Raw genomic sequence first — 114595 nt, forward strand, 5'->3', positions numbered from 1 at the left:
AAACAGGTACTAATTACCTGAATACATAGGGTTTTTAGAGCGAACCCGGGGAACTGAAACATCTAAGTACCCGGAGGAAAGGACATCAACAGAGACTCCGTTAGTAGTGGCGAGCGAACGCGGATCAGCCGATGCATGAAGTGTGACAAGAATGGTCTGGAAAGGCCAACCATAGTGGGTGACAGTCCCGTATTGGAAGCACCATTGCACATATTAAGTAGGGCGGGACACGTGAAATCCTGTCTGAAGATCGGAGGACCACCTCCGAAGGCTAAGTACTCCTTACTGACCGATAGCGAACCAGTACCGTGAGGGAAAGGTGAAAAGCACCCCGACGAGGGGAGTGAAACAGTACCTGAAACCGGACGCCTACAAGCAGTCGGAGCCTCCTTGAGAGGTGACGGCGTACCTTTTGTATAATGGGTCAACGACTTGGTCTAACGAGCGAGCTTAAGCCGATAGGTGTAGGCGCAGCGAAAGCGAGTCTTAAATGGGCGACAGAGTTCGTTGGATCAGACCCGAAACCAGGTGATCTAGCCATGAGCAGGATGAAGGTAAGGTAACACTTACTGGAGGTCCGAACCAACACCCGTTGAAAAGGGTCTGGATGACTTGTGGCTAGGGGTGAAAGGCTAATCAAACCTGGAGATAGCTGGTTCTCCGCGAAAGCTATTTAGGTAGCGCCTCGGACGAATACCATCGGGGGTAGAGCACTGGATGGGCAATGGGGTCCCACAGACTTACTGAGCCTAACCAAACTCCGAATACCGATGAGTAATATCCGGGAGACACACGGCGGGTGCTAACGTCCGTCGTGAAGAGGGAAACAACCCTGACCTGCAGCTAAGGCCCCTAATTCATGGCTAAGTGGGAAAGCATGTGAGACGGCCAAAACAACCAGGAGGTTGGCTTAGAAGCAGCCATCCTTTAAAGATAGCGTAACAGCTCACTGGTCTAGATAAGCTGTCTTGCGGCGAAGATGTATCGGGGCTCAAGCCATGAGCCGAAGCTCGGGATGCACAGCGATGTGCGTGGTAGCGGAGCGTTCTGTGATATAGAACGCTGTCTCTTGTTGATCCTTATGGGACCAACGCAGAGACACTGTTCTTTCTGTGAAGCCGGGCTGTAAGGCATCCGGTGGAGAGATCAGAAGTGAGAATGTTGACATGAGTAGCGACAAAGAGGGTGAGAGACCCTCTCGCCGAAAGTCCAAGGGTTCCTGCTTAAAGCTAATCTGAGCAGGGTAAGCCGGCCCCTAAGGCGAGGCCGAAAGGCGTAGTCGATGGGAACACGGTTAATATTCCGTGGCCAGGAGGATGTGACGGATCTCGAAGATTGTCTTCCCTTATCGGATTGGGAAGGCCGTTCAGAGGTTCCTGGAAATAGCCCTCCATCAGACCGTACCCTAAACCGACACAGGTGGACAGGTAGAGTATACCAAGGCGCTTGAGAGAACCACGTTTAAGGAACTCGGCAAAATGCTCCCGTAAGTTCGCGAGAAGGGAGCCCCGTCTGTACGCAAGTATGGGCGGGGGGCACAATCCAGGGGGTGGCGACTGTTTACTTAAAACACAGGGCTCTGCGAAGTCGTAAGACGACGTATAGGGTCTGACGCCTGCCCGGTGCCGGAAGGTTAAAAGGAGGGGTGCAAGCTCTGAATTGAAGCCCCGGTAAACGGCGGCCGTAACTATAACGGTCCTAAGGTAGCGAAATTCCTTGTCGGGTAAGTTCCGACCTGCACGAATGGCGTAACGATCTCCCCGCTGTCTCAAACGTGGACTCAGCGAAATTGAACTGTGTGTCAAGATGCACACTACCCGCGGTTAGACGGAAAGACCCCATGAACCTTTACTCTAGCTTTGCATTGGCATCAGGAATGTGATGTGCAGGATAGGTGGTAGGCATTGAAACTTGGACGCCAGTCTGAGTGGAGCCATCCTTGAGATACCACCCTTCGCCTTCTTGATGTCTAACCGCGGCCCGTTATCCGGGTCCGGGACCCTGCATGGTGGGGAGTTTGACTGGGGCGGTCGCCTCCCAAATCGTAACGGAGGCGCGCGAAGGTTGGCTCAGACCGGTCGGAAATCGGTCGTTGAGTGCAATGGCAGAAGCCAGCCTGACTGCGAGACTGACAAGTCGAGCAGAGACGAAAGTCGGCCATAGTGATCCGGTGGTCCCAAGTGGGAGGGCCATCGCTCAACGGATAAAAGGTACTCTGGGGATAACAGGCTGATGATGCCCAAGAGTCCATATCGACGGCATCGTTTGGCACCTCGATGTCGGCTCATCTCATCCTGGGGCCGGAGCAGGTCCCAAGGGTACGGCTGTTCGCCGTTTAAAGAGGTACGTGAGCTGGGTTTAGAACGTCGTGAGACAGTTCGGTCCCTATCTGCCGTGGGTGCAGGAGGCTTGAGAAGAGTTGACCCTAGTACGAGAGGACCGGGTTGAACGAACCACTGGTGGACCTGTTATCGTGCCAACGGTAGTGCAGGGTAGCTATGTTCGGACAGGATAAACGCTGAAGGCATCTAAGCGTGAAGCCCCCTTCAAAACTAGGCCTCCCTTGAGGGCCGTGGTAGACCACCACGTCGATAGGCCAGAGGTGTAAGTGCGGTAACGCATTCAGCTGACTGGTACTAATTGCCCGATTGGCTTGATTTGATCCGGTAAAAGCAAGGCAAAAACCTTAGCTCACCGACAGACAGCCATATACAAGCACCAAAAGTCGCACAGACCTGAACAATACATCGATGTTCGCCAGTCAATACTGGCAAGTCTCTGTTCCGGTTTGGTGGTCATAGTGGTGGCTAAACACCCGATCCCATCCCGAACTCGGCCGTTAAGGGCCTCTACGCCAATGGTACTGCGTCTCAAGACGTGGGAGAGTAGGTAACCGCCAAACCTGATCAGAGACTTCTCTCTCCAATACGATGAAAATAAACCCCTCCAAATAACCCGGATGGGGCGCCAAAAAGGCAACAGACGCGGGGTGGAGCAGCCAGGTAGCTCGTCAGGCTCATAACCTGAAGGTCACAGGTTCAAATCCTGTCCCCGCAACCATCTCAACTTGCGCACCGCCCTCCCCATCGGTGGGCTTTTTGCGTTCAAGTGCAATCGTCAGAATGCCCGCAAGATCGCCGTGGACTTCGATCTGAAGCTCACCGCTCTCCGCGTCCGGCGTAAGCACGATCTCCTTCACCAGCGAGCGCAGAACATCGGCGGCACTCATGCGCCGTGCCTCGCAATCCTCCTGCAGGGCCGCATAGAGTTCTTCGACCTGCGCGCGGTAGTAAGTAAGGGCTTCCAGCGCCCCACGGCCATGTCAGCTTGACGGGATGGAGTTCCAGGGCAGGAGATCGTCGAGGCGGCTTTGTGGATGACCGTTTGCGAGGGCTTCGAGGGTCGCCTTGAGATAGGCGAAGGGTTCGATCCCGTTGATCTTGCAGGTTTCGATCAGCGACGCGCTGCGGCCCCAGGCGACGCCACCCTCGTCGTGGCCCGCGAAGAGGGCGTTCTTGCGATTGAGGGCCAGGGGGCGGATCATGTTTTCCACCCTGTTGCTGTCGATCTCGACCCGGCCATCGGTGAGGAATGAATAGCCCCGAGTTTCTTAGACGCCTTCGCGTCTCATCTTCTGCTGCCGTTCGAACTCGGCGGGCGACAGCATCCCGTTTCTCGCATGCTTGCGCTTCGGGTGTAAACGTCCGGCCTGACCGCTATCCGTTCCGGCGCCATGGGAGCAGGTCGTCAACCTTTGTGATCTTGTAGTCCGGGATGCGGGCGAGGGTGTTGGCGAGCCATGCGTGGGGATCGACGGCGTTGAGCTTGGCCGTCTCGATCAGGGTGTAGGCGATGGCAGCGGCCTTTCCGCCCGCTTCCGAGCCGACGAAGAGGTAGTTCTTCCGCCCAAGAGCGATGGCGCGCATGCCGCGTTCGGCGGTGTTATTGTCCAACTCCAGCATGCCGTTGTCGAGATAGGGCCGCAGGCGTTCCATGCGGGCCAGGGCATAGCGGATGGCCGCAGCAAGCGGGGATTTGCCCGAGATCGTGGTGCGTTGCATGGCAAGCCAGCGCTCCAGATCGTCGAAGATCGGGGCGGAATGGGTGCTTCGCAGTTCAGCGCGGCGATCTGGCGGTGACCCTCGGGCCTCCTTCTCGACGGCATAGAGTTGCGCGATCCGGGCAATGGCCTCTTCGGCGATGGGGGAGCCCTGCGAGCGGTGGATGTCGACGAACTTGCGCCTGACATGGGCCATGCAGGCGACCTCGCGGATGGTGCCCGCGCGGTAAAGGTCCTCGAACCCGGCATATCCGTCTGCATGCATCCAGCCGCGGAAGCGGGCGAGATGGTCCTTGGGATGCTGGCCCTTCCGATCACCCGAGAAGCGATACCAGGCGGCGGGTGGTGCAGTGCCGCCCCACGGCCGTTCGTCGCGCGCATAGGTCCAGAGCCGTGCCGTCTGGGTCTTGCCGGTTCCGGGGGCGAGCATGCTGACCGGCGTGTCGTCGGCGAAGATCGCCTCGGCCGACAGGACATGGCGGCCGATAGCATCTGCGAGGGGTTCCAGCAGGGCCGTGGATTTGCCCACCCAATCGGCCAGGGTCGATCTGTCGAGGTCGAGACCTTCGCGGTCGAAGATCTGGCTCTGGCGGTAGAGCGGCAGGTGATCGGCGTATTTGCTAACCAGGACATGGGCCAGCAGGCCTGGCCCTGGGCGGCCGCGCTCGATGGGGCGCGACGGAAGCGGCGCCTGGACGAAGCGTTCGCAGCAGGCGCAGGTCAGCCGAGGCCGGACGATCCGGTTCACGATGAAGCGGCCTGGGACATACTCGAGTTCTTCGGTGACGTCTTCGCCGATCCGGCGCAGGCGGCCGCCGCACTCGGCACAGGCGTCCGAGCCGGGCGTCAGCTCGACTTCCATCCTCGGGATATGATCCGGGATCGGGCGGCGCTTGGGTTTGTCATTCTCCTCGATGTCCGGCAGCTTCATCCGTGCTGTCATCGCGGCGGCGGCGATCTCGCTGGTCTCGAGGGCCAGTTGCAGCTGTTCCGCCGTCTCGGACGAGGCCCCGAACCGATGCGCCCGATGACCTGCCAACTGGTGCCGCAGCTTCTCGATCAGGATCGCCTGCGCCTTGACCTCGGCCAGGAGCCGCGCTGTGAAGCTGCGCAGTTCCTCGGGATCTTCCGGCAGGGTCAGGGACTGATCGAGCATGCAAGGAGTTTATCCCACTGTATTCCTTGTGGGAATCGTTATCTTGTGCCCCCCTGATTATCCCGCTGCCAAGGGCCGCCATGTCCGCTGCGGTGCCCGCCAGTCGATCCCCTCCAGCAGCATTGACAACTGTGCGGGCGACAGCGCCACCTTCCCTTCCTTGGCCGAGGGCCAGACGAACCGCCCCTTCTCCAGCCGCTTCAGGAACATGCACGCGCCCTGACCGTCCCACCAGATGACCTTGACCAGATCGCCACGGCGACCACGGAAGACAAAGAGATGTCCGCCAAACGGGTCCTGCTTCAGCACCGCCTCAGCCTGCGCCGCCAGGGCCGCAAAGCCCTTGCGCATGTCGGTGACCCCGGCTGCCAACCAGACCCGCGTCTTGGCCGGAACCGGGATCACGCTGTCAGGCCCCGGATCAGCCGCGCCAGCGCCTCAGGATCATAGCTGCCGCTGATCCGCATCCGGTGACCGCCCGCCAGCTCGATCTCGATGCGGTTCCCGGCGGCAGGTGCTGCCGGGGCAGACCTCGTCTCCGCGACGATCTCTACGGGCAGAAAGCGCGCCTCCTCTGCTGGGGGCGCAACCGAGGTGGGGTCCGGCGCATAACGGGGATCGTGCAGCCACTTGAAGATCAGGTTCGCGTTCACCGCGTAGCGCCGCGCCACGCAATCACCATAGTGTCCACTATCGATGGTGGACACTATCCCGCTCTATGTGCTCGCGGCAGAGCGGTCAGCCCGGACGCTTACCTTCGGGTTGTAGAACATCTCGATGTAATCGAACACGTCCTGCCTTGCGTCTTCGCGGGTCCGGTAGGTCCTGCGTCTGATCCGCTCGCGCTTGAGCAGGTTGAAGAAGCTTTCGGCGACTGCGTTGTCGTGGCAGTTGCCGCGGCGGCTCACATGGGTCAAATCTCGGTGGAAGTTATACGCCTGCTGGAGTGAACCCCATCGGCTGGACCACGGGAGCCTGAAGAACTGATACGCTGAGCTGGCCTTAATGGGAGAAGGCTCATGTCATCACGCGGTCCCTACCGGCGACATTCGGCGCCGTTCAAGCTGCAGCTGTGCCAGGATATCCGCGCCGGGGTGATCGGTCGGCGCGACGCGCAGCGCACGCATCATATCTCGGCCAACCTCATCCACATGTGGCTGACGCAGTTCGACCGGGGAGAGCTGACCAGCGAAGAGGCCGAGGCGAGCGTCATTGCCGAATACGAGGCGAAGATCGCGGCGCTGGAGCGCAAGGTCGGACAACTGACGATGGAGCTGGATCTTGTCAAAAAAACACCGCGCCCGCCACACGGTGCCAGCAGCGGGAGATCCTCCATCGTCACCGGCCCGGGGGGTGCTCTGTCAGACTGGGGTGCAAAGCTATGAACCTGCCGCGGAGCACGCTCTACTACCGCCCGACGACTTCGGAAGCTGGGCTCACCGATGCCGAGATCACCGCTATCGTCGAAGACATCCAGGACGAGTTCCCCGTCTACGGCTACAGGCGGGTGACGCATGAGCTGCGTCGCCGCGGACTTGTGGTGAACCACAAGAAAGTGGCGCGGATCATGCGGTTGGCGGGGCTCGGGATCAGACCGCGAAAGCGCTACGTGCGCACCACGGACAGTCGGCATGACAACCCGATCTACCCGAACCTCTATCGCAACACTATCCCACGCTGCCTCGATCAGGTTTGGGTCGCGGACTTCACCTACATTCGCGTCACGCAGGGCTTTTGCTACCTCGCGGTCATCCTCGATGCCTGCAGCCGGAAGGTTGTGGGTTACGCCCTGTCGCAGCGCCTGGACACGCCGCTCGCCCTGGCGGCGCTGGAATCCGCTGTCGCAAGCAGGCGGCCGCCGCCCGGCTGCATTCACCATACGGACCGCGGCGCCCAATACGCGTCTCAACTGTATCGCGAAGCGCTGGAGGCTGCCGGTCTGCGCGGATCAATGAGCAGCGTCGGCAATCCCTACCACAATGCTCAGGCGGAGAGCTTCATGAAGACGCTGAAGGTCGAGGAGGTCTATCGCGCAGGTTACGAGACCTTCACCGACGTCGCCCAGCGATTGCCGATCTTCATCGAACAAATATACAATACCCGAAGACTGCACTCTGCCCTCGGCTACCGTCCGCCAGAGGAATTCGAAACGCTAATCGCCCAGCAGGCGGCTTAGTTGGAAGGACCTTCGTGGTCCAGCCGATGGGGTTCACTCCATAAACGGCTCAGTTCCGAGTGCAAATCAACAGCAAAGTGCCCTGCGGCCTGGCCGATGAAGAGCGGCTGACCGAGGACATCATCGAGCTGGCGCGAGAGTTCGGGCGATATGGCTACCGCATGATCACCGGCATGCTGAACAACAGCGGCTGGCATGTGAACCATAAACGGGTCGAACGGATCTGGCGGCGGCAAGAGCTGAAAGTCCCGCAAAAGCAGGCCAGGAAGGGGCGGCTTTGGTTGAACGATGGCTCTTGCGTTCGGCTGAGGCCGGAGCGCCCCAATCACGTCTGGTCCTATGATTTCGTCCAGGACCGGACCCGGGATGGGCGGATCTTCCGCACGCTCAACATCATCGACGAGTTCACGAAGGAAGCACTGGTGATCCGCGTCAAGCGCAAGCTAAACTCGACCGACGTTGTCGACGCCCTGACTGATCTGTTCATCCTGCGCGGCCCGCCCGAGTTCATAAGGTCCGACAATGGCGCCGAATTCATTGCCAAAAAGGTGCAGGCATGGATCGGGGCGGTGGGTGCCAAAACGGCATTCATTGCGCCAGGATCACCGTGGGAGAACGGCTACTGCGAGAGTTTCAACGCCCGGTTCCGGGACGAAATGCTCAACGGCGAAGTCTTCCACACCCTGCACGAGGCACAGATCCTGATCGAAAGGTGGCGACGGCACTACAACACCGTCAGGCCCCACAGCGCTCTGAACTACCGGCCACCGGCCCCAGAGACCTTAGTGCAAATGGACCACAGGCCGACAATGCACTAACATTCAAACCGGACCACTCAGTGGGGCATTCCAAGTCAACCGCCGCGCAGCACGATGGCAGGGTCAATTCGGGCGGCGACAATGGCGGGGATCAGACCCGCCGTAACGCCTGCCGCCAGAAACATGGCTGCAAGCTGGATAAGGCCGACAAGAGACAGAACCGCCTGTGACGCAGGGTCCAGCAATCCGGCCCCCTGCATCTGCGCCAGAAGATAAAGGCCGAGATATTTGCCGCCGATCATACCTGTCAGCAGACCACCAAGAACCAGGGCTGCGATCTCGGTCTGAACATGGCCGATGATCTGCCATTGCGTCGCCCCTATCGCGCGGCGAATGGCGATTTCCCGACGCTGTTCCGAGACCGAGAACATGAAGGTTGTGGCAATGGCAAAAGCACAAAGGCCCAATGCGATGCCGCCGATTGCGGCTGCTACGAAATTGTAGATTGCCAGAATACCCGCCGCGCGTTCGGCGTGATGCTGGCTGGACCAGATTTCCACCGCCTCGGCCTCCAGCCAGGGGGCCAGGCGCGTGCGCAGATCCGCCTCGTTCAAAACGGCCGTATCCGCTTGCAGATAGCTGCTCCAGAGAATGGTCTCCTCTGCCATGACCCGGTCACGCGCGGCCAGCCGCAGCACCGCCCGGTCGAGCGTCCAGAAAGGCGGGCGGATCTCACCGTCAAAGACCCCGGCAAGCCTGCAGCGCATGGTGCCGAAATGCAGCCATTCGGGCAGCGGCCCCTTTAGCTGATCGGCAAGGCGGCGACCCATCAGGCAGCTTCCCGGCTCTGGCTTGCGATCGGGGCTGAGGCTCAGCCGGTAGGCCAAAGGGAAATGCGGATCGCTTGTCAGGATTTCCACCATGCCGGCGGCAGGCAGTTCGGCAATCGGGCTAAATTGCCGCGCATAGGGCGAGACCGAGATCCCGGCCCCGGCAAAGGCGGCCTTCAGCGCGTCCTCAGTCCAGGGGGCGAGATGGTCCGCGTCGGTGTGGCCCCGGCTGACCTTCTGTGCCGAGAGCATCGGAAAAGTCAGCACCGCCTCATGATAGAGGCTGGCGCGAATGCGGGCCTCGAAACCTTCGGTCGCGGCGGAAGTGATGATGCGATTGGCAAGAATGACCGCAAAACAGGCCGAAACGAGGCAATAGATCAGCAGCCTGCGCAGGATCACGCGACGAAAGGGGCGTCGGACCTTCATCACGCGACCTCATGCAGCCGACCGTCCCGCAGCACCAGAACGCGGTCGAAATGGCGGCTGTGTTCGTGGTTATGTGTCACCATCACGAGGCTGTGCGGGCTGTCCTGCCCGCGCCCAAGGATCATCTGCAATATTTCCTGGCCCGTCTGGGGGTCGAGGCTGCCCGTCGGCTCATCCGCCAGGATCAGGCGGGGCGCGTGGATGGTGGCGCGCGCAAAGGCCACGCGTTGCTTTTCGCCCCCCGAAAGCGCGCTGGCGGGTACCGCAGCAAGATGCGTGAGGCCAAGGGCTGCCAGACGTTCCGCCGCACGCTGATGAGCGGCCTCGGCCCGGATACCGTCAAGCCGCAGGGGCATAGCGATATTGGCAAGAGCTGTCAGCCCTTCGATCAGAGCATAGTCCTGGAAGATGAACCCCAGCTGCTGGCGGCGCAGCCTCGCACGAATCCGGTCTGCGGCCCCCGCAGGATCAATGCCGAAAAGGCGCACCCGCCCGGCATCAGGGCGCCGGAAGCCGCTGATCACCTCGAGAAGCGTAGTCTTGCCCGAACCGCTTTCGCCAAGGATGCAAAGCCGTTCGCCGGGCGCGACTGTCAGATCGGCATGGTCCAACACGATCCGGCGGTCCTGGCCGCCATGACGCACCACAACCCGCTCAAGATGCAGCGGCAACGGGGCCTCACTCATTGGCTGCTGCCCCGCCAGGCTGCGGCGCAGCAGGCATACACAAAAGGGCAAGCCCGACTTCCAGATGCTCCTGCGTCAGCCTGGCGCGGCGTTTTTCCAGATCGTAAAGCCGCGCGGAAAGATCGGCTGCGCATCCGGTCTCTGCCATGGCCGGAGGTGTCAACCCGGCCTGCATCACACGGGCCTCGGCCAGGGCCAGGGTGAGCTCGGCATGGGCCAGCATGAAGGCCGCTTTGCTTTCACGGGCCGCGATCAGCGCATTGGCGACCGCGATCCGTGCCCGCTGCACCTGCCGGTCACCCTTGCCCTGATCAATCAACGGTACCATCAGATTGAGCAAAAGTTCCAGCTGTGCCGGACTGTCCGGCCCAAGCTGATTGGGCACGATGCCGGACAGCGCGATCCAACGATCAATGCGGGCGGCGTCCAGCCCGTCTTTGGCAATCCGGTGCAAAACCGCGTTGCGGGCCTCCAGCGCCGAACCTGCATAGCATTGCACGGCCGTCCGGGCGCGCGAGGGTCCCGGGTGCAAAGCCGCGATCCGCAGATCCGGACGGAAGGGCGCGCCGCCTGTGCCATGGGCAAGACTGGCGCGGCTGGCCTCATACATGGTCCGGCGCGCGGCATGGGCGGATTTGCGGCTTTGCAGCGCGGTCTGCCCGGCCGCAACCTCGGTACGCGGCAGGGTACCAAGCGCCAGCTCACCCTGCATGTCCTTTATGCGGCAGCTCTCGGCATCAAGGGTCAGGCCTGCCTCTTCAAGCGCCAGCCCGGTGTCGAGGGTATCTGCCAGCTGGTCAAGCAGCTGCTTTTCGGCGCTTTGCCGGGCAAGCGCGCTTTCCTGTGCAACCAGAATGGCGAATATCTCGGGCGTATTCCGGAACAGGACATAGATCGCCCGGATGAAATCCCATTCGATAACAAAGGCATGATTGCGCCCCCTGACCGAGAAGCCGCCGCTTTCATGCCATTGGGCCCTGCCCTGAACCATGACGCTGAGGCGCGGCAATGCGCCCCGGCGCAGCTGATCCAGATCCAGCAAAAGCTCTGCCTCGCGCAGACGGGCGGTGTGAAAGGCCGGGCCATAACGGCGGGCGTGCTCGACAAAGGCGAGACCTTTGGCGGGCGCATCCTGCGCGAGATCCAGGGTAACCTGGTCGATCAGTGCTTCCGCCCGGTCAAAGTCGGGCGCAGCACATCCAGCGCCAAAGGCCACTGCAAGCCAGAGAAGGCCGGAACGCAGGGTCATGGCGCGGCCCCGGTGCCGGTTTCGAACAGGCAGCTTGCTGATTGCGGTTCACTCGCGAGACCTGTCGGATCGAAGCGGATTTCGACCTCATGCGTGCTGCCATCGGGCAGAGGGCTGCGAAGGGCCGAGATGCGCGTGACCTGACCCGTCAGGATACCCGCCTCCAGCGCAAGGCGGGCGGTGACGTGGCGATCGGTGAAAAGCGACAGGTCGCGCAGATGCACCGGAACTTTCGCGCGAAACATGCCAGGGCGGGCAAGGCTGATCACATGTTCGCCGCGCCGCACTGCGACAAGGGCACCTGTCGACAGCGCGGGTGCCACAAAGCTGATCACACCAGCGGTTTCGCTGCGCAGCGAAAGTGTCCCGATATGGTCCTGAAGCGCCGTTCTTTCACTGGTGAGGGCAGCGCTTTCCTGCTGCAACTCGATCAGTCTGAGGGCATGTTCTGCCTCCAGCAGGGTAAGCGCAGGGGCGGTCTGCGCGGCAAGATCGTCAATTTCGGCAAGCTGATCCTCGGCAAGTTCCAGCGAGAGGCGGTCGAGCCTGCCTTCGCGATGGCGGGTGGCGGCAAGCGCCGCTGCCTCGCGCGCACGCGTAAGTTTGCGCTCAACGGCGCGGGCCTCGGTCGCGTGACGGGCGAGGGCTGCGGCATGGGCGGCCGTTGCAAGGCGCTGCCGGTCCGCAAGACCAAGGGCGCGCAGATCCAGCATTTCCAGCTGAGCGCGTTCATTTTCAGCGCGGAAGGTCAGAAGAACGGTATCCGGCTGGACCCGGTCTGAAACCGAAAGCCCGGTCGACGCAAATCCATCGCGCAGGGCGATCAGCGGCGTCTCTTCGGCCCAGTCCAGAAAGCAGGTCCTGAATGTCGCAGGTTCAACCGCAGCCCCGGATGGGGCCGCGGCCGTCAAAGCCACAGCCGTCCGGACCTCCGGTGCGACACTGGCGGGGCCATGGCCAAGTCCTGCTGCGATGGCACCGGTCAGGGCTATCGCAGCAATACCTGCGGTTATGTAAAAACGCAGCACGTCAGGCCTGCGTCAGGGGGCACAGCCGATCTGCTGCACCATGCTGCGCGCCAGCCCCGCCGACCGGGCGTGGTTGTCGTAAAGCTGTTCCAGCGTCGATGCGGCTGTGCCGGCCCGCGCGTTTTCGACATAGACCTGATAATAGGATTCAGCGGCCTGGCAGCTGGTGCGGGTCTGCACATTCTGGCAATTCGATGGGCAGGTATAGACGGGCGGGCGAACAGTGACACTGCCACCACCGGTACCGCCAGTGCTGCCGGAGCCGCCACTGCTGTTGCTGTCAGAGCTGCCGCTTTCATAGCAACCCGCAAGCACAAGAACTGCGGCGAGGGTCAGGCTGAGCTTCAGAATTTTCAAGGTATTACTCCCGTTTTATCAGGCCGGGCAGGAAGATTGCCTCCCTGATTTGCCCGTCCTGAACCATGTGATCAGGTCAGGCCTAGCACCGGGCAACCGAGGCGGGCTGCACCCAAATGGGTGAAGACCCCGCCCGACAGCAGAGGAAACCGGCATGGCGCGCGGATCGCTCCCCCCAAACGGGTGAGGCGATGCCGGGCCGCATAGGGCAAGGCTTTCTGAAGATCTGATGGGGGAATATGCGTGATGTCAGTCGGGATCGGGATCCGCCAGACCGATGGCCATGCGGATAAGCTGGGGCTGGCCATTCGCGCCGGTCTTCGAGAAGACAGATTTCAGCTGGCTGCGCACCGTCTCGACCGAAAGCGAGGCTGCCGTCGCGATTTCAGCCGGCCGCTGTCCGTCAAGGATGGCGGTGAGAACCCTTGTCTCGGCAGGGGTCAGGCCATAGCGCCGGGCAAATTCAAGCGCCGGTGCAGCGGTCCGCGCCAGAACCGGAGTGAATACGGCAGCCACGGTCTGGCCGCTGAAGGCAATGCCCCCCTCGTTCTGGCCAACCGGCATCAGGGTGATCCCGAAACCGCCATCCTGCAGGGTGACGGGCAACACGGCCCGCGGGCCACGCAGCATCTGTTGCAGCGCGCTCTGGATATCGGGATTGCGAAACCGCAGCGTCGCATTTGGCCCAAGGCTCGCTGCGCGGCCATCTGCCAGGTATTTTTCGGCGGCGGGGCTGACATGGCTTGCCCGGCCCACCGGATCGACCAGCACAAAGCCGACCCCGCCCGCTTCGCTCAGCCAGCCGGTCAGTTCAGCGCCGATGCCGGAATGATGATTGCGCCCGTAAAACTCCGACGCGCGGCGCAGATGCGGGGCAAGGCGGCTCAGAAGCCTGGCCCGCGCGGCATTGCGTTCTTCATCCACGTCTCCGCTGAGGGTGGACAGCAGCAGGAAACGGCCCTCTGTGCGCTCGATGGTCACGCCGACCCCGGTCTCCTGGTCAAAGCGGCGCAGGAAGTCGTTGTAATATTCGGTCCGGTGGAATCTGTCGCGCGCGACCAGTTGCTCGCCAACGATTGCTGTACCGACAGGGGTGCGCCCGACCTGCCACATCCAGGGGTTCAAGGCCCCGTAATGGCTGAGATAATCGCGTTGCGCCACATCCGGGATGCCCGACTGAAGGGTAACGGCGCCTCTGCCGCTCTGACTGTCATGAAAGAAAAGCGTGGCGCATTCCACATCCGCCAGTGCCGCAAGACGACCGATGAACTCCTCCCAACGGGTCTCTCGCAACAGAGAGGCATAGATCAGGGGAATAAGCTCGTCGGCAGCATCCATGGGCGGCGACAATCCCTTCTTTGACTGGCTCTGGTTGAAATGAAAATCACTTCAAAAGTAAGAAAGATGAAACTTCAGACCGTATTTGCTGCTTTTATACTGACCGCGCTGGCGGGCTGTGTCGATGGTTTTGACGACAATGGCGGCTATCTTACCCATTCGGACCATCGGCTGAGCCGGGCCGAGACGGCGCAGGTCCAGTCCCGGATGGACAATTATCTGAAGCAACCAACCCATCTTTCCGGCCTGCGGGCGACCTATAGAATGAGCGATGGCGTGGTGCCTGTCTGTGGCTATGTCACGGATGGCCGGGCCCCGCCGGCTCTCTTTGGCGGCGTGCTGGGCGCCGGTACGGGAGGGGCTTTCGTGCTTCATAATATACCGGGCAAAGGGCAGGATCCGGCACGGATCGCGTCGGTCCGCGCCTTTTGCAACGCCCATCACATTGCGATCTGAGCCGATCGTGCAAATGCCTCACAGATAGACCGCATGAGCCCGATGTCTGAACGTGTCAGACATCGGGTCAATATTTCGGGCAATATGGCATGAGCATAAGAGGTCTGTTGCCTGCACCCTTGTGTTTAAAAACGATGTTCAGACCGAAGCAGACCCAAGGGGTTCAGTCGCACCTTCAAATCCTGGGATCAGACACGCGAGACCGCTCGGGCAGAGATATCCGAACGGTCCTTCGCCATCTTCGATTCAGGTCTTCCCAAGTCGCATTTTTTACACTCCCTGCGCGGGAGAAGTCGTGCCTTTGCCGCTTTCCTCCTCGGTCAGGACGACAACGCGCGCGCCGGACCGGACGAGCGTTTCCAGTTCGATCACATCCTGATGGAACATGCGGATGCAACCGGCCGAGGTCGCATTTCCGATTGACCCCATGTCGGTCGTGCCATGGATCCGGTAATAGGTATCGCGATTGCCTTTGTGCAGATATAGCGCTCTCGCCCCCAGAGGGTTCATCAGGCCGCCTTCCATGCCGCCACTCAGATGGGCATATTGTTCGGGGAACTCGCGGATCATGTTCTGCGTGGGGATCCAGCTGGGCCAGTCCCGCGAATAGGGAATATGGGCAGTTCCGGAAAATGCACGCCCCTGATCCCCGACGGCAACAGCATAGCGGATCGCCCGGTTTCCCGGCTGGACATAATAAAGAAACCGCTGCCAGGGATCGACGATGATGGTGCCTGGCTTTTCATCCGTCCAGTAATCCACTTCGCGCCGGATATTGCGGTCGCTCAGATATCGGGAGGGGACGGCGGGCACTTCGAACCCGCCATCCTGCAGCCCGGCATAATGGGCGGCAACCTCCGGGGGCAGTTCGGGTTGCGGCGGCGCAACCGGCTCTGGTGCAGTGGCACAGGCCGCAAGCAGGCCCAATGCGCCCGCCGCCATCAGCATTCGACAAAATCGGTTCAGCATCAGTTCGTATTCCTGAGAAAGGCGATACCGGCAAGCAATTGCGCACGAGAGATTTCCCCCAAATGCGCGGCTTGCAGCCGGCCATCGGCATCAATGAACAAGGTGGCGGGCAACCCCATGGAGCCGAAATGCCGCATCATCTGCGAGCCGGGGTCCATCACCGGCGTGATGACAATGCCCGACTGCGACAGATAGGTGCGGACAGTTTCGGCGCCTTCGCCCTGGTTGATGAAATGCAGGTCGATCGCCGTTTCCTGCGCCGCAATCTCTGCCATCATCGGTATTTCGCGCCGGCAGGGCGGGCACCAGGTAGCCCAGAGATTGATGACCATCGGCCGCCCCTGCCAGCTTGCAGGCAGGACCGGATCACCCGACAGCGAGGACAGCAGGACATCTTTCGGCAAGGCCACATCCGGCCCGCGCGCCAGCTGATGCACGACATTCCAGGCCGCAAATGCGATGACCACGCTGCCCGCAACCGGCAAGACAAGGTTAGCCTGCCGCCGGAGATACCAGACCGTCACCACGGCAAAGCCCGCAATCCCCCAAAACGGGCTGAAGCCGCCCTGCCAGAAGGCGAAGATGCTCAGCGGTTCGGCCAGATAGACAGAGGCATGTTGCGCAACAAAACCCAGCCTTGCGGTGAGCGCCGCGCCGATGATGGCCGCGCTGGCCCAAAGGCTGATGGCGGGCTCGGTCTTGCGGGCGATCAGGCCTGTCACCAGCAAAAGAACCAGCACTCCGGCAATGACCGGCGCGCGCTCGGCCGAAAGGGCGAGCGGCCCGAGTGAAATCCCGCCCATCAGTCCGCAGCCTGGACCAGAGCTGCCGAGGTCCGGATGTCTTCGGCCCCGATGGTGCCGATCAGGCGGCTGTCTGCGGCCTCGCGGTTATGGCGGTCGAGGAAGATCATGGTGGGCGGCCCGGCGGCCTCGATCATCTGCATCAGCTCCCGCGCATCGGCACCGGTCTCGCTGACATCCGCCTTGACGAGAAGAAAATTGCCAAGTGCGGTGGTGACGCCCGGATCGGGCATGACGCTGCGCTCGATCCTCTTGCAGGTCACGCACCAGTCGGCGGTCAGATAGATCATTGCCGGGCGATCCGCAGCGGCCAGCGTCTGGCTCAGCCCGGCTGTGGTTGTGACCTCGGCAAATGTCAGATCCGGACCCGCTGCCCGGGCAGATCCGGTCGCGACCGAGAGCGGGGCGAGCGGGCGCAGCGGGTCCGTGCCACCGAGCGCCGCGCCGAGGCCCAGAACTGCCGCGGCAAACAGGGCGACAACGCCGCCGGTGCGCAGCAGACGGTTCTCAGGTGCTGCCCCGGGTTCTTGCCGGTCGAGCACGCCCAGGGAAACCGCGACCCCGGCCAGCAGCACGGCCCAAAGCAGAAGGATCGCCGGGCCGGGCATCAGCCGCTCCAGCAGCCAGATCGCCATGCCAAGGAAGACCACCCCAAAAATGCGCCGCATCGCCTCCATCCAAACGCCGGCCTTCGGCAGGATCTTCGCGCCGAACGTGCCTGCAAGAAACAAAGGCACGCCCTGGCCAAGCCCCAGCATGAACAGCGCCGCCGCGCCCAGGGTCACATCGCCGGTCTGGGCGATATAGATGAAGGCACCGGCCAGGGGCGCCGTGACACAGGGCCCGACGATCAGCGCCGACGTGAAACCAAGCGCCGCCGCGCCACCAAGCGAGCCGCGCCGCCCTGCTCCGCCCGAAAGCCTGGCCGTCAGCCCCGCCGGAAGCCGGAGGTCGAACAGGCCAAAGCTCGACAGGGCCAGCGCCAGAAACAGCGCCACCACCGCGCCGATCGCCCAGGGCGATTGCAGCAGGATCTGCAAATTCTGGCCTGACCAGCCCGCCACCGCGCCCAGCAGCGCGAAAGCGGTGGCCATTGCCAGAACATAGGCCCCGGACAAAGCCGCGCCGCGCGCGGGGGTCAGGGTCTCGCCCTGCCGCGCCAGCATGCCCGCAAGGATTGGCACCATGGGAAAGACGCAGGGTGTCAGCGCCAGCATCAGGCCAAAGCCGAAAAACGCCAGCAGGACCAGCGCGGCACCGCCCTGTCCGGCCAGGCTGGCCAGAAGACCTTTATCCTCGACCAGATGCAGGCCGCTGCCGCCGGCTGGTGCGGCCGGCACGGCGCTTTCAGCCGGCGGGGTCGCGCCCGACCAGTCGGCCAGCATCAGCGTGCTGGTCACAGGCGCATAGCAGATCCCGTCTTCCTGACAGCCCTGCCAGGTGATACGCACCTCGCCCCCCGCTTGCGGCAGAACCGCCGTGGTGGCGTTGTAATAGACCTCCACCGCGCCGAAATTCGGATCTTCCTTCAGCTTGCCGGCATGGGTTTCGATATCAAGCGCCGTGCCATCCACTGTTTCCGCCTTAATGTGCTCCCGATAGAGGTAATATCCCTCTTCGATCTGCCAGCCGATCTCGCTCCGGCCCTCCGCGCTGTCCAGAAGCTCGATCCGGAAGGCGATTTCCGGGTCCAGCGGCTGGGTGCTGCGGGTGGGAAAGCTGAATTGTTGCGCGAGGACCGATCCGGCCACAAACAGCCAAAGCAGCGGGATCAGGACCAGAAGGCGGATTATACGGGGGGAGGAGTTGAGGCTTTGCATCATGAGGCCCCAGTTCCCGGGGCGGGCTTAACCAAAACTTAAGCCTGCCCCGGGCCGAAAACACGAAATCGCGATTGGCTTACAGCAGGTCACGACGTGCCTGTGCAACAAGGGCGGTCAATGAGGCCAGATCCTGCCCGCCAAACAGCCCGTCATGCCCCGCGATGAAGGTCGGTGTGCCGGCAAGGCCCAGGTGATCGCCAAGTTGCATCGAGTGATCGATATGGCCCAGCACTTCCGCACTCTCCATGTCGCGCTTCAGCCGCGCTTCGTCGAGCCCGGTCTTGCGGACCACCGCCATGACCGAGGTCTCCTCAGCCTTGCCCCTGATCTGCATCAGCGCCTCGTGAAACTCCAAATACCTGCCCTGTTTCAGGGTGGCCAGCGAGGCCTGGGTCGCGAAATACGAGCCCTCACCGAAGATCGGCCATTCGCGGAACACGACCCGCAGCTTCGGATCGGCGGCGATCAGGCGTTTCATCACGGGAACCGCAGTCCGGCAATGCGGACAATTGTAGTCGAAGAATTCAGTCAGGGTGATATCGCCTGCCGGATTGCCCAGTACCGGCGCAAAGGGCTGGCGTTCGATCTCGTCGCGCAGTTCGGGCGGCATCGGGTTGTCATGACCGAAACCGGCACGGGCGCCCAGTGAAAGCGCACCAAAGCTTGCCAGACCCAGTCTGAGCGCTCCGCGCCTGTCCATCAGCTTCATGTTTCGCTCCTTCACCCGGTTATATCTGGTGCGGCCCGGTCCGCCGGGGCACGACCAGCACATCGCTGCCGCAGGATGCCTGCAATCAGCCCGGACTTAAGCCGGGCTTAAACCGACCATGTAACTGGCAGAAAATGATAAAGTAAAAGGCGATTTATGCGGGTTCTGATCATCGAAGACGATGACATGCCGCGTGACGGCCTGACGGCGACCCGAAATTCGAGCCGCCGTGCAGGTTGGCAAGGCCACTAAAATGTCGGACGCCTGGTGCGAGAGACTGACCAGGTTTGGGCTGGAGCTTTTCGCCCGGGCAGACATCCGTCTTCACATCAACCCCCGGCCATTCTGGACAGACCAGGCCATTGAAACAAAAGCGCGCCACCCAGAACCAGTCCTGCGCCGAGGACCCGCCAGAGGTCAAAGGGTTTGGGCACCAGCCCCATCAACCCGAACCGGTCGATGATGAGAGATCCGATAAGCTGGCCCGCGATCACGGCGATCATGAAACCCGCCGCGCCCATCATCGGCATAAGAAAGATCGCCGCAGAGACATAAATGATCCCCACCAACCCACCGATCCATATCCATTTCGGCTGTGCCAGGGCCGCACCCGGATCCGGCATCGGCACCCGCAATGCGATCAGCGCCGGCAGAATGCAGATCAGGCTGACGATCAGTGAGGCAATTGCGGCCCAGAGCGGATGACCAAGTGCCCGGCCAAGCGCGGCATTGGCTCCGCCCTGAAATGGCACCAGCGCGCCGGCAATCAGGGCAATAAGAAAAAGGACAAGGGCTGGCATTCCGGACTCCGTTGATTGGTTGGCCCCGGAATACGTCATTCTCAATGTATATGGGAAAGTCGATAATCTTCCCATACTATGTCTGGCATGAATAATCTTCGTTCCATTGACCTGAATCTGCTCGTTGTGCTGGATGCCCTGCTGGCCGAACAGCACCTGTCCCGTGCGGCGGCCCGGCTGAATATGAGCCAGCCCGCCATGAGCCATGCCCTCGGCCGGTTGCGGCTTCTCCTCGGGGATCCGCTGTTCCGGCGTGAGAGCGGGCAGATGCTGCCGACACTTCGCGCCCTCGCACTTGCCCGGCCATTGACCGAAGCCATGGCCCAGATCCGCAGTGTACTTGGGCCGGAGGGGTTCGACCCGGCCACAGAGCATGTGTTTCGCCTTGCCATGTCGGATTACGGGGCGGGCCTTCTTCTGCCCGGGCTGATGCAACGCCTGCGCAGTGAAGCACCCGGCATAGAGCTGATCATTACCCAGCATAGCCGCGAAGCCATGATCGCGGGCGTGACAGATGGCACGCTGGACCTCGCGCTTGGCGTCTTCCCTGCAGTGCCCGCCCCGTTGGCACAGGAGCTTCTGTTGGAAGATCGCTATGTCTGTGTGGTCGATCGCGCCCATCAACCGCCCCTGCCTGACGGGATGACACGCGAAGCATTCCGGGCGGCAGCTCATGCGCATGTTGCGGTGCAGGGCGAATTCGCCACCGAGCTCGATCTGGCCCTTGATGCACAGGATGGGCCCCGGCACGTGGCGCTTGTCCTGCCGCATTGGGGCATCGCGCCTCAGGTCATCCCCGGCACCGATCTGATCCTGACCGTGGCCCGGCGCAGCCTGCCGCTCAAAGTTCATCCGCTGACGGTTCTGGAACCGCCATTTCCCCTGCCCCTGATCCCGTTCAGCGCGCTCTATGCCAGACGGCGCCGCGCGGATCCCGCGCTGCGCTGGCTGCTGGCCCGCATCCACGATGTGGTTGAACCGGCGGCGCTGCAGGTTCCGCCCTGATTGGCCGCGCGTCCGATTGCGTGCCAAAGCCACGCCCGCCCCCGGAAGGGCTGACGTGGCCCGCCTGTCACACTAGGACTGAAGCGCCCAACGGCGGTGAAGCTCCGCGACGTCACCGCTCGTCAAAAGGGGCATCGCCGCCCTGAGCTGGTCCTCCGGCCAGTCCCACCAGCGCATCTCCAGAAGCATTCCGATCAGCCGGTCTTCGAACCGCTTCCGGATCAACCTGGCCGGATTTCCGCCCATGATGGCATATGGCTCGACGTCTTTGGTGATCAGCGCCCTGGTGCCGATCACGGCGCCATCGCCGATCCGGACCCCAGGCATGATGATCGCCTCGGAGCCGATCCAGACATCGTTGCCAATCACCGTATCGCCGGCCGGCAGGAAACCATTCCCTGCACCCGCGAAGGCGGGCACCTCTGGCATCCAGTAGAACGGAAAGGTGCTGACCCAATCGGCGCGGTGACCCTGGTTTCCGGCCATGACGAAGGCCGCGCCGGAGCCGATCGAGCAGAAACTCCCGATGATCAGCCGGTCCGCGCCCTGGTCCGGCAGGAGATAGCGGGCGCAATCGTCAAAGGGGTGACCATGATAATAGCCGGAGTAATAGCTGTAGCGCCCGACGATGATATTCGGATTTGTGACCTGCTTGTCCAGCGTCACGCCCTTGAACGGGCTTTCGAATGCGTTCTGCATATTGGGTCTCGCTTGAAGATCGATCTGATCGCTTGCCCTGAGGGCACGCGGTTACCGCGCACTGCCGGCCAGCGGCGTGCGAAGCGGGCCTCCGCAAAAGCAGAGGCGGTGTCAGATCGTTCGTCGAGCGGCTTTCATGGGGGGCAGAACCTCTCCTATACGCCGCCGATCATCGCATATTCCGGCGCCTCATCGCAACCGGCGCGGATCTATCAACTGCATCCGTTCGGAAATCGGGCTGGCGCTTATGCGCAGCCTTTCCACGTCAAGATACAGATCATTCTGGCGGGCCGGTTGCGACAGGGCTCTGGGCGCGCCTGAATGAAGGGCTGACCTGATGGGAGAGCCACCTGTCGCCCACGGTGCGCTTAGGGAGGCAGAAGCATGCTCATGAACGTTGATTGGGCGTAGAGCGGTCTGAAAGCGGCGCAGCGTGGCGCCCGCAGCGAGCTTGGGACAGCGGTCATTCAGGCAGCTGACCTTTGTGCCGGCTCACGCTGAGCCTCGGATGCCGGAATGTGTGCCTCATTCCACTTGTTTGTGGAAAAAGGAGAGGAGCGCTGCCTCGCCAAATACCGCGCTCAGCTTTCAATACACATGCTGATACCCCCTGCCAGCGATGATCCATAAATCGTCGCGGGGTTCATTGCCTTTTCGACCTCGGCCTGGAAGGGCTCTCCCAATGCGGCGATATAGGACCCGGCGCAGCTGCAGACTTCATCCAGCGTCTGTCCCGCCTGCCTGACCCGGGCCTTAGCATCCATCGGATCGAAGCCAGGGAGCAGCATGGTGTCGTCGAAGGCCATGCGGCAGGCCTGAATGTCCCCCTCATCGGCGGGAAAAACATTGTCGGCAAGGACCTCTTCAATGGTCGGGCCGGTGTCATCCTCCTGCGCTGCTACGTCTGAGAGGGTGAAATTCAGATCACTCTTCTCAAGACCGAGGTCAATGCCAAGACCGTCCTCGCGCGCCGCTGCCGCGAAATCGGCATCGGGCATGCAGGCCACGAAGCTTGCGCGCAGGAAGGATGCCATCAGCGCATAATCGCTCTCTTCTTCGATTTCGTCCAGCAGCCAGGCGGTCATCTCGTCATCGCCCGAGCCGCGGAATTCGGCGGCAACGCAGGTGCAGAAGGCCTCTTGCGGGTAGTTCATGGCCACAAGGTCGCGCAGGAAGGGCTGGCTGTCGAAATCCCCGATGTCGCGGACAAAGGACATGGCGCAATAACTGCGGCCCATATCGGTGAGTGTTTCCGCGACATTATAGCTTTGGGCAGAGGCGGGCCCGAGCGGTGTAAGGCTCAGGGCTGCGATCAGAAAAAGGCGAGGCATATCAGCTGTCCATCTGGAGAATGTGCCATGCCGCAAGTTGGCCCCGCAGCATGGCGATGTCATCGGCCCCCCCGAGGCAGGCCAGGGCCGGGCCGCCTGGGGTCATTCGCCGGCAAGGGCAGCGGTGCTTCTGCCCCTGCGGGCCAGCACGATCAGTGCAGTTGCAAGCAGCGCCACGGCGGCCATTGCGATGAGCGAGACCAGCGGGCGATGGGCAAACCAGGCAAAGGCGATCACCAGAAGGCCCAGACTGCTCCCCATCAGGGCAGCGATCAGGCCGGTGCCAAAGCCCATGACCGCACCAAGGACGGGCAGCACGCTGGCCAGCACCGTCAGCGGCCGCAGGATCAGCGCAAATCCGACAATCAGACCGATCACCGCCCCGATCCGCAGCCCCCAGGTGGTGGTGCTGTTGCTGTCCGCCGCCGTGGCGAACATGTCCTTCGCGTCGCGACTGCCCTTCTCCACCATCAAAAGCGCGTTGCCGCTGTCGGTGCGATACCGGCCAAGGCCGCTGTCATGCTGGCGCCCGATCACCGAGATCACCCCAAGTGGTACAAGGCTGTAGGTGATGCGGTAATCCCCGACCGCCGGGCTTTCGGGATTGCGTCCAAGGTAGAGAGTGCCCTGATGGATCGTGGCAAGGGTGCCGGGCGCAACCGCCGCGCGGATCGTGGCAAGCTGGTCCTCGCTCAGCCGTTGCGCGGGGCCTGCGCCCAGCTGCGACACGGCATCCTCCTCCAGCCCATAGGCGCCAACGCTGACCCCTTCGGCAATGCGCCCCAGCGAGGCATAGGCCATCGGCGGATTGGCATGCCCCTGCGGTTCCTTAAAGCCGGCCGGATCCTGCCAGCTGCTCTGCCAGTCCGTCGCATAGCTATAGGTGGTGACCTGGGTCTCGGTGCCGCCGGTGGCGGTGCTTTTCTCAGTCCGGCTGCTTTGCACCCATTGATACATCTCGACCTTGCGATCGAGGCGCAGGCCGGCAAACTCCAGCCCGAAATCCGGGTCACGGATCGGGGCGCTGGCCGAGGTGGCGCCCGCAACATGGATCAGCGCACCGTTGAAAACCGGGTCGATCTGATCAGCCGGGCGCTCGACCACAAGGCCCGCGCCCTCGCTGAGCGATCTTGCCGTCTGGACAGCGCGGCCCTCATTCCAGAACAGCGCACCCACCATGGCACTGATGAGCGCGGCCCCGGTGCCGATACCGACGAGCGATTGTTTCAGGCGTTCCCCAAGACTGTGGCTTACGGTTTCTTCAACAGACATTCCCATTCCCTTCCCGGCCGGTCCCGCAATGCTGCGCTGTGCCGTAAGGCCCCAAACATCAGGGCATGTGCTGACTGCTCTATCGGGCGGCATCCTGGACGCACACTCAACCAAAAGGGGTAGGTTCTGCGATGCTGCTGCTTGCCGCCAGGGGCAACTCTCCCTAATCATTTCCGCTGAGATTTCACCTTTCGGATATTTTCCGCCTCATGGCTGTGCCGCGATGATTTCAACAGAGCCCGGCCAGGAGCCGCTTGCCGCACAGCCGTTTCTGCCGCGCGAGGCGCTGGTCGGGCTGATCCTGCGGGCTGCGGCGCCCCTTATTGTACTTTGCGCCCCGGCAGGCAGCGGCAAGTCCATGACCCTGCTGGCCCTGGCACAGGCCTTGCGCGCGCGAAGCCAGGACTGCCACTGGACGGCGGCGGCAAACCTGGCGGGCGCCCCCATGACGGCACGCTGCTGTTTGATGCGGGCACCTGGTCCAGTGACCTTCTGAAAGGGATCGGCGCACGTCTGCCGCGCCAGCGCATTGTGATCGCCCTGAACGGCCCCTTGCCACAGCCCCTGCGGGATGCATGGATTGCCGGGCGAGCGTGCCTCATCACCGGCAGCGATCTGGCCTTTACCCCGCAGGAAGCGGCGGTGCTTTTCGGCCAGACGCAGATCCAGATCCAACCCTCGCGCGAGACGCAGCTTTTGCATCAGTTCACCCGGGGCTGGCCACTGGGGCTGGGACTTTTGTCACGCGAAACAGGGCGGGCATTTGCGCTGATGCGTCGGGATGGCATCAGCCAGCCGCTGCCTTCCAGCCTGAGCCTGTGGATTGACGACTGGATGCAGGCTTGCCTCACCAGGCAAGAGCGGGCGCTCTTGATGGATCTGTCGGTTTTCGGCGATTTCCCGGCGTCACTTCTGGCCGCGCTGCCCGCCGCGGCCCGCCCTGATGATGCCGGTGCGCCATGCCTTTCCCGCCATCTGTTCGAAGACGGGCTGTTTCTGCATCAAAGCGAGAGCCGTCCCGGCTGGTTCAGCCTCATGCCGGCCTTTGCCCGTCATCTGCGCGACAGGCTTGACCTCTGAATAGCCCCGAGTTTCTTAGACGCCTTCGCGTCTCATCTTCTGCTGCCGTTCGAACTCGGCGGGCGACAGCATCCCGTTTCTCGCATGCTTGCGCTTCGGGTTGTAGAACATCTCGATGTAATCGAACACGTCCTGCCTTGCGTCTTCGCGGGTCCGGTAGGTCCTGCGTCTGATCCGCTCGCGCTTGAGCAGGTTGAAGAAGCTTTCGGCGACTGCGTTGTCGTGGCAGTTGCCGCGGCGGCTCATCGAATGCTCAAGATTGTGGGCGCGCAGAAACGCAGCCCAATCCATGCTGGTGAACTGACTGCCCTGGTCCGAATGGATCAGCACCTTGTTCTTCGGCTTGCGTCGCCAGACAGCCATGAGCAAGGCCTGCAAGACGACATCTGTCGTCTGACGGCTTTGCATCGACCAGCCGACCACACGCCGGGAATAGAGGTCGATGACAACGGCAAGATAGGCAAAACCTTCCTGCGTCCGAATGTAGGTGATGTCGGTCACCCACACCCAGTCTGGTGCTTCGACGTCGAACTGCCGGTCGAGGCCTCGCCGGTTCTCTCGAACCGGTGGCGTTCACCGGCTCGATGTCGACCACGACCGATGGCTTGCCGCCATAGCTGCTGGGGCGGCGCTTATAGCCGATCTCCGCCTTGATCCCCGCAAGCTGTGCAAGCCGGGCAACCCGGTTCGGGCAGATGCTTTCACCTTGATCAATCAGGTCATCGTGAAGTTTGCGATAGCCGTAGACCTTCCCGCTCTCGGTCCAGGCCTTGTGCAGCAGCTCAGTTTGGCGCCTGTCTTCCTGAGCGCGCACGCTCATTGGAGCCTGTAGCCAGGCATAGAACCCGCTTGGCTGGATGCGCAGGCAGCGACACATTGCCCGGACAGAAAATTGCCTCCGATGCTCGGCCACAAACGCGTATCTCACTTTGCATCCCTGGCGAAATACGCGGTGGCTTTTTTTAGGATGTCGCGCTCCTCGGAAACCCGTGCCAGCTCCCGCTTCAACAGGCGGATCTCGGCATCCTTCTCGGTCTCGCCTGATGCCGTCTTCGCGAACTTGCGCTTCCAGGCATAGAGCGAGTGCTTGCTCACCCCGAGCCGTTCAGAAACCTCGCTGACCGGGTAGCCCCGCTCCGTGATCTGAGCGACCGCATCGCGCTTGAAGTCGTCGCTGAAAGTGGCTGTGCCCATCATGGCCTCCTTGCCTCAAAATTAGCAAAGAAGGCGTCCACGAAACATGGGGCTATTCACTCTTTCATCCCGAGCGCGCCACTCAGATCCGGCACTTTGCGGTCCACTGGAGCGCGCAGAACCACGATCCCGATGGCGAGATCCGTCACGGGCTGGCCATCTGGTCGGATGAAGAGGCGATGTCCCGCGTCGACGCGGCGGGTGCAGTTGTGGTCTCACTGGCTCAGGGGCCGGATCTTGCGCTGGCGCAGCCGATCCTGGCTGCAAGCGTCCTGACCAGGCCGCTGACTTTCTTCGGGATGATCTATGAACGGATCCGCCTTGGCGCCTTTGACGAGGCTCAGGTGCATTTTGAGAATGCCGCGAGCCTGACTGATGGCTTTACCCGATTTGATACATCGCAGGATATGCGGCAGATCCGATCCTGGGTCGATGTGTTCACGGCTGTCATCCGGATCTCGGCAGATATGCCGGTTGATCCGGCCTGGCGCGCAGGTTTCGGGCCCGCTTTGCGCGATGCGATCAGCAGCGATCCGGTGCTGGCCATGGCGCAAAGCACGGTCTCGATGCTGATGGCCCTGAATGCCGGTGACTGCGAGGAGGCGCTGTCGATCAGCCGTCTGGCCATGCAGGTGCAGGCGCGCAGCCGGGCCGACAAGGCGGCGATCTTTGTTTGCCTGCACCATGCGTCAGCGCTGATGGCCCGGGCCCGGCTGACCGAAGCGAAGGCGGCTGTCGCCGAGGCCGGAAAGCTGGCGGCAGACCACATTCGAGCCGCCATTCCCGGTGGCAACACCCTATCGGCAGTACTGACAATCACCTCGCGCAGAGTGGGCAGGTTTATCCGGAATGCCCGGAACCTGCTGTCGCAGCCAGTATCACAGCGCAGTGGGATATGAAGTTTCAGGATCATAGCCGTGACCCGGTCGGTCGGGCAGTACTGGCCTGCCGCTCTGAAGAGAGGTGATAAAGTCGCTAAGTATCCGGGCCTGCCGGACGGAGCTTATCTGAATGTCGGGCGGGGATGGCTGCCGCTTCTTGATGAACGGCAGGGTGAGTTCGCCCAGGAAGGCCAGGCAGATGACTTTCGGATTTTGGACATCAAGGAAAAAATCCGGCGCGCTGCGCGTATTCGTGTCTTAAGGCAATGACGCGATCTTCGACGCTATTGGCCTGCTGAAGAGAAATCTTCGGTAACATTCGACATCTGTGGGAAGCCAGACGGGATCAGGAACTGCGGAGGCTGACAGAAGTGCGTCTGCGATCAGTGTGCACAACGAGTGAAGAGATGCCGCGAGATGAGGTGAGAGAGGGCTTAAAGTCATGAAAATGATCCCAAATGGAGCGCTCTCTTCGTGAGCAATCAAGAAGAATAGGGCCGCGTCGCGCGTTTTGTGCGCCTGACGATGAAATGCACTCCGATGCTCACGAAACGTTTCTGGCGAGCATTTCGGAGGGGCGTTTTGGGAGAATGGGTGGAGTGACAATGCGGGATGCAATCAATGGTTGCATTTGTGCTGGTCAGACGTACTCTGGCAGGAACTGCGCACCTCCACTTACCTTCTACAGGCTGGAAATGCACGTTTATCACCGTTTTGCCTCAGACACATCGGGTGCGTTGTCTATACTTCTTGTCGTGCTCCTGCCATTGATACTGCTGGTGGGGGGGGTGGCGACAGACATTGCTCAGTTGAATGCGCAAAAGCGATATGTTCAATCTCAGGCGGACCTGGCGGCGCTGACGTCAAGCAAGTACCTTCCCAACAAGGCGGCTGTAAGGGAGAACGCTCGCCAAACCGTGACTTCGAATGATCGCTATGGCTCAATTTCACTTTCTGACAGCAGCTTCGAGTTCGGCTACATTGCCTCCGATACAGGTAAGTTTGTCCGGGATGAGTTAGCCGCGAGACCAAGTGCAGTGAAGGTAATCGTGCCGTCAAAATTCAATCCGATATTGCTGGGGCCTGTTCTCGACGAAAAAAATATCATTATCCGACGTGCTGCGGTCGGAGCGAAGCGTGGCCTGGTCGTGTTCAGCCTTCGCAATCGCCTTCTGAGTGTTGATACTAATCGTTCTCTTCTGGGACCCGCATTGTCAAAAATTGGCTTGCAACTGAACGGAGAGGTCCTGGGACCGAATGGTCTTGCAAGTGCGGGTGTTCGGCTCGACGAACTTCTGGGTGGGCTGATTAATTCAGGTGTTGGGCTAGATGCTTTAACATTCGATAACTTGCTGAATGCTCAGGTCAACAAGGTGCACTTGCTGGCCAGATTGTTGGCGCTATCGAATGTCGGAAATATTGCCCTTAATCCGACACCGGTCGGTTCCGGCAATACGACTTTTGCCGACATCCTTAATATATCGCCTAAACTTCTTGGGGTGAAGGCCGGTAAGATACTCCACGATGTAAGAATAAACGCCTTCGATATGGCAATGGCCTTTGTTGGCCTCTGGCCGCCAAGTGGAACGCTGATAGAGTCTTCTGAGAATTTGAATCTCGGCAGGCTTGCCAATGTCAATGTCGGACTTTATCTCGGGGACCCACCTAAGATCGCTATCGGACATGTGGATGATTTCCCCCCGCTCAGCGCCAGAATGGCTCAGATTGGCGCGACTGTAAAAGCAGCGGTACTTAATATTGGCGAAGCAAATCTTCTGGATGTGACCCTGAACCTCAGCGCAGCAACTGCCGAAGCGACAATTGTGAGCTTAAACTGCGCTGCTACAGATGACAGCGATCTTATGGCCCTCTTTGATGTAAATACAAGTGTGCTTAACATATCGCTCACCGTGGGCTTGCTTGATACCCGCGCTAACATACCGCCAGATACCAAAAAAATCAGCCTCGGCGGCAAACCTGTGCAGGTTCGGGTCCTGAAAGGACAGGTAGGCAAAGCGGTGCCCGTTAAAACCAGAAATATGAATGTAACCGGACTTATCAGTGACACTGCAGACTACCTGAGAGCTACTCGTGACGATCTTCGGGAACAGGTCAGAACCTGCCGGGGTTTGCTTGTCGCCTTGCTATGTGCCATCGTAAATACAGTAAATGTGGTTCTGGGGGCGCTCTTGGGTGTCCTCGCCGCTTTGGCAGATAGCATTGCTCGTTTACTGCAAAACCTTGGTGTCGATGAGTTTATTCAGTTATTGCTCGATATCCTCGGGATTGGAGTTGCTCAAGCAGATTTGGTTTTGCATAGCGTGACCTGCGACTCTTATCTGGCGCAGTAGTTGTAATTTATATTAACCTTGCCGTGTTGCGAACATATATGATGTGTGCGCAATGGTATTCTTTTACCCTTTCGGTCTTTGGTCTCAGTGCTGAGAGGCCTTTGGTCACCGGGCGGAGTTTTGCACCCTCCCATCTCCGTCCTGCAAATTTTCAAAGTATAATTCACTATCATTATACCCCCTTGCATTTATGCTCTGCTTCACGCCGGATTTATTTCTGGTTTTCCTTTATTTTTTGACGAATTCTGATGTGGCGGCGGGTGGTGAGATTGCGCGGCGTCTTTGAGCCGACCGGCCCATACTATCGGCTCTTAGAAAAGACGCTGGCAGCGGCGAATATTGACATGCTCAAGCTGAATCCGCGACAGGCACGGCGCTTCGGCACGCTGCAGCATCTCGCCTGTCCTGAGATCGAAGATCTTCGGCGCCGGTTCTAGTGGTGCTTCATCCGGCTACCCGGTTTGGGCGCTCGTTGGCGTATGCCCACAGCAATTCGGTTAGATCTTCTGCGCTTCCGCGAGGTTTCAGAAAATCGGCAATGAAAACAGCCGCCCGGGACATCTCCGGGCGGCTCCGCTGCTTATAGTAATCGCGAGGGTCGTGGCCCTGGCACTGCAGAGGGCATTAGTTTGGCATCATGCCCGCGCGGGGGATCGGCGCCGCAGCGGGTTCTTCAGGGCCGCCGGAATAGAAGGTTGCGGCGGGTGTTTCCCACATGAAATCATAGATGATCTGCCCCTGATTGCGATAGGGGCGGTCCGCAGGTGCCATTTCCCAGGGAACAGCATTTCGCAAAGCGGCCAGCGCTGCCGTCGGCGCTTCGCCAAACTTCCGCGACGGGTCCTGCAGCCGCCGGATATCCATCCAGTAGCTCGCCGTCATCAGGTCCTGCGCGACAAGGTGCGACAGGACATCCACGGCTTTGCGGGCGGTCTGACCCTTCAGTCTGGTCTGGGCCTCAAGATCTTCGACGGTGGCTACGATCGCCTGCCCATTCGGGGTCAGCGGCATCCCAAGCTGCGCCAGTTCCTGCCACAAATCGCTGGGAAGATAGCCGCCATGCGCGACCGGCAATCTGCTCTTGATATCGGCTTCAACAACCTCATCCGGCTTGATGACGGTGAAGAACGGATTGTTGAAGCGCTCAATACGCTGAGCAACAGCCACGCCCATATTGGTCAGGGCGATATTGAAGGCCTCTATCTGATTGGCAATCGGGTAGGGGTCCCAGTTTGCATTCGAAAAGATATACCCTGACATTCCGTTGCTGAGTTCCCCGCCCTTGACGTAGAAACGCATAAAATGCGGGCTGCTCAGCTCCCATGAGCTGTCGGGGGAAATGCCGGGAACCACTGCGGGGTTGTGATCCGAGCCATTGATCGAGATATGAAGTGAATCGCGCAGCTCAGCCCAGGCGTACCATGCCGAGCCATGGCGTTGTGTTGATGCGCGCATGCTGATCGGGTCCTGAATAATGCGCATCGGGTCTACCTCGAAAAGATAGCTGCCGCGGACCATGTCCAGCACTTTCTCTGCGTTCCAGTTCAACCAGTCATAGGGTCGCATGGACTGAACCGGCGCCGAAATCGGCGTAAGACTTGAGTTCATGCCGTTCAATGCCATGGCATAGCTGAGATCCGCCCATTCCAGCACTTCGCGTGCGTCGGACAGAACAAGGGCAACCTGCGCATAGGCATAGGCATTGGTGCTGATCAGCGCGGCCTGATCGGCACCTGTCGGGGCAAGTGGTTCCAGCCCCGCGCGCTTAAGCGCTTCCATTGCCGACATACGCTCGCCATCAAAGTAGGCTTCGCCAGCTCCGACCATAGTGCCCGCGATATTGCCCATGGTGGGAAGGTCGCCTTCCCCAAGTGTGCCCCGTGACATGACAACAGGCGTGACGCGACGGTTGACCAGTTCGACAAGCATGGCGAGAAGCGCCGGGCTTGCCGCCTCATATGTCAGGGAGTTCGCGCGAATTGCCATGATTGCGCGCACGAGTTCTTCTTCATGAATTTCCGGCCCGTAACCGCCCCTCGCGCCATTTGCAAAGCGCGTAAGCTGCTGATCGGCCAGGAAGGCTGCATTCTCTGGTGTTGTCGGATCGCCTTCAAAGATCACCGTTTCGCGATTTGAGCCTGCCCCCCTGTTGAACCAGTAGATGGGCATCCCCTCCGCCGCGCCCTGCAAAAGAAGCCCGTAAGCATCTTTCGAGCGCTGGATGGCTTCGGCGCTCAGCTCGATCTTCGCACCGTCGCGCGCGATACGAATAACCTGGTCATAGGTCATATCGCGCCCGGTCAGCACAATCGTTTCCTCTGCTGCCGTAACGGTGATCGGCTGGTAAACCGCAGCCGGCTGCAAATCGGCTTTCGCAATTGTTGCGGATAGCAAAATTGCTCCAGCACAGGATACCGCATTCAACACGGTTCGTGATCTTTGAAGTAACACCCGTCGCCTCCTTGCGAGTTAATTTGTGGAAATTTTTTCTTCCTGAGCCCCTCTGTAGAGAAAGATTTGTTCATCAGGGTGAACATGCATCGCTGAGTCAAGAATTTTTTGCCCCCTGGGTTGAGCGATCTCAATCCTTACGACCTGGGGTTATTTGTGTGGAAACTTTAATGATTTATAATAGGTGTTTAACGAGGTCATGTTGACAAATGCCGGCGCCATAGCCTGATACGGGCGATGTCGATGAAGCTGAAGAAACGGTCTGCTGTTTTGTCGTGGCGGGTCGCCAGCCGCCGGCTGTTCTTCAGCCTGTTGAGGCACCGCGCGACCATATTGCGCAGGCTGTCGACATGAGCTGGCCCATCGACTGAACATCGGCTTCCACGGTCACGATGGTCTCCCATTTCTGTGGCGGTTACCCGGCGGCGCGCGCGGATCCTGAAGCAAAATCCGACCCGCCGCGCAACAGGTCGGCGGCGGGGCCCGAATGGGTTATGGATCACTTCAGCGCGGCGCGCTCATGATGCGCCTGTCGCGTGAGGCGGTATCTGCCGGCCCGGCAAGGAAGTCTGAGCGAGGAATTCTTCCGGGCCCAGGGAACCGCCAATGCCGCGCCCGCGTTACAGATTTACGAGGTCCGGGAGCCCGACGGTTCCATCGACACGGCAACGCAGCTGTCTACTGAAACCGACAATCTCCGCCACTCCGGCCCCAAATGTCTGTCTTCGATTGGGATCAATCAGGGGGTTATGTCGTGTTCTCCATCATCATGGGTGCCATCTGCGGCCTTTTCGGCCTTTGGGTTCTTTGGCTCGGATACGGGCTGGCAGCTGCCGGGGGCAGCTGGTTCTATATCGTCATAGCACTTGGCCTGATCCTGTCGGGGATCGGGCTGATCCGGCGGCATCAGAGCGGTCTGGGTGTCTATGCGGTAACGCTGATCATCACCTTCCTATGGACGCTTTACGAGGTCGGTTTCGACAAATGGCAGTGGATCCCGCGCGGGGCGCTGCTCCTGGCCTTCGGCCTGATCCTTTGCATCCCGGTCTTCGCAAGTGAGATCCGCGCGCGGTCGGGCCGCTCTGGCCCCGGCTATCCGCTGCTTGGCGGCACTGTGGCGGTGATCATCGTGCTGGCAGTGGGTTCCTGGTTTATCGACCCGGCGCAGATCAGGGGCGCGCTGACCAAGCAGGCCAATATCGGCGACGGGCTCGTGGATCCCTCGGGGGTGGCCTATCCCGCAGAAGACTGGACGGCCTATGGCGGCACCAATCTCGGTCAGCGCTATTCTGCGCTGAGGGATATCGACACGGGGAATGTGAAAGGGCTGACGCTTGCCTGGGAACATCACACCGGCGATCTGCGCAAGGCGGATGAGGATTCCAAGGAATACACCTTCGAGGCTACCCCGATCAAAGTGAACGGGCTTTTGTATTTCTGCACCCCGCATAACATCATCCAGGCCCTGGTGCCCGAGACCGGCGCGGTGAAATGGTCGTTTGATCCGATGATGAAGCGCGACGCCTTTTATCAGCACCAGACCTGTCGCGGTGTTTCATGGAATGATTCCACTGGCTATACCGCGCCCCCGTCAGACACGCCCGAGGATCAGGCGGCGATCACTGCGGCTGTGGCGGAATGCCCGAAACGCATCGTGGCCTCTTCGGTCGATGCACGGCTTTACACGGTCAACGCGGATACCGGCGAACTTTGCACCACTTTCGGTGAGAATGGTTATGTGAACCTGCTTGAGGGTATGACCGATACCGAACGGGCAAGCTATCAGCAGACCTCGGCGCCCCTGGTGACGAAGGATCTGATCATCCTCGGCTCGGCGATTGCCGATAACTACTATGAGAACAACCCCTCGGGTGTGATCCGCGCCTATGATGTGCGCACCGGCAAGGTCGTATGGAAATTCGATGCGGGCAAGCCCGACGATACCGCACCGCTTGCCCCTGGTGAGACCTATGTGCCCAATTCCAACGTCGCCTGGACGCAATTCGCGGCCGATGAGACGCTGGGGATGGTCTATATCCCCTTCGGCAATGCCTCTCCCGACCAGGTCGGCATTGCGCGCACGCCCGAACAGGAGGCCTTTGTCGATGCGCTGGCCGCGCTTGATCTGGAGACCGGCCAGCTGAAATGGAAGTTCCAGACCAGTTATCATGACCTCTGGGACCGCGATAACCCCTCGCAGCCGGTGCTTCTCAACCTGCCGAAGGATGGCGTGGATACGCCTGCGATCATCATCCCGACGAAAATCGGCAATCTCTGGGTGCTCGACCGCCGTGACGGCACACCGATCCTGCCGGTATCCGAGGTGCAGGTCTCGACAGACAGCGATATTCCCGGCGAAAAGCTCTCTGCCGTACAGCCGATGTCTTCGCTGACTTTCGCGCCTGCGCCTTTGCGTGAGGCGGATATGTGGGGGGCCTCGCCCATCGACCAGATCCAGTGCCGCACGACCTTTGTGTCGAACCGCTATGACGGCAATTCCTGGACGCCGCCGACCACCACCGGCTCGATCGTCTGGCCCGGGAATATCGGGGTCTTCAACTGGGGTTCGGTCACGGTGGATCCGGTGAATAAATGGCTGATCGGTACGCCGCAATATCTGCCCTATATCTATAAGCTCTATCCGCGTCCCGAAGGCGATCTGACGAAACCGATGTTCCAGGATGATATGTCCGGGGGCGAGGCGAAACCGGGGAATGAGAACCTTGGCGGACCCTATGCGGTGTCGATCCAGCATTTCCGCTCGGGCCTGGGCGTGCCCTGCAACACGCCACCCTGGGGTATACGGGTCGGCGTTGACCTGACGAATGGCAAAACCGCCTGGAAATACCGCAACGGCACTGTGGCCGGGCAGAAATTCATGGGCGTGAGCTTTCCGATCCCGTTCGAAATGGGGATGCTGGCCCATGGCGGCACGCTGACCACGGCGGGGGGTGTCGCCTTCACCGCGGCGGCGCTGGATGACATCATGCGCGCCTATGACATGCAGACCGGCGAGACGCTGTGGCAGGCCAGACTTCCCGCCGGGGGCCAGGCCACGCCGATGACCTATCGCGGTGCTGACGGGAAGCAATATATCGTCGTTGCAGCCGGAGGTCATGGCTCGCTTGGCACCACGCCCGGCGACTCGGTTCTTGCCTACCGGCTGGAATGACCTTCGTGCTTTGTAGCGTATGATCGGGCTCGTATGATGTGGTCCATGTGATCTGAAGACCGGCGCGCGGGGCGACCTGCGCGCCGTTTCGCCTTGCCGCAGATGTCAAAAGAAAGCCCTCCCCATGGATAGATTGCCACTGCAGCTGCAGCGCATGACGGCAGCGGGGCGCGATGCCCTGGCCGCTGCAACCGCCGGCGCGATTGCCTGGCTGCTGGCAAGCTGGCTGTTCGGCCATACCCATCCGGTTTTTGCCATGGTGACCGCAATCGTCTGCCTCGCGCCGGGGCTGCCCAATCACGGACGGCAGGCGACCGGCATCATTCTGGGGGTGGCCATCGGTATTCTCGTCGGCGAGGCGGCGCTGCAATTGCCTGTTACCGGGATCGAGGGGCCGACCATGTCACTGTTGCGCATGATCGTGGCAATTCTGCTTTCAATGATGGTCGGCGCGTCCTTCGGCCTGCCGGCGGTGGTGCCGATCCAGGCCGGGGTCTCGGCGGTTCTGGTGCTGGCAATGGGGGCGGACAGTGCAGGCTGGCACCGGATGCAGGATGTGATCATCGGTGTGGGGGTCGGGCTTTTCTTCAGCCAGGTCCTGCTGACGCCCGACCCTTTGCGTCAGATCGACCGCGCCATGAGCGAATTGCTGACCCGGATCGCGGGCGGGCTCGACCTCGCGGCTCAGGCCCTGCAGGACACAACCCCGCGCCGCGCCGAGATTGCGCAAAGCCATCTGTCGCGCGTTCAGGAAACCATCGGCGCGCTGCAAAACGGCATTGACAGCGCCAGATATGAGGCGCGCTGGTCGCTGCGGGGGCGCATAGCTGCCAATCGGGTGCGGCGCGAGGCGGAACGTGTCGAACATGACGCGATCCGGCTGGGCGCCTCGGCGCTGCTGCTGGGCGATGCGCTGCTGGTGGCGATGCGCAACGGAAACACACCCCCTGCCGGGCTGGAGGCGAACCTGCGCCACCTTGCTGCAAGCTGCCGCGCCCGGATGACCGGCACCGCCCCGCCTGACCAAGGCCTGGCCAGAACAGAGTGTGTCGACAGCGCCTGGGCCGACGTTCTTGTGCAAATGCGCGCATTGGGCGCCATCCTTGGTGCGGAGCCCCGGCTTGACCAGCAGCGGCGTGAGGCATATCAGTTTCCTGACTAACAAGTTAGCATGGTAAGCAAATGGAACCCCGGCCTCCGACCCTCGATCTCTTGCTGTATGTGATGCGCGAGCTGCGCCGCAATTACGACGCGCGCGCCGAAGAGCTGGGGCTGACGCTGGCCAGGACCCGGGTTCTGACCTCGCTTTCCAATATGGAAGGCGCCACCCAGGCCGAACTTGCCCAGGATCTGGGCATTGAGGCGCCCACGCTGAAACGTCAGATCGACGGGCTGGAAAAGCTTGGCTTCATCGAGCGGCGCGGCATGGATGGCGATGCCCGCAAACGGGCGCTTTTCCTGACCGACAAAGCCCGCTCTGCCGGGATCTCGCGCTTCGTGCGCGCGGTGCGGGCCGAACTGTTCGAGGGCATCACGCCCGAAGATCTCGCGGCCACAGACCGGGCTTTGCAACGTATGGCGGTCAATACCGCCAGGATCGGTGAGAAGTGACCTCCGCCCCTCAGCCCGGATCGGCTCAGGCCGGACCGCCGACCGCATTCGCCGGGATGAGCCTCGCCCGGGCCTTGCCGTTCTTTTGCGCCTCGGTGCTGATCGGTCTGGCGCAGGGCCTGGGCCAGGGCTTTGTCAGCGCCAATATTCCGCAGATTGCCGGGGATCTGGGTGTCAGCACCACCGATGCCAGCTGGCTGATGGCGGCCTATATGATCCCGCGCGCGACGCTGCCCCTGATGCTGATCAAGGTGCGCACCCAGTTTGGTCTGCGCCGCTTTGCCGAGGTCAGTATCGTGGTCTTTGCGGTGGTGGCTTTCTCAGCGCTCTGGATCTCGGATCTGCGCTCGGCGGTGGTAGTGCAATTCCTGTCAGGCTGTGCCGCCGCGCCGCTTTCGACGCTTGCATTCCTTTACATGCTGGAGCCGCTGAGCCCGCCCGCCAAGATGAAATACGGGCTGCCGGCGGTGTTGGCGGTGATCCTGATCGGGCCCAATCTGGCGCGCGTCATCTCGCCCTCGCTGATCGGAGATGGCGGGCTGGCGGGCGTGCATTTCGCGGCGCTTGGCCTTGCGCTGATGTCGCTTGCGGTGGTCTGGGTGCTGCCACTGAAACCACAGCCGCGTGAGAAGGTGATCGAAGCCGGGGATTTCCTCAGCTTCGCACTGATTTCTTTTGGCTTTTCCGCCATTGTCATCAGTTTCGTGATGGGGCCGATCCATTGGTGGTTCGATGCGCCCTGGATCGGCTGGCTGCTGGCGGGTGGGGTGATCTCGCTGACGCTCGCGGTGATCATCGAACTGGGGCGCCGCGCGCCGCTGGTCGATTTCCGCTGGCTCGCGACCCCGGCCATGCTGCATCTGACGCTGACGCTTTTGTTGTTCCGGCTGGTTCTGTCGGAACAAAGCACCGGTGCGCCCCGGATGTTCCAGGTGCTGGGCGTTGCGCCGTCGCAGATGGAAAGCCTGTTTCTGGTGATCTGCTTTGCCGCGATGATGGGCGGCCTCGCCTGTGTGGCCTGGATGAAACAGACCCGCGAGCCTGCGTTCCATGCGGCGGCGCTGGTGCTGATCGCGGCGGCGACTTTCCTCGATTCACAGGCAACGGTCCTGACCCGGCCCGAACAATTCCTGGTCAGTCAGGCACTGATCGGCTTTGCCTCGATGCTGTTCATGCCCCCCGCGATGGTGATGGGGCTGATGGCCGCGCTGAAAAAGGGACCGAATTATCTTCTGTCCTTTATCATCGTCTTCATCGCGACCCAGAGCCTTGGCGGCGTGATCGGATCGGGGATCTTCACCACCTTCACCACCCATCGCCAGACCTTCCACCTCGCCACCCTGACTGAACAGCTCTCTGCCAGCGACCCGCTGATGCAAAGCGTGATGGCGCAGGGCACCGCGCTTTTTGCCACGCAAAGCCCCGATCTCGCGGCGGACCGGCTGCAGACCCTGTCGCAACTGATGACCGAGGCCGGGCGCCAGGCCTGGGTCATGGCCTATAATGATGCCTACTTCCTGACCTTCCTCATCGCGCTGACCGCGCTTGCAGTGCTGGTCCTGCATGTGTTGCGCGACTGGATCTGGGCCAGGATGAACGCGGCTTTCGTTGCAAAACCCGAACCCTCCTCTCCCCCCTCAGAGCAAAGCTGACGCCATGAGCCGTTCCTTCCTTGTGCCCACCATTATCGCCGGGGTGATTGGCCTCGCCGGGCTGTTGCTGGTGCTTTTCGCCTGGCATCTGCCGCCTTTCGCACCCTCGGCCCCCACCACTGAAAACGCCTATCTGCGCGGTCGGGTCACCACGATCTCCCCGCAGCTTTCCGGCTATATCGCGAAAGTGGAGGTCCAGGATTTCCAGGAGGTGCGCGAGGGCGATGTGATCGCGGTGCTTGACGACCGCATCTACCGCCAGAAACTCGCCCAGGCCGAAGCCGGGCTGGCCGGCGCAAAAGCTGCGATGGAGGTCGCGGTGCAGAATGTACGCTCGGCCGAGGCGGTGCTGGAATCGGATGCGGCAGCGCTGGCCTCGGCCGATCTCGCGGTCCAGACGGCGCGCTCGGACAACAGCCGCACCACATCACTGCGCGAGCGCGGCGTGGCGACCGAGGCGGCGCTGGAACAGACAGAACTTGCGCTGCAAAAGGCACTGACCGCCCAGACCCAGGCCCAGGCAACGATGGATGTGCAGCGCGAACAGCTCGCCAATGCAAAGGTGCAGATCGCAAGCGCCCAGGCCCAGATCGACAATGCCAATGCCGCTGTGGAGCTCACCCGGATCGATCTCGGGAACACCGTGATCCGCGCGCCGGCTGCGGGCAAGCTGGGGCAGATCGCGGTCCGGGTCGGGCAATATGTCTCGCCCGGCACCGCGCTGGTCTCGCATGTCGGCCAGGATCTCTGGCTGATCGCGAATTTCAATGAGGGCAGCCTGAACAGCCTCGCCGTCGGGCAGAAAGTGCATTTCAGCGTCGATGCGCTGCATGGCCAGGTCTTTACCGGCGTGATCGAGAGTTTCTCGCCCGCCACGGCCTCGGAATTCAGCCTGATCGCCGGCACCAATGCCACCGGCAATTTCACCAAGATAGCGCAGCGTGTGCCGGTCCGGATCGGGATTGACCCCGGCCAGGCGCGGGCCGAACTGCTGGCGCCTGGATTCTCGGTGGTGGCCTCGGTGCAGCCCGACTGACGCGGGATGGCTTTCTGCGGGCGCAATACGTGTTTCACCGCGATGTGGCGCCGTTTTATGCCGATACCGCCCTTGGCGTGTATATCGCGGATCTGCCTGCGCCGAGCCGGATGGGGGCGGTGTTTTATGCCATCCTGGCGCCTGGCGCCTGGCTTTGGCCTCGCCCGACCCGGTCAGAGAGCGGCCAGCGCGCTGCGAAAGGCGGCGATCACCGCCTCGTCCCGGCGATAGAACACCCATTGTCCGATCCGCTCCCGCACGATCAGCCCCGCCGCCGTCAGCACCGCAAGATGTGCCGAAACCGAAGATTGCGCGAGGCCGCAACGCGCGAACTGCCCGGCGCAGATACCCAGATCATGGGGCAGCGCCTGGTCGGGGAAATGTTGCTCCGGCGTGCGCATCCAGGCCAGCATCTGCCGCCGCGCCGGATGCGCCAGGGCCTTCAGGATCAGATCCTCATCCATGTCCGCACCTCTGCCGGGTCTCTCTCAGGAGATCAATTCTGTCTTATATCGTAAAAATCCGATATATCATTTTACAAATCCCGATATAAACTCTGCCCGTCTTTAGCAGGAATGTCATCATGAGCCGTGAACGTCAGCTTCACCTGGGCGCCTTCATGCGGCCGGTCTCGCTGCATACCGGCGCATGGCGCTATCCCGGTGCCTGGCCGGATGCGAATTTCAACCTCCGCCATCTGACCTATATGGCGAAAAGGCTCGAGGCGGCGAAGTTTGACGCCTTTTTCATGGCCGACCACCTTGCCGTGCTGAATATGCCGGTCGAGGCGCTCAGGCGCAGCCACACCGTCACCTCGTTTGAACCCTTCACGCTGCTGTCCGCGCTGGCGGCGGTGACGGAACGGATCGGGCTGATCGCAACGGCCTCGACCAGCTATGACGAGCCCTATCACGTCGCGCGGCGCTTTGCCTCGCTGGATCATATTTCCGGCGGGCGCGCGGGGTGGAATATCGTCACCACCTCGAACCCTGATGCGGCGCTGAATTTCGGGCGCGAAGACCAGCCCGACCATGCCGACCGCTATGCACGGGCGCGGGAATTCTATGATGTGGTGACCGGGCTCTGGGACACATTTGCCGATGATGCCTTCACGCGCGACGTGCAAAGCGGCCAGTATTTCGACCCGGGCCGGATGCATGTGCTGGGTCACAAAGGGCCAGAGCTTTCGGTGCGCGGACCGCTGAACATCGCGCGGCCTCCGCAGGGCTGGCCAGTGATCGTGCAGGCCGGCGCCTCCGAGCCCGGTCGCCAGCTTGCGGCGGAAACCGCCGAGGCGGTGTTTGCCGCGCCGCAAAGCCTCGCCGATGGACGCGCCTTTTATGCCGATGTGAAAGCGCGGGCGGTGGCGGCGGGCCGGGCGCGCGAAGATATCGTGATCCTGCCCGGCGCCTTTGTGATCGTGGGCGAGACCATTGCCGAGGCAAAGGCGAAACGTGCCGCGCTGGACAGTCTGGTCTATTATGAAAGCGCGATTGCCTCGCTTTCGATCGCGCTCGGGATTGATGCCTCGGGCTTTGACCCGGATGCGCCTTTGCCCGAGGATCTGCCCGAGACCAACCAGTCGAAATCCAGCCGCGACCGGGTGATCGCAATGGCCCGCAGCGAGGGGCTTACCGTCCGCCAGCTGGCGCAGCGACAGGGTGGCTATTCCGGCCTTTCCTTCATCGGCACGCCCGCAAGCATTGCCGATAAGATGGAGGAATGGATCGATCAGGGCGGCTCTGACGGGTTCAACATCATGTTCCCCTTCCTGCCGGCGGGGTTGACAGATTTCACCGACCAAGTGGTGCCGGAACTGCAACGCCGCGGCCTCTTTCGCCGCGACTATGAGGGGGCGACGCTGCGCGATCATCTGGGCCTCAAACGCCCGCCGAACCGGTTTTTCCCCGGCTGAGCGAGCGTCGGGGCGCGGTTCAGCCGTTCCCGGCCAGCCCCGCCCTGAGCAGATCGCCATGATGGGCATGCGCCACATCGGGATGCGAGCGCAGGCGGCTTTTCAGATGGTTCAGCCCGACATTGCGAAAGAGCGGGTTCAGCGGGTCGACCGTCAGCCCACGCTCGCGGCTTTTCAGCGCCTCAGGAAGCGGCAGGACCGGGATCTCGGCGTCGTAATGCGCGCCGAGGAAGAAGGCGTAGGAAAACCGCTCTACCCCAGGCGGCGGCGCGATCACGTCATGCACATCGGCGCGCACGAAGCCATTGGTCGCCAGTTCCAGCAGCTCGCCTGAATTGATCACGAATGTGCCCGGCAGCGGCGGCACCTTGATCCAGTCACCATCAAGCGTCTGGACCCGCAGCCCCTCGACCTCGTCTTGCAAAAGAATGGTGATGATGCCGCCATCCTTATGCGCCCCGACACCCTGATCGGTCTCGGCCACATCGCGCCCCGGATAGCGGATCAGCTTCAGAAGCTGGGTCGGCTGCGGGTCGTAAACCGCGCGGAACGCATCCGCCTCCAGGCCAAGCGCCAGCGCAATCGCCTGCAAAAGGTCGATCCCAAGCGCCGTCACCCGTTCCTGATAGTCGAGCACCACCGGTTTCAGATCGGGCAGCGCGTCGGGCCATTGGTTGGGGCCATGCAGCCGGCTCCAGGGATCTGTACCATCCGGGAGGGGCTCGCCTTCGGTATTGAAATCGATCTGCTCGCGCCAGTCCTGCTCGCCGCGCGTATGTTCCAGCCCGGCGCGGTTATAGCCGCGAAAATGCGGCGATTTCACCATCTCGACCGCCAGCTTCTCGGCCTCGGGCAGCGCGAAAAACGCCCGTGACAGGCGTTTCAGATCCTGGATCAGTGTCTCCGGGACATCATGGCCGGTCAGGTAGAAAAACCCGTGATCATGGAGCACCGCGCGCAGTTCCTCAACGAAAGCTGCGCGGGCGTCAGGCCCGGCATGGAAACGCGAGACATCGAGAATGGGAAGGGTGCTGGACAATCTGTGCTCCTGATCCGGCGCATTGCAAGGTAAGACGCGGGGAGGAGACGGCCCCTCCCCGCCCTGGTTTTCACACCCAGGTTTCGCGGCGGATCTTTACGCGGCCTTGCGGTCGCGATTGCCCGATGCCGCCTCAAGTGCCTGTTTCAGATCGGCGATGATATCTTCCGGATGCTCGATCCCGATCGAAAGCCGCACATAGCCCGGCGTAACGCCTGCAGCGTGTTGTTCAGCTTCGGTCAGCTGCTGATGCGTGGTCGAGGCCGGATGGATCGCAAGGCTGCGCGCATCGCCGATATTCGCCACATGATGGAACAGCTGCAGCGCGTCGATGAAAGCGCGGCCGGCATCAACGCCGCCTTCCAGCTCAAACCCGATCAGTGCGCCATAGCCACCTTCCAGATAGGTATCGGCACGGCGCCGGGCCTCGCCGCCCTGCAGGCCGGGATAGATCACCTGGGTGACACCTGGCAGCGCGGCCAGGACATCCGCGACCTGACGGGCGTTTTCATTGTGCTGGCGGATGCGCAAAGGCAGCGTCTCCAGCCCCTGCAACGTCAGGAAGGCGTTTTGCGGCGCGACCGAGGCGCCGATGTCGCGCAGCAGCTTGACCCGCGCGCGCAGCACATAGGCGATGGGGCCAAGCGGTTTGGCAGCCTCGGTCCAGATCGCGCCGTGATAGGCGGCATCGGGCCGCGTCAAAAGCGGGAAACGGGCGGCATGGGCCTCCCAATCGAAATTGCCGCCATCGATGATCGCGCCGCCAATCGCGGTGCCATGGCCGCCGATATATTTAGTGGTGGAATAGACCACCACCGCCGCGCCATGTTTCAGCGGTTTCGCGGTCAGCGGCGCGGCAGTGTTGTCGAGGATCAGCGGCACGCCGATCTTGCTGCCCAGCTCGGCCACTTCGGCAATCGGGAAGACCTGAAGCTTGGGATTCGGCAGCGTCTCGCCAAACCAGGCGCGGGTTTTGTCATCGGTCGCGCGGACGAAATTCTGCGGATCGGCCTGGTCGACGAACCGTACCGCGATGCCGAACTGCTTCAGCGTATTCGACAACAGCGTGACCGTGCCGCCGTAAAGATCGGTCGAGGCGACGATATTATCGCCTGCCTGGGCGATATTCGTCAGCGCGAAAAAGGTCGCAGCCTGGCCCGAGGCCAGCGCCAGCGCCGCCGCGCCGCCTTCGATCTGCGCGAGCCGGGTTTCCAGCGCGTCAGTCGTAGGATTGCCGATGCGGGAATAGATATTGCCCAGCTCTTCCAGCGCGAAGAGCCGTGCGGCATGGGCGGTATCGTCAAACTGGAAGCTGGTATTCTGGTAGATCGGCACCGCGAGCGAGCCGGTCGCCGGATCGGTGCGCCAGGTGCCGCCATGCAGGGCGAGCGTCTCGGGGTGCAGGCTGGTCGTCGCCATCGGGATCATCCTTTCTGGTGGATCAGGGGGTCGGGCAACGGCCCGCAATGTGAGATGGCATCAGCATCGTCAAATCATCACGATTGTTTCAATCGTCTTATCGGGGGCATTCAGGGAAAGAGATTTCCTTCGCCCCTGCCCCGGCAGGAGAGTTGATCTTTTCTGCGCGAAACCGCCCCGGAACGGGAAAAACCACAGATGATTTCTTTGCCTGGCGCGGCAGCGCAGCCTGTATCTGATGTGATTCGAAAAGCAGAACCGGCGGACGACAGCAGGATTATTCTATGCGCCGCCACTGCGGCGAAAGAGAGCTGCTCTTCGATCGCGCAATTACAGAAATATCATGTAGATCAGCAAGATACTTGATATAATTCAGGCTCCGCGCTCGGATTGCCTCATGAAATCGGCAGATATCGGAGCATCTTTACATGCGCAATGAACGACTTTTCGGCCGCACCCTGCGCGGTCTTGCAGCAGCGGCGGCGCTTGCCGCAACCGCCCTTCCCGCCACAGCCGGCGGCACGCTGGACGCCATCAAAGAGCGCGGTGTGATCAAGGTCGGTGTCGGCACCACGCCGGGTTTCTTCTCGCCCGACAGCGAGGGCAAATGGCAGGGCTTCTTCATTGATTACGGCCGGGCGCTGTCCATCGCGGTCTTCAATGAAGACGGTAAGGTGGAGTTCACCAACTCTTCGCCACAGCAGCGCCTGCCCGCGCTTCAGGCCGGCGAATTTGACATCCTCCTGTCGGGCGTCACGGTCACCATCAACCGCGCCTTCAATCTCGGCTTCCATTTCGGGCCGACCGTTTTCTATGACGGCCAGGGCATCCTTGCACGCAAGGAACTCGGCGTGACCACGGCGACAGAGCTCGACGGCGCGGTGATCGGGGTGCAATCGGGCACCACGGGTGAATTGAACATCGCCGACTTCTTCCGCAAATCCGGCCATGAATTCACCCCCGTCACCATTGAAGACACGTCGGAATTCATCGCGGCGCTGGAATCGGGCCGGGTCGATGCGATCACCCAGGACAGCTCGGATCTCGTGGGCAAGCTGCAGCAGCTGAAAAACCCCGATGACTATGTGCTTCTGCCCGAACGGCTGTCGAAAGAGCCGCTTGCGCCTGCGATCAAGGCCGGTGATGACCAATGGCTCGAAATCGTCAACTGGACCGTCTATGCCACGATCCAGGCCGAAGAATGGGGCATCACCTCGGCCAATGTCGATGAATTCCTGAAATCGGAAGATCCGGCGATCCAGCGCTTCCTCGGCGTTGATCCGTCTTTGGCCGAGGCCATCGGGTTCAAGCCGGACTGGGCCTATAAGATCATCAAGACCGTGGGCAATTACGGCGAGATCTATGACCGCCACCTGACACCGCTGGGCTGGGAGCGCGGCTACAACGACATCTGGACCAATGGCGGGCTGCTTTATTCGCCGCCCTTCCGCTGAGCAGGTCAGAGAAGGTGAAGATCCCCCTCCGTGAGGCAGGGCCCAATGAGGCTGGGCGGGGCCAATCACCGCATCGGCGCGGGGTCATCCCCGCGCTGGTCGCATGGTGGGGGCCGCGCCCCTATACCCAGCTGGCGCTGGTCCTGGTCATCCTGGCCGGGCTCTGGCTTTTGGGCCAGAACATTGCCGCCGCGCTGGAGAAGGCCGGGATCTCGCCCGGCTTCGCCTTTCTGTCGCGCGCCGCCAGCTTCCAGATCGGCGAGAGCGCTATCCCCTTCTCAGCCGGCGATACCTATCTGCGCGCCATCGGCGTCGGCGTGATCAATACGCTGCGGGTGGCGCTGATCGGCTGTGTGCTGGCGGCTTTGCTCGGGACGGCGCTTGGGGTTCTTGGGCTGATGGGGAACCCGCTTCTGACCCGGCTGGTCAGGATCTATGTCGAACTGATCCGTAACACGCCGCTGTTGTTGCAGCTGTTCTTCTGGATCGCACTGGCGCGCAACCTTCCTGGACCGAAACAGGCGGTACATGGGGGCGGTATCTGGCTGACCAATCGCGGTGTCTATGTCCCAGCCCCGGTGGTCGAGGCTGGCTGGCTCTGGCCGCTTCTGGCCTGCGCGGTCGTGATCGTCGCCGTGCTGGCACTGCGCCGGTTTGCAAGGCTCAGGCGCGGCATCTGGCCCGTTGCCCTGGCGCTGATCGCCGGGATTTTCTGGCAGGCGGGCCTCAGCTTTGACATCCCCGTGCTTAAAGGGCTGAACGTGCGGGGCGGGCTGACGCTTTCGCCGGAATATGCTGCGCTTCTGGTTGCACTGGTGGTCAAATTCTCGGCCGCGATTGCCGAGATCGTACGCGCCGGCATCCTGTCCGTCCCCGAGGGCCAGCGTGAAGCCGCCCGCGCCATGGGCCTGTCCGACTGGCAGATCATGCGCCTCGTGATCCTGCCCCAGGCGCTCAGAGTGATCGTGCCGCTGACCACCTCGGTCTTTCTCGATCTGACCAAGGATTCGAGCCTCGCCGTCGCGATCGGCTATCCCGATCTCGTCTCGGTCCTGAACACCACCGCGAACACCACCGGCCAGGCCATCGAGGCAGTGCTGATCATGGCGGGGACCTTCCTCTTGCTCAACCTATGCGTGGCCGCGCTGATGAACCATTACAACCGCCGCGTCGCCCTGCGCGGAGAGGGGCGCAGATGAGCGTGATCTTTATGAATTATCGCAGCCGCGACCTGGTGGCGCCCTTATGGCGTAGCCTCGCGGGCGGGCCGCTGAACACCGTGCTGACGCTGGCCTCGGTGCTGATACTGGCGCTGATCCTGCCACCTTTGATCCATTGGGCGATCACGGATGCGGTCTTCAGTGGCACACAGGAAGAATGTCGCGCTGCCAGCGGCGCCTGCTGGGCCTTTCTGCGCGCCAAGGCTCGCTTCATCCTTTTCGCCTTCTACCCGGGCGAGCATCTCTGGCGCCCGATCCTCGTGATCATTGCGCTTCTGGGGCTGATGGTGGCTTCGGCCCTGCCACGCTTCTGGGGACCGTTCCTGATCCTGGCCTGGCCAGTCACGCTGGCGCTGGCCTGGGCGCTGATGGCCGGTGGCACATGGACCGCCGGTCTGCTGGTGCGGGTCTCGCTGAATGACTGGGGCGGGTTGCCAGTGACGCTGCTGGTGTGGTCGACCTGCATGGCCTTTGCCTTTCCGGCCGCGGTGCTTCTGGCGCTGGCACGGGCCTCAAAAATGGGCGGGCTGCGGCTGATTTCGGTCACCTATATCGAGGTGATGCGCGCCATTCCAATGGTCGCGATCCTGTATTTCGCCATGCTGATCCTGCCGCTGGCTTTGCCGCAGGGCATAATCCTGGATAAGCTGATCCGCGCCACGATCATGGTCGCCTTGTTCTGGACCGCCTATCTGGCAGAGGTCGTGCGGGGCGGGCTGCAAACCGTTGGCCCGGGCCAGGCTGAGGCGGCACAGTCACTCGGGCTGGGCTATTGGCGGATCATGCAGCTGGTGGTGTTGCCCCAGGCTTTGCGCCAGGTGATCCCGGGGCTGGTTAATCTTGGCATCGGCTTTCTGCTGGCGACTTCGCTGCTGGCGGTAATCGGCGCGTTCGATCTTTTGAACACCGCCCGGGCCTCGACCACCGACACGCAATGGTTGGGCTTTTACAACGAGGCCTATGTCTTCGCGGCCGTGATCTATTTCCTGCTCTGCTATGGCGGCTCGCGCTACAGCCGCTGGCTGGAAACGCGGCTGCGCCGGCGATGACCATGCGCCGACGGGAAGAGGGAATTTCCCCCGGACCCACATAGCCAGACATGGCTGTGCCAGCCGAAGGGTGGTCTTCGAAATCCTGTTCCCCCGGCCCTGATCTATCCTCTGACCTGATCCATTCCGGCCCCCGATTACCCCTTCCTTTCTCAGCAAAAGCGAACGCGCATTATGACAGCATCCCTCCGAAACGGCCTGTCGCGCCGCACACTTCTGACAACCGGCGCGGCGGCGGCGGGCCTTGGCGCGGTCGGGCTTTCGACCGGGGTCAGCACACGCCGCGCCATGGCCGGCAACCTGACCAAAATCAAACTTGAATGGACCGAAGTGGCCGCCTGCCACGCCCCTGTCGGGTTCGCGCTGGAAAAGGGCATTTTCGAGAAACACGGGCTGGATGTGGAACTGTTCTACCAGGGCGCCAGCGGCCAGACCCTGATCCAGGCGCTTGCCACCCGCAAGGCCGAGGCCGGGCCGGGTCTTTTGTATGACTGGCTGAAACCGATCGAGCAGGGCTTTGACGTCAAACTTTTCGCCGGATCGCATGGCGGCTGCCAGAGCATCCTGACACCTCAGGACAGCGGCATCAGAACACTGGAAGATCTGCGCGGCAAAACCATCGGCACCTTTGATGTCATGTCGCCCTCACGCGTGGCGTTTTCGGTCGCGCTGAAGAAGGCCGGGCTTGACCCCGATCAGGATGTGACCTGGAAAGTCTTCCCCTTCGATCTGGTGGCCGAGGCCGTGCTGCGCGGCGAGGCGGATGCGCTGGCGCATATGGATCCCTGGGCTTATGGCTGGGAAAAGGAACATAAGTTCCACCGCGTCGCCGACACCCAGACGCTCAGCTTCCAGGACCGGGTTTGCTGCGTGCTGGGCGTGAACGGGGATTATTACGAGACCAACAAAGACGCGCTGAAACGCGTCGCCGCCGCCAATCTCGAGGTGCACCAATATACCGCGGCCCATCCGGACGAGGTCGCGCAATGGTATTTCGACACTTTGCGCCCCGGCATGTCGGTCGAGACCCTGACCGAGGTTCTGGCCTCTTTCACCTATCATGAGCACTGGTTCGGCGACAAACTGCGCGATGAGGTTCGACGCGGCTATGAAGATCTTAAGCTGACCGGCGTGGCCGATGCCTCGACCGATCCGGAAGAGATCGCCAGCCGCATCACCATCGACATTTTCGCCTGAACCCTGACTGGACGATCCTGAATGAGCGATCTGCCTGAAAGCGGGCGGGGGGTTTACGCCCCCGCCACCCGCCTGCCCCTGCCCATCTGGCGCGACGGTCTGCTTGCCGCGCTGGCCTGGGGTTCGGTCTCGGTGGTGACACTGATCCTGCCCGATGTCATCCAATGGGGTGCGACCGGTACCTTCGCCGCGCTCACGGGAACGGTCGCCGCGATCTTCCTCGCGCTGGCCTTCACCGTGCCGCCCGGGCAAAGCAGCACCCTGACGCATTACGGCCCATGGTTCATCGTGCTGGGCCTGTGGCTTTTGCTGTGGGAGGTGATCACCGCAAAGCTCGGCTGGTTGCCAAAGCCGTTCTTTTCGCCGCCACAGGGTCTTTTGAATGTCTATATGACCGACTGGGACCGGCTTTTGATCTGCATCGCCTATACCGGGCGACTTTGGGGCCTGGGTTTTTTTATCGGCATTTTGGTGGGCTTTCTGGCCGGAGTGGGCCTGGGCTGGTCAAAGCGCTTCGCCTATTGGGGGATGCCGGTGCTGAAGCTGATCGGGCCGGTGCCCGCCAGCGCCTGGATCCCCTGCGCCTTTTTCATCTTTCCCTCGACCTTCCAGGCCTCGGTATTTCTGGTGGCGCTGGCCTCGGGGATCCCGGTCGCGATCCTGACTGCATCGGGGATATCCCAGGTCAACCGCGCCTTTTATGACGTGGCGCGGACGCTTGGCGCAACCAGCCGCTGGCAGGTGACCAAAATCGCCATTCCCGCGGCGCTGCCCAATGTGTTTGTCGGGCTCTTCATGGGGCTTTACTACAGCTTTGCCGTGCTGGTGGTGGCCGAGATGCTCGGCGCAAAATTCGGCCTGGGCTGGTATCTGCAGTTCAACACAGCCTATTCGGCCTATGCCAATGTCTATGCCGCGTTGATTGTCATGGCACTGATCTGCGCCGGGCTGGTGAAGCTTTTGTTCCTGATCCGGGACCGGTTGCTGGGCTGGCAGAAGGGAATCCTCTGATGTCTGCTGTCACCCCCGTCGGGCTGCGCTTCGACCATGTCTCGCATGGATATGATATCGGCGGCACGCTGTTGCCGGTGCTGGAGGATGTGTCCCTCGATGTAGCGCCCGGCGAATTCGTAGCACTGCTGGGGCCATCAGGCTGCGGCAAGTCGACCCTTCTGCGGCTTGCGGCCGGGCTGGAACTGCCGCGCGCGGGTGAGGCACTGGCCGGCGGTACGCCGATCACCGGCCCCGGCCCAGAGCGCATTCTCGTCTTTCAGGAAGCGACCCTTTTCCCCTGGCGCACAGTGCGCCGCAATGTCGAAGCCGGCCCCGAAGCTCGCGGCGAGCTGGCGGCAAAGCAGGCCCGTGTCGATGAGGCGCTGCGTCTCGTCGGGCTGGAAGCTTTCGGCGCGGCTTTCCCGCATCAGTTGTCTGGCGGCATGGCGCAGCGGGCGGCGATTGCCCGGGCGCTGGTCAATGACCCGCGTCTCCTCTTGCTGGATGAGCCTCTGGGCAAACTCGACAGCCTCACGCGGCTCAATCTGCAAAAGGATCTGATCCGCCTCTGGCAGGATCGTGGCTTTACCGCCCTTCTCGTCACCCATGATGTTGAAGAGGCTCTGTTGTTGGCCGATCGGGTAGTGCTGTTCTCGCCGCGCCCGGCCCGTATCATCGAGGAGCTGCGGGTAGACCGCCCCCATCCCCGCCGCCGCGATGACTCCGCGCTGATTGCGCTGCGAACGCGGCTTCTTGCCAGCCTCGGGGTCCTGGAGGATGTCTGACCGTCTGCGACCGGTCTGGGTTCTGGCCGCCGGGGCCGGGCTGATCCTCCTCGCCCTCCTGTGGTGGTATGTGATTTTCGGCACCATCGTGAGCGAGGGCTATGGCAAATACAGCCAGGCCGCGCCCTGTCTCTGGGGCACATCGGGCTATACCTGCCAGCTGATGCTGTCGCTTTGCAGCGTTGATTACCTGCTGATCCCGAAAGCCTATCGTCCCGAGTTGTTCCAGGCTGGCGTCTTCCTGCTGCTGTCCGGCGGGCTTTTTGCTGCACTGCGGCGCAGCTGACCCTTGTGAGATTGACAACCGGTTCCGTTTATTATGCCCAGCGTCAGGCCAGTGACGATGATGATGATCACAGCCACGATTTTCGCCACCGGGCCTTCGACGGATTCGAGGATGGATTGCAGCGGCGCCTCCCAAGACATGGATGAGCCGGAGGCCCAGGCCGGGGATGTCATCAGGCTCACCCAGGCGAAGGCGCCGGCGGTTGCGATATGATGGTGGGTACGGAAGGCACGACGGATCATGCAGGTTTTCCAGCGTTGTGGGTGGTGTCGGGTTCTGAAAAGGCGGGGGGAAATCCGGTAGTCGCTGTCGGGTCCGAGACCTTCGATGCGGGCGAGTTCGACAAGCCGCCGTGCGGAACCGCTACCGGCAAGGACGGCGACGAGGTCGATGGTCTCCGCGATCATGGCGCGCGGAACGGTGACAACGGCTTCCTGGATGAGTTGTTCGAGGCGGCGCAGCGCGCCGATGCCGGAACCGGCATGGATGGTGCCGATGCCGCCGGGTGGCCGGTGCCCCAGGCTTTGAGGAGATCCAGCGCCTCGGCCCCACGAACCTCACCGATCGGAATGCGGTCGGGGCGTAGGTGCAGCGACGAGCGCACCAGATCGGACAGAGTGGCGACACCCTCTTTGGTCCGCATCGCCACCAGATTGGGCGCCGCGCATTGCAACTCGCGCGTGTCCTCGATGATGACGACGCGATCCGCGCCTTTTGCGACTTCGGAGAGCAGCGCGTTGGTGAGAGATGGTCCCCGGATGGGGATGACTAAAAGAGACCCGAAACGGGTCGTTTCAACAAGTTTCGACCGTCGTAGTAGTATGGCGTGCAAATACAGGAAAACGGCGGTGGCGACATCTCGTGCGTTGCGTGAACAGGAGGCGGATGGGCGATCACAACGTGATCCGGCCCAATGGTGGCCTACTCACGGAGCGCCTCAGCGCTGGCTGCACCTGCTCAGAATAGCACCGCCAGGACATCGCTGTTTCAATGCCCGCAAGATTGCGACCCTCCACTGTGATTGGTAAGGTCATTCAATCGCCTTGATGAATGACGGCCCGTGGAATGCCCCACTGAGTGGTCCGGTTTGAATGTTAGTGCATTATCGGCCTGTGGTCCATTTGCACGAAGGTCTCTGGGGCCGGTGGCCGGTAGTTCAGAGCGCTGTGGGGCCTGACGGTGTTGTAGTGCCGTCGCCACCTTTCGATCAGGATCTGTGCCTCGTGCAGGGTGTGGAAGACTTCGCCGTTGAGCATTTCGTCCCGGAACCGGGCGTTGAAACTCTCGCAGTAGCCGTTCTCCCACGGTGATCCTGGCGCAATGAATGCCGTTTTGGCACCCACCGCCCCGATCCATGCCTGCACCTTTTTGGCAATGAATTCGGCGCCATTGTCGGACCTTATGAACTCGGGCGGGCCGCGCAGGATGAACAGATCAGTCAGGGCGTCGACAATGTCGGTCGAGTTTAGCTTGCGCTTGACGCGGATCACCAGTGCTTCCTTCGTGAACTCGTCGATGATGTTGAGCGTGCGGAAGATCCGCCCATCCCGGGTCCGGTCCTGGACGAAATCATAGGACCAGACGTGATTGGGGCGCTCCGGCCTCAGCCGAACGCAAGAGCCATCGTTCAACCAAAGCCGCCCCTTCCTGGCCTGGCGACAGAACACTCTGGGGGCTGCGTTCAGCGAGTGTAAGCAGGGCAATAGCAGCCGCGTTTTGTGTCCATACCGTCATGTGCAGGACGAGGCCGATCGTTGCACGCCGTTGCACATGGCATTTAATATGTGTATATAAATTCTATGAGCGATGAACCCGACCTTGAATGGGACGAGCAAAAACGAGCTGAGACACTGCGCCAGCGCGGTCTCGATTTTGCCAGCGTGGCTTTGCTCGACTGGGACCGGGCGCTGACAGTTGAAGATCTGCGGCAGGAATATGCAGAACAACGCTATGTGACGCTTGGCCCCATCAATACGCGTCTTTGTGTCATGGCATGGTGTTGGCGCGGCAAAACCATGCGGATCATCAGTTTGCGTAAAGCAAACACACGAGAGGAACGCAGATATGAAGAAGCCATTCATCGAAGCGAATGACGAAGTCGGCGAACTGCCTGGTACGTTTTTTGCGAAGGCGACACGGGGGCGTCCCCCTCTGCCTGAGGCGGACCGGAAGCAGCGCGTGAATGTGATGCTGGATCCGGATATCGTCGCCAGGCTTAAGGCAGGTGGCAAAGGCTGGCAGACCCGGCTTAATGCGACACTTCGCGAAGCGCTTGGCATGTAAGCCATTTCCACATCATGCATAGCCAGCCTCCTGCGCCTGCAAGAGGGTCGAGCGGATGCGGTTCAGATACCCGGCGACGCGGCCAGGCTGTCGGCGATCGCCTTGTACAGGGTCTTTTTCTGTTCGACCGAGCGGCCCTCGTTCCAAGTGTAAGCGCTTCCAGCGCCCCACGGCCTGAATAGCCCCGAGTTTCTTAGACGCCTTCGCGTCTCATCTTCTGCTGCCGTTCGAACTCGGCGGGCGACAGCATCCCGTTTCTCGCATGCTTGCGCTTCGGGTTGTAGAACATCTCGATGTAATCGAACACGTCCTGCCTTGCGTCTTCGCGGGTCCGGTAGGTCCTGCGTCTGATCCGCTCGCGCTTGAGCAGGTTGAAGAAGCTTTCGGCGACTGCGTTGTCGTGGCAGTTGCCGCGGCGGCTCATCGAATGCTCAAGATTGTGGGCGCGCAGAAACGCAGCCCAATCCATGCTGGTGAACTGACTGCCCTGGTCCGAATGGATCAGCACCTTGTTCTTCGGCTTGCGTCGCCAGACAGCCATGAGCAAGGCCTGCAAGACGACATCTGTCGTCTGACGGCTTTGCATCGCCCAGCCGACCACACGCCGGGAATAGAGGTCGATGACAACGGCAAGATAGGCAAAACCTTCCTGCGTCCGAATGTAGGTGATGTCGGTCACCCACACCCAGTCTGGTGCTTCGACGTCAAACTGCCGGTCGAGGCCTCGCCGGTTCTCTCGAACCGGTGGCGTTCACCGGCTCGATGTCGACCACGACCGATGGCTTGCCGCCATAGCTGCTGGGGCGGCGCTTATAGCCGATCTCCGCCTTGATCCCCGCAAGCTGTGCAAGCCGGGCAACCCGGTTCGGGCAGATGCTTTCACCTTGATCAATCAGGTCATCGTGAAGTTTGCGATAGCCGTAGACCTTCCCGCTCTCGGTCCAGGCCTTGTGCAGCAGCTCAGTTTGGCGCCTGTCTTCCTGAGCGCGCACGCTCATTGGAGCCTGTAGCCAGGCATAGAACCCGCTTGGCTGGATGCGCAGGCAGCGACACATTGCCCGGACAGAAAATTGCCTCCGATGCTCGGCCACAAACGCGTATCTCACTTTGCATCCCTGGCGAAATACGCGGTGGCTTTTTTTAGGATGTCGCGCTCCTCGGAAACCCGTGCCAGCTCCCGCTTCAACAGGCGGATCTCGGCATCCTTCTCGGTCTCGCCTGATGCCGTCTTCGCGAACTTGCGCTTCCAGGCATAGAGCGAGTGCTTGCTCACCCCGAGCCGTTCAGAAACCTCGCTGACCGGGTAGCCCCGCTCCGTGATCTGAGCGACCGCATCGCGCTTGAAGTCGTCGCTGAAAGTGGCTGTGCCCATCATGGCCTCCTTGCCTCAAAATTAGCAAAGAAGGCGTCCACGAAACATGGGGCTATTCAATCTGCGAGACCGTCTCTATGGCCATGTCGGATATGCTGTCGTTGTTTCTGGAGTTCCGACGCAGAACCTGAGGGGTTCTGTCGCAACTTTTTCGCCGGTTGAGATTTGGGTAAAGCGAACGGGTTGCAGCTGGAGATGAGACGATGGCAATGTCTTTCAAAGGGGCGCAGTACCCCGAAAGCGTCATTCTGTTCGCCGTTTTCTTCTATGTCCGTTACCCGGTCTCCTACCGTGACTTGGAAGAGATCATGGCCGAACGTGGCGTAGCCGTCGACCATGCGACGTTGAACCGGTGGGTCGTTCGCTACGCCCCACGGTTGGCAGGACAGGCGCAAATCCGCAAACGGCAGACTGCAACATCCTGGCGAACGGATGAGACTTACATCAAGGTTCGCGGCCGGTGGACCTATCTATACCGTGCCGTTGATCGGGACGGTCAAACCATTGATTTCATGCTGTCTGAGCGGCGTGATCTCCCTGCGGCTCGCAGATTTTTCCGCAAATGCATCGCATCAAATGGTGTCCCCGAACGGATCGTCATCGACAAAAGCGGCGCCAACCTCGCCGGGCTTCAGGCAGTAAACACGATCCTGAAATTCGCCGATGACGGCGGAATCATCGAAGTGCGGCAAGTGAAATACCTCAACAACATCATCGAGCAGGACCACCGCTTCATCAAGCGGATCACGAGGCCCATGATGGGGTTCAAGGCGTTGCATACCGCCGCTGCGACCTTGGCCGGCATCGAAGTCGCGCACATGATCCGCAAGGGCCAGATCGCCAACAGCGATGCCTCACCCTTTCAGACCTTCATGGCTCTGGCGGGCTAATGCTGTCCGGTGGCCAGCTAGTGGCCGTCTGTCAGAGAAATTCGCGACAGAACCTCAGAAAACGATCCGGGGGATCGTTTTCCCGGCGAACGGGCCACTCGCCGATCCCCGAGAACCTGATACCGTCTCGCCATGGCCCTGAACCAGTGGCGGCTTCATGGCCCGATGTCCACCAGCAGGTGCAGCGGCCCGGAGGCCGCGCGATACGGGATCTCCACCTTAAGGTGCCTCTGTCTGCGGCAGAGCGTGGTGTCATCCGGCACCGGCCAATCAAGCCCGGACAAGCTCGGAAGGCTCTCCACGAACCCCAGTCGTTTGCCGCAGTGGCAGCCCGAACAGAACCTTGATCGGTAGGCAGACTTGTATCGCAGCCGACGAAACCTCTCAGGATGACCCGCCTTGCCGCCCGGCACCGCGAACCAGGTCATCTCGGGGTCAAAACACACCATCAGCGAGCCACGGCGCTTCAGAGCCTGACTGTAGCTGGACCAGTTCGTCGTTCGGAAAACCGGGACAGGCTTGCTCATGAGGCCACACTAACCCGCTGACTCAAAAACATGAATCCGTGATCCGACGAGGTAGTGCAACAAAGCCGGGTCAATACAGATCTTCGGTTGTCCGGGCCGTAACCGGCTGAGGGGCCTGTGAGTTGTTCGCCTGTTGGCTCAGCCACGTGCAGAACAGGTTGATCACCTCGCCGTCCTGGCGCCGCTTGACCGCGAACCGACCGATCACGAGTTGCTCAATCCTGAGCGGCTGATGCAAGGTGCCGGCTTTGAGTTGCGGATCGATCAGCGGAGACCCGAGCAAGGCCCAGCCTTCACCGGCCTCGCACATCCGTATCAAATTCACATAATCGTTTACCGAGATTCCATTCGGAAGTTTTGAAATATTGATGCCTTTTGATTTGAACCAGTTCAGCCATTTTGACTGCTGATCATATCTGGCGCTTTCAAGATATATCAGGCGTTCCGTAACAAGATTAGGCGCCGAAGAATCTTCTGTCAAACGGGTCAACATATTGGCGCTGCATGTCGGTGCTATTGAATGATTGAGTAAAAATTCCGCAGAGGCATCTTTTTGTTCATTGCGCAGATAGCGGATAGCTACATCAATGGATTTATCTTCCAGATCAATATATTCATCGGAAATAACCAGGTTAAGATCAATATCCGGATATTGCTGTCGGAGCGAGGAAAGCCGTGGCAGCAACCAGAAATTTGCAAATCCCGAGGTTGTTGTTACGGCAAGATGGCGCGAGCCCGCAGGGTCGCGGATCAGCGTGGCGGCATCCAGCATCGTTTCCAGCGCGTTTCCGGCCGCAACATACAGCTTCTCACCCTCGACGGTCAGCTGAACGGCACGGTTCAGCCGATGGAACAGGGGTTTGCCGAGATCGATTTCCATCTCTTTAATCTGATAGCTGACTGCGGTTCTGGAGATCCCCAGCGAGCGCGCCGCAAGGCTGAAACTGCCAAGCCGGGCGGCGGCCTCAAAAGCCGTCAGATGGCCGAGAAAATTCAGCTTGTTCTTGTATTTTGACATCACTGCATCGCGGGTTCTGGCAGCTCAGGCTTAGGCCTGGACCAGTATCGCGTCAATTATTTTGACGCGTCAGCGTGCTATTTTTCCGCGTTGACGGATCTGCGTCGAAGAAGAAATATCGCCGGACACCTCCGCCATCAGCTCCGGGGATCTCCATGTTCCAGGGCGCAATGGCAGGGTAAATACAAGAATATTCTCAGAAAATGAGAAAGACCCTTCGCTATTTCCTGCAGGAGAGGATAAAGAATGCATTCAACCCTTACGGGCCTTGGTCTGGCGATGGCGCTGCTGGCCGTCCCGGCCCAGGCAGCCGAATCTGAAATCGGCGAGACCTCGATTACGATCGGCTATACCTCGTGGAGCAGCTCGACCAGCATCACCGCACTCGGGAAGCTGCTGCTCGAGGATATCGGCTATACCGTCGAGCTCAAGCAGCTTGATACCGGGCTGATTTATCAGGCTTTGTCGACCGGCGCGGTTGACACGTTTTTCAGCGCATGGATGCCCGGCCAGCAAAGCTATCTCAACAAGCTTGGCGACAAGATCGACATCATCGGCACGGCATCCGGTCCTGCGCCGGGTGGCCTGGTGGTGCCGGGCTATGTCGATATCAACAGCATCGAAGAGCTGAAGGACCCCGAGGTCATGGCCTCTCTCGGCGGCAAGATCCTTGGCATTGATGCCGGTGCAGGCCTGATGATGCAAACCAAGGAAGTTATGGCGGCCTATGAGATTCCCGCCGAACTGGTGACCAGCAGCGGCGCGGCAATGGCGGCGGCCTTCAAGACGGCCTATGAAAAGAACGAGCCGATTGTGGTGACGGGCTGGTGCCCGACGCCAATGTGCGCCAAATACAATCTTAAATTCCTGGCAGATCCGAAAAATATCTATGGCGATGCCAGAAACTGGACCGTCGCCAATTCCACCTTCCGCGAAGATCATCCGCGCGCGGCGCGTTTCCTTGCAAGGTTCACGCTGTTTGAAAAACAGATGTCCAGAATGCTGGTCTGGATTGATGAAGATGGCATGACCCCGGAAGATGCGGCGCAGCGCTTTGTCGAGGAAAACCCCGAGGTGATCTGGTATATGATCGGCGATCTTGGAACGGGTTTTGAAAAGCCTGCATCGCTGAACTGAGCGGTCGCTCTCTGAGGACCCTCGTCATCCGCGCAGTGGATGCATCGCTTAAAGCCAGAGGTCAGACCTGTGATGAACTACCGACTTCCCATCGGACAATGGGGCGAAGCCTGTTTCGACTTCATTTCCGGCTATCTCGGCGGGTTCTTCGCCGCTTTCAACTGGCTCACGATCCATCTGAACTGGGTCATCGAGACCGCGCTGACTGCGCCGCCGGTTTTGGTGACCATTCTGGTCCTCAGCGCTCTTGCCTGGTGGGCTGCGGGCCGCCGCTTCGCCCTGCTGAGCCTGATCGGCTTCTGGCTGATCTCAAATCAGGGGCTTTGGGCGACCTCGACCGAAACCCTGGCGCTTGTGCTGACGGCGACCATCCTGTCACTGGTGGTGGCGATCCCGCTGGGGATCTTGCTTGGCACCAGCGCCACGGCGCGGGCAGTGCTTTATCCGATGCTGGATTTCCTGCAAACCATGCCGCGCTTTGTCTATCTGATCCCTGCCGCGATTTTGCTTGGGATCGATGTGGCGCCGGCGGTTTTTGCCACCATGACACTCGCCGTGCCGCCGCCTGCCCGGCTGATCGCCACTGGCCTTATGGAGGTTGACCGCCAGATGGTGGAACTGGCCGAGGCGAATGGCTGCAAACCCTGGCAGGTGATGACCTGGGTCAAGCTGCCGCTTGCCGTGCCCTCGATCCTGCTCGGGCTGAACCAATGCCTGATGATGGCGCTTTCCATGGCGGTCATCGCGTCGATGATCGGGGCCGGCGGGCTGGGTTCGGAAATCCTCACGGCGATCTCTTCTCTGAATGCCGGACAGGGCGTCGTTGCGGGACTCGCCATCTTTATCCTTGCTGTCTTCCTTGACCGCACCAGCCAGGGGGCCGCCCGCAGACTGACAGCTTCCCGCCAGAGGAGCAGGCAACGTGCTTGATATCCTGACCATTCCGCAATTGCCGCTGAAGCGTCTGATCTCCGATTTCATCGATCTGCTCGGCAGCAGTTTTTCAGGCCTCTTCGCGGCTTTCGCATCGATCATCCAGATGGCGGATACCGCGCTGCGCCAGGGGCTGAACAGCATTCCGCCGGCGGCGATGATCCTTCTGATCGTCGGGTATCTGCTTTGCCGTCGTCGTGGACTGGCAGCGCCGCTTGTCGGCCTTGGTCTGGCGATGGTCTGGAATATAGGCTCCTGGGGTGCCGCATTGGATACGGTGTCGCTTCTGATCCTCGCCACCCTGCCTGCGCTTGGCTTCGGTCTGGCCATCGGCGTCGTGATCGCGGAAAGCCGGTGGGCGCGCAGCCTGCTTGAGCCGGTGCTGGATCTGATGCAGACGCTGCCGGCCTTTGTCTATCTTATCCCCAGCGTGCTGTTCTTCGGTGTTGGGGCCGTGCCGGGCGTTATCGCCACCGCCATTTTCGCCCTGCCGCCCTTCGCACGCGCGGTGGCTCTGGGCCTGAGTGAGGTGCCCGCGCAATTTGTCGAGGTCGGACGTTCCGTCGGCCTCACTGACCCCGCCCTGCTGTTGAAAGTCAAAATCCCGCTGGCCACACCCTATATGCTGACCGGCCTCAGCCAGACGGTGATGATGAGCCTGTCCATGGTGGTCATCGCGTCCCTGATCGGCGCGCCGGGTCTCGGCACTCAGGTCGTGGAATCCCTGAGCCAGATGGATTTTGCCCTCGGCATCGAGGCCGGACTTTGCATCGTTATCCTCGCCATCACGATCGAACGCATCCTCGAAGCGGGTATTGCCGGCCGCTGGATCTGGAAGCGCTGAATTAAGGAGTACTGCCATGCAGCAGCAAAATGCAGCTTCCGGCCACGATCCGATGATCGAGTGCAAAGGGGTCTGGAAGGTTTTTGGCCGCAAGGCCGATGAGGTGATCGAGGGCATCCGCGACGGGCGGATGACCAAGGCCGAAGCGCTGAGCCGCTTTGGCTGCAGTGTTGGCGTGGCGGATGCCACTCTGTCTGTGGCCCGCGGCGAGATCTTTTGCATCATGGGGCTTTCGGGCAGCGGCAAATCGACTTTGCTGCGCCATATCAACCGGCTGATCGAGCCGACCCGTGGGGAGATCAGTATCGCCGGTCAGCGGATCGATCAGATGTCGGCGGCCGAATTGCGCTATCTGCGCAATCACATGATCGGAATGGTGTTCCAGCATGTGGCGCTCCTGCCGCATCGCACGGTGGTGGATAATACGGCCTTCGGGCTTGAGGCGCGGGGCATCGCGCGCAGCGAGCGCAGAAGGCTGGCGATGGAAAAGCTCGAGCTTGTCGGGCTGGGCCATTGGGCCGATCATCTGCCGCGTGAGCTTTCGGGCGGCATGCAGCAGCGCGTCGGGCTGGCCCGCGCCCTGACCAGTGATCCCGCCATCCTGCTGCTGGACGAGCCGTTCAGCGCTTTGGATCCGGTGATCCGGCGCGACCTGCAGGATCAGTTCCTTTCCATCACCCGCTCGATGCAGAAGACGGCGGTTTTCATCACCCATGATCTGGAAGAGGCGATGAAGCTGGGCAACCGGGTGGCGATCATGCGCGACGCCCGCATCGTCCAGGTCGGCAGGCCCGAAGAAATCCTGTTCAGCCCGGCCGATGATTATGTGCGCGATTTCGTGCGCGGCATCTCGCGTCAGCTGGTGCTGCGCGCCCAGGATATCATGCGCCCGCTGGACACACCCACGGCTCAGGCGGAACTGGCCGGGGCAAAGGTCACGGCGCATCCCGGTGAACGTCTCGACGCGCTGATCGCGCGCCTGGCCAACGCGCCCGGATCAGTGGCGGTGCGCCAGGACGACTGCGACGTGGGCGTGATCGGGATTTCCGATTTCCTGCGCGCCATTCAGCCCATGTAGCAGGCACGGCCCGGGCGGCCCTGCCGCCCGTCTCCTCCACACCGGTCCCATAGGAAGCGAGCATGTCCAGCATTGCCCGGGCGCGTATCTATTGCGTGCAGAGTTCAAAACTTAACCCCATCCTTCTCGAGCTGGAGACAGATGACGGCCGGACCGGTCTGGGCGAGGCGGCGATTTCTTTTGGTTTTGGCGGCCCGGCAACGGCGGCCTTGCTGCGCGAGATGTGCGAGCGGGTGCTTATCGGCCGTGATCCGGCACGGATCGGGGAAATCCGTGGCCTCCTGATGGAACAGAGCTTCTGGGCGAAGGGCGGGGGCGCGATCATCCATGCAGCGATCAGTGCCATCGATCTTGCGCTCTGGGATCTGCGGGCGCGCTCCCTCGGAGTGCCGGTTTACGACCTGTTTGGCGGACCCTTGCGCGACGAGATCGCGGTCTATGCCAATGGCTGGAACTATGACCACGCCGATGCCGACGGCTGGGCGCGCGCATCAGAGCGACCGCTGCGCGATGGTTACAGCTTTCTGAAATGCTATCCGCTTGCGATGCCCTCTGATACCGGCGGCACCCTGCGTCATCCGGGCCGGAAATCCGCCAGTCCCGAGCTGATCGCGCTCGGCGTCGACCGGATCCGCAGATTGCGCGATCTGGCGGGTGACAGCGTGCGCATCGCCATTGATCTCTGCGCGGCCGTTGCCCCTGCCGATCTGCTGCGCTTTGCCCGACAGATCGACGATTGCGGTATCGAATGGCTGGAAGAGGCCGGCGATCCTGCGGACCCCGGAGCCTTTGCAGCGATTGCCGCAGGCACCCCGATCCCGCTGGCAGCCGGTGAACGCTTTTTCGGACTTGCAGGTTTTCGCGACCTTATCGCCAGCCGTGCTGTTTCTGTGCTGCAACCCGATCTTGGCACCTGTGGCGGCTTTAGCGAATTCCAGCAAATCGCGGCCCTGGCCGACAGCTATGGTCACAAGATTTCGCCCCATAATTGCGGTGGCGCGGTGCTGACGGCGGCCAGTCTGCAGATGGCGGCCTGCACCGCGAATTTCCTGGCGCTGGAGACGTTCCCCTATTTCCGCGACCAGCCAGGCTATGTTGGATTGACGCTTTTCGACCCGCTGGACCGCATCTCGCAGGGCCACATCGCGGTTGATCGCACCCCCGGACTGGGCGTGCAGGCCGACCACGCGGCAATCGCCCCCTTTCTTTTCGCGGAATGCCCGGCCCCCCGTCCCGGCAACCGCTGACTGTCACACCCGATCAGGAGACCCAAATGACCAGTTCAAATCGATCTATGGCCCGATTGCTGCGGCCGGGATCGGTCGCAATCGTCGGCGCCTCGAACCGCAGCGGCAGCTTCTCATATAATCTGCTGAACAGCCTGCGCAGCAATGGCTACCAGGGCCAGCTTCTGCCCATCAATCCGCGATACACCGAGATCGACGGCATCCCGTGCTATCCGTCATTTGCCGATCTGCCGGTGAGACCCGATTGCGCGCTTTATGCCGTCGGGGATCGCAATCTCATCCCGATGGTCGAGCAGGCGGCCCAGGCCAGGGTTGGCGGCGGGGTGATCTTTGGCCGCGTGCAGGGCCATGACGATCAAGGCCGCAACATCCAGTCCAGCATTTCAGAAATTGGCCGCAGGGCGGATATGGCCATCTGCGGCGGCAATTGCATGGGCTATCTGAACCTGCGCGACGGGCTGCAGGTCGCGGGAATGCCCTTTGCCGGCCTGACCGCCAGCAGCGGCATCTCGCTGATTTCGCACAGCGGATCAAGCTGGGCGGCGCTGGTCGGCAATCGCCGGGGCCTTGGGTTTGATTTTGCAATCTCGGCGGGGCAGGAGCTTGTCACCAATCTGGGCCATTACATCGACTTCCTGCTGGATCAATCGGGCACGCGCGCCATCGTCTGCATCATCGAGGCGGTGCGTGATCCCGAACGCTTCCTCGCCGCCGTCAATCGTGCCGATCGCATGGGGGTGCCGATCATCGCGCTTAAACTGGGCCGCAGCGAACGCGGCAAGCAGTTTGCGGTCTCGCACAGCGGTGCGATGTCCGGGTCGGCTGCAGTCTATGATGCCGTATTCGCGGCGCAGAACATCATTCAGGTCCGCACCCTGGACGAGCTGCTCGATACGGTCGAACTCTTTGCTGCGGTGCCACGGCCGAAGGTCCCGGGCGTGGCCATCGGGACCGATTCCGGCGGGGAACGTCAGCTGATCGTGGATCTTGCCTCAGAGATAGGGGTGTCGCTGCCGGCGCTTTCTGCCGCAACAGGTGCGAAGATCGAAGCGCTGCTGGATCCGGGCATGGAAGCGGCAAATCCGCTGGATTACTGGGGCGATGGTGGCGATGTCATGGCGCCCTGCCTCTCGCTTCTGGCCGAGGATCCTGCGGTGGGAATGGTGGTCATGGCCTCCAATATGCCGCCAGGGCGGCCCTTTGTGGCGCAATGCGCGCAGGCGATCATCGAGGTGCGCCAGCAAACTGATAAGCCGCTGGCGCTGATGGGCAACAGCGCGACCACCATGGCGAGCGAGGGTATAGCGCAGGTGCGCGCGGCGGGCATTCCGGTGCTGATGGGCACCGACAGCGCGCTGAAGGCAGTCCGCCATTTTACAACCTATCGCGCCGGCACGGCGATGGCGCCGGCGAAGCCCGAGGCCGCAGATATCGCGCGGGTCAGCGCCTGGCGCGCCCGGGTGACCCCGACGGCGGAGGGCAATCTGAGCAGTGCTGATGGCTTCGACCTGCTGGGAGAATTCGGCATTGCGACCGCGCCTTTCGCCCGGATAACGGCTGCCGAAGGGCTGGAGCAGTTTACCGGCACCGCCGGCTTCCCCATGGTGCTGAAGCTTGATGATCCGGCGATCCCGCATAAATCCGAAGCGGGCGGCGTTATCCTCGGCATCAGATCCACCGAACAGGCTCTTGAAAGCCACGCCCTTCTGAAAAGCCGCCACCCGGGCGCCGCCCTGATCGCGCAGGCTCAGATGTCAGGCTTCGAGCTTATTCTCGGGATGACCACCGATGCCGATTTCGGGCCTGTGGTGACCATGGGCCTGGGCGGGATCTACGCCGAGATCTTCCGCGAGTCCGTGGTCCTACCGCTGCCGATCGGGCGCAGTGACGCCGAAGCCGCGCTTCGTTCGCTGAAGTTCTTCCCGATCCTCGAGGGTGCGCGCGGTAAAGCTGCGGCCGACCTTGAGGCGCTCTTTGGCACGGTTGAGGCCTTTGGCCGGCTGGCGGCTGCCGCAGCCGGGATCATTTCTGAAATCGAAATCAATCCGCTGCTGATCGGCCCCGAGGGTGCCGGCGCGGTCGACTGCCTTACCACAATCTCGGGATTAGCCTCACATGCACAGTGATTACACCACCATCCGAATCAGCGCCGCCGATGGCATCGGCCATATCATGCTGGACCGGCCAAGGGCGCTGAATGCCTTCAATGCCGCGCTGATGGCCGAGGTCACCACTGCGCTGCGGGCCTTCGAGACCGACCGTTCGGTGCGTGCCGTGGTGCTCTCGGGTGAGGGCCGCGCCTTCTCAGCCGGGTTCGACCTGAAGGAGGCGGCTCTTAACAATTACACAACCGCCGCGGAATGGCGCGGCGCAATCGAGGCCGATTTTGATTTTATCATGCAGTTCTGGGAGTGCCGCAAACCGACCATCGCGGCGGTGCATGGCTTTTGCGTCGGGGGCGGGCTTGAGCTGGCGATGGCCTGCGATCTGGTCATTGCAGGCGAGGATGCGCTTTTCGGTCAGCCCGAAGTGCGCTTTGGTTCGGGGATCGTCGCGATGCTGGTGCCCTGGATGGTGGGGCCGAAACTGGCCAAGGATATTCTGCTGTCCGGAAATGACCGCATCCCTGCCTCGCGTGCCGCGGAAATCGGGCTGATTACCGAGAAGGTTGCGGCCGGCTCGCATCTTGAGCGTGCGATGGAAAAGGCGCGCGAGATCGCCCAGGCCGCGCCGCTTTCGGTAGAGCTGACAAAACGCGCCATCAATCGCGGCTTTGACATCCGGGGGATGCGCAGCGCGCTGCTGGCTGCGGCGGAAACCGAGGTTCTGATCGAGGCCAGCGCGGGTGAGGAGCGCCGCGAGTTCAACCGCATTCGCGGCGAAGAGGGTCTGAAAGAGGCCATCGCCTGGCGTGACGCGCGTTACCGCTGAGCCCGAAGCCCCGGATGCGTGAATGACGCGGCCTGCCCGGGAGGTAAATCCCCGGGCAGGCCTTTATTTTTGCGCAGCACTCAGCGGTTGACGTCAACCACGATCCTGCCACGGCGCTTGCCCTCGATCAGCTCTGAGGCGGCCGGAATTACCCCGGCAAGGCCGATTTCCTCAACGATCATCTCCAGATGGGTGAGGTCGATTTCTTTCGCCAGCTGCGCCCAGGCCGCCAGACGCCGCGGCCTGGGGCAGTTTACGCTGTCGATGCCGGCCAGGGTGATGCCGCGCAGGATGAAGGGCGCGACGCTGGCCGGGAAATCCAGGCTTTGCGCCATGCCGCAGGCGGCAACAATACCGCCGTAACGGGTGGCGGCGCAGGCATTGGCGAGGGTCGCCCCACCCACCGCATCAATCACGCCGGCCCAGCGTTCGCGGGCCAGAGGTTTGCCGGGCGCAGCCATGCTTGCCCGGTCAATGATCTCATGCGCACCGAGTTCTTTCAGGTATTCGGTCTCAGACAGTTTGCCGGTCAATGCCGCCACCTGATAGCCGCGACGCGCCAGCAGGCTGACGGCGACCGAGCCTACTCCTCCGGTGGCACCGGTCACAAGGACTTCGCCGCCCGGTGCCACGCCATGAGCCTCCAGCGCCTGGACGCAGAGCATTGCCGTATAGCCGGCGGTGCCGATGGCCATGGCCTGCCAACTGGTCAGGGCCTCGGGTTGCGGGATCAGCCAGTCCGCCTTGACGCGCGCGCGTTGTGCAAGGCCGCCCCAGTGGCCTTCGCCCACCCCCCAGCCATTCAGGATCACCTTGTCACCGGGCTGCCAGAGTTCTGAGCTGCTTTCCAGCACGGTGCCGGCAAAGTCGATACCCGCAACCATCGGGAAGCTGCGTACCACCGGCCCCTTACCGGTAATGGCCAGCCCGTCCTTATAGTTCAGGTTGGAATGCGCGATCTCAACCAGCACCTCGCCCGGAGGCAGGTGGCTTTCGTCCATCGCCTCAATCTCGGCGCGATATCCCTGATCGTCCTTGCGGATCACAACTGCCTGAAAACTCATGTCACGGTCCTTCTGTCTGCAGCGTGAAAGGGGACTGGAGTGTCCCGAGATAGATGGTGAAAAAATTCTCCATGGGGCGGGAGGAACGTCGCAGCCGCGCGACAAGCACCGCGCCCTCCCAGCCGGTCCAGAAGCAGGCGGCGCTGTCCTCGATATTCAGCCTGGCTTTCAGCTCGCCGGAGGCGCGCGCTTCTTGCAGCAATACGAGCAGCCGATCTTCCCAATCCTGCAGCGTGGCCGTGATCTTCTCGCGCATCTCAGGGCTGAGAAGGGTCACTTCCTGCCCGAGGTTTCCAAGCAGACAGCCGCGCTGAAACGCGTAACGCTCCATGCCGGCGGCCGCCTCTGCCACGAAGTCGGCGAGCCGGATCAAGGGGGCGCGCCCGGTGTTCTCAAACAGCCGCGACAGCTTCCGGCCAAAGTAATCGGCATAGTTTTCGACAACCGCGAGACCGAAATCCTCCTTGCTGGAGAAGTAGTGGTAAAATGAGCCTTTGGGGATGCCTGCGGTGGTCAGCAACTGATCAATGCTGGTCGAGAAGAAACCGGTTTCCGTCATCATCTCGGTGCCTCGGCGCACGATGACGCTGCGGGTCACGTGTCCATCACTATGGCTGCGCGGCGGCCGTCCCCGGCCACGCCGGACCATGAGTTCTGTCATCACCCGCCTCCTGCTGCTGCTGCTGCTGCTGCTGCTGCTGCCCTTATGGCGCGCAGGGGGCGGGCTGACAAGATTTAATAGACTGATCGACTATTTAATTCCGCCTGACCGTGTTTCAAAAACGCGCGACTACAGGAAAACCCCGACATTGATCTGGCTGGGTAAGGACTGGTCTGGCGGGCTTTCTGGCGGATCAGCGGGCCTCACACGTTTTTCAGGGGGCGATATGGGGTCGGCGGAGGGATGACGCTTATCCTGTCCCCCGGTCGAATTGTCCCCGAGAGCAATACAAGTGACATCACGCCGCCGCGCAGAAAGGATTTGCCATCCAAGCCTGTACCGGTGACAGCCGCGCGCAAACCCGGCCGGAAACGATCCAGCAACACGCATGGCGCCCTGAGACCGGTCAATTCAAGTTGCGCTTCGTCGCCAATCCGCAGGACCGTGCCTTCTGGCAGGGATGTGAGATCAGGGCCGGACGTCGTTATGTTCTCGCCCAGATCCCCAGCCTGCACATCCAAGCCCAATGCGTGAAGATCTTCGTAAACAGAGACTGCAATAAGATGAACCTGGCGGAGGTTCGGGGCGTCCCGTCTGAACCGCTTATCATAGCGATGCTGCGTTTTCGCGCCGAAATGGGCATCGCCCTCTATTCCAAGGCTGGCAACCACCCGCACTTCAGGCACCGGAGACTTGGCAAAACCGTGCCTGGGCGCCAGACTGACCGAGATGACGTCACCATGGCCCATGCTTAGCTTCCTTAAATCTGCTCCACGACAGGGACACATTGCAGATTTAGTCGGGCACTGAACATCTTGTTATCTGCTCTGACGCAGCCTGGCTATTGATGGACGTGCCCATGGGTGTCTGTCTCCATTCTTTCGTGTTCGGGCCCGCCCCAGTGCGGCCTCGATGGCGATCGACAGGCCGGAGACGAACGCTGACGCCCCCCCGCAGGGGGCAGGACAGCCAAGGCGCAACTTTCCTGCTCCGCGCGCAATATCTGCACTCCAGTTCCTTGGTCACGATCTTATCTTCGCGTCCACGAACCCGGCAGCAGCTCATGTTGTCCGGTCCGTGCCGCGAGGGGACGGTGTTACCGTCCGCATACCCTGCAAAATCAAATTGCAATCCGGATTGCCAAATCTCTGCCAGCGGTTCTTTTGAAGGTGGGGATACGGCGGCACAGATTGTGCATCATATTATCCGTCTGTATTCGATGACCCAGTTATCATCATTAATAAGTAAATCCGCATCAATTATGTTTTATGTAATCGCAAATGTGAGAAGCTCAATTTTCCCTCTTCTTTTTTTGAATTTCCATCTGATGTTTTAAAGGCAACGCCACAAAGAAGAGGAATTGACGAATGCAGTATAAAACGACAGACGAAGACAAACCGGTTGCCCCGATGGCACGGCCTGCAGCCCTGACGCGGGACGGCGTGGCAAAGGCCATGGCAAAGCTGCAGTCTCTGCCCGAGAAGGCAGTTGAAGCGCCGACACTCCACCAGGCGGTCTCGGAGAACGTCTCGGTGATCATGACAGCAATTGAGCGGGGGTATACCCGGAAGGACATTGCGAACCTCCTCACCGAGAACGGCATCGCGATCAGCGAGAGCACTCTGGCCCATTATCTGCGTGACATTTTCGCCAAGGGTAAAAGGTCGGGCGGGCGGGCAGCACGGACGCCCCGTCCGGCGGTTGCGCCGCCTGCTCCGCCGGCCAGATCGGTTGCGTCCCGGATTGCAGGTCCGACCGCTGGACCACCCACAGCATGCGCGACAGGCCAGCACCACACCATGCCACAAGGTATCTCGCACCCGGCGATAGCAAGGCCAATGAGCAATCCCGCACCGCCGTCCGTATCATCCGACCGCCAGGGGGAGAGCGGCAATGGCCAGGGCGGGTGATTGTCAGCCCCGCTCGTCGCGCCGCATTCGCGGTGCGACCCTCAGCATCCGGGTGACACCGCAGGAGAAAGCAGCCTTCGGCACGGCTGCCAGGCGACAGGGATATCACGGCGCGTCAGGCTGGGCGCGAGAGTTGATGCAGGCTGAATGCGGAAGTGTGCCGCGGTCGACCCGTATGGCGTCGGGGTGCCTCGGCCAGGCGGCCGCCCGCCTGCAGAACTGGAGTCAGACTCCCGGCCTCCCCGGCGACCTTGCACAGGCACTGCAGGAGATCGCCGCCGGGATGCACGAGTTGCAGAAGGGTCTGCTGGCAATAAGCACCATAGGCGATGAGGACGGGCTATGATCGCCAAATCCATCCGCGATACGATTGTCAGCACGGGATCGGGCGCAACAATCCCCAGGCGGGACCTTGCGGCCCGCATCCGTTATGTCTGCAGCAAGGCGAGCAGCACCGGGACCCTGAACCTTGCGGGCGATTGGCGGGATGCGGCGGCGCAGATGCAGACGACCGCAGGGCTGAACGAAAGGGTCCGGCAGCCCGTGAAGCACATCATCCTGTCCTGGCCAGAGACCGACAAAGTGTCAGATGCTCAGGCGATCCAGGCGGCCCGGATGATGAACCGTGCATGTGGCGCGGCGGGCCACCAGCAGGTGATCGGCGTGCACCGCGACCGGATTAACACGCATGTGCATATCCTGCTGAACCGGGTGCATCCGATCAGCGGTAAGACCCTGTCACTTTCACAGGATTATGCACGGATGGAGCGCGCCTGTCGCGAGATCGAGCGGCAGATGGGATGGAGCGAGGATCGCGGCAGGTTCGACGCTGTGGTGCAGGATGGCCATGTTAAACTGCTGCCGAAGCCTGCGGCGCATTGGCGAGGCAAGGTCCAGGATCGTGAGATGGGTCTGAGGCCGGATGGCCGGGGGACGAGGGGGTGTGAGCAGCGCACCGGTCTCGCATCATTGCGCGACCGGATCCCTGCGGAGATCAGACGCCGGCTTTGTGCCGGGCTTGAGCGGGCAAGTGATTGGCAGGCCCTGCACTGCCTGCTGGCGCGGGCAAAACTGGTCTACCTGCGGCATCGGTCCGGAGGCCGGATCCTCGATCAGAGCGACGGGTCGATGATGGCGGCCAGCGCCCTTGGTGCGGCCTGGGGGCTGGCGAGGCTGACAGCAAGGTTTGGCCCCTTCGCCTTTGCCCCCGAGCAGGAGCCCAGGCCACAGCCGGCCATCGCCCGCTACAGGGGGGCGGCGCCTCGGCGGGCCGAGCTGAAGGCGATCCTCGGCCCGCTTGGCAAGATTCGTCGCGACATTGCAGAATGGCGCAAAGCACAATGGCTGCAGACCGGGCGTTACCGCCACCTCCTGCGTCGGGCGCGTGAAGGGGGCTCCAACCCGCCCCGCGATCTGACGGCGGTGCGGCAGATATGGTGCCAACCGATCGCGCAGGGCGCCGGGATGGCGCTTCCTGAACCCATGCGCCTGGCCCTGCAGGACTGCCGGGAAGATCTGAGGTTCGACGGACGTTCGGAGGCCCTGATGGCGCGTCGCAGCCGCAATGGTAGCATCATCGGATTTGACAGGCTGTCTACCACCGCAGCCACTCCGCAGGAGGAGCAGATCCCACCCGGTTCCGTTAAGGATGGGGCTTATCGCGGGATCGGTTTGATCGGCCCCCGCGATGCGCCGCTCTGCCTGCTGGTCCCGGACCTCTTCGCCGCTGTCTCGACACGGCTGATGCCGCAGGGGGCCTCGGCGCTGATCATCGCGACGGGGCGGCTGCCGCAGCCCGGGATGGGGCTGCACCTCTTGCAGCTGATCGGGCAGCGCGGGGTCGTGTTGTGCTGCGGCAGCGATCCCCAGGACCAGCGTTGGGCAGAGCAGATGCGCCAGCTGCTGCCCCGGGCACGGCGGCATGATCTGGCCATCCGGGCGCTATGGCATGCATTCGTGTCGGGTGGGGCAGGGGTGGCACCGGACACGGCTGTCGCAGTGCCAGCCGCACCGCGCCCGGATGCCCGCCGATAAAACAACAACATGCCGGCCGCAGTAAGGTTGCCTGCCACCTGCCTTCCGAAGGGGGTGCCGGCTCCACTGACCGGGACTTCCTTTTCGGGCTCGCATCAACTTTGCTAAAAAGATCTGCCGATTTTTTAATTTGACGGACAGGGTTTTCCAGAGAGGATCTGCTTATAAATGATAAAGGATTAACCGGAAGATTTCGGGAAGATCCTGAAGAGGAATTGGTTTTCTTGTTTGTTATGGGTTTCAAAAATCAGGGGCTTTTTCAAAAGCAGAGAGCCTGCGGATGGCGACCGCAACGCCCGCTGTTCCCTCAAAGGATCAGGCTGTCAATTGGACCCGTTGCGCCCGAGAATAGGATCCAGCAGCCGCCGGATCATCTCTGGCCGGGTCGGCAGATCAGGCTCCTGGCGCCGCAGATCATCAATCACCTGAATCGCTTCTCGGGGCAGACGCAGGGTGATCGCCTCGGTGTCCGTGGACGGCCTGCCAAATTTACGGGGTTCAGTCATGACAAATCCTGATTGACTTTATGGAGTCATAATGTCATGAATGGCGGGCATTGGCAAGGGCGGCAACCCTCACCAATGCCCTGACCACAACCGATCTCGTCAACGGAGACCGACGATGGCTGACGCCACCTCTATCACGCCGCTTGCGGCGATTGAAGCAATGCCTGATGGCAGACCACCAGGCCAGATTCCGATCCTCTTCAGGAGGTTCCTTGACGCCCTGTCCCATTACATCGCCAGTGAACAGGCGCTCCAGGGGGGCGAAAGCATCTGGGCCTCCGCCATGCGCCCGAGGCTGGACGAGGCCGAGCGGGCCCAGACCGAAGTCACCCATCTGATCACCCTGATCCGTCGCAGCCCGGCGCGGAGCCTCGCTCATGAGTCCATGCTGCGGCTGACGTTGCTCGCCGATTGTCTCCTTGGCGCAGAGAGCGCCGCAGAGTTCAGTGAGGCCTGTGAGCTTCTGGAGCTGCCGGGGATCGGTGGGGCGGCCATGCCCTTACCCCCTGATCCCGATATCGACGGTCTGCTGGCGCAGGGCCTCGTGCAGCTGCGTGCGCTTGCCACTCTGCACGGAAGCGCGAACGACCCTGAGGAAGACGCGCAGGGCGAGCCTTCGGGCTAAGCGCGTCCGGACCGTTCTCCACATCATCCGCACAGCAGCCAAAGCAGCCCGTTCCAGCGCGCGCAGGTGAGCAGCTGTGCCCACGGCATCGGCCACAACCGGCACTCACTTCAGCATCGGCAATGGATGTCCCCAATTGAAAGAGTTCTTTCTATGCCCAAAAGACCGCCAGATCCTTCCCTGAATGCCCCTGCCCTCGGAGAGGCGTCTGCTTCATGGGTAAGTGCAGCTGTCGTTACCACCGAGCCTGATGCCACCCCGTCTGCCTTGCCGACCGAGATCCCGCAGGACTGGCATCAGCTGGCCGAGGCGAAAGGGTTCTCGATCACCGCCCGCATCAAGGATCGCTTTCACCTCGAACTTCGATGCAAAACCTGCGCACAGACCCATGTCTCGAAGATTTACACCTTGCGCACAGCACAGCCGACCTGTCCGGGCTGCATGGCCGACCGCCGCGTCACCGAAGCGCAGGAAGCAGGTCTGGTCTGGCTGCGCGGCGACCCGGACAATCCGCATTACAGCTTCTATCGTGCCCCCTGCGGACATGAGCTGCGCCGGCAGCATGAACTGATCCTGCGTGTCGGGCAGGGGCGAACAGGGGTGCGCTGCACCATCTGCCTTGCGCAATCCGATGCGGAGAAGGCGGCTCTGCGGGGCTGGGTCCTGATCGGAACCGATCCGCAGGGACGTGCCGGTTACCGGCTTTATGGCCATTGTTGTGGCGCGCGCCAAAGCATCACGCGGCAGAACATGCAGACTGGACGCTTCGACTGTGCTGAATGTGGTCCCGGATGGGCGGCGGCCCCCAGCTGGATATATGTAATGGCCTTCACCCTCTCCAGCGGCAGGCAAGTTGTAAAACTCGGCTTTGCCCGGGACCCGGACTCGCGCCTGAACTGGCAGCTGCAGCAGGATCGCGACATGCCTTGCAGCATCCTGCGCAGGCTGCCGGTTGCCAGCGGTCATGTCGCGGTGCGGATCGAGAAACGGTTGCATGCGCATCTGCGCCGCCGCCATCCGACAGATGTTGTGGACCCTGCACATTACCAGCGGCAGATCCGGGTGCGATCCGAGGTTTATGAGGCCTCCCTCACGCCCGAGATCATGCGCCTGCTCGATGAGGTCGGGCGGCAGGGTTCAGCCGGCTGAGGGCGCAGGCTCCGCACAAGCCCCGGCACCCATCCCTCCATGACCCTGGCTCCAGTGCCCTGGACCTGCCCGTTTCGGTGCCATCCCACCTGGATGCGCCAGCCCTTTCGCAAAGGACCAACGCTCCATGCCCGCTACAAATCCACCCGATCCAATCTGGTTGCCCCTGGCCGAGAGCTTCCTGACCCGGCTCAGGACTGGCGTTTCCATCGCCGATGTTACCCGCGGTCAAGCCGAGAGTTCTGCCCCACAACGAAGCAACACGCGATTGCCTGCACAACGGGTGACACAGACGCAGGCGCAAAGCGACCGGCAGGGCCACAGCTCCCTTGCAACGGGCAAGGGCGCAAAGGCACGGGCGGCCCCCAGGCAGGCCAAAGCCCTGCAAGACGTCTCCCCGATCCTGCCCCCGATCCCGATGCGTGATCTGTTCTGCACCCTGCGCCTGGCCGCGACATTTGGCACGCAGGAGGCCTTCGATGCCATGCTCGCCCCTGGCAGCCTCACTGTATTGCACGGGCTTGCCCCGGCGGAGATCGATGTTTTGCTGCGGGTGCTGCCCGCCGGCCTCTTGCCTCCTCGCTGGCGCCTGGAGGAGGATATGCTGTCCCTTCCCCCCGTAACGAATGTGCTGGCCACCGTCGCCGCCAGGACCTCGGAGATTTCGGGCGACCAGCCCCAGGTGCGTCGCCGCCAGATGCAGTATATCGACGAGGCGATCGATGCCGGGCTGCCGATCCTGATCCTGCTGATTGACGGGATCCATCTGCCGCCGACACTCACCGCAGAGATCGAATGCGACCGCCCCCTCGCCCCGATCAGTCGAGAGATCCTGATTGCCGGTTTGCACCATAGCCATGGCGCGCAGCAGAGATTTTCGCCTGCGACGCTACCTGGCCTGCTGCCGGAAAGCCACGATCTCGCAAGGTTGAGCTGGACCACGCTGCGCCTTGCCCTGCGCGAACCAGATGCGTATGCGGTCGCGCGGCGGCTGGCCGAGCGCACTGCCGCTCTGCGGCCGAATGCGCCACAGCGCGAGCCGGCCGCCCCGGACCTCGATGCGATAACCGGCGATAGCCCGGCCCTGCGCGCCGCTCAGCGTCTGGCGTCAGATATAAACCTCTGGCAGGCCGGAGAGATCGACTGGGGCGAGCTCTCGCATTCATTGCTGCTCTACGGTCCACCGGGCACCGGCAAGAGCTGGCTTGCAAGGGCCATGGGCAACACGGCCGGGGTCCGGATAATCGAGGCAAATTTTGCGCAATGGCAGTCAGCGGGGCATCTCGGCGACATGTTGCGCGAGATGCGCCAGGCCTTTTCCAGGGCGCGGCGGGCGGCGCCGTGCTTGCTTTTGATCGACGAGATTGACGCGGTGGGCTCGCGTAACAATGGCGATCTGCATGGGATCAGTTACCGCACGCAGGTGATTAACGCCTTCCTGTCCGAGCTCGACGGGCTGTCACGGAACCCCGGGGTGATCGTGATCGGCACCTGCAATGACCCTGGCCGCATTGACCAGGCGGTGCTGAGGCCTGGGCGCTTCGACCTCAAGATCTCTATGCCCCTGCCCGATATGGCCGCAATCACCGGCATGTTGCGCCAACATCTGGCCAGCGATGCGGGGCGGATCGACATTGCGGCCCTGGCCCGTCGGATCGTGGGCACCAGTGCCGCCGCCATCGATGCTGCTATCCGCGCCGCGAGGTCGGACGCCCGGGCGGCGGGCCAAAGCCTCGATGCCGGGCAAATCCTCGGCCATCTCGGGATCGCGCCCGCTGACCCCGCACAGGCCGCCAGTGATGCCCGCACCGCCGTCCACGAATGCGGCCATGCCATTGTCGCGGCCGCCTTGCTGCGCGGCGTGCCGCAACGACTGGTGATCCTGGCGGATGGCGGCGAGACGCATCGGCTGTCGGCTAAGACAAATCACCTGCTCTGTGATCTGCTCGATGAGATCGCCTGCTCCATGGCCGGGCGCGCGGCCGAGCATCTGCTGATCGGCACGATCTCAGTCGGTGCCGGAGGGGATCCGGCCTCCGATCTCGCAATCGCGACCCGGATTGCGCTGATGATCGACACCCGTTTCGGTCTGGGAGGGGAGGGTGCGGTCTGGACAGACGCCCCGGCTCACATTTTGCTGGCCGACCCGCTGCGCCGCGCCCGGGTGGCACAGCGGCTGGCCGAGGGCCAGGGCCGCGCCCTGCAGATTCTCACCGCCCACCGCGAGCTCCTGACGCAAATGGCCCGCGCCCTGCAGGAGGCGCGCGAGCTGAACGGTGCTGCGCTGCGACACTGGCTCGATCAGATCTGTTTCGGTGAGGTGCTGAGGGGCGTGCAAAGCGCTGGAGCCGGTTCTGCAGACGTCGGGCGCCCCTCACACGACACCGGATCCGACTGAGCCGGAGCGGTCATCCGCGACGCATGCCCCCGCGGCCCGGAAGCCCATTTGATCGCTGGGTCGAAACGGATCGTCAGCGTGTCGTGGAGTGTGAGCACATCGTTGCAGAACATCCGCCCATTGCCCTGCAGCTGGCGGTTGCCGAACGGATCATACCGGGCCGCCGCTCCCCAGGGTTAACAAGATGAATTTGAGATTGATTTGGGAAATACCACCAATGGGCGGGGAGATATATCAGGATGGAAATATCGGATTGGGGAACTTGATGATCACGATGTGAAGGGAGGGGAGATTCCGGATCATTCAGGAGAGGTTTAACAGGGGAGATTTGGGAATCAGGGGAAGTTCACGAAGGGGATTTTGAGGAGACATGGCGACGATAGATCAGGAATAGGCGGCCCTTTGCCGACGGTCCGCCCCGGCCAATGCTGCGTGGCGGCATTCTTGAATGCTGACGTTCGAATGGTGCCGCAGAAAAGTCTCGGCCATGATCGCCGCTATGAGGGACGAAACGGCCGGCCAATACTTTCTTCCTGCTCCCGGATCATTCCTACGATATGCGATCGTTAAAGCCGCTTATTCTTATCGTGTCTGCTCCTATGTGGCGAAGCAACTTTGAGCCCGGAGTGAGGTGGCCCGCGGGAGAAAGGATCATCGTCGCAACCTGAGCTCGCGCCGGAGTGTCTGGATCTGGCAGGGGCGGTCAGTCCTACTGACGGCTCAGGAGATCCAGGTGGAAGGTCGCGTCCAGATCCTGCATCGAGCATTCGGCGCAATGCATGTGGCGCTCCATGATTTCCCGCACCGCAGCGCGATCTTCGCGGCGGAAGGCCGCCAGCAGCTCGATATGTGCATCAATATTCTGCTGCCCGAACGTCGAGTGTTCACGCAGGCTGTCGGTGCGGCGCAACACCAGATCGCGCACCATCACATTGAGAAAACGGCACATCAGATCAAGGATTGAATTGTCGCAGGCCTCGGCAAGGATATCGTGGAATTTCACCTCAACCACGCGACCGGATTCGCGGTCATCATCGCGCACGGCCCGTTGGCAGATGTCGATATTTTCCTGCAACCGGGTAAAGTGGTCCTGATTCAGCCGCCCGACGACGTGATCGGCAAGCATCACTTCCAGCTTGCGGCGCACCTCGTAGACATCCTTAAAATCGAGATGCTGGAAATGGAAATACTGCCGCATCTGCTGGATCACGACCAGCGTCGAGGTCGCCTGGATTTCCGGCCCACCATTTGCACCCGACTGCATGATCAGAAGGCCCTCAACCTCCAGGGCTTTCAGCGCCTCGCGGATCGTGCCCTTGGAACAGCCGAAATGCTGCATCAGCACCTTTTCTGGGGGCAGCCGGTCCCTGGGGCCAAGGTTCTCCCGTGCGATCCAGCGGCGCAACTCTTCCGCCACCTGATCCGAGAGCTTGATCCGCCGCATCGGGCGTGCCGGGGGAAGAACGATGCGTGTGCCCGCTTCATGATCCGCCGGGCCCTGATCTGACGACATTTGCTACTCCCATTCGACGCCCGGATCCAAAGGACAAATCGGACGCCGTAGTTTGCTGTATGGGAAAAGGCTGTAATCGGAGCCGGTCACCCCGCCTCCGGCACATTCCACCACCGCTTTCGCTAATGGCTCGAAGACCGGGCGGCAATACATTCGCGACTTGAGGAGCAAATATTGGGCGCGGCGCGGATCAAGGCCGAGTGTGGTGAAAACCGCCTCATCCCAGGGTTCATGCGTCTGCGACGAAATCAGCACCTGGGCCGCGCCGGTGTCAATCACCGCAGAACGGCCCATGCTGCACTCCATCCCGGTGTAGATTGGTCCGGTGATCCTGTAATCTCCCGAACCAAGCGCCAGCACCTTGCCCTTCAGCGACAAGGGCGGGCGCGGCGCGGCAAAGCCCTCCGCCGGGATCTTGTTGCCGACATCTATCGACACCTCTGTACCAACACCTGCGGCAAAAGCGGCCTCAACCGCCTCGGGATCGGCCACCGGGCCGGTCAGAATATCACTGAGCCCCGCTGCAAGTGCCGCCTCAAGCACATCCATATTCTCGCAGGTACCGCCCGACATACAGTTGTCGCCGTGGTCAAGCATGAGGACAGGCCCCTGCCCAGGCCCATGCGCCGCCGCCCTGGCGGCCGCAATCGACTGTTCAAGCGGCTTCTGATCATACAGAAATTCGTCCCGGCGATCCCAGATCGCGCGGGCAATCTCATGCGCCACCACCTCAGGGTCAAGATCGGGGGTCGTCACCGCGACCACGCTCGCCCCGGCCTCGTAAAGATCCGCCGCCGGAAAGCCGCCAAATACCGTCACAGCGAGTACGCCCTCGCGCGCCTCCGTGGCGCGGGCAAGGTTGATCACATCCAGCATCGCACCGGGCGCGGTCGTGTTCATCGGCAATGTATGACCCAGAAGCGGTGGCTGCACGCGTGCCATGACCGGGCGCAGACCCGTCTGCATCTGGTCCACCATCTTACAGACCAGTTCGCCGGTCTCGTACATATCGATATGCGGATAGGTCTTGAACCCTGCAATCACATCGCAGTTTTTCACCATCTGCGGCGTGATATTGCCGTGAAGATCAAGGGCCACACCGATCGGCACGCCCGGCGCAGCCGCCCTGACGCGCGCCAGCAACTCGCCTTCGCCATCATCATGGCTGCGTGTGACCATCGCGCCGTGCAAATCGAGCAGGATGACATCACAGCCCTTCGCGACATCGGCAAGGATGACTTCGGCCATGTGCTCAAACGCATCATCCTCGACCGGTGCGCTTGGCCAGGCGTGAGCGATCAGCGGGCAGGAAATTTCTGCGCCCTGCTTCTTCCCCCAGGCATGAAACGCGCCGAGCGCGGTCTTCATCCCCTCCGCTTCGGCCAGAGCGGCATCACCATAAAGCGGGCGAAAGGCCGCAAGCGGGGTCGGCACGGGCGAGAATGTATTGGTCTCGTGGTTCTGGCGGGCGATGACGATACGCATAGGTCTGTCTTTAATGGGAAAATCCCGGGCGGGGCTGATGCCTGCCCGGGCAGAGCATTCAGGCCTTGCGGCAATCCGCGAGCAGCCGGTCATGTGCCAGCACCGCATCAAGCAGCACCTGCACCCCCGCCGCACATTCGGCCTGGGAGGTGGATTCCGCCGGATTATGGCTCAGGCCCCCTTCCGACGGCACGAAGATCATCACCGTTGGCGCGACAGCCGCCGTATGCACCGCGTCATGGCCGGCGCCCGAAATGATCTCGCGCGAGGAGATCCTCGAGCGAGCCACCCCGGCCCTGACCGAGGCGATGCAATCGGCGTCGAACCTGACCGCATCCACTTTCGAGATGCGGCGCAGATCCGCCAGCAGCCCAATCGTAGCTGCGGCCCCGGTAAAGGCCGCGCGCAGCTCGGCCTCCATCGCCTCCAGCACCGCATCATCCGGGTGACGCAGATCGACGGTGAAATTCACCTCGCCGGGGATCACGTTGTTGGAATTGGGCGAAACCTCCAGGAAACCAACCGTTGCGACCGCGTTGGGCGCATGGGCGTGGCCTATGGCATCCACGGCAAGGGTCACCTGCGCAGCACCCAGCAGCGCATTTTTGCGCATCGACATCGGCGTTGATCCGGTATGGGCCGCACGCCCCGTCAGCCGCGCCTCGAACCATCTTAGACCCTGAACCCCGGTGACAATACCGATCTCCTTGCCCTCGGCCTCAAGGATCGGACCCTGTTCGATATGCAGTTCGAACATTGCTGCGAAAGTCTGCGATCCGGCTTTCGCCTCGCCGCGCCAGCCGATCTGGTCAAGCGCCGAGCCAAAACTCTCGCCATTCGCATCCTGACGTGCATCGGCATCCGCACGGGAATAGACCCCGGCCCAGACGCCCGAGCCCAGCATCGCCGGCGAAAAGCGCGACCCTTCCTCATTGGTCCAGTTCACCAGCATCAGCGGGGCTTCTGTCCGGAAGCCCGCGTCCTTCAGCGTACGCAACACTTCCAGCCCACCAAGCACCCCCAGCACCCCGTCGAATTTTCCGCCCGTCGGCTGGGTATCGAGATGGCTGCCCATAGCAATCGGCGCGAGGTCGGGGTTCCTCCCCGGCAGGGTCGCGAACATATTCCCGACCTCGTCAACCACCAGCTCCATCCCGAGCGCGGCGGTCTGATCCGCGAGCCATTGCCGGATCCTCGCATCATCCGCACCAAGCGTCAGTCGCGCGATGCCGCCATCGGGTGTGCCGCCGACCAGCGCGGTCTCCATCAGGCTCTGCCAGAGTCGTTCGCCATTGATATTCAGGTTACTCATTTATTGTCAGGCCTTTACGCCAAGGTATCTGTCGCGCGCATCGCTGTCGGCGATGAAATCCGGCCCGGAGGCCTGATAGACGATGCGCCCCAGCTCGATGATATTGTGTCGGCTTGCCAGCGCGGTGCAGACGGCAAGGTTCTGCTCGACCAGCAGAATCGAAACCCCGGCCGCCGCGATCTTGTGGATCTGCGCCACGATCTCGTCGACGATCACCGGGGCAAGACCTTCGACCGGTTCATCCAGCATCAGAAGCCGTGGTCCGGTCAGCAGCGCGCGGGCAATCGACAGCATCTGCTGCTCGCCGCCAGAAAGCTGGCCACCGCCATTGCGCTTGCGTTCCTCAAGGCGCGGAAAGATCGTGTAGATATCCGCGATCGACCAGGCGGCCCCCTTGCGACAGGCGATCTTCAGGTTTTCCTCGACCGTCAGCAGCGAGAAAATCCCCCGGTTCTCGGGTACGAGGCAGACGCCCGCCTGTGCGATGCGATAGGCAGGCTGGCCCGCAATATCGCGCCCGCCAAGGCAGACCCGGCCCTTCCCCGGCGTCACGGCACCGGCGATGCTTTTCAGCGTGGTCGATTTACCCGCGCCATTGCGGCCCAGAAGCGTCACCACCTCGCCTTCATTCACAGAAAGTGACACGCCCTGGAGGATATGGCTTTTGCCGTAATAGCTGTGGAGGTTCTCCACCTCGAGAAGCGCGCTCATGCGATATCTCCGGTGATCATATTGCCCAGATAGGCGCGCTGAACTTCGGGGTCGGCACGCACCGCTGCCGGGCTGCCTTCAACCAGCTTCCGCCCCAGCCGCATGACGGTGATCGTGTCGGAAATATTCATCACGATCCCCATATTATGTTCGATAAACAGGACGGTATGGTCACGGCCAAGGTCGCGGATCAGCGCCTTCATCTCCTCGATATCCTCGACGCCCATCCCCGAAGTCGGCTCATCCATCAGGATGACCGACGGGTGCGAGGCCATCGCCATACCAACCTCAAGTCGTCTTTGCTGCCCGTGGCTCAGTTCTCCCGCCGGGCGGGAGGCAACATGGGTCAGACGCAGCCGCTCCATCACCCGATCCGCCGTTTCCAGCGCCGGTTTGTTGCTTTCTGCACTGCGCCAGGGTGCAAGCGCCTGCCAGGGCGTCTTGCCCTGGGCCGCCAGCCGCAGATTTTCCGCAACCGGCAGGGTCGGGAACAGGCTTGTCACCTGGAAAGACCGCGCGATGCCGTGGCGCACCCGTTCATCATCGCGAACGCGGGTGATGTCGGTCCCGTTCAGGGTGATCGTGCCCCCTGAGGGCGGCACCCGCCCGGTCAGCGCGTGAAACATCGTGGTCTTGCCCGCGCCATTCGGGCCGATAATCGAATGAACCGTATTGCGGCGGATATCGAGATCCATATCGGCCAGCGCCACGAACTTGCCATAGGTGACGCCGAGGCCCCTGGTCGACAGGGCGATGTCGGATGTGGTCATATCTCAGCCCCCCTTCTTCGCGCCGGTCGCCAGGACCCACAGTTTTTCCACCAGCCCCCAGAGACCTTTCTGCAGGAACAGCGCCACCACCATGAGCGCGAGACCCAGAAGAAGCAGCCAGCGCGGCCAGATCTGCGACAGCCAGTCAGCGAGCAGCATATAGGCCGCAGCCCCCAATACCGAGGCAAAGAGGCTCGTAGAGCCGCCGATGATCGTCATGATCAGGATCATCTCGGAGGTGTGGTGCTCGATATTTGCCAGCGGCGCGACCCCGATCAGCATCGCTTTCAACGCGCCCGCATAGGCGGTCACCGCGCCGGAGATCGCGAAAGCCGCCGTCTTGAAAGCCTTGACCGGGAAGCCAATCGCCGCCGCGCGTTCCTCATTGTCGCGCACAGCAATCAGCGTGCGGCCAAAGGTCGATTGCGTGGCCCGCAGCATCAGCGCGAAGAGCACAAGGAACGACACCGCGACGAAGACGTAAAAGCTCCAGGCCGAGTTCAGCGGGCTGCCGAAAACCTCTGGGCGCGGCACATCCATCAGCCCGTTATCGCCGCCTGTGATGTCAGCGAAGGTATAAGCTAGGAAGTAAAACAGCTGCGAGAACGCAAGCGTCAGCATCACGAAATAGACGCCCTGGCGGCGGATCGAGAGCCAGCCCACCACGGTCGCAATCAGCGCGCCGAGAAGCGTCGCCATGATCAGCACCGCCCAGACCGGCACGCCGTAGCGGGTCAGGAAAATCCCGGCGACATAGCTGCCGACGCCGAAAAAGATGCCCTGTCCGAAGGACAAGAGCCCGGTATAGCCGAGAAGAAGGTTACAGGCCGCCGCTATCAGCGCATAGATCAGGATCTCGGAGGCAAGGATGCCAGAGCCAAGGAACAACGGCAGCGCCAGCACAGTCACCAGTGCAAGACCGAACTGTACATAGGGTCGGTTGATCAGAAGCATCTCATGCCCTCCCGAACAGGCCGCGGGGCATCATCACAATGACCGCCGCCATACCGAGATAAATCATCAGACGCGCGCCCTCGGGCCAGATCGTCGCCATCAGGCTTTGCACCACGCCGACAAGGATCCCCGCAACCAGCGCCCCGGTGTAAGACCCCATGCCACCGATCACCACGACAACAAAGGCAATCGACAGTGCCTCGATCCCCATGAAGGGCTCCACCCCCCGGATCGGCGAGACCAGTGCACCGGCAAGCCCGGCAAGCCCGGCCCCGGCCGCAAAGACCAGCGTGTTGATTTTCAGCGTGTTATAGCCAAGCAGCGCCATGTTGTCGGCGGATTCTGACCCCGCGCGCACCACGGCCCCCAGACGGGTCCGCTCCAGCGCCCAGTAAAGAGAAATGGCCAGCACGGCGGTAAAGGCAATCGTGAAGAGGCGGTATTTCGGATAGATGAAATCCCCCATGATCACGACGCCGTTCAGCCCGTCTGGTGCGGCAACGCTGCCCCCCAGCGGACCCCAGAGAATGATCACCATCTCCTGGATGAAAAGCGCGATCCCCACCGTCACGAGGATATGGAAGGTATGGGGTAACTTATATATTCGCCTGAGCAGTATCGCCTCGACCGCCCCGGCCACGATGGCGACAATCACAGCCGCCAGCAGCATCGCGAGCCAGAAATTCATTCCGCGCTCGACAAAGTCATAGGTCAGATAGGCGCCCAGCAAATAGAATGCGCCATGGGCGAAGTTCACGAATTGCAGCAGGCCGAAGATGATGGTCAGGCCCACGGCAAGCAGAAAGTAAAGCATGCCAAGCCCGATGCCGTTCAGCATCTGGAATAGATAAGTCACCGAGGGATCTCCTGTTGGCGCAGTGGCAAAGGCGGGCCTGTTACGCCCCGCCCTGCCCCGTTATCAGCCGAGTTTGCAGCCAGCGGCTTCCGCGCTGAGGAAGCTCTGCCCCGACGAGATGATCTCTGCGAAATCATCCTTGTCGGCCATATCCGCTTTGGCGCGCGCCTTGAGCAGATAGTAGTTTTTCAAAACCTGATGGTCATCGGCGCGGATGCTCTCTTCGCCGGTCAGGCCCTGATAGGCCAGCCCCTGAAGCGCAGCGCGCACGGCCTCCGGGTCATCCGAACCAGCGGTCTGCGCCGCATCTATCATCAGCTTCGTGCAGATGTAGGATCCCGCGAGCGAGTAGTTCGGATTGATGCCGTACTTCGCCTGGGTCAGCTTCACTAGATCAGGGTTAATGCCTGCATCTACCGTGTGCCAGTATTGAGCCCCGAAATAGATGCCTTCGCAGAGATCGGCACCAAGCGCCTCGAACTGTTCCAGACCCGAAGCCCAGGCAACCACGATGATCATGCGCTCCTTCATCCCGAATGACACTGCTTGGCGCAGCGTATCCGCGCATTGTGCGCCGAAATTCAGGATCAGCAGCACATCGGGACGCTCGGCCATTGCATTGGTCAGATAGCCGGAGAATTCCTTTTCGGTCAGCGAGTGATAGCTGTTGCCAACCAGATCAAGGCCCTTCTCCTCCAGCACGTCGCGGGTGGCCTGCAAAAGACCCTCACCAAAGACATATTGCGGCGTGATCGTATACCAGCGCTTCGCCTCGGGCAGCGCATCGATGATCGGGCGGATCGACTGGTTCACCGCGCCAAAGGTCGGCACCGACCAGCGGAAGGTGGCCTTGTTGCAATCCGAACCGGTGATTTCATCCGCACCGGCGGTGGTGATAAAATTCGCCCCGCCCTTTTCGCATTCCTTGCCCATGGCAAGGGATTCCGAAGAGAGGATGCCGCCCGCGAAGAGTTTCACGCTGTCACGCTCAATCGCATCCTGGACCTTGCGCACGGCGGTGGCAGGCTTGCCCTCGGTATCAAGGTCGAGGGTAGCAACCGCGCGACCGTATTTCGCGGCGGCCTCTTCGGCGGCGATGATCGCTCCCATCGAGGCAAATTTGCCATTGGCCGCATTCGGGCCAGAGATCGGAACCGGGATACCGACCTTGAGCGTTTCGGCCGCGAAAGCAGGGCGCAGTAGCGCAGGGGATGCAAGAAGAGCGCCTGCGCCAGCGGTGCTGGCCAGGAAGGAACGACGATTGAGCATGATGTTTCCCTGTTGAGGAATGTTTTATTAATTATGAATGTTCGAACTATACGCATAGTTAAAATCACCTGTCCAGTATTTCCGGGGAGGCGGTTTCTGATCCCGGTGTTGATTTGCACTCGGAACTGACCCGGGTTTGGAGTGAACCCCATCGGCTGGACCACGGGAGCCTGAAGAACTGATACGCTGAGCTGGCCTTAATGGGAGAAGGCTCATGTCATCACGCGGTCCCTACCGGCGACATTCGGCGCCGTTCAAGCTGCAGCTGTGCCAGGATATCCGCGCCGGGGTGATCGGTCGGCGCGACGCGCAGCGCACGCATCATATCTCGGCCAACCTCATCCACATGTGGCTGACGCAGTTCGACCGGGGAGAGCTGACCAGCGAAGAGGCCGAGGCGAGCGTCATTGCCGAATACGAGGCGAAGATCGCGGCGCTGGAGCGCAAGGTCGGACAACTGACGATGGAGCTGGATCTTGTCAAAAAAACATCGCGCCCGCCACACGGTGCCAGCAGCGGGAGATCCTCCATCGTCACCGGCCCGGGGGGTGCTCTGTCAGACGGGGGTGCAAAGCTATGAACCTGCCGCGGAGCACGCTCTACTACCGCCCGACGACTTCGGAAGCTGGGCTCACCGATGCCGAGATCACCGCTATCGTCGAAGACATCCAGGACGAGTTCCCCGTCTACGGCTACAGGCGGGTGACGCATGAGCTGCGTCGCCGCGGACTTGTGGTGAACCACAAGAAAGTGGCGCGGATCATGCGGTTGGCGGGGCTCGGGATCAGACCGCGAAAGCGCTACGTGCGCACCACGGACAGTCGGCATGACAACCCGATCTACCCGAACCTCTATCGCAACACTATCCCACGCTGCCTCGATCAGGTTTGGGTCGCGGACTTCACCTACATTCGCGTCACGCAGGGCTTTTGCTACCTCGCGGTCATCCTCGATGCCTGCAGCCGGAAGGTTGTGGGTTACGCCCTGTCGCAGCGCCTGGACACGCCGCTCGCCCTGGCGGCGCTGGAATCCGCTGTCGCAAGCAGGCGGCCGCCGCCCGGCTGCATTCACCATACGGACCGCGGCGCCCAATACGCGTCTCAACTCTATCGCGAAGCGCTGGAGGCTGCCGGTCTGCGCGGATCAATGAGCAGCGTCGGCAATCCCTACCACAATGCTCAGGCGGAGAGCTTCATGAAGACGCTGAAGGTCGAGGAGGTCTATCGCGCAGGTTACGAGACCTTCACCGACGTCGCCCAGCGATTGCCGATCTTCATCGAACAAATATACAATACCCGAAGACTGCACTCTGCCCTCGGCTACCGTCCGCCAGAGGAATTCGAAACGCTAATCGCCCAGCAGGCGGCTTAGTTGGAAGGACCTTCGTGGTCCAGCCGATGGGGTTCACTCCAAACCCGGGTCAGTTCCGAGTGCAAATCAACAGGCTTGAGCCGAGCGCTTACGGAACCCACTCGATGCGCCGAACGAAGGTTGCGCAGATCTACAAGAAAACCAGCAACCTGCGGGCCGTGCAGCTTTTGCTTGGTCACACGAAGATGGACAGCACTGTCCGATATCTCGGCGTCGATCTTGATGACGCGCTGACGCTGTCTGAGGGGATAGAATTGTAGTGCTCAGCCGGTCGGTGGGTTTTCTGCTGGCCGCCCCTTAGCCGCCGGTCGAACCCCGCCGATGCTTTGCCGCGGCGTTCGCCGAAGCCGCCATTCGGCACGTGGCGCAGCATTTCGAGATGAGGAGCGTCCGCGGAATGGGCGACAAGGCACAGAAGTCGCACATCCGGGAGATCAAGGATTTCGCGGCCTTTCGGCATGTAAGTGCCGTCAGGAGGACTTCTCAATCCGTCGTCAAAGCCTGGACGACGTAAACCAGCAGCTCTTGCAAGACCTGCGGAAATTTGTCGAAATCGCTCAAACTGTCCGGGTTGACGGTGGCTTGAAGAAAATAAGGTCTGGGACCCGGCAGGGAGGTTCGAGAGTTACCTGAACCTAGCTAAGATAAGGAGGAATGGCAGATCCAATACGGGGTAACTCCTTCTCGAACCGCCCTAGCCAGCGCTCCACGGCGCCGGTCAGGTGGCCATGAAGCTGCCTTGCTGCCAGGGCCGTTTCGCCGAGGGAAAGAAGTTCAAGAATTTCAAGATGTTCGTGAAGAGCATCGCCGATCTGATCCATCGGGATACTAAGAACCGGGTCAAATAGGTGCCGGGTCGGCGCGAAGAGAATGTGGGTGCGCTCCAGCGCCCGGACAATCGCTTGATTAGGGCAAGCACCCAAAAGATCGACATGCAGATCGCGTTCGATCCGGTCAAAGCTAGCGCTGTCGACGCTTTCTTTCTGCAGCAGATCCGCGATCCTGCTGCGGGCCTCGCTGATCGCGGCAGGCCGCAGAAGGGGGGCGGCCAGTTCAAGCGCCGCTGGCTCAAGCAAGGCCCTAAGATCATACAGATCCCGGACCCGGCGCGGCGTGACATGTTCGGCGATCCAGGTGCCTGAGCGGGATTTGTCGATCAGGCCGACCGCATGCATGCGCGCCAGCACATCCCGCGTCACGCTGCGGCTGACATCGAAATGCTCGGCCAGGCGCAACTCATTGATCCGCACTTGCTGGCGCAACACCGCAGCCAGAACGGCCTGTTCTACCTCGGCATAGATCCGTTCCCATTGCCGGGACTGGTCGAGGCAAACACGGTCAAGCGGCACCGGGTTCGGCGTCATGGCCTCGCCCGCCTGCCCCGCCACAAAGAACCCCTTTCGTCCCAGAGATGTCACCAGCCCATCGGCTTCCAGCTGTTCCAGGGCCTGGCGGACAGGCGAGCGACTGACGCCGAAAGTGCGGGTCAGCTGTAATTCCACGAGCCGTTCTCCGGCAGGCAGGCTGCCATTGAGGATCAGATCGCGCAAACCTGCATGAACCTGTCGTGACAGCGAGGCGACATCGTCCCTAGCCATTGCTTCCCTCAATTCGGCGCGCGGCGCTCAGTTCATTTCAGCACAATTGCTTATTGCACATTGGGCGCAATAAGCAATAGGTTGCTCGCAGAATCATCCATGTTCGGGGAGGAACTGAAGATGAAAGCAGCAGGGATGGGGGCACTTGCCCTTTGCATGGCCGGAGCGGCGGCTCAGTCAGAAACTGTGATCCGCTTTGCCCATATGAATGGTCAGACGCATTTCGTGCACAGTGAGGCGCTTGCTTTGGCAGAGCGTGTGCATGAGCGCAGCGGCGGTGAGGTTCGGATTGAAGTCTTCCCCTCGGGCCAGTTGGGTGAGAGCAGCCAGATCGTCGAACAAATGTCGTTCGGAGCCGATCTGATGGGCCAGGTCCAAGCCGGAAATCTGGCTGATTACCTCCCGGATTTCTCGATCCTCGTCTATCCGTTCATGTATGGCGGGATCGGGGATGTCGAACGCCTGGTGGGATCGGACCTCGTCGCCGGGCTGAATGAAGGTGTTCTGCAAAGCAATCTGCGGGTGATGTGTTACCTGCATTACGGCACCCGGGATCTTTACACACGTAATCGCGAAGTACGCGGCCCGGCCGACAGCAAGGATATGTCGATCCGGGTGCAGCCGGTCACGATCTATACCCAGATGGTGGAACAGGTGATGGGCGGCGCGCCGACCCCGATCCCCTGGCCCGAGGTCTATTCCGCACTGGCGCAGGGCGTGATCGACGCCGCCGAGGCGCCGCCTTTATCAATCCTGGATCAGCGACATTACGAACATGCGCGCTATCTGATCCAGACCAATCACATTCAGGATATCGTGCCGCTGGTGATCAGCGCGTCGCAATTCGACGCGCTCAGCCCCGCCAGCCAGGAGGTGCTGCAGACCGAGACCGCCGCGGCCTGTGCCGCCATGTCGGCGGCCTCGATTGCCAGTTATGAAACCGGCATCGAAGAACTGCGCGCCAATGGGATGACCATTATCGCCGATGTAGACCGCGCCGCCTTTGCTGAACGTGCAGGCCTGATCGCCGCTTCTTTTCCCGAATGGACCCCGGGTCTGTATGATCGCGCGCGCGCCATTCTCGACGCGGAATAGCAACATCAGGGCATAAGGCCGGCACTCCGGCCGGCGCCTGATCCGCCTTTCGCCCGCGTCTTCCAAAGGACAAGTCATGACGACAGCAAGCGCAGCCGCCTCCTGGCTGGATCGCTTTGAGAGCGGACTTGTCCGCATCATCGCGATCTTTGCCATTCTCATTCTGATTTCCATCGTGGGGATCGTGTTTATCGCCGTTGTGATGCGCTATGGGTTTAACCTTGCGCTGGTCTCCTCCTTTGACGTCTCAACCCTGCTTTTCGCCTGGCTGATCTTTCTGGGCCTTGTGATGGCCGAGCGCGACGGCGCGCATATGGGCATCGACATCACTGATATGCTGCCCCCGCGCCTGCACCGGATGGTGGTGTTTATACGCTATGCGCTCTTGCTGGCGGCAGCCTGCTATCTCTGCCGCATTGGCATCGCCCTGGTCGAGCGCACCGGCACCCAGATCCCCTCGCTCAGGATCTCGACCCGCTGGCTTTATGCCGCTTTGCCGGTCGGGTTCGGCTTGCTGGCCACCGCCTATGTGATCCGCCTTGCCCGTCTGCTGCTGTCGCCTGCGAGAAAGGCCTGACCATGCTTGCAATTATTGGCGTTCTCTTTGTCGCCCTGCTTTTGCTGGGGGTTCCGGTCGGGATGATCCTGATCATGATGTCGCTGGTCTATGTGCTGTTCGAGCCGTCGATCCTCGACATGATCTTTGCCCAGAGGCTGGTGGTCGGCACCCAGAGCTTTCCGCTGATTGCTGTGCCGCTGTTCATCCTCACCGGCGAGCTGATGAATATTTCCGGGATCAGCCGGCGTGTGATGGCTTTTGCCAGTGTACTGACCCGGAAATTCTGGGGTCGGATAGCCCTGACCAATGTGGCGCTTTCCACTTTGCTGGCGGGTATGTCCGGGTCGTCAAATGGCGATGCGGCAATGCAGGCGAAGATCATGGTGCCGGAAATGACCCGTCGCGGCTATCCGCGTGGCTATTCGGTAGCGCTGACGGCGGTCACGTCGCTGATCGCACCGATGATCCCGCCGGGGATCGGGCTGATCCTGTTCGGCTTTGTCACCAATGTCTCGATCGGCCAGCTTTTCGCTGGCGCCATTCTGCCGGGCTTCATGCTGGCCGCGATGCTGATGGTGCAGACCTGGATCACCGCCCGCCGCCACCAGTGGGAGCCGCCCGAGACCAGCGCGCCGGAGATCCCGCTGGGCAAGGCATTCATCTCGGCCCTGCCCGCGATCCTGCTGCCGGTGATCATCATTTTGGGCATCCGCGGAGGGGTTTTTACCCCGGCAGAGGCCGCGAGCGTTGCGGTGATCTATACCGCGCTTTGTGTGCTGGCCTACCGCGAGGCGAGCTTCAGGCAGGTGATCGCCGCGCTGCGCTCCACCGTGGTCTCGACATCTGCCATTCTGCTGATCCTTGCGGCTTCGGCAGCGTTCAGCTGGATCCTGACCTTTGAACAGGTGCCGCAATCGGTGGCGCGGGCCATGCTGGATCTGACCGACAATGCCGGGCTGATGCTGCTTCTGGTCTCGCTTTTGCTGCTGATCGCAGGCGCCTTCATCGATGGCACGGCGCTGATCCTTATCCTTGGCCCGATCTTCCTGCCGGTGGTCACCTCGCTGGGCGTCGATCCGGTGCATTACGGGATCATCTTCGTGCTGATGGCGCATCTGGGCGGCGTCACACCGCCTGTTGGCACCATCATGTTTGCCACCTGTTCCATCACCCGTACACCGCTTTCCGAGTTCATGCGGGCCATTATTCCTTTCATCTTCAGCTATATGGCCTTCACCATTGTGATCATTTTCGTGCCTTGGTTCAGCCTCGTGCTGACCGGACGCTGAAGCACAGAGTGAGGCTGCGAAAGACCATGACACGCCCCGAAATGATCACCTGTATCGAAGATCTGCGTCAGCAGGCAAAGCGCCGCGTGCCCCGGATGTTCTATGATTACGTCGATTCCGGCGCCTATACCGAAGCAACCTATCGCGCCAATGAACGGGACCTCGCGCGTCTCGGTTTCGTGCAGCGCGTCGGGCGTAATATCACGGGGCGCCGGCTGGAGAGCCAAATTCTGGGCGCGCCGGTGCGGATGCCGCTGGCACTGGCCCCGACCGGTCTCGCGGGTATGCAATGTGCCGATGGCGAGATCCTGGCCGCCCGCGCCGCGCGCGATTTCGGCATTCCCTTCACCCTCTCCACGGTGTCGATCTGTTCGATTGAGGATGTTGCAGCCGCCACCGCCAGCCCCTTCTGGTTCCAGCTTTATGTGATGAAAGACCGGGGCTTTATCGAAAGGCTGGTCGGGCGGGCCCGTGCGGCGGGTTGCACGGCGCTTGTGGTGACGGTTGACCTGCAGGTTCAGGGCCAGCGCCACAAGGATATCCTGAATGGTCTCTCCACCCCGCCAAAGCCCAGCCTGCGCAACCTGATCAATCTGGCGACCAAGCCGCGCTGGTGTCTTGGGATGCTGGGCACAAAGCGCAGAAGCTTTGGCAATATTGTCGGCCATGTCAGCGGCGTCAGCGATGTGACCTCGCTCGCCGGCTGGGTGGCCGAGCAATTCGACCAGACCCTGACCTGGGAAGATATCGGCTGGCTGCGCCGGATCTGGGACCGCAAGCTGATCGTGAAAGGCGTAATGACCGCAGAAGACGCTCAGGCCGCCGTGGATCAGGGGGCGGATGCGGTGATCGTCTCGAACCATGGCGGCAGGCAGCTGGATGGTGCGCCGTCTAGTATCAGTGCGCTGCCTGCGATTGTGGCAAAGATCGGGTCCCAGGCCGAAGTCCATATCGACGGCGGTATCCGCAGCGGTCAGGATCTTTTGCGGGTGCGCGCGCTTGGCGCACATGCGGCCCATATCGGCAGGCCCTTTCTCTACGGGCTTGGCGCAATGGGCGAAACCGGCGTGCGCCGCTGCCTCGAAATCATCCATCGCGAGCTTGATATCACCATGGCGCTGTGTGGCCAGACCGATATCGCTCAGGTCGACGCCAGTATTCTCGCCGCCGCAGATCTGCCGGCAGGCTTTCCCCATACCCCTCTCACCGACTGAAAGGACAAAACATGTTCGGCAATTACAAGATGCATCCCGACAGCGGTGTGATGCCGCCTTACGCTCCCGCTTATCCGCTGGAATGGGAATGCCAGCTGCGGAATCTTGAGGTGATGACCCGCGTCAATGCGACAAAGCTGCGTGATCTGCTGGCCCATACCCCGTTTGAGCCGGTGAATGACCGGGTGGCCTTCCGCTTCATGGCTTCGCCCGGCCATACTCTGTCTTACCACAATGACCGTATGTTCGACCTGATGGTGACAGCCGCCGTCCGCTGCGAGGGGCTCTTTACACAGACCCATCTTTACATGTTCTGCTCGGATCCGATGGGTATTGCCGCCGGGCGCGAACTTTTCGGATATACCAAGAAAGATTGCACCTATGCCTTTGACGAGAAAGAGGATGGCTCGATCTCGGGCTGGGTGAACCGCCGCACAGTGCCGGTGGCCGATTTCGCCTTTACCCCGGATCCTGAGGCCCCGGTGGTGCGGCTGGTCGACGGCCCGGACCAACCCGCCGGCGAGATCCATGTGCGCCGCTTCCCCCATCCCGAGCACCCCGGCACAGCCTATGCCGATGTGGTCCATCGCGCCTTCCCCCTGCCCTACAGCGCCCCCATCCCCGGGCGGATCGACCTCAAACTGCACGACTCTGCCTTTGATCCGCTGACCGAGCTGGAGCCCGAAATCCTTGCGGCACAGTTCATGGTCTCGAAAGACTATGCCGGTGGTTTTGCGAAGGAAGAACGCCGCCTTGTGAAGCGACTGGTGCCGTGACCGCAGTTCCTAAAAATGTCGCCCTCGTGACCGGGGGCGGCGGCGGCATCGGTCGCTGCATCGCCGGTGCTCTGGCGCTTGACGGCTATGCGGTGCTGGCGGTGGATCTCGGCGATGCGGGCGAAGAGACCGCGCGCGGGATCCGGGCCGCAGGGGGGCAGGCTGCCGGGTTCAGGGCGGATGTGACTCGCGAAGAAGACTGGCTTCTCGCATTCGAAGCTGCGGAGCAGCGCTTTGGCCCGGTCACTGCGCTGGTCAACAATGCCGGCATTGCCGGGCCTTTCGCCCCGATCGACCAGTATGCGGTTGCGGCCTTTGACCAGGTCATCTCGGTCAATCTTCGCGGGGTGTTTCTGGGCCTGCACCATGGTCTTGCGAGGATGCGCAGCCAGGGCGGGGGGGCGGTGGTCAATATCGCCTCGACCTCGTCTATTCGCGGCCGCGCGGGGCTGGCCGGCTATGTCGCGGCAAAACATGCCGTGCTGGGCCTGACGCGGGCGGCAGCACTGGATATGGCCGGCAGCGGCATTCGCGTGAATGCGGTGTTGCCGGGACCGGTTGATACAGCCATGATCGCGACGATTGACAGCAATGCCGCAGCGCAAGGTCGCGTCGTGCAGCGCAGTGGCCACGCAGCCCCGATCCCGCCTGATGGCATCGCCCCTACCGTCTCTTTTCTGCTGTCCGACCGGGCCCGCCACGTCAATGGCGCGGCTTGGGTGGTTGATGACGGCTCTACTCTGAACTGAAGGATATCTCTGCCATGAAACTTTGCAGCTTTGGCCCGCAGGGCCAGGAACGCGCAGGTCTTGTCGATGCCGATGGCCGGATCCGCGATATTTCCGCCCTGGTGCCCCGCTGGACCACCGATCATCTGCAGCCCGGAGCGCTGTCGGCGCTTGCGGCGCTGGATGTAACCGCCCTGCCCGAGGTCGCGCCGGGAACCCGGCTGGGTGTGCCATGGACCGGGATCTCGAAGTATATCTGTATCGGCTTGAACTATTCAGATCATGCTGCGGAATCCGGCCTCGCCGAACCGTCTGAACCGATCATCTTCCTCAAGGCCCCCAGTGCGATCTGCGGCCCGAATGACGATACGATCAGACCCGAAGGCACGACCAAACTCGACTGGGAGGTGGAGTTCGGCGTAGTGATCGGCCAGACCGCCAGAAATGTCAGAGAAGAGGCCGCGCTTGACCATGTCTTCGGCTATTGCCTGCTGAACGATGTTTCCGAGCGCGGCTTCCAGATGCAATCGTCGCAATGGGACAAGGGCAAAGGATGTGACAGCTTCGGCCCGGTAGGCCCCTGGCTCGTCTCGAAAGACGAGATTGGTGACCCGCAGAATGTTGATCTCTGGCTGGAGGTGAATGGCATCCGCAGGCAGACAGGAAATACTGGCACGATGATTTTCACTCTGCGCCAGATCATCGCTTATGTCAGTCGTCATATGACGCTTTTGCCCGGTGACATCATCGCGACCGGAACCCCTCCGGGCGTTGGTATGGGGATGCGTCCCGACCCGGTCTACCTGGCGGCAGGAGATGTGGTTGAACTGGGAGGGAATGGTCTTGGCAAGCAAAGGCAGAACGTCGTTTGAAAGCTGAGCTGCCGGGCATAGGTGCGCCTTTTCCAGCAGTTCAGTCCTGAGAACGGTCAGGACGCCGCCCAGGCGTCCTGCTGAAACTCTTCAGGCCAACAATGGCTGGAAAACAGCCGCGTGTAAGATCCGATCTTGGTCTCGTCGACAGTGGCCTTCGGCAGGCAGGCATACAAGTCGACGTCCAATGGTAATCCTATATCACGAAGACCAAGACGAGCAGCCCATCCAGCCCAAGCTAGGTCATGTTGACAAATGGCGGATCCATAGCCTGATGCAGGCAATGTCTATGACACCTAGGAAGCTGTCTGCGGTCTTGTCGTAGCGGGTTGCCAGCCTGCGACTGTTCTTAAGCTTGTTGAAGCACCGCTCGACCATGTTGCGTAGCGTGTAGATCGTCATGTCGACCGCCTTGCGCAGCTTGCGGTTCTTTCGCATCGGTATCATCGGAAGAGCATTGCGGCTCTCGATGTCTTCCCGAATTTTATCAGAGTCATAGCCCCTGTCCGCGACAAGAACGGCGGGCTGTGGCAGATTGTCAGCCATCACCAGATCGTAGCCGGTGTAGTCTGAATCCTGTCCGGGCGTGATTTCGGTTCTCATGGGGAGGCCAGCGCCGTTGACGCGGAGGTGGATCTTGGTCGAGAACCCACCTCTTGAACGGCCAAAAGCCTCTTTCGGAGTCCCCCTTTTGCGCCCGCCGCATGATGATGGGCACGGATCACGGTGCTGTCGACCATCTGCAGTTTGTCTGGCGCAATCCCCGCGTGGTTCAGCGCGTCCAGGATATCCTCCCACAGTCCGGCCAGAGTCCAGCGCCGGAACTGGCGATAGACCGAGGACCACTTGCCGAACTCTTCAGGCAGATCCCGCCACGGCGCGCCTGTTCGCGCTATCCAGAAAATTCCATTCAGAACAATACGATGATTGGATGGCTTGCGCCCATTCGGGTGTCGGACGGCACAAATGAACCCCTCGAAGAAGGCCCACTCATCATCGGATATCAGGTTGCGTGCCAAGTTCATCTCCCACGTAGAGATGAGCTTGAATCACAGGGCATCGATCAGTGGAATCCCTTTTGTCAACACGTCCTAGCCGAGGCCCTTGGCCCGTCTGGTGATATAATGGAGTGCAGTGATGGCCGATGCCGCAAATGATATCCGCGCCGATCTCGAAAAGCAGATCGCCGATCTGAAAAAGGAAATGTCGAAGATCAGCAAGTCACTTGCATCGCGCGCTTCGGATGCAATGGACGACGCAGAAGAGGCATTTGAGGACAGCAAGGGCCGCGCCCGTCAGGCCGTTGCCCATGTCCGTGATCAGGCCCATGTTGCAGTTGGCGCGATGCGCGACAATCCCGGCACCACCGCAACCGTGCTCTCGACTGTCGGTCTCATCGGCCTTGCTGCCGGTATGCTGCTCAGTGGCGTTCTGTCCGGCGACCGTCGGCGCTGATAACGGTTTTCATCCGGAAAGGTTTTTCCCTCCCTTTCCGGAAAGTTGCGGCCCGCTCTGCTCCCGCGCGGGCCGCAATCCTGTCTGGCCCAATCCTGCCTGGCCATGGCGGCGGGTCGGTGACGCGGCGGACCGCGGCGGACCAGGGCACCCTCCCGCAAAGGATCAAAGCATGTCCCTGAAAGCAGCCCTTTTCGTCATTCCTGTGGTTCTCGCAGGCTGGGTGATCGGTTGGCTCAACATCCCCGGCCCCTGGTATGAAAGCCTCGCCAAACCCGCTTTCAACCCGCCGAACTGGTTGTTCGGCCCGGTCTGGACCGTGCTTTACGTGATCATCGGCCTTGTGGGCTGGCGGGTATATGAGAGGGCAGCAGACAGCGGATCCGGAGCCCCGAGCCTCTGCGCCCTCTGGGGCCTGCAACTGCTGCTGAACTATGCCTGGTCGCCTGCTTTCTTCGGGCTGGAAAACCCGGGCCTCGCCCTGGTGGTGATCGCCCTTCTGCTCGCCACGATCATTGTTTTCATTCTGCGGGCGCTGCCGCAAGACAAGCTTTCGGCGGGCCTGTTCATTCCCTACCTCGCCTGGGTTTCCTTTGCCACGCTGCTGAATTTCGAAATCTGGCGGCTGAACTGAGCTGCCGGTCCGAGTGACGCAACGTCGTCCCGGCTCGCTCGTTAAAGAAGGAACCAGAATACATCATTTGCGTTTGCCTCTGGATGCGGCACCCGACGCCCCCGCCGCATCCTCAGTTTTAACTGTAATCGCCTGAACAGGCATTTTCGGGAGGGACGTTCATGCACAGCATCATCTATCTGGTCGGCCTTGTGGTCGTGGTTCTTGCCATCCTGTCGTTTCTTGGCCTGCGCTGAGGAGGGGCTGAAATGGAACGAACAGAAACCATGACCGCAGCCTCGGCACCCCGTCACGAGACCGGTGGGGCTTATATCGACTGGGCCGCAGTGTTCGGCGGCGCGGTTGTTGCTGCGGCGACGGCCGGCCTCTTCACCGCATTCGGGGCCGCTCTGGGCCTTTCGACGATTTCGGCTGAGCCGGGTGAGGGATCGTTCAATCTGTGGCTGATCGTGACGGCGCTCTGGCTCGTCATCACGCTGGTCGCAAGCTATCTCGCCGGCGGCTATATTGCCGGTCGGATGCGGCGGCGCGTCGATGATGCATCGAGCGATGAGGTCGTGGCGCGCGACGGCATCAATGGCCTCGTCGTCTGGGGCCTTGGCATGCTGGTGACGGCATGGATGGCCGCGGGTGCCATCAGCGGCGCAGTTTCCTCGGTCGGCACGGCAGCGACAGCGACCGTAGCAGCCGTCGGGGGCGTGGTTCAGGGCGCAGGCAATGCTGTCGGCGGCGCTGTTCAGGGGGTGGCGCAAGCAGTGGGCGCAGCTATTCCAGATGATGCAGATGAGGGGCTGATGGACTATATCAACAACACCCTGATGCGCCCCGAAGTCGGCGCCATGCGTCAGGGCGTGCAACAGGCGGACGGCACCACCTCGCCGGGCACGCCGTCGATGGATGACGCCGAACTCGCGCGCCAGAGCGGTCTCGTTCTGGGCAATGTTCTGCGGACCGGCGAGATCTCAGAGGGAGATCGTGCCTTCCTCGTCGCCGCCGTCGCGCGGCGCACCGGACAGACCGAAGCCGAGGTCGAGGCGCGCGTGGACGAGGCGGTAAAAGCCGTACAAGACGCGCGTTCAAAGGCAGAGGCCGCAGTAACCGAGGCGCAGGCAGAAGCCGAGCGTCTGGCGAAAGAGGCCGAAGAGGCTGCAATCGCTGCGGCCGAGACCGCCCGCAAAAGCGCGATCCTGACCGCCTTCCTGTTGACGGCGGCTGCTCTGGTCGCGGGTGCGGCAGCCGTCTCGGGGGCCGTGCGCGGGGGACGTCATCGCGACGAGGGCCGTATCTGGGGCGGGTTCAGCTACCGCCTCTGAAACCCGACAAAAGTTCGCGGGGCGCGCGCGCTGATCCGGCGCGCGCCCCGCCTCACGACAGAGCCGGCGCCACGGGCCTCGGAGATGCCCACACAGGACATGGGCCCCACAGCGCCACCCCTTCCCACCTTTGAGAGGCAGGACAGATGGCACGAACACCCTACGACACCAAGACCGGAAATGCGGGTGAGACGCAGCAGCGCGGCGGCGCTCTGTTGACCACGAACCACGGCATTCCGGTTTCCGACAATCAGAATTCTCTGCGTGCAGGCGCGCGTGGCCCGACGCTGCTGGAAGACTTTCTCCTGCGCGAGAAGATCTTTCATTTCGACCATGAGCGCATCCCCGAGCGGATCGTCCATGCGCGTGGCTCGGCGGCGCATGGGGTCTTCACCTGCACCGACCCGATACCTGAACTGACAAGGGCGAGCCTTCTTTCGGAGAAGGGCAAGGAAACCCCGGTTTTCGTACGCTTTTCGACCGTCGCAGGCGGCGCGGGTTCGGTCGACACACCACGCGACGTGCGGGGCTTTGCGGTGAAGTTCTACACCGATCAGGGCAATTGGGATCTAGTCGGCAACAACATCCCGGTCTTTTTCATCCAGGACGCGATCAAATTCCCCGACCTCGTGCATTCGGTCAAGATGGAGGCCGATCGCGGCTATCCGCAGGCGGCATCGGCGCATGACACGTTCTGGGATTTCGTCTCGCTGATGCCGGAAAGCCTGCACACCGTGATCTGGGCGATGTCAGACCGTGCCATCCCGCGATCCTTGCGCATGATGGAAGGGTTCGGAGTCCACACCTTCAAATTCGTCAATGACGAGGGCAAGGTCAGTTTCGTCAAATTCCACTGGCGCCCGGTTCTGGGAACTCAATCGCTGATCTGGGACGAAAGCGCCAAATTGCAGGGGGCGGATAACGACTACCACCGACGCGACCTGTATGAGGCCATCGCGGCCGGGGATTTCCCCGAATGGGATTTCGCTGTGCAGGTCTTTGATCAGGCACTGGCGGACAGTCTGCCCTATGACGTGCTAGACCCCACCAAGATCATCCCCGAAGAAATCGTGCCCCTGCGGGTGGTCGGTCGCATGGTGCTGAACCGCAACCCCGACAATCATTACGCCGAGAATGAACAGGCGGCCTTCCTGCCCTCGAACATCGTGCCGGGGATCGACTTCAGCGATGATCCGCTGTTGCAGGGCCGGCTGTTCTCTTACCTTGACACGCAGAAATCGCGGCTCGGCACGACGAATTTCCACCAGATCCCGGTGAATGCGCCGAAATGCCCCTATGCCAATATGATGCGCGACGGGCTGATGCAGGTACAGGTGCCGAAGGGCCGCGCGAATTACGAGCCGAACAGCCTCGACCAGGCGGGCGAGGATCCCGGACCGCGCGCCAGTGCCGAGGGCTTTGTCAGCGCCCGCGAGGCAGTTGCAGGAGACACGCTGCGCATCCGCTCTGAAACCTTCGGCGATCACTACAGCCAGCCGCGCATGTATTGGCGATCCATGACCGAGAATGAGCAGGCGCATATCGCCTCGGCCTTCGTCTTTGAGTTGTCGAAAGTCGGGCTGGATCATGTGCGCGAACGGGTGCTGTCGCATCTGCAACTGATCGAGAAGGATCTCGGCGCGCGGGTCGCCGATGGGCTTGGCATCGACCTGCCCGCGCCCGCCAAACCCTTCCGAGAGCCGCTGGATCTTGACCCGTCGGAGGCGCTTTCGATCCAGAAAAACTGGCATGAGACGCTCAAGGGCCGCAAGGCCGGCCTCCTGATCGCCGAAGGGTCGGACAAGGCCGGGATCGACAAGCTGACCAGGGCCATCGAGGCCGAAGGCGGCACGGTTTTCACCATCGCGCCCAAAGTGGGGCCGCTGAAGCTGAAGGGCGGTACAATCACCCCGGACGGACAGCTTGCCGGCAGCCCTTCGGTTCTGTTCGACGCGATTGCGATGATACTGATGCCGGATCAGGCCGAAAAGCTGGCGCGAGACAGTGCGGCCATCGGCTTTGTCATGGATGCTTTCGCCCATCTCAAGGCCATCGGCCATTGCAAAGGGTCGAGCGTGATCCTGACCCGCGCCGGTATCGAGGATGGCGAGGGGGTCGGGCCGTGGGAGGATCTGCCCGATACGGCCAAACGCCGCTACTGGGCGCGCGAAGCGGGATTGCGTGATCTGGCATGAGCTTGCGGGCAGAGGAGATCGTCTATCCCACCGAAGCGGGGCTTTACTGCGCCCCTGGCGATTTCTACATCGACCCCCTCCGCCCGGTCGACCGTGCCCTAGTAACCCATGGCCATTCCGACCATGCCCGGCCCGGCCATGGCGCGGTGATGGCCACGCGCCAGACGCTCGACATCATGGCGATCCGCTACGGCGAGGATTTCACCGCCAGCCGCCAGATTGCCGAAGGGCCAACCCGGATCGGGCACGTCACGGTCAGCTTTCATCCGGCGGGCCATGTGCTGGGATCGTCGCAGATCCTGATCACCCCCGATAGCGGGCCGCGCATCCTGATTTCGGGGGATTACTGCCGCACGCCAAACCCTTGTTGCCAGCCCTGGGAGCCAGTCGCCTGCGATGTCTTCATCACCGAGGCGACCTTCGGCCTTCCGGTCTTTCGCCACCCCGACCCTATGGTCGAGGCCGGTCGGCTGATCGCCAGCATGGCGGAATTTCCCGACCGCCCGCATCTGGTGGGCGCCTATGCGCTCGGGAAAGCGCAGCGGGTGATCGCGCTGGCACGCGCCGCCGGGCATCACTCCCCCATCGCCATCCATGGCGCGTTGAAGCGGCTTTGCGATTACCACGTTGAGCAAGGGATCGACCTTGGCCCCCTCGTTCCCGCCACCGACGCCGGTGCGGCGCAACTGGTGCTGGCACCACCCCCGGCCTTTGCCTCCCCCTGGGTCCAGCGGTTCCGCGATCCGGTCCTGTCCTATGCCTCGGGCTGGATGACGGTGCGCGCCCGCGCCCGTCAGCGCGGGGTAGAGCTGCCTCTGGTCATCAGCGACCATGTCGACTGGCCTCAACTGACGCAAACCATCCTGGACCTGACCCCCGAAGAGGTGTGGATCACCCATGGCACCGAAGACGGGCTGATGCGCTGGTGCGAGATCGAGGGGATCCCGGCGCGGCCGCTCCGCCTGATCGGCTATGAGGATGAGCCGGAATGAAAGCCTTTGCCCGTCTGCTGGAGCGGCTTGCATTCACTCCGGGCCGCAATGCCAAACTCACCATCCTCTCTCAGTACTTCCAGACGACGCCCGATCCGGATCGCGGCTATGCGCTGGCTGTGCTGACTGGGGGCCTTGATCTGCGGCAAGTCTCGCCCTCGATGCTGAAACGGCTGGCGGCGGATCGGGTGGATGAACAGCTCTTCCGGCTGTCTTACGATTTCGTCGGCGATCTGGCCGAGACGATTTCTCTCATCTGGCCGGGTGAGGCCAGCGGCGCGAATGCAGATGTGTCCGTCGCCGATACCGTCACGCTTTTGCGCGAAACAGGCAAGATGGCGCTGCCAGGGGTGATCGCGGATCTGCTTGACCGCCTTACGCCGCCCGAGCGACTGGCGCTTCTGAAGCTTGCCACCGGCAATCTGCGGGTCGGGGTCTCGGCCCGGCTTGCCCGCACCGCTCTGGCGATGGGCACCGTTCGCAGCGTCGATGAGGTCGAGGAGATCTGGCACGGGCTGATCCCGCCCTATCTGCCGCTGTTTGGTTGGCTGGACGGCGGCCCGCCACCTGCGCCTGTCCAGGCACCATTCCGGCCGGTGATGCTGTCAACTCCGGTCACGCCCGAAGAACTGGCCCCCCTCGAACCCGCCGATTACCTTGCCGAATGGAAATGGGACGGCATCCGCGTGCAGGCGGTGGCCGAGGGGGGCGAGCGTCGCCTTTATTCCCGCACCGGCGAAGAGATCGGGGCCGCCTTCCCCGAGATCGTCGCGGCGATGGAGTTCGAAGGCGCGGTCGATGGCGAGCTGCTGATCCGGCGAGGGGCCGAGGTTGCGCCCTTTGGCGATCTGCAAAAGCGGCTGGGGCGCAAAGCAGTCAGCGCAAAGATGCGTGAAACCCATCCCGCCGCCCTGCGCCTTTATGACATCCTGACCTGGGAGGGCGAAGACCTGCGTGCGCTGCCGCTGCAGCTGCGCCGCGAAAGGCTGGAGGCTGCGACATTCGACGCGGACAGGATCGACCTGTCGCCGATCCTGTCTTTCACAACCTGGGAAGAGCTTGCCGCCCTGCGCGCCGCCCCACATACCGAGGTGATCGAAGGCGTAATGATCAAGCGCCGCGACAGCCCCTATATCGCAGGCCGCCCGCGCGGGCCCTGGTTCAAGTGGAAACGCGACCCGAAGGTGGTCGATGCGGTGCTGCTTTATGCGCAGGCAGGCCACGGCAAACGCTCGGGTTTTTACAGCGATTTCACCTTTGGTCTGTGGGATGGCGCCGAACTTGTGCCCGTCGGCAAGGCCTATTTCGGCTTTACCGATGAAGAACTGCGCGAGCTGGACCGGTTCGTGCGCAAACACACGGTGCAGCGTTTCGGACCCGTGCGCCAGCTTGCGCCCGAGCTGGTGGTCGAGGTGGCATTTGAGGGGTTGAATGCCTCGCCCCGGCACAAATCGGGGCTGGCGATGCGCTTCCCGCGCATTTCGCGCATCCGCTGGGACAAACCCGCCATCGAGGCCGATCGGCTGGAGACGCTGAGGGCGATGCTGTGACGCTGCCCCCGCTCTTCACTGACTGGTTTGCGAGGAATGGATGGCAGCCGCACCCGCATCAGCTTGCCCTGTTGCAGGCGCAGGAAGACACGCTGCTGATCGCGCCAACCGGCGGCGGCAAGACGCTGGCGGGGTTTCTGCCCTCGCTCGTCGATCTGCACCTGAACCCGCGTAAGGGCTTGCACACGCTGTATGTCTCTCCCCTGAAGGCGCTGACGGCGGATGTCGAGCGCAACCTGGCCCGGCCGATTTCCGAGATGGATCTGGCGATCCGCGTTGGGGACCGCACGGGCGACACGCCCACAAGCCAGCGCCGCCGTCAGCGCGTTGATCCGCCGGAGATTCTGCTGACCACGCCGGAATCGCTGGCGCTGATGTTGTCTTGGCCCGAGGCTTTGAGGATGTTCGCTGGCCTCAAGCGCGTGGTGCTGGATGAGTTGCACGCGCTGGCGGAGTCGAAGCGGGGCGATCAGCTGATGCTGTGCCTTGCGCGATTGCGCAGCCTCGCGCCCGGGGTGCAGACGACCGGGCTTTCCGCCACCGTCGAAGACCCCGCTGCGCTGGCAAGATTCATGGGCGCGACAGCAGTGCTGGAGGCTGATCCCGGCCCCATACCCGACATCGCGCTGCTGCCCACCCGCCAGCCGCCGCCCTGGGCCGGGGGCGGCGGGCGCTATGCGGTGCCTGATGTGCTGGAGGCGGTGGCGGCGGCGAAAACCACGATCATCTTTCTCAACACCCGCGCCCAGGCAGAGCTGTTCTTCCAGGCGCTCTGGCTTGCGAATGACCAAGGGCTGCCGATCGGACTGCATCACGGGGCGCTGGCACGCGAGGCCCGGCAAAAGGTCGAGGCGGCTATGGCGGCGGGCGCCCTGCACGCCGTGGTGGCGACCGGCAGCCTTGATCTGGGGATCGACTGGGGCGATGTCGATCTGGTGATCCAGGTCGGCGCGCCGCGCAATATCAAGCGCCTCGTGCAGCGGATCGGGCGGGCGAACCACCACTACAACGCGCCTTCGCGTGCGCGGATCGTGGCCGCGAACCGGTTCGAGGTCATCGAATGTGTCGCCGCACTTGAGGCCGCGCGGGCGGGCGAACTCGATGGTGAGCCACGCGGCCCCGGGCCGCTGGATGTGCTGATCCAGCAGATCCTGCTGACCGCCTGCGCCGGACCGTTTGACGCAGGTCAGCTTTATGCCGAGGTCATCACGGCCGGCCCCTATTCCGGCCTGTCGCGGACCGATTTCGACGCCTGTCTCGATTTTGCGGCCACCGGCGGCTATGCGCTGTCATCCTATGAACGCTGGCAGCGGCTGGTTCTGCGGGAAAACAGATGGCAACTGCGCGATCCGCGCGCCGCCCGAGATCTGCGCATGAATATCGGCACCATTACCGAGGCCGAAAAGCTGAAGGTGCGCCGGCGGGGACGAGGCGGTGGCCCGCTGGGAGAGATCGAAGAGACATTCGCCGCAAGCCTTTCGCCCGGTGACACCTTCCTCCTGGGCGGTCAGGTGCTGCGCTATGACCGCATCCGCGATCTGGTGATTGAGGTCACGCCCACCCCCGGGCGCGACCCGAAAATCGCCACCTTCTCGGGGTTGAAATTCGCCACCTCGACCGAGCTGTCGCAAAGAATGCTCGCCACTCTTGCCGATCCCGACCGCCACAGAGAACTGCCGCAGGGGATCCGCGACTGGCTGGCGCTGCAAGCGCGGTTCAGCACACTGCCCCGCCCCGGCACACTGCTATGTGAGACATTTCCGCGCGCGGACCGCTGGAATCTGGTGATCTACGGTTTCGCCGGGCAGAACGCGCATCAGACGCTGGGCCTTCTTGTGACCCGCCAGATGGAAGGACTCGGCCTTGATCCGCTGGGGTTCCTGGCGACGGATCACGCGCTGATGATCACCTCGCTGCAGCCCGTCACCGACGTCGCGCCACTGCTGAGCGCGACCGGCCTTGAACAGGGACTGGAAGACTGGATCGCCGCGAGTTCGCTGATGAAACGCAGCTTTCGCGCGGTGGCGACCATCGCCGGGCTGATCCAGCGCAACCGCCCCGGCGCGCGCAAGACCGGCAAACAGGCGACATTTTCCAGCGATATCATCTATGACACCCTGCGCCGCCATGATCCGGACCACATCCTTTTGCGCGCGACGCGCGACGAGGCCCGGCGTGGGCTGATCGATTTCGACCGTATCGCTGACATGCTCGCCCGCAACTCCCATCTCGACATGAAGGTCCTGCCCCGCGTCTCACCCCTCGCTGCGCCGCTGCTTCTGGAACTGGGGCGCGTCAGGCTGGCCGGTGAAGGCCAACTGCGACTGGCAGAAAAGATGGCCCAGGACCTGATGCATGAGGCCGGGCTGGACGAGGTGCGGGACGATGACTGAGGGCTACGCCTTCCGCTTTGCGGGCGAGGATTTCCTTGCCCGGTCCTCCGGCGCCCTCTGGTGGCCTGCCCGGCAAACGCTGGTCGTCGCCGATCTGCATCTTGGCCGCTCCGCACGCTATGCAAGGCGCGGCGGCACGCTGTTACCGCCCTTCGGGGACACGGACACGCTGGCGCGACTGGCCGCCGAGATTGCCGCGCTTGACCCGGCGCGGGTGGTGTCTCTGGGTGATGCCTTTGACGACGATCTCGCCGCAAGCGAGTTAGCGGCACGCGAAACCGCCGCTGTCGCGCGGCTCGCAGCCGGGCGGGATTGGCTATGGATAGCGGGCAACCATGACCTGCGCACCAGCGTGCAGGATCTGCCCGGAGCATGGTTGCCGGACCTGCCGGGGGTCATCACCTTGCGCCACATCGCGGCAACGGGCCCTGATATTTCCGGCCATATGCACCCCTCGACCCGGCTCGCCGGACGGCGGTTTCGCTGTTTCGTGTTGTCCCAGGCGCATCTGATCCTGCCCGCTTTCGGCACTTATACCGGGGGGCTCGATATCGGCCATCCGGCATTCGCGCCGCTGGCCACTGGGGGCATCGCGCTGGCTTGCGCGGAGCGGGTCTTTGCTCTGCCTATACCGACCGTCCGGAAACAACGCTCTCTCAGAACCTTTTCAAAGGAGGCATGAATGGCGAAGCATAAAGCGAACACCCGCAAGGATGACCTGCGCATCGGCACCCCCTTCTGGGTGAAGACGCCGCATTCGAAGGTTGATGCGCAAAGCGCGCTGACCCGCGACCGTTTCGACCTGATCGTCGTGGGCGCAGGGATTTCCGGCGCCCTGGTAGCCGAGGCGCTGACGCGGGCGGGGAAATCGGTGCTGATCCTTGACCGCCGCCCGGCCGTTCGTGGCTCTACCCCGGCCTCGACCGCGATGATCCAGCATGAGATCGACGTGCCGCTGACACGGCTGCGGAAGAAAATCGGCAAGGACCATGCCGACAGGGCCTGGCTCAGATCCGTGCGCGCGGTGGAAGATCTGGTCAGCCTGGCCACAAAGCTGAAACTCGACTGCCAGATGCGCGCCAAACCCGCGCTTTACCTTGCGGGAAATGATCTGGGCGCAAGGGCACTGGCGAATGAGGCGAAGGCCCGCGCAGAGATCGGCATCCGTGCCGACTATCTGAAACGCGCAGATCTCATGGCGCGCTGCGGCATGGATCGGACTGCGGCCATCTGGTCAGATGCCTCAGCCTCGGCCAATCCGGCGCAGCTGACGGCCGGTCTTTTGCTGGCGGCGCTGTCCAGGAAGGCGCAGATCGTCTCGCCGGTCGAGATCACCGATATGGCTGAACTTCCCTCGGGTATCGCGCTCTCCACTAGCCAGGGAGAGGTTCTGGTCGCCGGTCACGCGGTTTTCTGCACCGGCTATGAATATCTGCCGCAGATGAAGACGAAATCGCATCACGTCACCTCGACCTGGGCGCTGGCATCCGAACCGATCTCTGAGCTGCCCGACTGGATGCGCGATACCATCACCTGGGAGGCAGCCGAGCCATACCTCTACTTCCGCACAGACGAAGCCGGGCGCGTCATTGCGGGCGGTGAGGATGAGGACGCGTCAGAGACCAATTCCGACCCGAAGAAGCTGGCGAAGAAGGCCAGAACCATCGCGCAGAAACTGCACGATCTGACCGGGGTGAAGATCGGCAAGCCCGCCTATACGTGGTCGGCGCCGTTCAGTGTCACCGATGACGGGCTGCCGATCATCGACCGGGTGCCGGGGTTCGAGCGGATATATTCCGTCATGGGATTTGGCGGAAACGGCATCACCTTCTCGATGATCGGCGCGCAGATTATCGCGAGCGCGATTGCCGGCAAGCCGGATCCTGACGCGGAAATCTTCCGCTATCGCTGATCGGGCCTCGACTTCCGGAAGCGGCTCCTGAGCCGCTCCCACCCCTTGAAGATCCCGCGTTTTGTCGTGCTTTCGGACATGTCTCCTCGCATGCAATCCCTTAGCCGGCAACGCCCGGATCTTTCGGAGGTTCCCTCGCATCGTGGATCATGCAGTGCCCGAAGGAACCTGAGCGATGCGAGCGCGTTTTCCGAAAGCCTCCCGGGGCATATCGTGGGAAGCACCAACCAACAGGAGGGATGAATGGACAATGAAAGCATCGGCTGGATCGCAGCCATCATCATCGGCGGCCTTGCCGGCTGGATCGCATCGAGTTTCATGAAGTCCGATACCGGCATCTTCCTGAACGTCCTGCTCGGCATCATCGGGGCCGCAGTCGCACGGTTTCTCTTCCGCCTGCTGGGGGTCTCGTTCGGAGGCTGGCTCGGCTATCTGGTCGCCGGAGCCGTCGGCGCATGCATCCTGATCTGGGGTGCCCGCGCCGTCCGGCGTTGATCTGCACTGGCGGCCCAGGATCTGGCGGCCCCAGGGTCCGGGGCCGCCCCCTGCAAGATCAGTTCCGCTTGTTGCCGGCCTCGTTCACGGCCATGACCGCAAGCGCGGTCAGCTTCGCATTGGCAGCCTTTTCCTCATCGAGAACGGAGCCGAGCAAGGTATGGGCCTCATCATGTCCCAGAACCTTCGCCCATTCGCGCAAGGTGCCATATCGGGCGATCTCGTAATGCTCGACAGCCTGCGCAGCTCCGATCAGCGCCACGTCAAGCGCGTGTCCTTCGGCCTCTTCGATCAGCCCATCGGCCTCTTTCAGAAGGCCGGCCATGGCATCGCATTTCTCGCCAGAGGCTTTCTTGCCAATGGATTTGAACACCTTGTCCAGCGTGGCGACATGGCCCTTCGTCTCGGTCAGGTGATCATCGAAAGCTGCCTTCAGTTCGGCATTGTTAACAGACTTCGAAACCTTGGGCAGCGCCTTCAAGAGCGCGTTCTCGGCCCAGTAGATATCCTGCAACGTATGCTCAAAGGCATCCTGAAGCGTCTTCATGAAGTCCTCCCTGGGTGGAGCCGCTCACCCCCGGCGGGCGGGCGGCAAATACGTCCCTGATCAGTGGCGATGTTCCGGCAGTGCCTTCAGCTCGTCTTTGGTCCAGCGGGTCACCGCATGGACGGCATTGCTCCCATCGCGCATGAACTCGAGGTCACGCGCAGGCACAGAAACCGGCTTCGCTCCGATGCCGAGGAAGCCGCCGACATCGACAACGACCTGAGCGGCATTGCCCTGCCCATGTACTTCGGAAACATGGCCGATCTTCTCATCGCCGGGGCCGTAGATGGTGGCTCCGTTCAGGACAGCCTCGGTCAGTTCGGTGTCGTTCAGGCGGATATGTCTGGTGTGGTCCATGGCATTCTCTCCTTTCACTCAAAACACTCGTGCAAGGGAAACGTCCTGCCCGGAGACCCGGTTCCGAACCCACCACCGTCATCGGCGGGACTCTGCCAGGGCCCGCCGCATATCCCCGCATCGGAACCTGCCTCGCCCGGAAACGTTCTTCCTCTGTCATGTGCGGGGTATGAATGTGCTTATCAGGTTGGGATATGAGATCGAGATCACCTGCGGTCAGCCAACAGAAGTGATCGCGCTGCTGGACCCACATCCGGATCTGGCCGGAAACATGGTCAGGAGCAGCGGGGTGCAGATCGAGCCTTCAGTCCCAAACCGGACATATATCGACCCCTATGGCAATTCCTGCCTGCGGCTGACTGCGCCTGCCGGTGCGATGCGCCTATCGCGTGACAGTCTGGTCGAGGTGGAAGGCCGGCCCGATCAATGGGACGAGACGGCGCAAGAATGCTCCGTCAGCGATTTACCGGACGAGGCTCTCGGTTATCTGCTCGCCAGCCGCTACTGCGAAACCGACCTCATGATGGCGCAGGCCTGGGAGCTCTTTGGCAATGTGGCACCAGGCTGGACGCGGGTACGGGCTATTTTCGACTATGTGAACAGCCACCTCACCTTCGGGTATGAGCATGCGCGGGCAACCCGCACCGCAGCAGAGGCCTGGCGGGAGAGGGTCGGCGTCTGCCGTGATTTTGCCCATCTCGCGATCACACTCTGCCGCTGCATGAACATCCCGGCTCGCTATGCCAATGGTTACCTCGGCGATATCGGTGTGGCCCCGAACCCGGCACCAATGGATTTCAACGCCTGGTGCGAGATCTGGCTGGAGGACCGCTGGTTCACCCTCGACGCCCGCCACAATGAGCCACGTATCGGCCGTGTCGTGATCGCGCGCGGACGGGATGCGACCGATATTCCTCTGATCCATTCCTTCGGGCCGCATCAACTGACCATGTTCAGGGTATGGACCGACGAAGCACATGAAGCAGGCTTTCCCGCGTTACAGTGATGCCGGCCAGGAAGCGTCCAGGTCGAACAGATCCCGCGGCAATCTGAGCGTGAGACACATGCCCTCCGGGGTGAGCAGCCGCTCGAACGTGCCGCGAAACTGTCCCTCGACAACCGCGCTTAAGAGTTTCGAGCCGAAACCGTGCTTATCGGGCGCCCCGCCTGCCCCCCCGTCTCTCTCGCGCGAGCCCTTCTCGCGCCATTCGACGCTTACCCCGGCGGCGTCCAGACGCAGCGCGATGAAGAGCTTGCCACCGGGCAAGGCCATTGCGCCGTATTTCGCCGAATTCGTTGCGAGCTCGTGGAAAACGAGGGCAAAGGAGGAGACCGAGTCCGCGCGGATCTGAAGCCTGTCTCCTGTGATCACCCCCCTGCTCTCACCGTTTTGCGCATAGGGGGCAAGAATGTCCTCCAACACCTGTCGGAAGGGAATGGCGCCGTCCTTTCCCGCCGCCTTTATCAGACGGTGCGCCTTGTGAAGCGTGCCAAGACGCTCTCTGATATCGTGCACGAAAGGCTCCGACCCCGGTTGGTCCCGCGCAGAGAGGCTGATCAGCCCGTTCACCAGCGCGAAGAGATTGCCGATCCGGTGGTCGAGTTCACGATTGACCAGTTCGCGCTCCGTCTCCAGCAGCTTGGCATCTTCGATATCGGTCGAGGTGCCATACCAGCGGGTGATCCTTCCCTGCGCATCCCGCATGGGCAGAGCAATGACGCGCAGCCAGCGATAACCGTCGCGCTGGTGCCGGAAACGATAGTCGATATCGTAAGGCCTGCCGGTCTTCAGACATTCCTTCCAGACGCACTGAACCCTGTCCTGGTCTTCGGGATGGACCAGCTCGGTCCAGAGTTCCGGCGTGATCTCATCAGGTTCGATCCCGGTGAAATCCGACCAGCGCCGGTTGAAGAAGTCATGATTGCCACGAGGGTCCGTGCTCCAGACGATCTGCGGGATCGCCTCGACCAGCGTATCGAAGCGCAGGTTACTGGCCTCCAGCGCCGCTGTGACCTCGGACTGGTTTGTGGTGTCGATGACGATCCCGGCGAAGCCCGATATGCCGCCCGCCTCGCCGAGGATCGGGCGGCCGGAGGCGACATACCAGTGCAATATGCCATCGGGGGTGATGGTGCGGAACCGGCTGTGGAAGTTCGCGCCACTCGCCACGGCCTCATCGACCGCCGCCAGAACCCGGCCCCTGTCCTCTTCATGCAGGTTTTCGAACAGGGTCTCAATGACGATCCCCGACCGCGCCTCGGCAGAGGGGATGCCATATTGTTCCGCGAGGGCGCCGTCGATGATCATCTTGCGGGTTCGGACGTCGAAATCCCATGTCCCGACAATTCCCCCCGCTTCAAGCGCGACCTCCACGCGTTCCTGCGCAAGGGTCAGCGCGCGCTTTGTGCGGATATGGGTGGTGGTTTCGCTCGCGGCCATCAAAGTGCCGAAGATCTCGCCATCGTCGCCGATGATCGGCGAAAGCCCCAGATTGAACCAGCAGGTGGTCGCCGCACCGTCACGGATCAGCCTGATCGGCTGGTCCTTCAGCCTGTGGCTTTTGCCGCGAAAGGCGTCGTCGATCTTGTCGCGATAGAATTTCCGCGCGATCGGCAGGGACTCGAAGACCGGCCTGCCCTGCGCCTGCGTCCAGGCATCCCCGAAGATCTCGCGCGCTGCATCATTGCAGACGACAACGCCCTCCCGGCCGATCAGAACCGCCATCGGCGAGGCAGCATAGAGCATCGTTCTGACCGTATAACGCAAGGCCAGCGGCCATGCCCCCACAGGCCCCGCCGCAGTTCTTCCCCAATCCACCGAGAGAATGGCCGCCCGGACATCCCTTATGGCGTCATCGGTACCAAAGAATTCGTCGTTTCCCGAAAACAGGCGTTCAGCCATGGGTCACCGCAAGATACCGAACCAAATCGGATCAGCCTAGGGGCGCACAGGCAACACTGTCCACACAATCCTTAGGGCAGGTCACGACAGAGCAGGCCGACGCGGCCCCCGCCCGTTGACCTCAAACTTGCGGTTTCTTGACTTCCGCCCGGCAAGACCCCAGCTTGACCCGCATGAGCAAGAAACGATCTCTGCGCCCGGCCTGCTGACAGGCTCATGGGAAAGCGCCCCAAAAGGGCGAAGATTGTTTCCGCTTCTTCATATCATCCCCGAACACGAACGCATGAACCGCGTTATCTCATGGCCCAAAGAGGAACCTTTACATGTCCGAACATATGCCTCCGCCCGATATCGTGATCTCCGAAGAGACGATGCCGATCCTCGAAAAGCTGGCCGAAGGCCTTGAGCACCGCAATCAGGCGCTGGCTGCTCATTTCTTCGATGAACTCGCCAGAGCAAAAACCCTTCCGGTGCAGGAAGTTCCAACTGACGCGATTGGTCTCGGTAGCCATGTGCGATTCCGCGATGACACAACCGGAAAAGATCAGCTCATCACGCTGGTTCTGCCTGAACAGGCCGACATTTCGGCGGCGAAAGTCTCAGTTGCAACGCCAATCGGCATCGCGCTTATCGGCCTTCGCAACGGCGCGCATTTCAGTTGGGAAGCACGCGATGGGGCACGTCATAAACTGACGGTCCTTGGGGTTGAAAATCCCATATGATACCCGGTGCCCCGTATCGGGCGGCGCCTTCGCTGGTATTGCGCTGGCAGAGGCGCACCGATGCCTGTCTGGTGACAGCGCCAGTCCGGCCCGCCCATCAGGCCTGTTTGGTTGGCTGAAGCAGTTCATGACGCTCCTCTGACATCAAAGAGACCTTCGGGAACAACCAAGCCGGACGGCCGATATACGATAACACGATGCAAAATGCGCTGTTGCGACTTGAATGGAAGATACAGACATCGGACCGGATCTTCGCCGCAAGGCCGTCAGTTTCATAGCTCATAGGTTGTACTTCGGTTCTCGCGAAAGCCTCAAGGCGAGGCGAACCGATGTTTCAGCACCTCGACAAATGCGCGGATATGCGGTTGGCGCAGCGCTTGGGGGCGGTTCACGAGAAACACCTGCAGCCCCGGCAAAACCACCTCCGGGAAGGGTTCAGCCAGTCCGGTCGCCAACGCGCCAGGGATCACTGCCGCGCCATGACCTTGCCTGACCGCCGCCAGTTGTGCGGCAAAGGACGAGACCCGGATGCGGGTATTGATGAACCCCGCCGCCAGCGCGGCCTTCATATGCGGCAGCTGATCCATCGGGGGCAGCAGCCCGATCATCGGGATGGTCTCAGGCGCAGCATCGGGCTGCAATGCCATCTCGCGCGCAGCAAAGATGCCGAAACCCACATCGGGCAGCCGTTGATAGATCAGAGATGGCTCTCCCTGATGCAGGGTGCGGATGGCGACATCCGATGCTCCTTGCGAGAGCTTCACCAGATCTGGTGTCACGGTGAAATCCACCGTGCAGCCGGGATGCTGGCGGGTGAATGCGCTCGCGGCATCCGTGACCGGCCCGACAAATCCCTCGCCCGCCGTCACCCTGACACGACCCGAAAGACCCGTGGCCTCTGGCGTCTGGGTCAGTGCCGATTCAAAATCCTGCGCGGCCTGAACCAGCGCGGCCCCCCGGGCCGTCAGCCTGGTGCCATCGGCGGCGCGTTCAACCAGCGCTGCGCCGATCCCGGTCTCCAACTGGGTGATCCGGCGCAAAAGCGTCGAGGCCGCCATGCCAAGCGCCTCGCCCGCGCGCAGAAAGCTGCCGCGCCGCGCCACCGCCAGCAGCAGGCGAAGATCATCCCAATTCATCTTGCCACCCCTTTGCTTTGCGTCATCGCAAACCCGTTTTGCCACGGCATGCGTTCTGCGCAAAGCTCCATGCCGCTATTTCGGGGGCGACAGGGCGCATTCCGCGCCGGACGGGATCCCCGATGCAAACGACATTCGTCACCGGCGCCACCGGACTTCTCGGCAATAACCTCGTGCGGCTTTTGCTGGCACGCGGCGTGACGGTGCGCGCCCTTGCGCGGTCGCGGGCCAAGGCCGAAGCGCAGTTCGGGCAGATCCCGGGGCTGGAGATCATCGAGGGCGACATGCAGGATGTCGCGGGCTTTGCCCCGGCGCTGGCTGGCTGTGATGTGGTCTTTCACACCGCCGCCTATTTCCGCGAGAGCTATGGCGGCGGCAAGCATTGGGCGATGCTCAAGCGGATCAACGTCGATGCCACCGCCGAACTGATCGCGGCGGCCCATGCAGCGGGTGTGCGGCGGTTCATCCATACCAGCTCGATTGCGGTGGTGAATGGTCCGCGCGGCGAGCTGATCGACGAGAGCATGAAGCGGGGTCCCCGTGATGCCGACGATTACTACCGCAGCAAGATGCAGTCGGATGCGGTGGTGCAGGCGTTTCTGCGCGACCACCCCGAGATGTTCGCGGCCTTTGTGATGCCTGGCTGGATGCACGGGCGGGGCGATCTGGGGCCAACGGCGGCGGGCCAGTTCACGCTGGATTACCTGAAGAGCGCGCTTCCCGGCATTCCGCCCGGAACCTTCGCCTTTGTCGATGCCTGCGATGTGGCCTTCGCGCTGGTCGCAGCCGCCGAAAAGGGGCGGCGGGGGGAACATTACCTCGCAGCCGGTCATCACATCGCCATGCCCGACCTGGTGAAGATCTACGCCGAGGTCACCGGCACGCCCGCACCGAAACGCCAGATGCCGGTGGCGGTGCTCTGGCCGATCGCGGTCTTGCAGGAGGTGGTGGCGTTCATCACCAGACGCCCAGCGCTCCTGAGCCTCGCCACCGTGCGCACGATGCGTGCGGAAGCGGAGCGCAGAAGATCCCGCAGGTCGATGAGAATTATACCTTGCTCGACTGCGCTGATTTCGTCGGCCAGATATGGCTGGGATCAATTCCATGGCTGATGCATGACCGGCCCTTCGTTCAGGGGATCACGGCCTGCGCAGACATCGGTGCCGTCATGGCGCACGACATCCGCCAGGTGGCCGCGCGTAAAACGAGACGCCCGCGCAGATACTGTCAGGCCTGGTAAAAAGGCGCCGGGCGGTCTGACCCAGAGGAAACGGTCCTGTTCCTGTCTGCGGTCGAATACCGGGCGTGACGGCACACATTGCGAGATCGGCAGGCCACGGCCCGGCGACAGGGGCCACGCCGATACAGTCGCGAGCGGATGGAAGCCGGGCAGAGGCCAACCCCCATCGGTTCCGCGACCGCGAAGTTGCCCGTCCGGCACCCTGCCTGCGCCCACCCGCATGCCTTGCATGATATCATGCATCTTGAATGACACTGCGCTGCTGACCATTGGCCCGGGAATGGTCGCCACGGTATCTGGCACCGCCAGCATTTACAACTCGGCCTCTTCGAGTTTGGATGATCCGGCTCCGGTTTACCTCGCACGCAAACCTCTCGTGCAGCAACGGCTTGGACTTGCAGGGGTGTCCGGTTCCGCGCAGAGGACATGAAGATGAAACGAGCGGCAAAAATGCCTCTCCCGCCTCGCTTACGACAGCATTTTTACGACTACCTGAACGTCCACCGTACTACCCCGCTCGATGGTAAAAGCAACGACGCCCTGTGGATTTCGGAACGTGGCAAAGAGCTTTCGCAGGGTTCACTTTCCAAGCACTGAGCTACTCCCCGGCAATCGGACAGTGTCGGGAGCTACGATCTAAAGTTTGCTGGTCTTTAAGGACAAGGAGATCAGGAATGCGGAAGCGCAGGAACCATCACGCAGGCTTCAAAGCGCGCGTGGCACTTGAGGCCGTGAACGCGAGCGCACTGAACCGCACCGGGTTTGCCGGACGCTGATTATGGTTAACAACGCGCTATGAACTCAGTTTCCAGAGCAGCACAGAAGGTTGCCTCGGCCTCGGCTGGCGGGATGTTTCCGACTGGCTCGAGCACACCGTTTACCTTATCCCGGCTGTTCAGATTTCCGCAGCAACCTCTGTCATGACAACCTATTCCTGCAGGCCATCCTTCCGTTCCAGCCAAGTGATCACACCATCAGATCTTGAGAGAGGACTGACTGTAACCGGCAATACCGCGCAGAAGGACGCAAGGGGGCCTCTCACCCAAGTGCTGCC

General features: G+C 61.8%; 101 protein-coding genes, 1 tRNA gene, 2 rRNA genes and 10 pseudogenes (2 of these 114 only partly in view). 63 read left to right on the top strand and 51 right to left on the bottom strand.

What is annotated here, in order from left to right:
- The 3 genes from BLW25_RS19390 to BLW25_RS19400 form a co-directional block, all read left to right on the top strand.
- Positions 1-2661: ribosomal RNA gene (locus BLW25_RS19390) — 23S ribosomal RNA — on the top strand (it extends 176 nt beyond the left edge of the window).
- Positions 2662-2787: 126 nt separating this feature from the next.
- Positions 2788-2902 (top strand): 5S ribosomal RNA (rrf, locus tag BLW25_RS19395).
- 81 nt (positions 2903-2983) lie between these two features.
- Positions 2984-3060, top strand: a tRNA-Met gene (locus tag BLW25_RS19400).
- Between the two features lie 283 nt (positions 3061-3343).
- Here BLW25_RS19400 and BLW25_RS19410 read toward each other — a convergent pair.
- The 5 genes and pseudogenes from BLW25_RS19410 to BLW25_RS19430 all read right to left on the bottom strand — a co-directional run.
- Positions 3344-3592 (bottom strand): annotated as a pseudogene (locus BLW25_RS19410) (transposase domain-containing protein); the annotation flags it as partial.
- A gap of 124 nt (positions 3593-3716) precedes the next feature.
- A complete protein-coding gene (tnpC, locus tag BLW25_RS19415; RefSeq protein ID WP_092903244.1) occupies positions 3717-5216 on the bottom strand; it encodes an IS66 family transposase in 1500 nt (499 codons plus the stop codon).
- Positions 5217-5273: 57 nt separating this feature from the next.
- On the bottom strand, positions 5274-5621 hold the full coding sequence (gene tnpB, locus BLW25_RS19420) for an IS66 family insertion sequence element accessory protein TnpB (RefSeq protein ID WP_092903246.1): 348 nt from the start codon (positions 5619-5621) through the stop codon (positions 5274-5276).
- Positions 5618-5923, bottom strand: coding sequence for a hypothetical protein (locus BLW25_RS19425; RefSeq protein WP_092903248.1), 306 nt, complete (start codon positions 5921-5923; stop codon positions 5618-5620). Before BLW25_RS19425 ends, tnpB begins: the two co-directional genes overlap by 4 nt.
- A gap of 9 nt (positions 5924-5932) precedes the next feature.
- A pseudogene (locus BLW25_RS19430) lies at positions 5933-6124 on the bottom strand (IS3 family transposase); the annotation flags it as partial.
- Between the two features lie 111 nt (positions 6125-6235).
- Between BLW25_RS19430 and BLW25_RS25070 the strand changes: the two are divergent.
- The 3 genes and pseudogenes from BLW25_RS25070 to BLW25_RS19445 all read left to right on the top strand — a co-directional run.
- Positions 6236-6601 carry a transposase gene (locus BLW25_RS25070; RefSeq protein WP_092903250.1) on the top strand — a complete coding sequence of 122 codons (366 nt, stop codon included), beginning with the start codon at positions 6236-6238 and terminating at the stop codon, positions 6599-6601.
- Positions 6598-7392, top strand: coding sequence for an IS3 family transposase (locus tag BLW25_RS19440; protein WP_092902455.1), 795 nt, complete (start codon positions 6598-6600; stop codon positions 7390-7392). Before BLW25_RS25070 ends, BLW25_RS19440 begins: the two co-directional genes overlap by 4 nt.
- Before the next feature lie 74 nt (positions 7393-7466).
- Positions 7467-8210 (top strand): annotated as a pseudogene (locus BLW25_RS19445) (IS3 family transposase); the annotation flags it as partial.
- A gap of 35 nt (positions 8211-8245) precedes the next feature.
- Here BLW25_RS19445 and BLW25_RS19450 read toward each other — a convergent pair.
- The 6 genes from BLW25_RS19450 to BLW25_RS19475 all read right to left on the bottom strand — a co-directional run bounded on the left by BLW25_RS19450 (position 8246) and on the right by BLW25_RS19475 (position 14067).
- The gene (locus BLW25_RS19450) at positions 8246-9409 is read right to left on the bottom strand and encodes an ABC transporter permease (RefSeq protein WP_092903252.1); all 1164 of its coding nucleotides are present in this window, start codon (positions 9407-9409) and stop codon (positions 8246-8248) included.
- On the bottom strand, positions 9409-10095 hold the full coding sequence (locus tag BLW25_RS19455; protein WP_092903254.1) for an ABC transporter ATP-binding protein: 687 nt from the start codon (positions 10093-10095) through the stop codon (positions 9409-9411). The genes BLW25_RS19450 and BLW25_RS19455 overlap by 1 nt, the downstream gene beginning before the upstream one ends.
- The gene (locus tag BLW25_RS19460) at positions 10088-11344 is read right to left on the bottom strand and encodes a hypothetical protein (RefSeq protein WP_092903256.1); all 1257 of its coding nucleotides are present in this window, start codon (positions 11342-11344) and stop codon (positions 10088-10090) included. The genes BLW25_RS19455 and BLW25_RS19460 overlap by 8 nt, the downstream gene beginning before the upstream one ends.
- Positions 11341-12372: an HlyD family efflux transporter periplasmic adaptor subunit gene (locus BLW25_RS19465; RefSeq protein WP_143040570.1), complete on the bottom strand. Its 1032-nt coding sequence runs from the start codon at positions 12370-12372 to the stop codon at positions 11341-11343. Before BLW25_RS19465 ends, BLW25_RS19460 begins: the two co-directional genes overlap by 4 nt.
- Before the next feature lie 12 nt (positions 12373-12384).
- The gene (locus BLW25_RS19470) at positions 12385-12729 is read right to left on the bottom strand and encodes a hypothetical protein (protein ID WP_092903260.1); all 345 of its coding nucleotides are present in this window, start codon (positions 12727-12729) and stop codon (positions 12385-12387) included.
- Positions 12730-12978: 249 nt separating this feature from the next.
- On the bottom strand, positions 12979-14067 hold the full coding sequence (locus tag BLW25_RS19475; protein WP_092903262.1) for a helix-turn-helix transcriptional regulator: 1089 nt from the start codon (positions 14065-14067) through the stop codon (positions 12979-12981).
- A gap of 66 nt (positions 14068-14133) precedes the next feature.
- On the opposite strand from BLW25_RS19475, the gene BLW25_RS19480 reads away from it, so the two are divergent.
- Positions 14134-14523: a hypothetical protein gene (locus tag BLW25_RS19480; RefSeq protein ID WP_092903264.1), complete on the top strand. Its 390-nt coding sequence runs from the start codon at positions 14134-14136 to the stop codon at positions 14521-14523.
- Positions 14524-14793: 270 nt separating this feature from the next.
- Here BLW25_RS19480 and BLW25_RS19485 read toward each other — a convergent pair whose 3' ends face one another.
- The 5 genes from BLW25_RS19485 to BLW25_RS19505 all read right to left on the bottom strand — a co-directional run bounded on the left by BLW25_RS19485 (position 14794) and on the right by BLW25_RS19505 (position 19627).
- Positions 14794-15492, bottom strand: coding sequence for a L,D-transpeptidase (locus BLW25_RS19485; protein ID WP_092903266.1), 699 nt, complete (start codon positions 15490-15492; stop codon positions 14794-14796).
- Complete coding sequence (locus BLW25_RS19490) at positions 15492-16295, bottom strand: TlpA disulfide reductase family protein (protein WP_092903268.1); 804 nt, start codon at positions 16293-16295, stop codon at positions 15492-15494. The genes BLW25_RS19485 and BLW25_RS19490 overlap by 1 nt, the downstream gene beginning before the upstream one ends.
- Entirely contained in the window at positions 16295-18115 is a 1821-nt protein-coding gene (gene dsbD, locus BLW25_RS19495) for a protein-disulfide reductase DsbD (protein ID WP_253188594.1), read from the bottom strand. The genes BLW25_RS19490 and dsbD overlap by 1 nt, the downstream gene beginning before the upstream one ends.
- Before the next feature lie 79 nt (positions 18116-18194).
- Entirely contained in the window at positions 18195-18827 is a 633-nt protein-coding gene (locus BLW25_RS19500; protein WP_253188595.1) for a DsbA family protein, read from the bottom strand.
- Between the two features lie 329 nt (positions 18828-19156).
- Positions 19157-19627, bottom strand: a complete 471-nt coding sequence (locus BLW25_RS19505; protein WP_092903270.1) for a DMT family transporter — start codon at positions 19625-19627, stop codon at positions 19157-19159.
- 87 nt (positions 19628-19714) lie between these two features.
- On the opposite strand from BLW25_RS19505, the gene BLW25_RS19510 reads away from it, so the two are divergent.
- Complete coding sequence (locus BLW25_RS19510) at positions 19715-20632, top strand: LysR substrate-binding domain-containing protein (RefSeq protein WP_216279433.1); 918 nt, start codon at positions 19715-19717, stop codon at positions 20630-20632.
- A gap of 72 nt (positions 20633-20704) precedes the next feature.
- Here the strand turns inward: BLW25_RS19510 and catB are convergent, their stop codons facing one another.
- Positions 20705-21331 carry a type B chloramphenicol O-acetyltransferase gene (gene catB, locus BLW25_RS19515; RefSeq protein ID WP_092903274.1) on the bottom strand — a complete coding sequence of 209 codons (627 nt, stop codon included), beginning with the start codon at positions 21329-21331 and terminating at the stop codon, positions 20705-20707.
- Positions 21332-21343: 12 nt separating this feature from the next.
- On the opposite strand from catB, the gene BLW25_RS19520 reads away from it, so the two are divergent.
- Positions 21344-21652 (top strand): hypothetical protein, encoded by a 309-nt coding sequence (locus tag BLW25_RS19520; protein WP_092903276.1) that lies wholly within the window; start codon positions 21344-21346, stop codon positions 21650-21652.
- 260 nt (positions 21653-21912) lie between these two features.
- On the opposite strand, the gene BLW25_RS19525 is transcribed toward BLW25_RS19520, so the two are convergent.
- Together BLW25_RS19525 and BLW25_RS19530 are read right to left on the bottom strand one after the other, a co-directional pair.
- A complete protein-coding gene (locus BLW25_RS19525) occupies positions 21913-22662 on the bottom strand; it encodes a hypothetical protein (RefSeq protein ID WP_092903278.1) in 750 nt (249 codons plus the stop codon).
- A 102-nt stretch (positions 22663-22764) separates the two neighbouring features.
- The gene (locus tag BLW25_RS19530; protein ID WP_171909658.1) at positions 22765-23934 is read right to left on the bottom strand and encodes a TMEM43 family protein; all 1170 of its coding nucleotides are present in this window, start codon (positions 23932-23934) and stop codon (positions 22765-22767) included.
- Between the two features lie 330 nt (positions 23935-24264).
- Between BLW25_RS19530 and BLW25_RS19535 the strand changes: the two genes are divergently transcribed.
- Positions 24265-25014, top strand: coding sequence for a winged helix-turn-helix domain-containing protein (locus tag BLW25_RS19535; RefSeq protein WP_092903282.1), 750 nt, complete (start codon positions 24265-24267; stop codon positions 25012-25014).
- Positions 25015-25029: 15 nt separating this feature from the next.
- Here the strand turns inward: BLW25_RS19535 and BLW25_RS19540 are convergent.
- A pseudogene (locus BLW25_RS19540) lies at positions 25030-26208 on the bottom strand (IS3 family transposase).
- A 179-nt stretch (positions 26209-26387) separates the two neighbouring features.
- Here BLW25_RS19540 and BLW25_RS19545 point away from each other — a divergent pair.
- The 3 genes from BLW25_RS19545 to BLW25_RS19555 all read left to right on the top strand — a co-directional run bounded on the left by BLW25_RS19545 (position 26388) and on the right by BLW25_RS19555 (position 29440).
- The gene (locus tag BLW25_RS19545) at positions 26388-27107 is read left to right on the top strand and encodes a hypothetical protein (protein ID WP_092903283.1); all 720 of its coding nucleotides are present in this window, start codon (positions 26388-26390) and stop codon (positions 27105-27107) included.
- A gap of 18 nt (positions 27108-27125) precedes the next feature.
- On the top strand, positions 27126-27359 hold the full coding sequence (locus BLW25_RS19550; RefSeq protein ID WP_092903285.1) for a hypothetical protein: 234 nt from the start codon (positions 27126-27128) through the stop codon (positions 27357-27359).
- A 188-nt stretch (positions 27360-27547) separates the two neighbouring features.
- A complete protein-coding gene (locus tag BLW25_RS19555) occupies positions 27548-29440 on the top strand; it encodes a pilus assembly protein TadG-related protein (protein WP_092903287.1) in 1893 nt (630 codons plus the stop codon).
- A 624-nt stretch (positions 29441-30064) separates the two neighbouring features.
- On the opposite strand, the gene BLW25_RS19565 is transcribed toward BLW25_RS19555, so the two are convergent.
- Positions 30065-31834 (bottom strand): aromatic amino acid ammonia-lyase, encoded by a 1770-nt coding sequence (locus tag BLW25_RS19565; RefSeq protein ID WP_216279434.1) that lies wholly within the window; start codon positions 31832-31834, stop codon positions 30065-30067.
- A gap of 254 nt (positions 31835-32088) precedes the next feature.
- Positions 32089-32235: pseudogene (locus BLW25_RS19570) on the bottom strand (IS5/IS1182 family transposase); the annotation flags it as partial.
- A 410-nt stretch (positions 32236-32645) separates the two neighbouring features.
- Between BLW25_RS19570 and BLW25_RS19575 the strand changes: the two are divergent.
- The 5 genes from BLW25_RS19575 to BLW25_RS19595 all read left to right on the top strand — a co-directional run bounded on the left by BLW25_RS19575 (position 32646) and on the right by BLW25_RS19595 (position 39362).
- Positions 32646-35063 carry a membrane-bound PQQ-dependent dehydrogenase, glucose/quinate/shikimate family gene (locus BLW25_RS19575; protein WP_216279435.1) on the top strand — a complete coding sequence of 806 codons (2418 nt, stop codon included), beginning with the start codon at positions 32646-32648 and terminating at the stop codon, positions 35061-35063.
- 124 nt (positions 35064-35187) lie between these two features.
- Complete coding sequence (locus BLW25_RS19580; RefSeq protein ID WP_092903291.1) at positions 35188-36225, top strand: FUSC family protein; 1038 nt, start codon at positions 35188-35190, stop codon at positions 36223-36225.
- Between the two features lie 20 nt (positions 36226-36245).
- Positions 36246-36674 (top strand): MarR family winged helix-turn-helix transcriptional regulator, encoded by a 429-nt coding sequence (locus BLW25_RS19585; protein ID WP_092903293.1) that lies wholly within the window; start codon positions 36246-36248, stop codon positions 36672-36674.
- A 56-nt stretch (positions 36675-36730) separates the two neighbouring features.
- Positions 36731-38326 carry an MFS transporter gene (locus BLW25_RS19590; RefSeq protein WP_253188603.1) on the top strand — a complete coding sequence of 532 codons (1596 nt, stop codon included), beginning with the start codon at positions 36731-36733 and terminating at the stop codon, positions 38324-38326.
- Between the two features lie 4 nt (positions 38327-38330).
- Positions 38331-39362, top strand: coding sequence for an HlyD family secretion protein (locus BLW25_RS19595; RefSeq protein WP_092903297.1), 1032 nt, complete (start codon positions 38331-38333; stop codon positions 39360-39362).
- 173 nt (positions 39363-39535) lie between these two features.
- Here BLW25_RS19595 and BLW25_RS19600 read toward each other — a convergent pair whose 3' ends face one another.
- Positions 39536-39826 carry an ArsR/SmtB family transcription factor gene (locus tag BLW25_RS19600; protein ID WP_092903299.1) on the bottom strand — a complete coding sequence of 97 codons (291 nt, stop codon included), beginning with the start codon at positions 39824-39826 and terminating at the stop codon, positions 39536-39538.
- Positions 39827-39945: 119 nt separating this feature from the next.
- Between BLW25_RS19600 and BLW25_RS19605 the strand changes: the two genes are divergently transcribed.
- On the top strand, positions 39946-41277 hold the full coding sequence (locus tag BLW25_RS19605; protein ID WP_092903301.1) for an LLM class flavin-dependent oxidoreductase: 1332 nt from the start codon (positions 39946-39948) through the stop codon (positions 41275-41277).
- Between the two features lie 19 nt (positions 41278-41296).
- On the opposite strand, the gene BLW25_RS19610 is transcribed toward BLW25_RS19605, so the two are convergent.
- Entirely contained in the window at positions 41297-42316 is a 1020-nt protein-coding gene (locus tag BLW25_RS19610; protein ID WP_092903303.1) for an isopenicillin N synthase family dioxygenase, read from the bottom strand.
- 96 nt (positions 42317-42412) lie between these two features.
- The gene (locus BLW25_RS19615; protein WP_171909659.1) at positions 42413-43735 is read right to left on the bottom strand and encodes an O-acetylhomoserine aminocarboxypropyltransferase/cysteine synthase family protein; all 1323 of its coding nucleotides are present in this window, start codon (positions 43733-43735) and stop codon (positions 42413-42415) included.
- Between the two features lie 428 nt (positions 43736-44163).
- Between BLW25_RS19615 and BLW25_RS19620 the strand changes: the two genes are divergently transcribed.
- The 7 genes from BLW25_RS19620 to BLW25_RS19650 all read left to right on the top strand — a co-directional run bounded on the left by BLW25_RS19620 (position 44164) and on the right by BLW25_RS19650 (position 50719).
- A complete protein-coding gene (locus BLW25_RS19620; protein ID WP_092903305.1) occupies positions 44164-45189 on the top strand; it encodes an amino acid ABC transporter substrate-binding protein in 1026 nt (341 codons plus the stop codon).
- Between the two features lie 14 nt (positions 45190-45203).
- A complete protein-coding gene (locus BLW25_RS19625; protein WP_216279436.1) occupies positions 45204-46388 on the top strand; it encodes an amino acid ABC transporter permease in 1185 nt (394 codons plus the stop codon).
- Positions 46385-47458, top strand: a complete 1074-nt coding sequence (locus BLW25_RS19630; RefSeq protein WP_092903309.1) for an amino acid ABC transporter permease — start codon at positions 46385-46387, stop codon at positions 47456-47458. The genes BLW25_RS19625 and BLW25_RS19630 overlap by 4 nt, the downstream gene beginning before the upstream one ends.
- 174 nt (positions 47459-47632) lie before the next feature.
- Complete coding sequence (locus tag BLW25_RS19635) at positions 47633-48655, top strand: ABC transporter substrate-binding protein (protein WP_092903311.1); 1023 nt, start codon at positions 47633-47635, stop codon at positions 48653-48655.
- 21 nt (positions 48656-48676) lie between these two features.
- Positions 48677-49666 carry an ABC transporter permease gene (locus BLW25_RS19640; protein WP_092903313.1) on the top strand — a complete coding sequence of 330 codons (990 nt, stop codon included), beginning with the start codon at positions 48677-48679 and terminating at the stop codon, positions 49664-49666.
- Entirely contained in the window at positions 49666-50433 is a 768-nt protein-coding gene (locus BLW25_RS19645; protein WP_092903315.1) for an ABC transporter ATP-binding protein, read from the top strand. Before BLW25_RS19640 ends, BLW25_RS19645 begins: the two co-directional genes overlap by 1 nt.
- Positions 50426-50719, top strand: a complete 294-nt coding sequence (locus tag BLW25_RS19650; RefSeq protein WP_092903317.1) for a hypothetical protein — start codon at positions 50426-50428, stop codon at positions 50717-50719. The genes BLW25_RS19645 and BLW25_RS19650 overlap by 8 nt, the downstream gene beginning before the upstream one ends.
- A 38-nt stretch (positions 50720-50757) precedes the next feature.
- On the opposite strand, the pseudogene BLW25_RS25075 reads toward BLW25_RS19650, so the two are convergent.
- From BLW25_RS25075 to BLW25_RS19665, 3 pseudogenes are all read right to left on the bottom strand, one after another.
- A pseudogene (locus BLW25_RS25075) lies at positions 50758-50961 on the bottom strand (TrbC/VirB2 family protein); the annotation flags it as partial.
- Between the two features lie 45 nt (positions 50962-51006).
- A pseudogene (locus BLW25_RS19660) lies at positions 51007-51467 on the bottom strand (ATPase, T2SS/T4P/T4SS family); the annotation flags it as partial.
- A gap of 346 nt (positions 51468-51813) precedes the next feature.
- A pseudogene (locus tag BLW25_RS19665) lies at positions 51814-52377 on the bottom strand (IS3 family transposase); the annotation flags it as partial.
- Between the two features lie 141 nt (positions 52378-52518).
- On the opposite strand from BLW25_RS19665, the gene BLW25_RS19670 reads away from it, so the two are divergent.
- Positions 52519-52812, top strand: a complete 294-nt coding sequence (locus BLW25_RS19670; RefSeq protein WP_092903319.1) for a BrnT family toxin — start codon at positions 52519-52521, stop codon at positions 52810-52812.
- Complete coding sequence (locus BLW25_RS19675) at positions 52784-53002, top strand: BrnA antitoxin family protein (RefSeq protein WP_092903321.1); 219 nt, start codon at positions 52784-52786, stop codon at positions 53000-53002. The genes BLW25_RS19670 and BLW25_RS19675 overlap by 29 nt, the downstream gene beginning before the upstream one ends.
- Positions 53003-53195: 193 nt before the next feature.
- Here the strand turns inward: BLW25_RS19675 and BLW25_RS19680 are convergent.
- Positions 53196-54374: pseudogene (locus BLW25_RS19680) on the bottom strand (IS3 family transposase).
- A gap of 203 nt (positions 54375-54577) precedes the next feature.
- Here BLW25_RS19680 and BLW25_RS19685 point away from each other — a divergent pair.
- Positions 54578-55264 (top strand): IS6 family transposase, encoded by a 687-nt coding sequence (locus BLW25_RS19685; protein ID WP_143040571.1) that lies wholly within the window; start codon positions 54578-54580, stop codon positions 55262-55264.
- Between the two features lie 155 nt (positions 55265-55419).
- Here the strand turns inward: BLW25_RS19685 and BLW25_RS19690 are convergent, their stop codons facing one another.
- Positions 55420-55791: a transposase gene (locus tag BLW25_RS19690; RefSeq protein WP_092903325.1), complete on the bottom strand. Its 372-nt coding sequence runs from the start codon at positions 55789-55791 to the stop codon at positions 55420-55422.
- 70 nt (positions 55792-55861) lie between these two features.
- On the bottom strand, positions 55862-56809 hold the full coding sequence (locus BLW25_RS19695) for a LysR substrate-binding domain-containing protein (protein ID WP_092903327.1): 948 nt from the start codon (positions 56807-56809) through the stop codon (positions 55862-55864).
- Positions 56810-57055: 246 nt separating this feature from the next.
- On the opposite strand from BLW25_RS19695, the gene BLW25_RS19700 reads away from it, so the two are divergent.
- The 7 genes from BLW25_RS19700 to BLW25_RS19730 all read left to right on the top strand — a co-directional run bounded on the left by BLW25_RS19700 (position 57056) and on the right by BLW25_RS19730 (position 64979).
- Entirely contained in the window at positions 57056-57946 is an 891-nt protein-coding gene (locus BLW25_RS19700; protein WP_092903329.1) for a glycine betaine ABC transporter substrate-binding protein, read from the top strand.
- 72 nt (positions 57947-58018) lie between these two features.
- On the top strand, positions 58019-58876 hold the full coding sequence (locus BLW25_RS19705; RefSeq protein WP_171909660.1) for an ABC transporter permease: 858 nt from the start codon (positions 58019-58021) through the stop codon (positions 58874-58876).
- Positions 58869-59723, top strand: a complete 855-nt coding sequence (locus tag BLW25_RS19710) for an ABC transporter permease (RefSeq protein WP_092903333.1) — start codon at positions 58869-58871, stop codon at positions 59721-59723. Before BLW25_RS19705 ends, BLW25_RS19710 begins: the two co-directional genes overlap by 8 nt.
- A gap of 16 nt (positions 59724-59739) precedes the next feature.
- Positions 59740-60801, top strand: coding sequence for a quaternary amine ABC transporter ATP-binding protein (locus tag BLW25_RS19715; protein WP_092903335.1), 1062 nt, complete (start codon positions 59740-59742; stop codon positions 60799-60801).
- Positions 60802-60863: 62 nt separating this feature from the next.
- Complete coding sequence (locus BLW25_RS19720) at positions 60864-62048, top strand: mandelate racemase/muconate lactonizing enzyme family protein (protein ID WP_092903337.1); 1185 nt, start codon at positions 60864-60866, stop codon at positions 62046-62048.
- Between the two features lie 26 nt (positions 62049-62074).
- The gene (locus tag BLW25_RS19725) at positions 62075-64174 is read left to right on the top strand and encodes an acetate--CoA ligase family protein (protein WP_171909661.1); all 2100 of its coding nucleotides are present in this window, start codon (positions 62075-62077) and stop codon (positions 64172-64174) included.
- Positions 64164-64979 (top strand): enoyl-CoA hydratase/isomerase family protein, encoded by an 816-nt coding sequence (locus BLW25_RS19730; RefSeq protein ID WP_092903341.1) that lies wholly within the window; start codon positions 64164-64166, stop codon positions 64977-64979. The genes BLW25_RS19725 and BLW25_RS19730 overlap by 11 nt, the downstream gene beginning before the upstream one ends.
- A gap of 80 nt (positions 64980-65059) precedes the next feature.
- Here BLW25_RS19730 and BLW25_RS19735 read toward each other — a convergent pair whose 3' ends face one another.
- The 4 genes from BLW25_RS19735 to BLW25_RS24095 all read right to left on the bottom strand — a co-directional run bounded on the left by BLW25_RS19735 (position 65060) and on the right by BLW25_RS24095 (position 68280).
- Positions 65060-66043 (bottom strand): acrylyl-CoA reductase (NADPH), encoded by a 984-nt coding sequence (locus BLW25_RS19735; RefSeq protein ID WP_092903343.1) that lies wholly within the window; start codon positions 66041-66043, stop codon positions 65060-65062.
- A gap of 1 nt (position 66044) precedes the next feature.
- Positions 66045-66692 carry an acrylate utilization transcriptional regulator AcuR gene (locus BLW25_RS19740; protein WP_216279437.1) on the bottom strand — a complete coding sequence of 216 codons (648 nt, stop codon included), beginning with the start codon at positions 66690-66692 and terminating at the stop codon, positions 66045-66047.
- Positions 66693-66907: 215 nt separating this feature from the next.
- Entirely contained in the window at positions 66908-67453 is a 546-nt protein-coding gene (locus BLW25_RS19745) for an MOSC domain-containing protein (protein ID WP_092903346.1), read from the bottom strand.
- Between the two features lie 542 nt (positions 67454-67995).
- The gene (locus BLW25_RS24095; RefSeq protein WP_143040572.1) at positions 67996-68280 is read right to left on the bottom strand and encodes a hypothetical protein; all 285 of its coding nucleotides are present in this window, start codon (positions 68278-68280) and stop codon (positions 67996-67998) included.
- Between the two features lie 676 nt (positions 68281-68956).
- Here BLW25_RS24095 and BLW25_RS19760 point away from each other — a divergent pair.
- Entirely contained in the window at positions 68957-70648 is a 1692-nt protein-coding gene (locus BLW25_RS19760) for a relaxase/mobilization nuclease domain-containing protein (protein WP_092903352.1), read from the top strand.
- Between the two features lie 323 nt (positions 70649-70971).
- On the opposite strand, the gene BLW25_RS19765 is transcribed toward BLW25_RS19760, so the two are convergent.
- Complete coding sequence (locus BLW25_RS19765; RefSeq protein ID WP_092903354.1) at positions 70972-71154, bottom strand: hypothetical protein; 183 nt, start codon at positions 71152-71154, stop codon at positions 70972-70974.
- 115 nt (positions 71155-71269) lie between these two features.
- Here BLW25_RS19765 and BLW25_RS19770 point away from each other — a divergent pair, with 115 nt between their 5' ends.
- From BLW25_RS19770 to BLW25_RS19780, 3 genes are all read left to right on the top strand, one after another.
- Positions 71270-71779 (top strand): hypothetical protein, encoded by a 510-nt coding sequence (locus BLW25_RS19770; protein WP_092903356.1) that lies wholly within the window; start codon positions 71270-71272, stop codon positions 71777-71779.
- Positions 71780-72046: 267 nt separating this feature from the next.
- Positions 72047-72928, top strand: coding sequence for a GIY-YIG nuclease family protein (locus BLW25_RS19775; protein WP_092903358.1), 882 nt, complete (start codon positions 72047-72049; stop codon positions 72926-72928).
- Positions 72929-73211: 283 nt separating this feature from the next.
- A complete protein-coding gene (locus tag BLW25_RS19780) occupies positions 73212-75326 on the top strand; it encodes an AAA family ATPase (protein WP_171909663.1) in 2115 nt (704 codons plus the stop codon).
- A 709-nt stretch (positions 75327-76035) separates the two neighbouring features.
- Here the strand turns inward: BLW25_RS19780 and BLW25_RS19785 are convergent.
- The 8 genes from BLW25_RS19785 to BLW25_RS19820 all read right to left on the bottom strand — a co-directional run bounded on the left by BLW25_RS19785 (position 76036) and on the right by BLW25_RS19820 (position 84196).
- The gene (locus tag BLW25_RS19785) at positions 76036-76839 is read right to left on the bottom strand and encodes a FadR/GntR family transcriptional regulator (protein WP_092903362.1); all 804 of its coding nucleotides are present in this window, start codon (positions 76837-76839) and stop codon (positions 76036-76038) included.
- Between the two features lie 3 nt (positions 76840-76842).
- Positions 76843-78324: a M81 family metallopeptidase gene (locus BLW25_RS19790; RefSeq protein WP_092903363.1), complete on the bottom strand. Its 1482-nt coding sequence runs from the start codon at positions 78322-78324 to the stop codon at positions 76843-76845.
- A gap of 58 nt (positions 78325-78382) precedes the next feature.
- Positions 78383-79636 (bottom strand): M20 family metallo-hydrolase, encoded by a 1254-nt coding sequence (locus BLW25_RS19795; protein WP_092903365.1) that lies wholly within the window; start codon positions 79634-79636, stop codon positions 78383-78385.
- Positions 79637-79642: 6 nt separating this feature from the next.
- Complete coding sequence (locus BLW25_RS19800; protein ID WP_092903367.1) at positions 79643-80347, bottom strand: ABC transporter ATP-binding protein; 705 nt, start codon at positions 80345-80347, stop codon at positions 79643-79645.
- Positions 80344-81117 carry an ABC transporter ATP-binding protein gene (locus tag BLW25_RS19805; RefSeq protein ID WP_092903369.1) on the bottom strand — a complete coding sequence of 258 codons (774 nt, stop codon included), beginning with the start codon at positions 81115-81117 and terminating at the stop codon, positions 80344-80346. The genes BLW25_RS19800 and BLW25_RS19805 overlap by 4 nt, the downstream gene beginning before the upstream one ends.
- Positions 81118-81120: 3 nt before the next feature.
- Positions 81121-82071 carry a branched-chain amino acid ABC transporter permease gene (locus tag BLW25_RS19810; protein WP_092903371.1) on the bottom strand — a complete coding sequence of 317 codons (951 nt, stop codon included), beginning with the start codon at positions 82069-82071 and terminating at the stop codon, positions 81121-81123.
- A 1-nt stretch (position 82072) separates the two neighbouring features.
- Complete coding sequence (locus BLW25_RS19815) at positions 82073-82927, bottom strand: branched-chain amino acid ABC transporter permease (RefSeq protein ID WP_216279438.1); 855 nt, start codon at positions 82925-82927, stop codon at positions 82073-82075.
- A 63-nt stretch (positions 82928-82990) separates the two neighbouring features.
- A complete protein-coding gene (locus BLW25_RS19820) occupies positions 82991-84196 on the bottom strand; it encodes an ABC transporter substrate-binding protein (protein WP_092903375.1) in 1206 nt (401 codons plus the stop codon).
- A gap of 214 nt (positions 84197-84410) precedes the next feature.
- On the opposite strand from BLW25_RS19820, the gene BLW25_RS25080 reads away from it, so the two are divergent.
- From BLW25_RS25080 to BLW25_RS19835, 3 genes and pseudogenes are all read left to right on the top strand, one after another.
- On the top strand, positions 84411-84776 hold the full coding sequence (locus tag BLW25_RS25080) for a transposase (RefSeq protein WP_092902453.1): 366 nt from the start codon (positions 84411-84413) through the stop codon (positions 84774-84776).
- Positions 84773-85567: an IS3 family transposase gene (locus tag BLW25_RS19830; protein ID WP_092902455.1), complete on the top strand. Its 795-nt coding sequence runs from the start codon at positions 84773-84775 to the stop codon at positions 85565-85567. The genes BLW25_RS25080 and BLW25_RS19830 overlap by 4 nt, the downstream gene beginning before the upstream one ends.
- A gap of 74 nt (positions 85568-85641) precedes the next feature.
- Positions 85642-85827, top strand: a pseudogene (locus BLW25_RS19835) (integrase); the annotation flags it as partial.
- A 375-nt stretch (positions 85828-86202) separates the two neighbouring features.
- Here the strand turns inward: BLW25_RS19835 and BLW25_RS19840 are convergent.
- Positions 86203-87165 (bottom strand): GntR family transcriptional regulator, encoded by a 963-nt coding sequence (locus tag BLW25_RS19840; RefSeq protein ID WP_092903379.1) that lies wholly within the window; start codon positions 87163-87165, stop codon positions 86203-86205.
- A 120-nt stretch (positions 87166-87285) separates the two neighbouring features.
- Here BLW25_RS19840 and BLW25_RS19845 point away from each other — a divergent pair, with 120 nt between their 5' ends.
- From BLW25_RS19845 to BLW25_RS19875, 7 genes are all read left to right on the top strand, one after another.
- Positions 87286-88260, top strand: a complete 975-nt coding sequence (locus BLW25_RS19845; protein WP_171909664.1) for a TRAP transporter substrate-binding protein — start codon at positions 87286-87288, stop codon at positions 88258-88260.
- Positions 88261-88336: 76 nt separating this feature from the next.
- Positions 88337-88837 (top strand): TRAP transporter small permease, encoded by a 501-nt coding sequence (locus BLW25_RS19850; RefSeq protein WP_092903383.1) that lies wholly within the window; start codon positions 88337-88339, stop codon positions 88835-88837.
- A gap of 2 nt (positions 88838-88839) precedes the next feature.
- Positions 88840-90108 (top strand): TRAP transporter large permease, encoded by a 1269-nt coding sequence (locus BLW25_RS19855; protein WP_092903385.1) that lies wholly within the window; start codon positions 88840-88842, stop codon positions 90106-90108.
- Positions 90109-90134: 26 nt separating this feature from the next.
- Positions 90135-91322 (top strand): alpha-hydroxy acid oxidase, encoded by a 1188-nt coding sequence (locus tag BLW25_RS19860; RefSeq protein WP_092903387.1) that lies wholly within the window; start codon positions 90135-90137, stop codon positions 91320-91322.
- An 11-nt stretch (positions 91323-91333) separates the two neighbouring features.
- A complete protein-coding gene (locus BLW25_RS19865) occupies positions 91334-92098 on the top strand; it encodes an acetoacetate decarboxylase family protein (RefSeq protein ID WP_092903389.1) in 765 nt (254 codons plus the stop codon).
- Positions 92095-92847 (top strand): SDR family NAD(P)-dependent oxidoreductase, encoded by a 753-nt coding sequence (locus BLW25_RS19870; protein WP_092903391.1) that lies wholly within the window; start codon positions 92095-92097, stop codon positions 92845-92847. The genes BLW25_RS19865 and BLW25_RS19870 overlap by 4 nt, the downstream gene beginning before the upstream one ends.
- Positions 92848-92861: 14 nt before the next feature.
- Positions 92862-93698, top strand: a complete 837-nt coding sequence (locus BLW25_RS19875; RefSeq protein ID WP_092903393.1) for a fumarylacetoacetate hydrolase family protein — start codon at positions 92862-92864, stop codon at positions 93696-93698.
- A gap of 243 nt (positions 93699-93941) precedes the next feature.
- Here BLW25_RS19875 and BLW25_RS19880 read toward each other — a convergent pair.
- Positions 93942-94723 (bottom strand): IS5 family transposase gene (locus BLW25_RS19880; protein WP_092903160.1). Its coding sequence is split into 2 segments (ribosomal slippage): positions 93942-94393 and positions 94393-94723, totalling 783 coding nucleotides; the frame shifts between segments, so codons are not numbered across the junction.
- 112 nt (positions 94724-94835) lie between these two features.
- Here BLW25_RS19880 and BLW25_RS19885 point away from each other — a divergent pair.
- The 10 genes from BLW25_RS19885 (at position 94836) to BLW25_RS19930 (ending at position 106637) form a co-directional block, all read left to right on the top strand.
- On the top strand, positions 94836-95153 hold the full coding sequence (locus BLW25_RS19885) for a hypothetical protein (protein ID WP_092903395.1): 318 nt from the start codon (positions 94836-94838) through the stop codon (positions 95151-95153).
- 172 nt (positions 95154-95325) lie between these two features.
- Positions 95326-95787, top strand: a complete 462-nt coding sequence (locus BLW25_RS19890) for a TspO/MBR family protein (protein WP_092903397.1) — start codon at positions 95326-95328, stop codon at positions 95785-95787.
- A gap of 248 nt (positions 95788-96035) precedes the next feature.
- Positions 96036-97100, top strand: a complete 1065-nt coding sequence (locus BLW25_RS19895; RefSeq protein ID WP_253188597.1) for a hypothetical protein — start codon at positions 96036-96038, stop codon at positions 97098-97100.
- A 146-nt stretch (positions 97101-97246) separates the two neighbouring features.
- On the top strand, positions 97247-99295 hold the full coding sequence (locus tag BLW25_RS19900) for a catalase (protein WP_092903399.1): 2049 nt from the start codon (positions 97247-97249) through the stop codon (positions 99293-99295).
- A complete protein-coding gene (locus BLW25_RS19905; protein WP_216279439.1) occupies positions 99292-100287 on the top strand; it encodes a ligase-associated DNA damage response exonuclease in 996 nt (331 codons plus the stop codon). Before BLW25_RS19900 ends, BLW25_RS19905 begins: the two co-directional genes overlap by 4 nt.
- Positions 100284-101837: a cisplatin damage response ATP-dependent DNA ligase gene (locus BLW25_RS19910; protein WP_092903401.1), complete on the top strand. Its 1554-nt coding sequence runs from the start codon at positions 100284-100286 to the stop codon at positions 101835-101837. Before BLW25_RS19905 ends, BLW25_RS19910 begins: the two co-directional genes overlap by 4 nt.
- Positions 101834-104230: a ligase-associated DNA damage response DEXH box helicase gene (locus tag BLW25_RS19915; RefSeq protein WP_092903403.1), complete on the top strand. Its 2397-nt coding sequence runs from the start codon at positions 101834-101836 to the stop codon at positions 104228-104230. The genes BLW25_RS19910 and BLW25_RS19915 overlap by 4 nt, the downstream gene beginning before the upstream one ends.
- Entirely contained in the window at positions 104223-104912 is a 690-nt protein-coding gene (gene pdeM, locus BLW25_RS19920) for a ligase-associated DNA damage response endonuclease PdeM (RefSeq protein WP_092903405.1), read from the top strand. Before BLW25_RS19915 ends, pdeM begins: the two co-directional genes overlap by 8 nt.
- Positions 104913-106142: an NAD(P)/FAD-dependent oxidoreductase gene (locus BLW25_RS19925; RefSeq protein WP_092903407.1), complete on the top strand. Its 1230-nt coding sequence runs from the start codon at positions 104913-104915 to the stop codon at positions 106140-106142. It abuts the gene before it with no gap.
- A gap of 243 nt (positions 106143-106385) precedes the next feature.
- Complete coding sequence (locus BLW25_RS19930) at positions 106386-106637, top strand: GlsB/YeaQ/YmgE family stress response membrane protein (protein WP_092903409.1); 252 nt, start codon at positions 106386-106388, stop codon at positions 106635-106637.
- A gap of 58 nt (positions 106638-106695) precedes the next feature.
- Here BLW25_RS19930 and BLW25_RS19935 read toward each other — a convergent pair whose 3' ends face one another.
- Positions 106696-107184: a YciE/YciF ferroxidase family protein gene (locus BLW25_RS19935; protein ID WP_092903410.1), complete on the bottom strand. Its 489-nt coding sequence runs from the start codon at positions 107182-107184 to the stop codon at positions 106696-106698.
- A 60-nt stretch (positions 107185-107244) separates the two neighbouring features.
- Positions 107245-107541 carry a PRC-barrel domain-containing protein gene (locus BLW25_RS19940; protein WP_092903412.1) on the bottom strand — a complete coding sequence of 99 codons (297 nt, stop codon included), beginning with the start codon at positions 107539-107541 and terminating at the stop codon, positions 107245-107247.
- A 169-nt stretch (positions 107542-107710) separates the two neighbouring features.
- On the opposite strand from BLW25_RS19940, the gene BLW25_RS19945 reads away from it, so the two are divergent.
- On the top strand, positions 107711-108547 hold the full coding sequence (locus tag BLW25_RS19945) for a transglutaminase-like domain-containing protein (protein WP_366268531.1): 837 nt from the start codon (positions 107711-107713) through the stop codon (positions 108545-108547).
- Here BLW25_RS19945 and BLW25_RS19950 read toward each other — a convergent pair.
- A complete protein-coding gene (locus BLW25_RS19950) occupies positions 108539-110443 on the bottom strand; it encodes a sensor histidine kinase (protein WP_092903413.1) in 1905 nt (634 codons plus the stop codon). The two genes, BLW25_RS19945 and BLW25_RS19950, sit on opposite strands and share 9 nt — an antisense overlap.
- A 323-nt stretch (positions 110444-110766) precedes the next feature.
- Here BLW25_RS19950 and rnk point away from each other — a divergent pair, with 323 nt between their 5' ends.
- Positions 110767-111165: a nucleoside diphosphate kinase regulator gene (rnk, locus tag BLW25_RS19955; protein ID WP_092903415.1), complete on the top strand. Its 399-nt coding sequence runs from the start codon at positions 110767-110769 to the stop codon at positions 111163-111165.
- A 311-nt stretch (positions 111166-111476) separates the two neighbouring features.
- Here the strand turns inward: rnk and BLW25_RS19965 are convergent, their stop codons facing one another.
- The gene (locus BLW25_RS19965; RefSeq protein ID WP_216279440.1) at positions 111477-112346 is read right to left on the bottom strand and encodes a LysR family transcriptional regulator; all 870 of its coding nucleotides are present in this window, start codon (positions 112344-112346) and stop codon (positions 111477-111479) included.
- A gap of 77 nt (positions 112347-112423) precedes the next feature.
- Here BLW25_RS19965 and BLW25_RS19970 point away from each other — a divergent pair, with 77 nt between their 5' ends.
- Positions 112424-113413: an NAD-dependent epimerase/dehydratase family protein gene (locus BLW25_RS19970; protein ID WP_092903421.1), complete on the top strand. Its 990-nt coding sequence runs from the start codon at positions 112424-112426 to the stop codon at positions 113411-113413.
- A gap of 1166 nt (positions 113414-114579) precedes the next feature.
- Here BLW25_RS19970 and BLW25_RS19980 read toward each other — a convergent pair.
- Positions 114580-114595: the 3' portion of an amidohydrolase gene (locus BLW25_RS19980; RefSeq protein WP_171909665.1), read on the bottom strand. Its footprint extends 1601 nt past the window's final position; the window shows 16 of its 1617 coding nt (coding positions 1602-1617); its start codon lies beyond the right edge, outside the window; the stop codon is at positions 114580-114582.

Origin of the sequence: Rhodobacter sp. 24-YEA-8 (genome assembly GCF_900105075.1) — a bacterium.
Lineage (GTDB): Bacteria > Pseudomonadota > Alphaproteobacteria > Rhodobacterales > Rhodobacteraceae > Pseudogemmobacter.

Excerpts from the sequence above, each read along its gene's own strand:
- tnpC (WP_092903244.1), bottom strand. The coding sequence starts at position 5,216 with ATGCTCGATCAGTCCCTGACCCTGCCGGAAGATCCCGAGGAACTGCGC.
- BLW25_RS25070 (WP_092903250.1), top strand. The coding sequence starts at position 6,236 with ATGTCATCACGCGGTCCCTACCGGCGACATTCGGCGCCGTTCAAGCTG.
- BLW25_RS19440 (WP_092902455.1), top strand. The coding sequence starts at position 6,598 with ATGAACCTGCCGCGGAGCACGCTCTACTACCGCCCGACGACTTCGGAA.
- BLW25_RS19450 (WP_092903252.1), bottom strand. The coding sequence starts at position 9,409 with ATGAAGGTCCGACGCCCCTTTCGTCGCGTGATCCTGCGCAGGCTGCTG.
- BLW25_RS19455 (WP_092903254.1), bottom strand. The coding sequence starts at position 10,095 with ATGAGTGAGGCCCCGTTGCCGCTGCATCTTGAGCGGGTTGTGGTGCGT.
- BLW25_RS19460 (WP_092903256.1), bottom strand. The coding sequence starts at position 11,344 with ATGACCCTGCGTTCCGGCCTTCTCTGGCTTGCAGTGGCCTTTGGCGCT.
- BLW25_RS19475 (WP_092903262.1), bottom strand. The coding sequence starts at position 14,067 with ATGGATGCTGCCGACGAGCTTATTCCCCTGATCTATGCCTCTCTGTTG.
- BLW25_RS19480 (WP_092903264.1), top strand. The coding sequence starts at position 14,134 with ATGAAACTTCAGACCGTATTTGCTGCTTTTATACTGACCGCGCTGGCG.
- BLW25_RS19485 (WP_092903266.1), bottom strand. The coding sequence starts at position 15,492 with ATGCTGAACCGATTTTGTCGAATGCTGATGGCGGCGGGCGCATTGGGC.
- BLW25_RS19490 (WP_092903268.1), bottom strand. The coding sequence starts at position 16,295 with ATGGGCGGGATTTCACTCGGGCCGCTCGCCCTTTCGGCCGAGCGCGCG.
- dsbD (WP_253188594.1), bottom strand. The coding sequence starts at position 18,115 with ATGCAAAGCCTCAACTCCTCCCCCCGTATAATCCGCCTTCTGGTCCTG.
- BLW25_RS19500 (WP_253188595.1), bottom strand. The coding sequence starts at position 18,827 with ATGAAGCTGATGGACAGGCGCGGAGCGCTCAGACTGGGTCTGGCAAGC.
- BLW25_RS19505 (WP_092903270.1), bottom strand. The coding sequence starts at position 19,627 with ATGCCAGCCCTTGTCCTTTTTCTTATTGCCCTGATTGCCGGCGCGCTG.
- BLW25_RS19510 (WP_216279433.1), top strand. The coding sequence starts at position 19,715 with ATGAATAATCTTCGTTCCATTGACCTGAATCTGCTCGTTGTGCTGGAT.
- catB (WP_092903274.1), bottom strand. The coding sequence starts at position 21,331 with ATGCAGAACGCATTCGAAAGCCCGTTCAAGGGCGTGACGCTGGACAAG.
- BLW25_RS19525 (WP_092903278.1), bottom strand. The coding sequence starts at position 22,662 with ATGCCTCGCCTTTTTCTGATCGCAGCCCTGAGCCTTACACCGCTCGGG.
- BLW25_RS19530 (WP_171909658.1), bottom strand. The coding sequence starts at position 23,934 with ATGTCTGTTGAAGAAACCGTAAGCCACAGTCTTGGGGAACGCCTGAAA.
- BLW25_RS19545 (WP_092903283.1), top strand. The coding sequence starts at position 26,388 with ATGTCCCGCGTCGACGCGGCGGGTGCAGTTGTGGTCTCACTGGCTCAG.
- BLW25_RS19555 (WP_092903287.1), top strand. The coding sequence starts at position 27,548 with ATGGAGCGCTCTCTTCGTGAGCAATCAAGAAGAATAGGGCCGCGTCGC.
- BLW25_RS19580 (WP_092903291.1), top strand. The coding sequence starts at position 35,188 with ATGGATAGATTGCCACTGCAGCTGCAGCGCATGACGGCAGCGGGGCGC.
- BLW25_RS19585 (WP_092903293.1), top strand. The coding sequence starts at position 36,246 with ATGGAACCCCGGCCTCCGACCCTCGATCTCTTGCTGTATGTGATGCGC.
- BLW25_RS19590 (WP_253188603.1), top strand. The coding sequence starts at position 36,731 with ATGAGCCTCGCCCGGGCCTTGCCGTTCTTTTGCGCCTCGGTGCTGATC.
- BLW25_RS19595 (WP_092903297.1), top strand. The coding sequence starts at position 38,331 with ATGAGCCGTTCCTTCCTTGTGCCCACCATTATCGCCGGGGTGATTGGC.
- BLW25_RS19600 (WP_092903299.1), bottom strand. The coding sequence starts at position 39,826 with ATGGATGAGGATCTGATCCTGAAGGCCCTGGCGCATCCGGCGCGGCGG.
- BLW25_RS19605 (WP_092903301.1), top strand. The coding sequence starts at position 39,946 with ATGAGCCGTGAACGTCAGCTTCACCTGGGCGCCTTCATGCGGCCGGTC.
- BLW25_RS19615 (WP_171909659.1), bottom strand. The coding sequence starts at position 43,735 with ATGGCGACGACCAGCCTGCACCCCGAGACGCTCGCCCTGCATGGCGGC.
- BLW25_RS19620 (WP_092903305.1), top strand. The coding sequence starts at position 44,164 with ATGCGCAATGAACGACTTTTCGGCCGCACCCTGCGCGGTCTTGCAGCA.
- BLW25_RS19630 (WP_092903309.1), top strand. The coding sequence starts at position 46,385 with ATGAGCGTGATCTTTATGAATTATCGCAGCCGCGACCTGGTGGCGCCC.
- BLW25_RS19635 (WP_092903311.1), top strand. The coding sequence starts at position 47,633 with ATGACAGCATCCCTCCGAAACGGCCTGTCGCGCCGCACACTTCTGACA.
- BLW25_RS19640 (WP_092903313.1), top strand. The coding sequence starts at position 48,677 with ATGAGCGATCTGCCTGAAAGCGGGCGGGGGGTTTACGCCCCCGCCACC.
- BLW25_RS19645 (WP_092903315.1), top strand. The coding sequence starts at position 49,666 with ATGTCTGCTGTCACCCCCGTCGGGCTGCGCTTCGACCATGTCTCGCAT.
- BLW25_RS19650 (WP_092903317.1), top strand. The coding sequence starts at position 50,426 with ATGTCTGACCGTCTGCGACCGGTCTGGGTTCTGGCCGCCGGGGCCGGG.
- BLW25_RS19670 (WP_092903319.1), top strand. The coding sequence starts at position 52,519 with ATGAGCGATGAACCCGACCTTGAATGGGACGAGCAAAAACGAGCTGAG.
- BLW25_RS19675 (WP_092903321.1), top strand. The coding sequence starts at position 52,784 with ATGAAGAAGCCATTCATCGAAGCGAATGACGAAGTCGGCGAACTGCCT.
- BLW25_RS19685 (WP_143040571.1), top strand. The coding sequence starts at position 54,578 with ATGGCAATGTCTTTCAAAGGGGCGCAGTACCCCGAAAGCGTCATTCTG.
- BLW25_RS19690 (WP_092903325.1), bottom strand. The coding sequence starts at position 55,791 with ATGAGCAAGCCTGTCCCGGTTTTCCGAACGACGAACTGGTCCAGCTAC.
- BLW25_RS19695 (WP_092903327.1), bottom strand. The coding sequence starts at position 56,809 with ATGTCAAAATACAAGAACAAGCTGAATTTTCTCGGCCATCTGACGGCT.
- BLW25_RS19700 (WP_092903329.1), top strand. The coding sequence starts at position 57,056 with ATGCATTCAACCCTTACGGGCCTTGGTCTGGCGATGGCGCTGCTGGCC.
- BLW25_RS19705 (WP_171909660.1), top strand. The coding sequence starts at position 58,019 with ATGAACTACCGACTTCCCATCGGACAATGGGGCGAAGCCTGTTTCGAC.
- BLW25_RS19715 (WP_092903335.1), top strand. The coding sequence starts at position 59,740 with ATGCAGCAGCAAAATGCAGCTTCCGGCCACGATCCGATGATCGAGTGC.
- BLW25_RS19720 (WP_092903337.1), top strand. The coding sequence starts at position 60,864 with ATGTCCAGCATTGCCCGGGCGCGTATCTATTGCGTGCAGAGTTCAAAA.
- BLW25_RS19725 (WP_171909661.1), top strand. The coding sequence starts at position 62,075 with ATGACCAGTTCAAATCGATCTATGGCCCGATTGCTGCGGCCGGGATCG.
- BLW25_RS19730 (WP_092903341.1), top strand. The coding sequence starts at position 64,164 with ATGCACAGTGATTACACCACCATCCGAATCAGCGCCGCCGATGGCATC.
- BLW25_RS19735 (WP_092903343.1), bottom strand. The coding sequence starts at position 66,043 with ATGAGTTTTCAGGCAGTTGTGATCCGCAAGGACGATCAGGGATATCGC.
- BLW25_RS19740 (WP_216279437.1), bottom strand. The coding sequence starts at position 66,692 with ATGGTCCGGCGTGGCCGGGGACGGCCGCCGCGCAGCCATAGTGATGGA.
- BLW25_RS19745 (WP_092903346.1), bottom strand. The coding sequence starts at position 67,453 with ATGGGCCATGGTGACGTCATCTCGGTCAGTCTGGCGCCCAGGCACGGT.
- BLW25_RS24095 (WP_143040572.1), bottom strand. The coding sequence starts at position 68,280 with ATGTCCTTCCGGGTATACCCCCGCTCAATTGCTGTCATGATCACCGAG.
- BLW25_RS19760 (WP_092903352.1), top strand. The coding sequence starts at position 68,957 with ATGATCGCCAAATCCATCCGCGATACGATTGTCAGCACGGGATCGGGC.
- BLW25_RS19765 (WP_092903354.1), bottom strand. The coding sequence starts at position 71,154 with ATGACTGAACCCCGTAAATTTGGCAGGCCGTCCACGGACACCGAGGCG.
- BLW25_RS19770 (WP_092903356.1), top strand. The coding sequence starts at position 71,270 with ATGGCTGACGCCACCTCTATCACGCCGCTTGCGGCGATTGAAGCAATG.
- BLW25_RS19785 (WP_092903362.1), bottom strand. The coding sequence starts at position 76,839 with ATGTCGTCAGATCAGGGCCCGGCGGATCATGAAGCGGGCACACGCATC.
- BLW25_RS19790 (WP_092903363.1), bottom strand. The coding sequence starts at position 78,324 with ATGCGTATCGTCATCGCCCGCCAGAACCACGAGACCAATACATTCTCG.
- BLW25_RS19795 (WP_092903365.1), bottom strand. The coding sequence starts at position 79,636 with ATGAGTAACCTGAATATCAATGGCGAACGACTCTGGCAGAGCCTGATG.
- BLW25_RS19800 (WP_092903367.1), bottom strand. The coding sequence starts at position 80,347 with ATGAGCGCGCTTCTCGAGGTGGAGAACCTCCACAGCTATTACGGCAAA.
- BLW25_RS19805 (WP_092903369.1), bottom strand. The coding sequence starts at position 81,117 with ATGACCACATCCGACATCGCCCTGTCGACCAGGGGCCTCGGCGTCACC.
- BLW25_RS19810 (WP_092903371.1), bottom strand. The coding sequence starts at position 82,071 with ATGCTTCTGATCAACCGACCCTATGTACAGTTCGGTCTTGCACTGGTG.
- BLW25_RS19820 (WP_092903375.1), bottom strand. The coding sequence starts at position 84,196 with ATGCTCAATCGTCGTTCCTTCCTGGCCAGCACCGCTGGCGCAGGCGCT.
- BLW25_RS25080 (WP_092902453.1), top strand. The coding sequence starts at position 84,411 with ATGTCATCACGCGGTCCCTACCGGCGACATTCGGCGCCGTTCAAGCTG.
- BLW25_RS19830 (WP_092902455.1), top strand. The coding sequence starts at position 84,773 with ATGAACCTGCCGCGGAGCACGCTCTACTACCGCCCGACGACTTCGGAA.
- BLW25_RS19840 (WP_092903379.1), bottom strand. The coding sequence starts at position 87,165 with ATGGCTAGGGACGATGTCGCCTCGCTGTCACGACAGGTTCATGCAGGT.
- BLW25_RS19845 (WP_171909664.1), top strand. The coding sequence starts at position 87,286 with ATGAAAGCAGCAGGGATGGGGGCACTTGCCCTTTGCATGGCCGGAGCG.
- BLW25_RS19850 (WP_092903383.1), top strand. The coding sequence starts at position 88,337 with ATGACGACAGCAAGCGCAGCCGCCTCCTGGCTGGATCGCTTTGAGAGC.
- BLW25_RS19855 (WP_092903385.1), top strand. The coding sequence starts at position 88,840 with ATGCTTGCAATTATTGGCGTTCTCTTTGTCGCCCTGCTTTTGCTGGGG.
- BLW25_RS19860 (WP_092903387.1), top strand. The coding sequence starts at position 90,135 with ATGACACGCCCCGAAATGATCACCTGTATCGAAGATCTGCGTCAGCAG.
- BLW25_RS19865 (WP_092903389.1), top strand. The coding sequence starts at position 91,334 with ATGTTCGGCAATTACAAGATGCATCCCGACAGCGGTGTGATGCCGCCT.
- BLW25_RS19875 (WP_092903393.1), top strand. The coding sequence starts at position 92,862 with ATGAAACTTTGCAGCTTTGGCCCGCAGGGCCAGGAACGCGCAGGTCTT.
- BLW25_RS19885 (WP_092903395.1), top strand. The coding sequence starts at position 94,836 with ATGGCCGATGCCGCAAATGATATCCGCGCCGATCTCGAAAAGCAGATC.
- BLW25_RS19890 (WP_092903397.1), top strand. The coding sequence starts at position 95,326 with ATGTCCCTGAAAGCAGCCCTTTTCGTCATTCCTGTGGTTCTCGCAGGC.
- BLW25_RS19895 (WP_253188597.1), top strand. The coding sequence starts at position 96,036 with ATGGAACGAACAGAAACCATGACCGCAGCCTCGGCACCCCGTCACGAG.
- BLW25_RS19900 (WP_092903399.1), top strand. The coding sequence starts at position 97,247 with ATGGCACGAACACCCTACGACACCAAGACCGGAAATGCGGGTGAGACG.
- BLW25_RS19905 (WP_216279439.1), top strand. The coding sequence starts at position 99,292 with ATGAGCTTGCGGGCAGAGGAGATCGTCTATCCCACCGAAGCGGGGCTT.
- BLW25_RS19910 (WP_092903401.1), top strand. The coding sequence starts at position 100,284 with ATGAAAGCCTTTGCCCGTCTGCTGGAGCGGCTTGCATTCACTCCGGGC.
- pdeM (WP_092903405.1), top strand. The coding sequence starts at position 104,223 with ATGACTGAGGGCTACGCCTTCCGCTTTGCGGGCGAGGATTTCCTTGCC.
- BLW25_RS19925 (WP_092903407.1), top strand. The coding sequence starts at position 104,913 with ATGGCGAAGCATAAAGCGAACACCCGCAAGGATGACCTGCGCATCGGC.
- BLW25_RS19930 (WP_092903409.1), top strand. The coding sequence starts at position 106,386 with ATGGACAATGAAAGCATCGGCTGGATCGCAGCCATCATCATCGGCGGC.
- BLW25_RS19935 (WP_092903410.1), bottom strand. The coding sequence starts at position 107,184 with ATGAAGACGCTTCAGGATGCCTTTGAGCATACGTTGCAGGATATCTAC.
- BLW25_RS19940 (WP_092903412.1), bottom strand. The coding sequence starts at position 107,541 with ATGGACCACACCAGACATATCCGCCTGAACGACACCGAACTGACCGAG.
- BLW25_RS19945 (WP_366268531.1), top strand. The coding sequence starts at position 107,711 with ATGAATGTGCTTATCAGGTTGGGATATGAGATCGAGATCACCTGCGGT.
- BLW25_RS19950 (WP_092903413.1), bottom strand. The coding sequence starts at position 110,443 with ATGGCTGAACGCCTGTTTTCGGGAAACGACGAATTCTTTGGTACCGAT.
- rnk (WP_092903415.1), top strand. The coding sequence starts at position 110,767 with ATGTCCGAACATATGCCTCCGCCCGATATCGTGATCTCCGAAGAGACG.
- BLW25_RS19970 (WP_092903421.1), top strand. The coding sequence starts at position 112,424 with ATGCAAACGACATTCGTCACCGGCGCCACCGGACTTCTCGGCAATAAC.